This window comes from Pseudomonas sp. NCIMB 10586, from assembly GCF_023127895.1.
GTDB lineage: Bacteria > Pseudomonadota > Gammaproteobacteria > Pseudomonadales > Pseudomonadaceae > Aquipseudomonas > Aquipseudomonas synxantha_A.
Map to the genome: position 1 here is coordinate 1 of NZ_SPKQ01000051.1, position 114,821 is coordinate 114,821.

A 114,821-nucleotide genomic window follows, 5' to 3' on the forward strand; every position below is an offset into this window, starting at 1 on the left:
CTGGCTTTCAATTAGCCTTTAAATTAAAAGCCTTCAAGACAGTTGCTCCCACCTTGGAATGCATTCCCCTGTGGGAGCCGGGCTTGCCCGCGATGAGGCCCGAAAGAACAGCCCGGTTTACAACCCCATCTGCTTACTGATGATTTCATTCATCACTTCGCGCGTCCCGCCCCCGATCGACAGAATCCGGTTATCGCGATACAGCCGTTCCACCAGGCTGCCACGCATATACCCCTGCCCCCCTAGTATCTGCACCGCATCATAAGTCACTCGATCAGCGGTATCCGTGGCCAGGTTCTTGGCCATGGAAATCTCCTTGATCACGCTCTTGCCGGCGGCCATCTTCGCCGCCTGACGGTAAGTGAACTCGCGGGACACTTCCACGGCAGTGGCCATTTCCGCCAGGCGGTGCTTGAGCACCTGGAACTTGCCGATGGGTTTACCGAACGCTTCGCGCTGGGCGGCCCACTTGAGGCTTTCTTCCAGGGCCAGTTGCGCGGTCATGTTGGCCATCAGCGCCAGCGCCAGGCGCTCGCTCTGGAAGTTGCCCATGATGCAGGCAAACCCCATGTTTTCAGCGCCGATGAGGTTGCCGACGGGCACGTGGCAGTCGTCGAAAAATAACTCGGCCGTGTCCGACGCCCACCAGCCCATCTTCTTCAGCGGCTGGCCAACGGTGAAACCGGGGGTGTCTTTTTCAATCAGCAACAGGCTGATACCGCCGAAGCCCGGCCCGCCGGTGCGCACCGCCACAGTATAGAAATCCGCCCGAATGCCGCTGGTGATAAAGGTCTTGGCACCGCTCACACGGTAGTGCTCACCGTCACGCACGGCGCGGGTGTGCAGGTTGGCGACATCAGAGCCGCCACTCGGTTCGGTAACCGCCAGGGCGATGATCTTCTCGCCGGCCAGCACCAGGGGCGCTATACGCTCCCGCACTTCAGGCCGGGCCCATTTGACGATGGGCGGCAAACCGATATCCAGGGAGCCGAGCCCGGCCACCACACCACCGGAACCGCAACGCATCAGTTCTTCGCTGGCGGCGACCTTGGCGAACAGATCGCCTTCGTGGCTCCCACCCAATGCCTCGGGGTAGCCGATCCCGAGAATGCCCGCCGCTCCAGCTTTGAGGTAAAGCTCACGAGGAAAGCTCTCAGCCTCCTCCCAGTGCTCGATGCCCGGCAACATCTCGCGCTCGACAAACCGGCGCACGCTGTCGCGGACCAATTGGTGGCTGGGGTCGAAGTATTCCTGATAGGCAGACATCGGCAAGCTCCATGGCGAGATGGAACGAACTTACCAAGCGCTTGCTTGGTTTTCAAGCCATACACAGTTATCACTGACACCATAAAACTACTGTGGGAGGGGGCTTGCTCCCGATAGCGGTGGATCAGCCAATAACTCTGTCGACTGACACACAGCAATCGGGAGCAAGCCCCCTCCCACATTTGATCCTGCTGCGGATGTTAGAGCGCGATCGGTTTGCGACCGGCGAAAGAGTGCGCCAAGGTACCGCCATCCACCAACTCCAACTCGCCCCCCAACGGCACGCCATGGGCAATCCGAGAAGTGATCAAGCCCTTGTTGGTCAGCAGTTGGGCGATGTAATGCGCCGTGGCTTCACCTTCCACCGTCGGGTTGGTCGCCAGGATCACTTCGCTAAAGGTGCCCTGCTCTTCAATGCGCGCGACCAGTTGCGGGATACCGATGGCTTCCGGCCCCAAACCGTCGAGCGGCGACAGGTGGCCCTTGAGCACAAAGTAGCGGCCGCGATAGCCGGTCTGCTCCACTGCATACACATCCATCGGCCCCTCCACCACGCAGAGCAACGTGTCGTCGCGACGGGGGTCGGCGCATTGCGGGCAAAGTTCTTCTTCGGTGAGGGTGCGGCACTGACGGCAGTGGCCCACGCCTTCCATGGCCTGGCTCAGAGCCTGGGCCAGGCGGGTGCCGCCACTGCGATCACGCTCCAGCAGTTGCAGCGCCATGCGCTGGGCAGTTTTCTGGCCAACACCTGGCAAGGTGCGCAGGGCGTCGATCAGTTGGCGAATCAGGGGGCTGAAGCTCATGGGCGAAGGGTCCGACAAAACAACGAGACGCGGTTTATACCCGCGCCCCGGATTAGCGTCAAATACTCAATCTTGCGCGACGCGCACCACCAACTTGCCGAAGTTGCGTCCCTCCAGCAAGCCGATAAAGGCTTCAGGCGCTTGCTCCAGGCCATCGACCACATCCTCGCGGAACTTGATCTTGCCATCGCGCACCCACGGCGCCATGGCGCTGAGGAATTCCGGCTGGCGGTCGCCATAGTCGTCGAACACGATAAAGCCCTGGATACGCACACGCTTGGTCAGCAAGGTGCGTTGCAGTGCCGGCAGGCGATCAGGGCCGCTGGGGGTTTCATGGGCGTTATAGCCGGCGATCAACCCGCACAGCGGCACGCGCGCCTTGGCATTGAGCAGCGGCAGCACCGCATCGAAGACCTTACCGCCGACGTTTTCGAAATAAATGTCCACGCCTTTGAAACAGGCCAGGGCCAGCTCATGGGCGAATTCTGCGCTCTTGTGGTCGATACAGGCGTCAAAGCCCAACTCATCCACCACATAGCGGCACTTGTCGGCACCGCCAGCAACCCCCACCACGCGCAAGCCCTTGAGCTTGGCCACCTGCCCCACCACCGAGCCCACCGCGCCGGACGCAGCCGCCACCACCAGGGTTTCCCCGGCCTTCGGCTGGCCGATATCCATCAGGCCCATGTAAGCGGTCATGCCTGGCATACCCAACACGCCCAGAGCCATCGACGGGCTCGCAAGCCCCTTGGGCAATGGCATCAGGTTCTTGCCGTCGCAGATACTGTGGCTCTGCCAGCCGGTGGCACCGACCACCAGATCACCTACCTCGAATTTCGGGTTGCGTGATTGCTCGACACGGCTGACAGCACCGCCGGTCATCACTTCGCCGATTTCCACGGGCGCGGCGTAGGACGGCGCGTCACTCATGCGTCCACGCATGTAGGGGTCCAAAGACAGGTACAGCGTCTTGAGCAGCACCTGACCGTCTGCCAGATCCGGCAGGCTTACACGTTCCAGGCGGAAGTTTTCCGGCGTGGGTGCGCCTTGAGGGCGTGAGACCAGAACGATGCGTTGGTTGAGCGTCATTTCTTGAGGCATCAGCGGGGCTCCTTTTATCGATGAGAATTCAGCGGTATAGGGTGCAGACCATAGGCAACGGGCCGGGGTTCGATGTTTCGTGCGCGCAAAAAAAATGCCAGGCGCAATGCCCGGCATTTGAGTCTAGCCAACGTTTGTATCAGAACGGCAGTTTCATGCCCGGTGGCAGCTGCATGCCAGCCGTCACGCCGGACATTTTGTCCTGGCTATTGGCTTCGATCTTGCGCACAGCATCGTTGACGGCTGCGGCGAACAACGCTTCGAGCATTTCCAGGTCATCTTCGCCCACGCCAGGCAACACGCTAGGGTCGATGCTGACACGCTTGATGTCGTGACGACCGGTCATCACCACGCTGACCATATCGCCACCGGCTTTACCGGTGACTTCGGCGTTGGCCAGTTCTTCCTGCATCTTGGCCATTTTTTCCTGCATCTGCTGTGCCTGCTTCATCAGGCCGGCCATGCCACCTTTCATCATGGGAATCACCTCAAAAGTACGTGGATCAATAAATAGCCCGGTGTCATGACGCTTGGGGCACCGGGGCTTCGACAGGTTCAATAGTATCGTGGCGGACGACCGCACCGAACTGTTGCATCATTTGTTGGATAAGCGGATCAGCGTGGATCGAATCCTCAGCCTCGCGCTGGCGGTTCAGACGCCGACGGGTCGCGGCCTGGGCCGGGGTTTCCTGCTCGGGCTTGATCAGTTCGATGGCGATGGTCAGCGTGCGCCCATGGTATTGGTTGAGCGCATCGTTGAGCCGACGCTGCTGGGTCGCATTGAACAAGGCGCTGTGGGCCGGATCCAGGTGCAGCAGCCAATGGTCGCCCTCGATGGAGATCAGTGTGCAGTTGGCGGCGATACTCCCGGTCATGCCGGAGATCGGCAATTTCGGAAACAATTCCAGCCATTGCAGGGCCAGGCCGGTGGCCGGGGCCGCAGCCGGTTCTGCCTCGGGCTCGGGCGCTGGCTCGGCGGTGTGCTCGCTGGCCAATTCGTCCAGGTAGCTGTAGGCCGAATCCATGTCCGGCTCGATGTAGTCTTCGTCCAGCGGCGGTTCGTCGTCCAGGTCGATGCCGGGGGTCGCGGCCTCGACCTGGGCGACCGTCGGCTCGGGAACCGGCGCCGATACCCACTCAGGGGCATCCGGCACCACGCTGTCCGGGGTCGGCGCAGGCATCGGCGTCAGCTCCGGCTGCTCGCCGGCAGTTTCCAGTACGGGTTCTACGGCGGGCTGTTGCTCAGCCTCGGGCTCAGTCTCTGCTTCGACCGGATCGTTCCAGGGCAGGTCGACCACGGGGGCGGGCTCGATAACCGGCTCGGGCTCAACCACAGGTGCCACTGCAGCCGGCGCAGGTTCGGGCTCAGGTGCCGGCGCCACCGGCGCAGGCGCAGCCACTACTGGCGCGACAACGGCCGCGCCAGCCACTGGTTTGGCGGAATCAACTGTGGCCTGGCTGATCCCCACTGGCTTTAGCGGCTGTCTCGGCGCGTCTGCCGAATCCGCCGGCCGGAACGCCAGCATCCGCAGCAGCACCATTTCAAAGCCACCCCGCGGGTCCGGCGCCAGGGGCAGGTCGCGGCGGCCGATCAGGCCCATCTGGTAGTAAAACTGCACATCCTCGGCCGGTAATGCCTGGGCCAGGGCCAACACGCGGTCGCGATCGCCATGGCCGTTATCCACGCCTTCCGGCAGGGCCTGGGCGATAGCGACGCGGTGCAGCACATTGAGGATTTCCGAGAGTACGCCATTCCAGTCCGGGCCTTGCTCCGACAGGTGGCGCACGGCCTCAAGCAATGCCTTGGCGTCGCCCTCGATCAGCGCGTGCAGCACGTCGAAGACCTGGCCGTGGTCCAGGGTACCGAGCATGGCGCGCACATCGGCAGCCATCACCTTGCCTTCGCCAAAAGCGATGGCCTGGTCGGTGAGGCTCATGGCGTCGCGCATCGAACCGTCGGCAGCGCGGCCCAGCAACCACAGGGCGTCGTCTTCGAACGGTACGTTCTCGACACCCAGCACATGGGTCAAATGCTCGACCACGCGCTCGGGCGTCATGTTCTTCAGCGAGAACTGCAGGCACCGCGACAAAATGGTTGCAGGAAGTTTCTGCGGGTCGGTGGTGGCCAGGATGAACTTAACGTAGGGCGGCGGCTCTTCCAGGGTTTTCAACAGCGCATTGAAGGAGTGGCTGGACAGCATGTGCACTTCGTCGATCAGGTAGACCTTGAAGCGCCCACGGCTCGGCGCGTACTGCACGTTGTCGAGCAGCTCGCGGGTATCTTCGACCTTGGTGCGGCTTGCGGCGTCGATCTCGATCAGGTCGACGAAACGCCCTTCGTCGATCTCGCGGCAGACCGAACAGGTGCCGCAAGGCGTTGACGTGATACCGGTCTCACAGTTCAGGCACTTGGCGATGATGCGCGCAATGGTGGTCTTGCCCACCCCGCGAGTACCGGTGAACAGATAGGCGTGGTGCAGCCGCTGGCTGTCCAAGGCATTGATCAGAGCCTTGAGCACATGGGTCTGGCCGACCATTTCGCGGAACGAGCGCGGGCGCCATTTACGTGCAAGAACCTGATAACTCATCGAAAACCGTCGCAACTGGGAAGCGGAAGCCGGTAATGCTAGCGGAGCAGGGGGGAAATTGCATCCGGCACGCTCGTCTAATCTGACGAAGCTGGCTTGATTGCCCGTCCAGATGGCGTCTGCGGGTGTGCCGGCCGCACGATTGAGCGCCAGCGTCCCTCCAGGCTGATAGCCGCGACGCTGGTCAGCACGATCACCGCACCCAGCATCACCTGCAGGGTCACCTGTTCACCGAGCAGCGTGGCGGCCATCACCATGGCAACCGGCGGAATCAGGTACATCGCCACCGAAGCGCGGCTGACTTCGACGTGCTTGAGCACATAACCCCAGGCCAGATAGGCCAACGCACTGGGAAAAATACCCAACACCAGCACCGCGAGGTTCTCCCGCAACGGCGCCTGCACGATAGCGGCAGGCAGGCCCGGCAGGTTCACGCACAGCATCAAGGTGCCGGACCAGACCATGTAGCACGCCATCGTCAATGGACTGTAGCGATGGGCGAAATGCCTCTGGATGGCGAAGTACACGCTCCATGAGCAGGCCGCCAGCAGGATCAACAAGCCGCGCGGGTCGATATCGCCTACACCATGATCGCCCCAGATCACCACCAGCACGCCGGCCAACCCCAACAGTACACAGCTCCAACGCCAGATGCTGACGCGCTCCTGCAAACAGAAAAAAGCGATCAACACACTGAACAGCGGCGCCGACTGTGCCAACACACTCGACGCCGCCGCTGTCACCCATTGCTGCCCGTGATTGAGGCTGGTGTGGTGCAGGAACACCCCGAAGAAACCCAGCACCAGCAGCCACGGCAGGTCGCGCACCTGGGGCCGGCCAATGCCGACTACCCAGGCCACAGCCGCCATGAATAGCGACGCAATCAAGAAACGCAGCAACGCCAATTGGCCAGGGCTGTAGCTGTGCAGCCCCATATGCACGCCTATGGGTGAATAAGCCCAACAGAGGATGACGCTGGCAATGACTAGCGTAAGCTTGAGCGGTGACGGGGTACTCATCGATGGCATCCATAAAAGAAGGAGTGCCGTCAGTCTTGGCCCGGGCCAGGCGTAGGACAATTAAGCGTTTCTGACTTCTGAAATCACTGGAACTGAGCAATGGAACTGGCCCAACTGAAAATGGTGCGAGCCGTGGCGCAAACCGGCAGCGTGGCCCAGGCCGCCCTGCAACTGCACTGTGTGCCGTCCAACATCACCACCCGCATCAAGCAGCTGGAAAGTGAGTTGGGCACACCGTTGTTTATCCGCGCCGGCCGCGGGCTGGCGATCAGTGCTGCGGGTGAGATTTTCCTGGATTACTGCGAGCGCATCCTAGCGTTGGTGGATGAGTCCAAGCGTGCGGTGAATGCCAGCGCGATTCCCCGTGGCACCTTGCGCATCGGTGCGGTGGAATCCAGCGCCAGCGGCCGCCTGCCGCCGCTGTTGGCGGAGTATCACCGGCGTTATCCCGAGGTCAGCCTGGAGTTGGTGACCGGCGCCTGGGCGCAACTGCTGGACGACCTGCAACACCATCGTCTGGATGTGGCCCTCGTGGCCGCCAGTGGCAAACACACGAAGCTGGAGCACAGCGTGGTCTACAGCGAACGCCTGGTACTGATCGCCAGCGCGTCCAGCGCTCCCATCCACAGCCCCGAAGACCTGGCTGGCCGCACATTATTGGTGTGGCCGCCCGGCTGCCCCTACCGCGCAGCACTGGAAAACTGGCTCAAGCCCCAGGACTTCAAGCCGGCGATTGCCAGCTATACCAGTTGGGGCACGATCATCGGCTGCGTCAGCGCGGGGATTGGCGTGGCGTTGGTGCCGGAGGGTATCCTGGCGCGTTATGAGCAGGCCAATCAGCTGGCATCGTATCGGTTCGACGAACTGGCAGCGGTAGACAACTTGCTGTTCTGGCACAAAGATACCCAGCGGCATCTTGCACGGGATGCATTCTCCGGGCTACTGCGCGAAACCTTCGGCTAACACCGCCAAAATGTGGGAGGGGGCTTGCTCCCGATAGCGGTGGGTCAATCAATATAGGTGCTAGCTGACCCTTCCTCATCGGGAGCAAGCCCCCTCCCACATTTCAGAGCTTCTCAGAGCTTCGGTGCAGCCAACCGTGTGTACTGGCCCTGGCTGATCCAGCCCGTGAAGGAACGGTCGTGCGCATTGATAAACTCCACCTGCGCCCAGCCGTCCTTGAACGCCAGCACACCCACTACATCACCCTTGACGATATAGGGACGCTTGACCGCCTTTGCCCCCGGAGTTTTCAGCAGGTAAGCCTTGTCGGCAGACACCGTCACCAGCCCGATCCACTTTTTGCTGGCAGTCTGAGTCAGGTCCAGACCCGTGGCGATTTCCGGCATCAACACGTTGATGCAGCCGGGGTGTTGCCGGCCCTGCTCCACTGTCAGGACCACACCGTCGGACGCCACTGCCACACTCCCAGGGTAGGCAGCATCCAGCCAGGTGGTAAGCGTCTCTGGCTTGCCTTGCAGGTAGAAGGTGCAACGGCGGCTAACGCCCTCGCCCATCGCTTCGGAATAAAAGCCTTCAACCTGGTTACCGGGCGTCACCGCCAGCATCAACCCTTCGTACTTGCCTGAATGCAAAGCGGCCGAACCAGCAAACGCGGGGGCCACGGCGCACAACGACAGCATTCCCATCGCCAGAAAACGAATCATCTTATTTCTTCCCTTCAAAGGCTTCGTAGGCTTGTTTCATCAGCACGTCATAGTTGCCGTAGTCCTCGCCGTTATAGTTACGAGCCATGGCTGTGAAATCCTTGTTTTTCATCGCACTCATCAGCGCCGTGCTCTTGCTGCAAAAACTGAGGTAGGCCTTGAGTTGATTACCGGCGTTTACTTTTAACGCCGCTGCAAACTCGAACACCGTCTTGAACCCGCACGACGCGAAGTTGAACCCCATGACCTGAAACATCCCCCAGGACGCCGACATCAGTGCCGCTTCCTGGTCGAGAGCAAAAGCGGTGGCCATGGTTTCCCAGGCCTTGACCTGGTCCTTGTTGTTGGTCTGCCACTGCGGCCCGGCTTTTTTCTTGTAGACGTACGACAGCAGCGGGTGCGACTGGTCGTAGATATGCTTGGTGTACTTGCGAAAGTGATGACCTTCGAAGGCGATGATCGGCAGCTTGGCCGGCCCGAACCCCACCTTCCCGCCCGACTCGATGGTGGCGAACGCCTTGACCACATTCACCGAGATGCCGTTGCCCAATTGCTTGGCAGCATTCTGGAAGTCCGTATCGCTCAGCGTCGTGCCGCCGTCGCAGGTGGCCTGCAGCATTAATTGGCGGTTGCGCCGCTCGGCCTCGATCACCGCACGCACCTGGTTCAGGTAGACATTGACCGTGGCTTGCACCGCATCGACGTTGTTATTGCCCAATGCGTTGAGAAAGCTCGGAATACGCATGGTCGGGAAGGCCCGTACGGGTACTTTCACCGCTTCCTCGATCAAGCTGTTGAACGTACGCCCCGTGGGGTCGATCACCCCATCGGGATGAGCATATTTGAGATGGCGGAACTGATACTGGCTGATGCACTGCACCAACTGGCCATCGCACTTGCCGTTTTCCAGCAAGGCAAAGCCCATTTTGGGAATGATCAGGTTGAATAAATATTGGATGCACTGCACATCGGCGGGCAAGTTGCGGGCTTTGCCGGGAGCGCCGACTGAGGCACTGATAAGTCGAGGCAACCCTTGCAGGCTTTTCATGACAGACATCCTTGTAAGTTAGAGAAGCGATAGCACTTCAATATCAAGTCCATGCCCTTGTCATGCTCTGAAACAAGTGGCCGGCGCAAGCTAACAAGGCGGTGATGGGTTGTCCAGTTGCGAGCTTGAAAGTTGTGGACAGCTATCCAACTGCTGGCAGTTTCATCAGACGACCAAGGAAGGTTGCATCACAAATACTCAAGCACAGCAGTAGCTTCACCGTACTTTACTTAGCGTTTTCGCCATTTCCCTTTAGTATGCTGTACCACCCGCAATGCAATGGATTGCCCCCAATGCTTGGTCAAACAATGAAATCGGAGACACGATCGTGAGACTCGACAAACTGCGAGTGCAGAATTACCGCTGCTTTGGAGAATTCGAGATCGATTTCGACCCTCATCTGACGGTGTTGATTGCCTCCAACGGAGGTGGCAAGACCACCATTCTGGACGCTGCACGGGTTGCCTTATGGCCCTTTGTGAAAGGCTTTGATCTCGGCAGTCAGACTGGAAAATCCGCGACAATTCAAATCGACGATGTCCGCCTTGCCCACCTTACCAGTGGCAACATGGAGCCCCAAATACCCAGTGTTATCGATGCGTCCGGCTCGTGGGGGCACGGCAAACCGCAAAGCCATTGGTTGCAACAACGCACAAGCTTGAAAAAATCGACCAATACGCTCGGCGACACGGGTTCTAAAGCACTGACGGGATACAGCAAATCTCTGCAAGAAAAGGTACGCAATGATGAGTCAGTCGTATTACCGCTGATCACCTACTTGGGAACCTCTCGACTCTGGTTTGAAGGGCGTTTCACTTCGGCAGCCGCCCAAACCACGCTCGACAAATCCGAATATTCCAGAACGTCAGGCTATCTGAACTGCCTTTCCTATTCGTCGAGCTTCAAAACCTTTACGGCTTGGTATGGCTGGATCTATCGCAGCTATCGAGAGGCTCAGGTCGTTGCCTTGGAACGTAATGCTCAACTGTCTGACCTTGGTGCTCGTTTCGGGGAGATAATCAAGTCGATCAAAGAAGCGATTGATCGCTTGATCCAAGCGCCAACCGGCTGGCACGGCCTGGAATACAGCGAGAGTCATCAACAGCAACTGATCATGCATCATCCTGAACAAGGCATCTTGCCCGTAGAGATGCTTAGCGACGGCCTGCGTAACGCCATTGCAATGGTTGCGGACCTCGCCTTTCGAGCGTGCAAGTTGAATCCGCACTTAGGGGCGCAGGCACCTTTAAAAACCCACGGCATTGCGTTAATCGACGAGGTGGACATGTTTCTCCATCCGCATTGGCAACAGACAATCCTGGGATCATTGCGTGCCGCATTTCCAGCCATGCAATTCATTGTCACCACACACAGCCCTCAAGTCTTGAGCACAGTGCGGCGAGAAAACATTCGAGTGATTGGCAAGGATGTACAAGGCAACCTGGTTGCCTCACCTCCTCTGGCAATGACCTATGGTGAGCCGAGCAGCAGCGTTCTGCATGGTGTAATGCAGGTAGATCCACAGCCACCGGTCATTGAAAAGCCTGAGCTAATGCAACTTACCGAATGGGTGGACAAGGGGCGCTATGACGAAAAGCCTGCAATTGCATTGATGGAAAGGCTTACAAAAGCATTGAGTGACCAGCATCCCCAACTCCAGCGCCTACAGCGCAGCATCAGACGGCAGAGGGCACTTAAAAGATGAGGCCTGTTCGCAAACGTGGTCACGGCCCGTATCAATTGAGCCACTCACATACAAATCCGCCTATATCAGCCAAAACGGCAGACAGTCGATGGTCAGGGTTTGGATATAAGCAGCAGGTTCTTGCCTACCTGCTGGAAGAGCAATATAGCCTGTGTTGCTACAGTGAGGTTCGACCCGACCAGATCGGACTAGGCTTTCATATAGAACACATCGAAAATAAGAGTCAGAAACCCGAACGTACTTTTGATTACGACAACCTCGCCGCTTCCGCCTTGGACAGTGAAACTGATTTACATGCATTCAAAGGCCGGGCGTCAGAGGTATTCGGCGGACATGCCCTCGGAAAATCGGATTCCGTCCATATCAAGCGCTTTGTCTCCTGCCATCAACCCGATTGCAGTCGTTTTTTCGCCTACCTATCGGATGGTCGCATAGTGCCTGCAGATCGGTTATCTGCAGAAGACGAAGATCGAGCGTTGTACACCATTGGTTTGCTCAATTTGAACAGCCCCTTCCTTCAGAATCTGCGTCAGCAATGGTGGGACGAATTACAAGCGCTTTTCGATGATCACATTGATCAAGAAATGAGCCTTCATTACCTTGCAAGTATCGACCTAGTGCCGCGCGGCAAGCAGCTGAGCCCTTTCTTCAGCCTCACCCGAAATTTTTTTGGAGAAATTGCAGAAGAGGTACTGAAACATAACTTCGATGAACTGAATTAGCTGAAGCCAGTCAATAGCCGTGCAATTCCCGGGTTTTCTGATACTTGTGGTAATCAATCCACTCGACTACGTCGTAGGGCAGATACAGCTGCATCTTCGCCCGTGAAATCGCGATATATACCGCGCAGAGCCTCTGGTCGAAAGCGTAGGCGTCCTTGAACTTCGTATTGGTCAACAGCTCTGGAGTGAGCAATACCCGATCAAACTCCATGCCACCTGCGTCTTGAGCCATCATCAACATACAGTGCTGACCGGGACGACCATTCAATCGGTTCAATCGCGTAACATCGGCAGCATTGAAGCCTTTTTCCAACTCACTCTCTATCCACAGAAACGATTCATCAAACTGGCTGGCCTCACGCACCTGTTGCCAGTCATCCATGTCGTTGAAATAAGCGTGCAAACCATCACTACTATGCTCAAGGCTGTAGAAATCCGGCTTGAACAGCTTAATGACGCTGTTCATGAAGCGCTCAAGATCTAGCTGCGTTCTGCTGTCGGGAAAACCGAATGGACAGTTCGCGCGCTGTAATTGGATGGCCCATTTCATCGTATCCCAGGGGGATGCAGTCAACACCACACAACCTTCTGGAGGCACAAAACCCTGCGGGTAGTGCTCGATGCCCACGTCGGCATCCCGTGCACCCTCGAAAGGGATCTTGCTCTTCTCTGAATGCACGCTGATCAATGGGTTGACCAAACGCTCCACATTGCGTCCCGAACGCACGGAGTAGCTGATATCACTGTGCCGAACTTCACGCTTTCTTCTAACCATCGCCCCCGTGGCCAACTGATACTCGTCACCCAAGGTGATCAACACCTGACGCCCGCGCTCGATGATCTGCAATAGAGAAGCAGGAATGTCCTGACTTTCATCGATCAGTACGTGGGTATATCGGGACGGCACTAAGCAGCCGGCGAGGCTGGCGCGTTTAATCAGCAACAATGCCGGGAACCCAGTCTGAGCATCCCATTGCGTATTACGCTCAAGGTAGGCCCATAAACGGCTTGAATATTCTAATAGCACTTGGGCATCTACGCTGGACAAGGGTTGTTTGAAATGGGGTAGATGCCGGGTGGAGAGACTGTGATGAACGGATTGGCTGTAGTTTTCGAGTACCTTTAAACAGACATCTAGAGTCGCCTGGCCATCGTGACTACGCCAACCATAGATATCCAAAGTCTGCGCTACGACTTGCTTGCTGAGCAACTTGGCCGGAGGGGCCACATCGAACGAGCGGGAGCCATGCAACAGGACCTTGGCAAAGGCAGCAAAAGTCGAGCCGATCTTGCTATCCCGCACTAAGCCCATACGCTCGCGCAGTGTCGCCAGTTTTGCCCCTGTACGGGCCAAGACCAAGGTCTTTTCTGGACGCAGGCATTCCATCAAGGCGCCAAGCAGGTGGCTTTTGCCGATCCCCGCATAGCCTTGAACGTGCAAATCCTCATTCAAATTCGCGCGAAAAGTCCGTACCAGCTTGTCTTGGGCCGGACTGAGCCAGTGCTCACGGTGCTTTGGCGTAATCATTTGTTGGCTGAACGGGTCATTTCCGCGTAAATGGCGAACCTTGTAGTCAAAATCCCACTTGCCAGTGGGCAGCAGGTATTCACGAGCTGCGACTTCTTCAGCCAGAAGCAACCGTAGCTTCAAACTTTTGATGACGTTAAGACCGAAGTACAACTTACGTGGGTCAAATAGCCTTTGAGCTTCGGGTAGCAACGCCGGTGTGCTGGACGTATTAGCGTCTACCGACCAGCCGATCAATTTGGCCAGGATGCGCTCCGCGCCAGCACAGGTCAGGTCCTTTTCCGAAGCCTGCGCCAGATTCTGGATGACCAGCACTGCAGCCAGCTCCGGATCTGTCAGTCTAGTCAGGACATTGGCACTCTGAGCTCCGAGCAAGGCTGCACAAACTTCGTCCGTGACAGGCAAAAAAACGGGGCTGGATAAATCAAAATGTTCCGGTTGCATACTTCCTCGCGGCCATGTGCAGACGTATCGTGCGATCAGTCCCGCTGATTGAATACGATGTGGCGTACATCGTTGAGCCATCCTAAAGTGACCAACCTAGAATGCACTTGGTGCACCGATACACCGAGATCCGCACTCAAATCCGCCAAGATCTGATGGGCAGTGACGATGTTGTAACTTTCATGGTTGACATAAATAAAGCCGTGTCCACGCCATTTCACATCGTAATGCTCAAGAAGAGGTACCAGATGCTCCGCCAGGGTCCTAGCATCCATCCAATTCGGTACTTTTGGCACAAATGAATCAGCCATATCGATTACTCTCCTTCGATGCTTAATTCGAAGTGATAGTCGCCCAATGAACCCGACATGCTGCCGGGATGCCGCCGTTTGTCACTGCCTGCAAATGTCTTTGAGTTTTCAATCCGCTGCTGTAGCTCATATACGGCCAAGTCGAGCAGTCTGCGCAAGTCCTCAGCATTATGTGCGGACACATTCAACTCCAACTTGTAGGCAGCTTCCAAAGGAAACAGTGCATCATCGCCGGCCATTGCCAGCTTGGGTGCCACATCGACAGTCCGAACCAATTCAGACCGACTGAGAATCTCAGCGTGCTCGTCATCCATGAGGTCAAGTACCCGGGATAACTCCAAGGTCTGCTCAGGGTGCGATTGAATACGATCCTTGATTTCCAAGCGCCGCATCTGCCACTCCCGCAATTTTTCGCGAGTGAGGTCATCCACTTTATCCACGTGTGCTATCTCCAGATGCCAGGCACTAGAGTATGCCGACATGGAGTGCTCGATGGCAGACGGCTTAAGGTGTTTTTCGGATTGATAGTGATGAAGTGCAGCAGAAGGGAGCGTTATGGAGGCAACCCCACCAGCCACACCCCGGCACACAATGTTCCCGCTGTGGCTGCTGCCTTCCGGCTCTGACCAGGTTCACGGGTAATCGTTGCGGGGGGACCGATGGGGTCACCATAACGACGCAAGCCTCTCGGCAAGCCGCGCCATTGTACCGATCTGATCGGAAGTTACAACCGTAAAAAATGAGAAGCTTCAAGTACTTGCCATGGCCCTCTGCAATTACCCCTCCCACAGGGGCAATCACTGAGCCTGCAGAACCTCGTCCGCTCTGCCACCCTCTTCCTGGATGACCAGGTGGATAAAGTGCAACTTGGCTATCACCCCCGGCGGCAGCACGAAGGGGTAGAAATCCGGCTGGCCCATGGCGCGGGACAGTTCGTTGAGCATACCGGCCAGCTCGATCCAGGCATTGACGAACGAGAGGAACGCCGGGCCGCCGGGGTGTGCCGGGTCATACAGCGTTGTCAGCGGGAACGGCTGGTAGTCCAGGTCCATCTCGCGGGCGCTCATGCCAAAGCCCAACGCGGTGTCCACCGCGTCCATCATGTGCAGGTAATGGGCCCAGGTTTCAGCCCAGTCTTCCCAGGGATGCATGGTGGCATAGGCGCTGACGCAGGTTTGCTGCCAGTCCGGGCGCGGGCCGTTCTGATAGTGCTGGTCGAGCGCTTCGGCGTAACTGGCGCGCTCATCGCCGAACAAGGTGCGAAAAGCGTCAAGCCAGTGGCTGTTGGCAATCAGCCGATCCCAGTAATAGTGGCCGACTTCATGGCGAAAATGACCGAGCAAGGTGCGGTAAGGCTCACGCATCTGTACGCGGACTTTTTCGCGGTGAGCATCGTCGGCTTCCTTGATATCGAGGGTGATCAGGCCGTTGGCATGGCCAGTGGTCGGCGCATTGCCTGCCAGGTCAGTCCCGATGAAGTCGAAGGCCAGCCCGGTGTCTTCGTCAACGCTCTTGGGCACCACCTGCAGGCCCAGGCTGATCAGTTGTGCCACCAGCCGACGCTTGGCAGTTTCGACCTTGCGCCAGCGTTCGGGGTTTTCCGGGATGGATAGATCAGGAATTGTGCGATTCAGGCTACAGGCCACGCACAGCGACGCAGTGCTGTGGGCGGGGATCAGCCAGTTGCACGCGGCCGGTGAGTCGAGGTTGGCGCAGCGACGCCAGGTGCCGGCATCGGGCGCGTCATCCGCCAGCCAAGTGTCAACGACAGGGCCGGGTTGCAGGGAAGACAGACGGCTTTGCTGCGGCAGATAACCCAGCACCGCCTGGCAGGCCAGGCATTGGCTGTTGCGAAAGAATAAAGACTGGCCGCAGCGGCATTGCCACACCTTGCTGTTGCGCGAGGTTTGAGCCATGAACGGGGCGGCGATGCGCGAACTGAGTTGCTCGAAGTAACGGAACATGGCGGGCTCTCCCTGGGGTGACAGAGACTAGATCATTTCTCGCTCGAGATCGTTCCGCTTTCTTGAGGGGCTGCTGCGCAGCCCGACGGGAGCAAGCTCCCTCGCCACAGGAAGAGGTCAGACGCTGATGTTGTGGCTGGCCAGGAAGGCGACGAAGGCCTCCTCATCCAGCACTTTAAGGCCCAGCTCGCTGGCCTTGGCCAATTTGGAACCGGCTCCCGGCCCGGCGACCACGCAGTGGGTTTTCGCCGAGACGGAACCGGCCACCTTGGCGCCCAGGCTTTCGAGCTTGTCCTTGGCGACGTCGCGGCTCATCAACTCCAGGGAGCCGGTGAGTACCCAGGTGTGCCCGGCTTCGGGCAAGCCTTCAACGACCTTTTTCTCGCTCTGCCAGTGCATGCCGAAGTCCTTGAGCTGCTGCTCGATGGCCAGGGCATGATGGGCGTTGTCAGGGTTGTCGAAGAATTCGCGCACGGCCTTGGCTTGCTTCTCGGGCAGGGCCTGGCGCATATCCAGCCAATCGGCCTTGATCACGCCTTCCAGCGAACCGAACTTGTCTGCCAGTTTCTGCGCAGCTCCCGGCCCGACGGAAGGTACATGCAGCTTGTCGAGCAAGCCGCCCAAGGTGGTGCTGGCGGCGAATTCTGCGCTGAGTTCGCCTTGCTCCTGCAATTGCAGGCCGCATTCGTCCGGCGACAACAGTGCACCGATCACATCCTGGTTATGGCTGTCTTCAAAGAAGCTATGAATCTCGTGTGCCACTTCCAGGCCGACGTCGGGCAAGTAGGTCAGCACTTCAGGCAAAGCCTTCTGCACACGCTCCAGGGACGCCAGCGAGCGTGCCAGCACCTTGGCGGTCTCTTCGCCCACATCGGGAATACCCAGGGCGTAGATAAAACGCGCCAGGGTCGGGGTCTTGCTGTTTTCGATGGCGCTGATCAGCTTCTTGCTGGAGATATCGGCAAAGCCTTCCAGGTCGATGATCTGTTCGTACTTGAGCTTGTAGAGGTCTGCCGGCGAACCGATGAGTTTCTCATCCACCAATTGCTCGATGGTCTTGTCGCCCAGGCCGTCGATGTCCATGGCACGCCGCGAGACGAAATGGATGATCGCCTGCTTGAGCTGCGCGCCACAGGCCAGGCGCCCGACGCAACGGTACACCGCGCCTTCGCTGACGGTTTCCTTGCCTTTGCTGCGCTTGACCAGTTGCGTGCGCTCCACATGGGAGCCGCACACCGGGCAGTTCTCGGGGATCTGCACCGCACGGGCGTGCTCCGGGCGACGCTCGGTGACCACCGAGACCACCTGCGGAATCACATCACCAGCGCGGCGGATGATCACCGTGTCACCGATCATCAGCCCCAGGCGCGCCACTTCGTCCATGTTGTGCAGGGTCGCGTTGGACACCGTCACGCCAGCCACCTTGACCGGCTTCAAGCGCGCCACCGGGGTCACAGCACCGGTGCGGCCAACCTGGAATTCCACGTCGAGCAACTCGGTCAGCTCTTCCATCGCCGGAAATTTATGCGCAATCGCCCAACGCGGCTCGCGGGCGCGGAAGCCCAGTTCACGCTGGGACGCGATGCTGTTGACCTTGAACACCACGCCGTCGATTTCATAGCCCAGCGCATTACGGCGCTCGCCAATGTCGCGGTAGTAGTCCAGGCACTCCTGGATACCCTTGGCCAACTTCAGTTCGTGGCTGATCGGCATGCCCCACTTCTGCAACTGCTTGAGGTTGCCGATATGGGTATCGCTGATATCCGCGGTCACCTGGCCGATGCCATAGCAGCAGAATTCCAGCGGGCGGCTGGCAGTGATCTTCGAGTCCAGTTGGCGCAGGCTGCCCGCCGCGGCGTTGCGCGGGTTGGCGAAGGTCTTGCCGCCAACTTCCAGCTGCGAGGCATTCAGGCGTTCGAACCCGGCCTTGGACATGAACACTTCGCCACGGACTTCCAGAGTAGCCGGCCAGCCGCTGCCGTGCAGCTTGAGCGGAATATTGCGCACGGTGCGCACGTTGACGCTGATGTCCTCACCGGTAGTGCCGTCACCCCGGGTGGCGCCGCGTACCAGTTCGCCGTCCTGATACAGCAGGCTGACCGCCAGGCCATCGAGCTTTGGCTCGCAGCTGTACTCCACTGCCGCACCCGCGCCAAACAGATCGCCTACCGGCAGGTCGAGGCCCTCGGTCACCCGGCGATCAAACTCCAGCATGGTGGTTTCATCAAAGGCGTTGCCCAGGCTGAGCATCGGGATCTTATGCTTGACCTGGGTGAATGCCGACAGCGCCGCACTGCCGACCCGCTGTGTCGGTGAATCACGCGTCACCAGCTCCGGATGCTCGGCTTCCAGGGCCTTGAGCTCGTGGAACAAGCGATCGTACTCGGCGTCCGGAATGCTCGGCTCGTCAAGCACGTGGTAGCGATAGTTGTGCTGATCCAGTTCAGCGCGCAGTTCGAGAATGCGGGTGTGGGCGGCGGTCATGGGTGTTCTCTCATAAAGCAAAAGAGCAGCCGAAGCTGCTCAATATGTTAGTGCATGGATTCTACAGACAACGCTTATGATCGAACCTCAGCGTTTCTGTGTCAGGGCACGACGCTCGAACTCGACGATGCGCTGACGATAATGCTCGATGGTCTGGGCGGTCAGGACGCTGCGCTGGTCGTCCTTGAGCTCGCCGTTCAATTCCTGGGACAGCTTGCGAGCTGCGGCCACCATCACATCAAACGCTTGCTTGGGGTGACGCGGGCCTGGCAAGCCGAGGAAGAAACTCACCGCCGGAGTGCTGAACAGGTCGATATCGTCCAGGTCGAAAGTGCCGGGTTTGACCGCATTGGCCATGGAGAACAGCACTTCACCGTTACCGGCCATGCTCTCGTGACGGTGGAAAATATCCATCTCGCCAAAGCGCAGGCCGCTCTCAAGGATGTTCTGCAACAGCGCAGGGCCCTTGAAGCCACCGGCATCGCGGCAGATCACACTGATAACCAGGACTTCCTCGGCGGCCGGCTGATCGTTTACCGATTGGCGTGGCGCGCTTTTGGTCGGAGTTTCGTCGGGGAAGTCGTCATCACGGCTGCTGAAGCTCGGGCCGTCATCGACGTCGAGGTTCAGGTCACCTTGATGCGGCTCGGCAACCGCCGCGCCACCACGCTTGCCGCGCTTGGAGGACGGCTCGCGGGCTTCCCGCAACGGCGCGCTCATTGACGGCAAATCATGCTCGTCCAGTTGCGGCTCTTTGTGGGTATCCAGCACACGGGGCGGCCCCAGCAGCTCGGCGGCGCCGTCGTCGTCAGGCAAGTTGGACAGGTTTCGGTCCAAGCGGAACTTGAGCTTGCCCTTGCCACCGCGCATGCGGCGCCAGCCATCGAAAAGAATACCGGCAATGACAATGATGCCGATGACGATCAGCCACTCGCGCAGACCGATTTCCATGTAATCCCGTGCCTCTAATAAAAAATGCTGAAAAATAAGGGGTTTAGCACCGTGCAAACCGCTTTAAAACGTGGCGCCAACTCTATGTTCTGACTGACGTTTTGCCCACGCATACGAAAAATTGACATTAAACTAGCACGACCAAAGATAACTTTACACCGTCTGTCAAAATGCCTTGAACAAATATGTCCATTTGCCACTTTCGCCAGACCGGTAAATCGCCCTACGACGTACCGTAAATTCTCTCTCCTGGCATGGTTCAGGATTCCACCATTGCCATCGCCTCTTCCACATCCACTGCGACCAAACGCGAACAGCCCGGCTCGTGCATCGTGACCCCCATCAACTGATCCGCCATTTCCATGGCGATCTTATTGTGGGTGATGTAGATGAACTGCACAGTCTGGGACATCTCTTTGACCAACCGAGCGTAGCGTCCAACGTTAGCGTCATCCAGCGGCGCGTCAACTTCGTCGAGCATACAGAACGGCGCCGGGTTCAACTTGAAGATGGCAAATACCAGGGCCAATGCGGTCAGGGCTTTTTCGCCACCGGACAACAAATGGATGGTGCTGTTCTTCTTGCCCGGAGGCCGCGCCATGATCGTTACCCCTGTATCGAGTAGATCTTCGCCCGTCAGTTCCAAGTAGGCACTGCCGCCACCGAAAACTTTTGGGAATAACGCCTGTAAACCGCCATTAATCTGATCAAAGGTATCTTTGAAGCGGTTGCGGGTTTCCTTGTCGATCTTGCGGATCACGTTTTCCAGGGTGTCCAGGGCTTCGACCAGATCGGCATCCTGAGCATCCAGATAACGTTTGCGCTCGGACTGCTGCTGGTACTCATCGATCGCCGCAAGGTTGATGGCGCCAAGGCGTTGAATGCGCGCGGCAATCCGCTCAAGTTCTTCTTCGGCTTCCTTCTCGTTGGCCTGGGCGGTCAGGGTGTTGAGCACGCCATGCAGGTCATAACCGTCTTCGAGCAACTGGTCCTGCAAGGTCTTGCGGCGCACGGTGAGGGCTTGCCACTCCATGCGCTGTTGTTCGAGTTGGCCGCGGATCAATTGGGATTGCTGCTCGGCCATGGTACGGCGCTTTTCAGCGTCACGCAGTTCGCGGTCGGCATCTTCCAGGGCGATCTGCGCGGTCTTGAGCTCTACGTCGACGGTCATGCGCTTGTCGAGCAGTTCCTCAAGCTTGAGGCGCAGCTCTTCCAACGGCGCCTCGCCCTCCTCCAGGTTGAGGCTCAGTTGCTCACGTTTTTCGGTGAGGCGTTCGGACTGCATCTCCAGGCGCTCAAGGGCCTGGCGCGTGGAATCATGCTGGGCCCGCAGAGAGCCCAGGCGCACCGCCAACTGGTGAGCGTGATCCTTGTGCTGGCGAGCTTCCTGGCGCACGCGGTCGAGGCGTTCGCGCAGGCTGTCACGCTGGGCCAGCAGCAACTCGCGCTGCTCGGTATCCAGCGCCATGCTGTCGAGGGCTTCCTGCAATTGCAGGCGCGCTTCGCCAACCTGCTCATGTTCAAGGGCGCGCTGTTCGCCCATCTCGGCCACTTCTTCGTCAAGGCGGGTGCGGCGCAGGGTCAGTTGTTCGACCTTGGCTTTGCTCGCCGACAGTTGGGCTTTCAATTCGCCTTGCTGGCGCGCTTCGTCTTGCAACAAGCGGCGCAGGTGTTCGCGGCCGGTCTCTTGCTGGCGCTGGGTGGCGCGCAGGGTTTGCAGTTCGGTTTCCAGGCTTTCGAGGGTGGCTTCGCGCTCATCGCGTTCGGCGATCAGGTTGACGATTTCCTGGCCGCGGGCCAATACGCCACTTTCCGCTTCGCTGGCACGGCGCACGCGCAGGAAATGTCGGCCGATCCAATAACCGTCGCGACTGATCAGGCTTTCGCCGGCGCTCAGTTGACCGCGCTGGGCCAGGGCCTGTTCAAGTGACTCAACCGGCTTGACCTGGCCCAGCCATGGCGACAAATCAATTGCTGCCTCGACCTTGTCCAGCAGGCTGCCCGGTACTCGCGTGCCGTCGGCCGCGGGGCTGAGCAGACGCAAATCGCCCTGGGCGAAACCGGCCAGGTCGAAGCCGCCAAAATCATCCACCAGCACCGCTTGCAGGTCAGCACCAAGTACGGTCTCCACCGCAAGCTCCCAACCGGTTTCTACCTTCAGGCCTTCGGCCAGGCGCGGGCGCTCGGCCAGATGCTGGTCGCGCAGCCATTCGGCGGTGCCGGTGCCAGGGTCCAACGCGGCTTGCTGCAAGGCTTCAAGAGATGCCAGGCGCCCATTGAGCCTTTGCAAATCGCCCTGGGCCTGCTGCTGCGCCTGGGTTGCCGTATGCAGTTGCTGACGCAATTGCTCCAGGCGTTCCACCTGTTGTTCCTCGCTGGCTTCCAACTCTTCCAGCGTCATTTCGCTTTCGGCCAGTTGCTCGCTCAGCGCCATGATCGCCGCGTCTTCGGGGTCGGCGGCGAGCAATACACGTTCTTCCTGCAGGCGACGCTGGCGTTCGGCCAGGCGCTCCATGCTGGTTTCCAGTTGCTGAATGCGCGACTGCTGCACCTCGGCCTGGCGACGCGGCTCGGCCGATTGCAGGTTGAAGGTATCCCACTGCTCCTGCCAGGCGTGCATGGTGGTTTCGGATTCTTCCAGCGCGGCGGCGGCCTCTTCGGCGACGGCGTTGGTGATTTCCTGCTCGGGGGTGAGCATGTCCAGCTCTTCGCCGAGGGTCAGCAGCAAGGTGCGGTCATGGCCCAGGTGCGACTCGGTTTCCAGGCGGGCGCGCTCGGCCTCCTTCAAGTCATCCTGCAACTGGCGCAAACGCTGCTGGCCGTGCTGGATGCTCTGCTCGACCCGAGCGATATCGCCCCCCACCGAATAGAAACGCCCCTGCACCAGATTGAAGCGTTCGGACAATTCATGGTGCCCGTCACGCAAGCGTTCGATGCTGGCATCAGCATTGCGTTGCTCGGCCACCAGCGCCTCAAAGCTGACCTCCTGGGTGCCAATGATCGCTTCGCGCTGGCCCACTTGATCGTTCAGTGCCTGCCAACGCAGGGCCGACAGTTGCGCCTTGAGCTGGCGCTCTTCGCCCTTGTATTCCTGATACTTCTCGGCGGCCTGGGCCTGGCGGTGCAGACGCTCCAACTGGCGCTCAAGCTCTTCGCGCAGGTCGGTCAGGCGGGCGAGGTTTTCATGGGTACGGCGGATGCGGTTTTCAGTTTCGCGGCGGCGCTCCTTGTACTTGGAAATGCCGGCTGCTTCTTCGATAAAGTTACGCAGGTCTTCGGGCTTGGCTTCGATCAGCTTGGAGATCATGCCCTGTTCGATGATCGAATAGCTGCGCGGGCCCAAGCCGGTGCCAAGGAAGATATCGGTGATGTCCCGACGGCGACACTTGGTGCCGTTGAGGAAGTAACTGTTCTGGCTGTCGCGCGTGACTTTGCGGCGAATGGAGATCTCTGCGTAGGCGGCGTATTCGCCGACCAGGGTACCATCAGAGTTGTCGAACACCAGTTCGATGCTGGCCTGGCTCACCGGCTTGCGGCTGGTGGAGCCGTTGAAGATGACATCGGTCATCGACTCGCCACGCAGGTTCTTCGCCGAGCTCTCGCCCATCACCCAGCGTACGGCGTCGATGATGTTCGACTTGCCGCAGCCATTGGGTCCCACTACCGCTGCCATGTTGCTGGGGAAGTTCACGGTAGTCGGGTCGACGAAGGATTTGAACCCCGCCAACTTGATGCACTTGAGCCGCACGCTTAGGCGTCCGCCAACGCAGCGATGACCAGCGAGCTACTGCGCTGGCAGTAGGCCGACAGCACCAGGCGAATCTGCACCAGATCACGGGCGAGCACCGCGGCGAGCAATTGCTCGAACAGTGCCTGGAACTCGCTCATGGACGCCTTGCGCTGATCCAGGGCCAGGTAATAAGCGCGGTTCATCGCCGGCTGCAGGTTTTCAACGGTTTCCTGCAAATAAGGGTTGTTGGCGAAGGGATACGCGGCGCGCATCACGCTGAAGCTTTCTTCGACGAAGGCGCGGATGTCCTCGCGCTCCAAGCTCAGCTGCAGGCGTTGCTGGATCTGCAGGAACGGCGCCATATCGGCCTGGGTCTGCCAGCCTTCGGCCACTGCATTGCCGAGCAGGATGTACATCTCGCCCATCAACGTACACAGGCTCTGCACCTTGTGCGCGGTGAGCTCGGTGACGTGGGCGCCACGGCGCGGCAGGATCGCGATCAGATGGCGGCGTTCGAGGATCAGCAAGGCTTCGCGCACGGAACCGCGACTGACGTTGAGCGCCAGCGTGACCTTCTGTTCCTGGATCCGCTCCCCAGGCTTGAGTTCGCCGCGAATGATACGTTCGGCGAGGTGGTGAGCGATTTGCTCGGCGAGACTGTCCGGCGCCTTGAACGTCATGTTTTCCCTTCAAAATCTTCTATCGGTACAAGCGCGGCAGTGTAGCGCATTGGCCCGCTGATGGCGCTACGCCCACCGTGGCGAATTTGGCATGAAATAAGCAACGTTAACAGCCCACACGCCGCCAAAAACACCGGTTCCAGAAGACTGAACCATAATTGAAAGTGTTGCGATCGCATTTTCTTGACCCTTAGGTCAGAAAACCATTGACCGAAAAGTCAGACATGACTAGATTCGGCGCAAAGCGGTTAACAACAATAATGAGTCTGCGAGGCCTTCCGTGATCCAGTTTTTACTCAACCAGGAACTCCGTAGCGAGCACGCCCTGGACCCCAACCTGACCGTGCTCAACTATCTGCGTGAGCATGTGGGCAAATCCGGTACCAAGGAAGGCTGCGCCAGCGGCGACTGCGGTGCGTGCACGGTGGTGGTCGGTGAGCTGCATACCGATGGCCAAGGCACCGAGCAGATTCGTTACCGCAGCCTCAACTCCTGCCTGACTTTCGTGTCGTCGCTGCACGGCAAACAACTGATCAGCGTTGAAGATCTCAAGCACCAGGGCCAACTGCACAGCGTGCAACAGGCCATGGTCGAGTGCCATGGCTCGCAGTGCGGCTTTTGCACCCCGGGTTTCGTGATGTCGTTGTTTGCCCTGCAAAAGAACAGCGACGCCCCCGACAGCCACAGAGCCCATGAAGCCCTGGCCGGCAACCTGTGCCGCTGCACAGGTTATCGCCCGATCCTGGCCGCCGCCGAACAAGCCTGCTGCAACAAGCCTCAGGATCAGTTCGACTACCGCGAGGCCGACACCATCGCCCGCCTTAAAAGCATCGCGCCCACCCAGACCGGCGAGCTCAACAGCGGTGACAAACGCTGCCTGGTGCCCTTGACCGTCGCCGACCTGGCCGACCTCTACGACGCCTATCCGCAAGCCCGCCTGCTGGCCGGCGGCACCGACCTGGCGCTGGAAGTCACCCAGTTCCACCGCACCCTGCCGGTGATGATCTACGTCGGCAACATTGAAGACATGAAGCGCATCGAACATTTCGACGACCGCCTGGAGATCGGCGCGGCCACCGTTCTCTCCGATTGCTACACCGCGCTACACCATGAATACCCGGACTTCGGCGAACTGCTGCAGCGCTTCGCCTCCCTGCAAATCCGCAACCAGGGCACCCTGGGCGGCAATATCGGCAACGCCTCACCGATTGGGGATTCGCCGCCACTGTTGATTGCGCTCGGAGCCCAGATCGTACTATGCAAAGGCAACACCCGCCGCACGCTGGCGCTGGAAGACTATTTCATCGATTACCGTGTCACCGCCCGCCAGGACAGCGAGTTCATCGAGAAGATCATCGTGCCCAAGGGCCACGCACTGTTCCGTGCCTATAAGGTGTCCAAGCGCCTGGACGATGATATTTGCGCCGTGTGCGCGGCGTTCAACCTGAACATCGACAACGGTGTGATCAGCGCGGCGCGCGTTGCCTTCGGCGGCATGGCTGCCACACCAAAACGCGCAAAAAGTTGCGAGGCCGCGCTGGTGGGCGCCATCTGGAACTCGGCCACGGTCGAGAAAGCCTGCGCCGCCCTGGCACAGGACTTCACCCCGCTGTCGGACTTCCGCGCCAGCAAGGAATATCGCCTGCTCAGCGCGCAGAACCTGCTGCGCAAATACTTCATCGAACTGCAAACGCCGCACATCGAGACTCGGGTGACCGCTTATGTCTAACCATCACGCCGTCGTAAAGACCCAGGCCGAACTTGCCGAACTGTTTGCCCAGGATCTCACCTCCGGGGTCGGGCGCAGCGTCAAGCATGACAGCGCCGCCAAGCACGTCAGCGGCGAAGCGCAGTACATCGATGACCGCCTGGAATTTCCCAACCAGTTGCACCTGTATGCGCGCCTGTCCGACCGTGCCCACGCCCGCATCCTCAGTATCGACACTGCGCCCTGCTACGCCTTCGACGGCGTGCGCATTGCGATTACCCACGAAGATGTACCAGGCCTGAAAGACATCGGGCCGTTGATGCCCGGCGACCCATTGCTGGCCATCGACACTGTGCAGTTCGTCGGCCAGGTGGTGCTGGCCGTGGCGGCCCGTGACCTGGAGACCGCGCGCAAGGCGGCGATGGCGGCAGTGATCGAATACGAAGACCTGGAGCCAGTGCTGGATGTGGTCGAGGCCTTTCGCAACAAGCATTTCGTGCTCGACAGCCACACCCACCAACGCGGCGATTCGGCGTCTGCGCTGGCGAGTGCCAAGCACCGTATCCAGGGGACCCTGCATATCGGCGGCCAGGAACACTTCTATCTGGAAACCCAGATCTCTTCGGTAATGCCCACCGAAGACGGCGGCATGATCGTCTATTGCTCTACGCAAAACCCCACCGAAGTGCAGAAGCTGGTGGCCGAAGTGCTTGACGTGTCGATGAACAAGATTGTCGTGGACATGCGTCGCATGGGCGGCGGGTTCGGCGGCAAGGAAACCCAGGCCGCCAGCCCCGCCTGCCTGTGCGCGGTGGTAGCACGCTTGACCGGCCAGCCGACCAAGATGCGTTTGCCGCGGGTTGAAGACATGCTGATGACGGGCAAGCGTCACCCGTTCTATATCGAGTACGACGTGGGCTTCGACGACAACGGTCGCCTGCACGGGATCAACCTGGAACTGGCGGGTAACTGCGGCTGCTCGCCAGACCTGTCCAACTCGATTGTCGACCGCGCGATGTTCCACGCCGACAATTCGTATTACCTGGGCGATGCGACGGTCAACGGCCATCGCTGCAAGACCAACACGGCCTCCAACACCGCCTACCGCGGCTTCGGCGGTCCCCAAGGCATGGTCGCCATTGAGGAAGTGATGGACGCCATCGCCCGCCATTTAGGCCAAGACCCACTGGCGGTACGCAAGGCCAACTACTACGGCAAGACCGAGCGCAACGTCACCCACTACTACCAGACCGTCGAGCACAACATGCTCGAAGAGATGACCGCCGAGCTCGAAGCCAGCAGCCAATATGCCGAACGCCGCGAAGCGATCCGCCTGTATAACGCCCACAGCCCGATCCTGAAAAAGGGCCTGGCGCTGACCCCGGTGAAATTCGGCATTTCTTTCACCGCAAGCTTCCTGAATCAGGCCGGCGCGCTGATTCATATCTACACAGACGGCAGCATCCACCTGAACCACGGCGGCACCGAGATGGGCCAAGGCTTGAATACCAAGGTCGCGCAAGTGGTGGCCGAAGTGTTCCAGGTGGACATCGACCGCGTGCAGATCACCGCCACCAACACCGACAAGGTGCCCAACACCTCGCCCACTGCCGCTTCCAGCGGCGCCGACCTGAACGGCAAGGCGGCACAGAATGCCGCCGAGACCATCAAGCAGCGCCTGGTGGAGTTCGCTGCGCGCAAGTACGACGTCAGTGAAGCGGACGTAGAGTTCCGCAACGGCCATGTGCGCGTGCGCGAGCAGATCCTGACGTTCGAATCGTTGATCCAGCAGGCGTATTTCGGCCAGGTCTCGCTGTCGAGCACCGGTTTCTACAAGACCCCGAAAATCTTTTACGACCGCAGCCAGTCGCGCGGACGACCGTTCTACTACTACGCGTTCGGCGCCGCGTGTTGCGAAGTGATCGTCGACACCCTGACCGGCGAATACAAGATGCTGCGCACCGACATCCTCCACGATGTGGGCGCTTCGTTGAACCCGGCCATCGACATCGGCCAGGTCGAAGGCGGCTTTATCCAGGGCATGGGTTGGCTGACCATGGAAGAACTGGTGTGGAACAACAAGGGCAAGCTCATGACTAACGGCCCGGCCAGCTACAAGATCCCGGCCGTAGCGGACATGCCGCTGGACCTGCGGGTGAAACTGGTGGAGAACCGCAAGAACCCGGAGGACACAGTATTCCATTCCAAGGCCGTGGGTGAGCCGCCGTTCATGCTCGGGATTGCTTCGTGGTGCGCGATCAAAGATGCGGTGGCGAGTTTGGCTGACTATCGCCAGCAACCAAAGATCGATGCGCCGGCCACGCCCGAGCGGGTGTTGTGGGGGTGTGAGCAGATGCGGCAGTTGCGGGCGGCGAAGGCTGTCGAGGCTGACACTGAATTGGCTTCGCTCTAGACCCAGGCGCTGCCATCGCGGGCAAGCCCGGCTCCCACATTTTGAGGTGCTAACCCGATCAAATGTGGGAGCTGGCTTGCCTGCGATAGCGGCCGAACTAACAGCAGAAATGTTGAGGTAGACATGGACAACTGGATCAGCGCCCTCGCCACCCTGCAAAACCAGGGCGAACCCTGCGTACTGGTGACCATCATCGAAGAGCTGGGCTCCACGCCACGTAATGCCGGTTCCAAGATGGTGATCAGCGCCGCACACACCTTCGACACCATCGGCGGCGGGCACCTGGAATACAAGGCAATGCAGCTCGCTCGCGACATGCTCGTGCGCGGCCAGCAAACCACTCATCTGGAGCGCTTCAGCCTCGGCGCGAGCCTGGGCCAGTGCTGCGGTGGCGTGGCGGTATTGCTGTTCGAACCCATGGGCCAGGTGCAGGCGCAGATCGCGGTGTTTGGCGCCGGCCATGTCGGGCGTGCGCTGGTGCCGTTACTGGCAAGCTTGCCCTGCCGCGTACGCTGGATCGATTCCCGTGAGCAGGAGTTTCCGGAGCACATCCCGCAAGGCGTGCGTAAAATCGTCAGTGAAGAACCGGTCGATGAAATTGCCGACCTGCCCGCGGGCAGTTACTGCATCGTCATGACCCACAATCACGCGCTGGACCTGGAACTCACCGCCGCCCTGCTCAAGCGCAATGACTTCGCCTACTTCGGCCTGATCGGCTCGAAAACCAAACGCGTCAAATTCGAACACCGCCTGCGTGACCGCGGCTTCGACACCGCACGGTTGCAACGCATGCGCTGCCCCATGGGCCTCACCGAGGTGAAGGGCAAGTTGCCGGTAGAGATCGCCATCTCCATCGCCGGCGAAATCATCGCCACCTATAACGCCAATTTCGGCCAGCACACTGCCGGCGCCGAACCCATTGCCAAACTGCTGCCGGCTTCGCGCCGCAGCCAAGCTATCAATTGAGATAACCATGCCTTCGACTCGCAAAGCCTACCGCGCCGCCATCCTGCACAGCATCGACGACCCTGCCATCGTTGGCATCGACGCCTCCTACGAGTATTTCGAAGACGGCCTGCTGGTGATCGATAACGGCCAGATCAGTGCGCTCGGCCACGCCAGCGACCTGCTGCCGACGCTGCCCGCCGACATCGACATCACGCACTACCAGGACGCATTGATCACCCCCGGCCTGATCGACACCCATATCCATCTGCCGCAAACCGGCATGATCGGCGCCTACGGCGAGCAATTGCTGGATTGGCTCAACACCTACACTTTCCCCTGTGAAAGCCAGTTCGCCGACAAGGCCCACGCCGATAACGTCGCGGATATCTTCATCAAGGAGTTGTTGCGCAACGGCACCACCACCGCACTGGTGTTCGGCAGCGTACACCCGCAATCGGTGAACTCGTTTTTTGAAGCGGCCGAGAAACTCGACCTGCGCATGATCGCCGGCAAAGTGATGATGGACCGCAACGCGCCGGACTACCTGACCGACACACCTGAATCCGGCTATCAGGAAAGCAAGGCGTTGATCGAACGCTGGCACGGCAAAGGCCGCCTGCATTATGCCGTTACGCCACGCTTCGCCCCCACCAGCACGCCTGAGCAACTGGCGCTGGCCGGGCAATTGCTGGGCGAATACCCAGATCTGTACATGCAGACCCACATCAGTGAGAACAAGCAGGAAGTCGAGTGGGTAAACGAGCTGTTTCCCGAGCGCAACGGCTACCTGGACGTGTACGACCATTACAAACTGCTCGGCGAGCGCTCGGTGTTTGCCCACGGCGTGCACCTGTGTGACGACGAATGCGCACGGCTGGCGGAGACCGGCTCGGCGGTGGCGTTCTGCCCAACGTCGAACTTCTTCCTCGGCAGTGGGTTGTTCAACTTGCCCATGGCCGAGAAACACAAATTGAACGTAGGCCTGGGCACCGACGTGGGCGGCGGCACCAGCTTCTCGCTCCTGCAAACACTGAATGAAGCCTATAAGGTCATGCAGTTGCAGGGAGCGCGGTTGAGCCCGTTCAAGTCGCTCTATCTGGCGACCCTGGGCGGTGCGCGCGCGTTGCGCCTGGAAGACAGGATCGGCACATTGCAGCCGGGGACGGATGCGGACTTCCTGGTGCTGGACTACAACGCCACGCCACTGCTCAACTATCGCTTGAAGCAGGCCAATAACATTGCCGAGACGTTGTTTGTGCTGATGACGCTGGGGGATGATCGGGCAGTGTTGCAAACCTATGCAGCCGGCCAGTTGGTGCACCAGCGCTGATCTCAGAGACACCACAAAACCAATGTGGGAGGGGGCTTGCTCCCGATAGCGGTGTGTCAGTCAGCCTATCTGCTCCTGACACTCTGCTATCGGGAGCAAGCCCCCTCCCACATTTTTGTCCCCCAGTGAATCAGGGCGATTACAGTTTTACCGAAGAGCGCCCAGGCTTCCTGGTCTGCAACAAATGCGAAAACACCGCATGCAAATCATCCGACGCGCTCTCTTCATCGAGGTTGAGCTTGCTGTCAATATGATCCATGTGGTGCATCATCAAGTTCACCGCCAGCACCGCATCGCGGGCTTCGATCGCGTCGATCAACTGGGTGTGCTCATCGTAGGAACAGTGTGAGCGGTTGCCGCTTTCGTACTGGGCGATGATCAATGAGGTCTGGGACACCAGGCTGCGCTGGAAGCTGATCAACGGCGCGTTCTTGGCCGCTTCGGCCAGTTTCAGGTGGAACTCGCCGGAAAGACGGATACCGGCACCGCGATCACCGCGGGAGAAACTGTCGCGCTCGTCATTGACCATCTGGCGCAACTCGGCCAATTGCTCAGCGGTAGCATGCTGCACCGCCAACTCCGTGATCGCTCGCTCCACCAGACGCCGGGCCATGAACACCTGGCGCGCTTCTTCCACACTGGGGCTGGCAACCACTGCGCCGCGATTGGGCCGCAGCAGTACCACGCCTTCATGGGCCAGGCGCGACAGTGCGCGGCGAATGATGGTGCGGCTAACGCCAAAGATCTCGCCCAGTGCCTCTTCACTCAATTTAGTTCCGGGTGCCAGGCGTTGTTCGAGGATCGCCTCGAAGATATGCGCGTAGACGATATCGTCCTGGGTTCCGCTGCGACCGGTCTTGCCGGCTCGCGGTTGTTTCTTGAGAGGTTGCAACTGTTCGTTCATGGGCACTCGGGTAGGGAGAACGGCGGCGAATTAACGGTAATACGGCAAATTCAAGGTAATACGGCAACTACGGGTCGCTGGCAAGTATCACCTAAAAACAGCGCACATTGTACACAACCCAATGCGCCAACACACTGTACGGCTGTTTGCGGCCCCGGCTGTATTGCAATGACTCGTTACGTTTGAGTTTAGGCTTGAATCTGCGCCGTCACCGGCAAATCCCAGGTAAAAGGAACACCCTTCCATGACCGACGCCACCCAAGCGCCCTTGCGCCCGCTGGCCGACACCTCCCCCTCGGCCATCGTCGCCGGTTTTATCGCCATGATGACCGGCTACACCAGCTCCCTGGTGCTGATGTTCCAGGCCGGCCAGGCCGCCGGTTTGACCACCGCACAGATTTCTTCGTGGATCTGGGCGATTTCCATCGGCATGGCGGTGTGCAGCATCGGCCTGTCCCTGCGCTATCGCACACCCATCACCATCGCCTGGTCCACACCCGGCGCGGCGCTGTTGATCACCAGTTTAGGCGGCGTGAGTTATGGCGAAGCCATCGGCGCCTACATCACCTGCGCGGTGCTGGTGACCCTATGCGGGATGACCGGCAGCTTTGAAAAACTGGTCAAGCGCATCCCTGCATCGCTGGCGGCGGCGTTGCTGGCGGGGATCCTGTTCAAGATCGGCAGCGAAATCTTCGTCGCTGCGCAGCATCGCACCGGTCTGGTACTGGGGATGTTTTTCACCTACCTGATCATCAAGCGCCTGTCGCCGCGCTATGCCGTGCTTGCCGCGCTACTGATAGGCACCGCGCTGTCGGGGCTGATGGGGTTGCTGGACTTCAGCGGTTTTCATCTGGAAGTGGCGACGCCCGTATGGACCACGCCGCATTTCTCACTGGCGGCGACCATCAGCATCGGTATCCCGCTGTTTGTGGTGGCCATGACCTCGCAGAACATGCCCGGGGTCGCCGTGCTGCGGGCCGACGGCTACACCGTGCCGGCTTCGCCGCTGATCACCACCACCGGCCTGGCCTCGCTGGTGTTGGCACCTTTCGGCTCCCACGGCATCAACCTGGCGGCGATCAGCGCGGCGATCTGCACCGGGCCGCACGCCCATGAAGACCGCAACAAGCGCTACACCGCTGCGGTGTGGTGTGGGGTGTTCTATGGGATTGCCGGGGTATTCGGCGCCACGCTGGCAGCATTGTTCGCAGCCCTGCCCAAGGAACTGGTGCTTTCGATTGCAGCGCTGGCGTTGTTTGGCTCGATCATCAACGGCCTGAGCATTGCCATGAATGAGCCGAAGGAGCGGGAAGCGGCGCTGATCACCTTTATGGTCACCGCGTCAGGCTTGACGTTGTTTTCCATCGGGTCGGCGTTCTGGGGGATTGTGGCGGGGGTGTTGACGCTGTTGATTCTGAATTGGCGCAAGGCATAAAAAAACGGCGACCCTCAGGTCGCCGTTTTGTTTAGTATCACTTAGCCGCGTTGATCGGCTTTTCTGGATACCACACGTCCAGCAACGGGCTGACTTCAGCCTTGGTCAGCTCGGAACGGGTTTTCAGCCAGGCTTCGACAGCAGCGCGCTGCTCTTCGGACACCGAGCCACGCTTCTGCAGGCAAACCAGACCGTAGTCATCGCCGCCGACATAGCCCAGACCATTGGCTTCCATGGCTTCTTTGATGAATGCTTCGAGGAAAGCGTCGATAGCTTCTTCACTCAGGCCTTCGTTGAAGTCCAGGTTCAGTTCGAAACCCAGCTCTTGAAATTCATCAACGCACAGTTTTTTGCGCAGACGCTGGGAACGGTTAGTCGCCATTGGAACAATCCTCATAAGTAATAACGGGCGGCACTTTAGCAGTTTAAGGCGGCAATTGCCCGACTCTCTGGGACGGGCGGCGCATCGGCCGTTAAAAAAACCTGATTAGCGGCTATCGTTCAGCTACAAGTGAAGCCACCTTGGGGCATAATGCCGACACTTTCGTGACCATTGAGGGATTTTCTTATATACCCCTCGCCTTTTTCACCCTTCTCAGCAGTAGGGTTTTATTTCTTATGATCAAATCGTTGCGTTCTGTATTACTTGCCAGTGTCCTTTTGCCTTTGGCCCTTTCGGCCACTGCCGCCCCCATCAATACTGCCCTGCCCCCCAGCGTCGCGCAGGCCTTGCAGAAAGCCAAACTGCCCAATACCGCGTTGTCTCTGGTAATGCTGCCTCTGAACGGCCCCGGTACGCCAACCGTATTCAATGCCGACGTATCGGTGAACCCGGCCTCTACCATGAAGCTGGTGACCACTTACGCGGCCCTGGAGATGCTCGGCCCCAACCACCAGTGGAAGACCGAGTTCTACACCGACGGCACCCTCAGCGGTGGCGTGTTGCGCGGCAACCTGTACCTCAAGGGCGGCGGCGATCCCAAGCTGAACATGGAAAAGCTCTGGCTGCTGATGCGCGACCTGCGTGCCAATGGCGTGCAGCAGGTCACCGGCGACCTGGTACTGGATCGCAACTTCTTCAACCAGCCGCTGTTGCCTGATTTCAATGACGACGGCAACGACGAGAACAAGCCGTTCCTGGTCAAGCCCGATGCCTTGCTGGTCAACCTCAAGGCCCTGCGCTTCGTGACCCGTAATGATTCGGGACGCGTGATCGTGTCGGTCGAACCGCCGATTGCCAGCATTCGCATCGACAACCAGGTGAAAGTCACCAACGCCAAGCAGTGCACCGGTGACGTGCGTTACAACCCGGTGACCGCCGCCGACGGCAGTGTGACCGTGACCGTCAGCGGCCAACTGGCTGATGGCTGCAGCTCGCAGACTTACCTGTCACTGCTCGACCACGCCACCTACACCGCCGGCGCCGTGCGTGCGATCTGGAAGGAGCTGGGCGGCACCATCCAGGGCCGCGATATCCAGGCGCCAGTGCCCAAGGATGCCAAGGTGCTGGCCCGCGCATTCTCGCCGGACCTGGCGGAAATCATTCGCGACATCAACAAATACAGCAACAACACCATGGCCCAGCAACTGTTCCTGAGCCTGGGCGCGCAATTTCGCAACGATGCCGATGGCGACGATGCCAAGGCCGCGCAACGCGTCGTGCGCCAATGGCTGGCCAAAAAAGGCATCACCGCGCCGCACCTGGTAATGGAGAACGGCTCCGGCCTGTCCCGCGCCGAACGGGTCAGCGCCCGCGAGATGGCGGCCATGCTGCAAGCCGCCTGGAAAAGCCCCTACGCAGCGGAGTACATCAGCTCGATGCCAATCGCCGGCACTGACGGCACCATGCGTAAACGCCTGAAGACCACGGCGATGCGCGGCGAAGCTCATGTGAAGACCGGTACCCTGAACACCGTGCGCGCCATCGCCGGGTTCAGCCGTGACAACAATGGCAACACTTGGGCGGTGGTGGCGATTCTCAACGACTCCAAGCCTTGGGGCGCGTCATCGGTGTTGGACCAGGTGCTCCTGGACCTGTATCGCCAGCCGAAGGCCGTTGCAGCCGCGCCGGTTCTGTAAAGCATCACACTACCCTGCAGGAGCGAGCTTGCTCGCGAAAAACGTCAACGATCACGCGTGTTTCCTGAGTACACGCGGCGTCTATGGTTTTTTCGCGAGCAAGCTCGCTCCTACAGTCAGTAGGGCTTGCTCGCTCCCACACGCCTCGACCCGGTCCCTGCCCGCCTGCTTGGCCACATACACTGCCGAATCAGCGCGCAGCAGCAACCCATCGATATCTTCATCGGTCCGCCAACTGGCTACGCCAAAGCTGGCAGTGACGATGCCCACCGGTTCCATCGGCGTATCGCGCAACGACTGCCACAACTGAGTTGCCAGGCTATAGGCCTGGGCACCATTGGTACTTGGGCACAGCACCACGAATTCTTCCCCACCCAGGCGGCAAAACACGTCGGTACGGCGCAAGCGCTGGCCTATGCGCTTGCACAACTCCTGCAACACCCCGTCGCCCACGGCGTGACCATGCTGGTCGTTGATGCGCTTGAAGTGATCGATATCGAGCATGATCAACGACAGTGCACCCGAGGTGCGGTTGATCCGCAGCATCTCGCCCTTGAGCCGATCCTGAAAATAACGCCGGTTATAGATGCCCGTCAGAGAGTCAGTGATGGAAAGCGCGCGCAGTTCTTCCTCGACCCGTTTGAGATCGGAAATATCCGACACATAACCGTGCCAAAGCGTACCGCCTCCAGGTAACTCTTCAGGTGTCGCTTCGCCGCGAATCCAGCGCAAGCCTCGCTGAGGCAACTGCACGCGATATTCTTCGCGCCAATGGCTCAGTTGCAACGCCGACAAACGTATCGAGGCACGCACTCGCTCAATGTCCAAGGGGTGAATGCGTTCCAGCACCTTGCCTGCATCCTGCTGTAATGCGCCAAGTTCGATTTCATAGATATCGCGCATACCTTCGCTGGCGTAAATGAAACGCCCATTGCCCTGCAGGTCCTGGGTGAACTGGAAAATCCCGCCAGGCACATGAGCACTGAGTTTTTTCAGCAGACGGTCCCGGGCGGCCAGGGCTTCATAGGCGCGCTTTTGCTCGGTGATATCCAGGTAAATTGCCAAGTGCCCGACCCACAGGCCAAAGTCGTCCAGGAGCACGGTGGCCAGCATGTTGACCGTCAGTTGGGTACCGTCCTTGCGCACCAGCGTCCACTCGCGAGCTTCATGCAGGCTGTCAGGGCTCTCCACCAGCATTGCCTGGCTCGGCGCAATACGCTTGCCTAGCGCCAGGCTCAACGGCGCAGCCCGCGCTTCGAGTTCCACGGCCAGGTGCAGGCTTTCCAGGGTCAGGCGACCCAGCACCTCTTCGGCCTTGAAACCCAACATCTGTTCGGCGCCGGCATTGAAGGTGTTGATCACACCGCGCAAATCGGTGGCGATGATCGCGACCTGAGTCGCCGCATTCAGCACACTGCGTAATTGCCCGTGAGCCCCACGCAACTCTTGCTCACGCAAGCGCAACTGCACGGTGCGCTGTTCCACCAGTTTCAGCGCACGCTGGCGCTGGCTGACCAGCACGTAGAGCAAGGCACTGAGCAAGGCGCTGAGCAGCACACCCATGCCCAGAATGGTGTTCATCGAGGAATGATTGGCCTTGTCGAACACCTCGCTGGCACGCAGGCTCAGGGCATAGACGTGATCTCCAAGGGTGAGGCGGCGTGTCGCCGTCAGGTCGCTGTTGCCCACCGTATTGCTGGATGCATACAACACCCGTTGCTGCGTATCGGAAGTGTCAACGATCTGCATGACCAGATTGTCGCGATTCGGTTTGGGCAACCCATCGGCCACCAGTTGGCGCATGCTGAGCACCGCCATGACAAAGCCGTAGGGCTCGCTGCCAACGGCTTTGCTCACTGGCGCCACCAGCAGCACGCCGGCCGCGTAGGCAGGCTCCACGCCCACCAATTGCATGGGCTGTGACACTGCCGGCCTGGCGTTTTTTTGCGCACGCTCCAGGGCTGAACGGCGCAAGGGCTGGGCCAGCAGGTCAAAACCCAAGGGCGAACCCAACAAGCTCTGCGTCTGGCTGTACAACACCGGTACGTATTCATCGCGCTCGGGCGCGGGCGCCAACTCACCCAAGCCATTGAGTTCACGGATGCTGAAAGGGATGCCACGCTGACGGGAAATCTCTTGCTCGAACGCGCTGCGCTGCTCACGAAATATGCGCGGTGCCCAGGCGTAGGCACGCGCATTGAGCAACAGTGGCTGGGCGAAGCCGTCGAACTCGGCACGGGAGACATCGCCAGAGTTGATGAAGAAACGCTGCAGGCTACCCAGGCGCAACTCCTGATCCTCAAAACGCTCCTGGATGCGGGTGTAGCGCTCATTGACCAGCAACTGGAAACGCTGGCGCACCTGTTGCTGATACAGGTCGGCAGTCGCCCACGCGACAACCATCGTCAACGCGCTGCCAGCCAACAACACCACCAATGCCACCAGCCAAGCCGACGCCTGTTCACTGATAAAACCAAGGATTTTCGGGCGGACAGCTTGCATCGGCATAGGCAACACTCACAACGCCAGTGTGCGGGGGTGTCACGTTGGCTGGGGTTTAAGTTATAGCCATTGGTCGGGTGTTTGACCAGCCTAAAAACTGCAGGGGCTTAATGTGGGAGGGGGCTTGCTCCCGATAGCGGTGGATCAGCCAATACATGGGTGACTGATACTCTGCTATCGGGAGCAAGCCCCCTCCCACACTGGATACTCGGCGCATTCAGAACTGCTGATATTAATCAGCGGGCAGTGATTTTCCAGGCCCGGTGGATCTTCGCATTGCGCGCAAAATCCGGGTCGATGGTCTTGTCGCTGATCTCTTCGACCGCATAGCGTTCGCTGAGGTTGTCTTCCAACTGGAACTTGCGGAAGTTGTTGGAGAAGTACAGCACGCCACCCGGCGCCAGGCGTGCCATGGCCAGGTCGAGCAACTGCACGTGGTCACGCTGCACGTCGAAGATACCTTCCATGCGCTTGGAGTTGGAGAAGGTCGGCGGGTCGATGAAAATCATATCGAACTCATCGCGACTGGCCTCCAGCCACGCCATGACATCACCCTGCTCCAGGCGGTTCTTGTCGGAGAAACCATTGAGGGAGAAGTTGCGACGCGCCCAGTCCAGATAGGTTTTGGACAGGTCGACGCTGGTGGTGCTGCGCGCTCCACCCTTGGCAGCATGGACGCTGGCGGTGGCGGTGTAGCAATACAGGTTGAGGAAGCGCTTGCCGGCCGCTTCTTTCTGGATGCGCATACGCATCGGGCGGTGGTCGAGGAACAGGCCGGTATCCAGGTAGTCGGTGAGGTTGACCAGCAGCTTCACGCCACCTTCGCTGACCTCGGTGAACTTGCCCTGGGCGCTCTGGCGTTCGTATTGCTTGGTGCCGCTCTGACGCTCGCGACGCTTGACCACCACGCGGCTCTTGTCGACGTTCAGGGCCTGGGGAATCGCTGCCAGGGCATCGAACATGCGCGCCGAGGCTTTTTCCGGGTCGATGGATTTTGGCGCCGCGTATTCCTGCACGTGCACCCAATCGTGGTACAGGTCGATCGCCATGGAGTACTCAGGCATGTCGGCGTCATACACACGATAGCAATTCACCCCTTCGCGCTTGGCCCATTTGCCCAGCAGCTTGAGGTTCTTTTGCAGGCGGTTGGCAAACATCTGCCCGCCTTCGCTCAAGCGCGCCTGTTCGACCACCGGGGCCGGGGCTGGCTTGATCGGGTTGCCGTTCTTGTTGTACTGGCGCTCAACGGGCTCGGTCGGCGCCTGGTCGTAAGCCGCTTGCTCACGCTCAGCCTGGCGCTGCTCCGGAGTGCGACGTTCGCCGGTGACGAACTGATCCGGGTTGACCTTGATCAGCAGCAATTTGCACGGCAGCGCGCCGTTCCAGAACGAATACTGTTTGTGGCTGCGGATGCCCATGCGCTTGCCCAGGTCCGGCGCGCCGGTGAACACCGCAGCTTCCCAGCCCATGCAGGCCTGGCGCAGGCGCTCGCCGAGGTTCTGGTAGAGGTACAACAGGCTGGCTTCGTCACCCAGGCGCTCACCGTAGGGTGGGTTGCAGATCACCAGGCCTTTCTGGTTCTGGTCCGGGCGCGGCTCGAACGTGCCCACTTCGCCCTGGTACACCTTGATCCAGTGGCTCAGGCCGGCGCGTTCGATGTTATTGCGGGCGGGTTGAATCAGGCGCGGGTCGGCTTCGTAACCGCGGACCCACAACGGTGGCTTGTTCATACCAATGGCCGCACGCTCGCTGGCCTCGGTGTGCAGCTTTTTCCACAGCGCCGGGACGTGGCCCAGCCACGTGGTGAAACCCCACAGCTCGCGGTTGAGGTTGGGGGCCATGTCGGCGGCGATCATCGCGCCTTCAACCAGGAAGGTGCCGACGCCGCACATCGGGTCGGTCAGCGCGCCGCCTTCGGCTGCAATGCGTGGCCAGCCGGCGCGAATCAGGATCGCCGCTGCCAGGTTTTCCTTCAGCGGTGCCGCGCCCTGCTGCAGGCGGTAGCCACGCTGGTGCAGGCTGTGGCCGGAAAGGTCCAGGGACAGGATCGCTTCGCCACGGTCCAGGCGCAGGTGAATGCGCAGGTCCGGGTTGATCTTGTCGATGGATGGACGCTCGCCGGTTGGGGTGCGCAGCTTGTCGACGATCGCATCCTTGACCTTCAGCGCGCCGAAGTGAGTGTTGTCGATGCCCGAGCCGTGACCGCTGAACTCGACCGCCAGGGTACCGTCGGGAACCATGTGGTCGGCCCATTCGATATCCAGCACGCCGTGGTAGAGGTCTTCGGCGTCCTTCATCGGGAAGCGCTTGAGTACCAGCAGCACACGGTTGGCCAAGCGTGACCACAGGCACAGGCGGTAGGCGGTTTCCATGTCGGCCATGCCGCGAACGGCCGAGGTGTGCTCGCGGGCGTCCTCAAGGCCAAGCCCGACGGCTTCCTCGATCAGCAGGCCTTCGAGGCCCTTGGGGCAAGTGAGGAAGAGTTCAAAACGGTCCGACATGGGGCATTCCAGGCTTTTCAGCAATAAATGAACGGGCGACGCATCGCCGGCTCGGTTTTCAATCAAGCACTTTTCTTGAAGAGTGCTCGCGTGGCACGAATGTGCCGTCCCACCCCGCTTTCCGGGCCGTTGAGCCTTGTTTGACGGGGCAGAGAAACAATGTGAAGCAACAAAAGGAAATATTCAGACCCTTCGTCGAATAATAACCGACTGCAACAGGCGGGCATTCTCACTAAAGGATTAACCCGCTTCGCTGTGCAGGGCACATCATAGCTGGCTTTGCTGCATAAAAGGGGCGAAAAACCATCCCAGCTTATGGCTATAGCATCGTTATCGTTACGTGCTTATGACAAAACGATCATTGAATACATGTGACCTATTGGTTAGAACTCAACACAGGTTGGCGCCGTAACGACGCCGACACATCGGCTCGCCACGCCGGCAGCGAGCCCACCAACGGCAGAAAAACTCTGCCCGGCCTTGGACAAGGCCGAAGGATATCTAGACAGTCAACAAGTGAGGGAAACACCCTATGAGAAGACTTAAGCGTGATCCGTTGGAAAGAGCATTTTTACGCGGATATCAATATGGCGTTCATGGAAAATCCCGTGAGCTTTGCCCATTTACTCTACCGTCGGTACGCCAAGCCTGGATCAACGGCTGGCGAGAAGGACGCGGCGACAATTGGGACGGTATGACTGGCACTGCGGGCATCCACAGACTCAACGAACTTCACGCCGTCGGCTAATCAGGGGCATTTTATTCCGACACACATCTTTGAATGAGTAACGACTTAACCACGCGCGCCCCATCCGGGCGGCGGGCTTCGGCCCAGGGGCTCCTTTATGGAGCCCTTTTTATTGCCTGGCAGATTGTCAACGCAGGGCAGCGATGGCATCCACCGACTCGCGAATCAACGCCGGCCCCTTATAGATAAAGCCGGAGTACAACTGCACCAGGCTGGCGCCAGCCGCGATCTTCTCGGCCGCGTGCTTGCCTTCGGTAATACCGCCCACCGCGATGATCGGCAAACGCCCGGCCAACTCGGCCGCCAGCACCTTGACGATATGGGTGCTCTTGTCCCGTACCGGCGCGCCGGACAGGCCGCCCGCCTCGTCGCCATGGGCCAGCCCCTCGACGCCCACGCGGCTGAGGGTGGTGTTGGTCGCAATCACTGCGTCCATGCCCGCATCCACCAGGGCCTGGGCCACCAGTACGGTTTCTTCATCGCTCATGTCCGGGGCGATCTTGATTGCCAGGGGTACGCGCTTGCCATGACGCACGGCCAAGTCTTCCTGACGCTGGCGCAAGGCTTCGAGCAGTTGTTTGAGGGAGTCACCGAATTGCAGGCTACGCAGGCCCGGGGTATTGGGCGAGCTGACGTTGACGGTGACGTAGCTGGCGTGGGCGTAAACCTTGTCCAGGCAGATCAGGTAATCGTCCACTGCACGCTCCACCGGCGTGTCAAAGTTCTTGCCGATATTGATCCCGAGGATGCCTGTGTATTTTGCCGCTTGAACCCGCGATAACAGGTGATCGACGCCGAGGTTGTTGAAACCCATGCGATTGATGATCGCCTCTGCCTCCGGCAGGCGGAAAATGCGCGGTTTGGGATTGCCCGGCTGTGGCCGTGGCGTCACGGTGCCGATTTCAACGAAGCCGAACCCCAACTGTGCAAACCCGTCGATGGCCGCGCCGTTTTTGTCCAGGCCGGCTGCCAGGCCGACCGGATTGGGAAAATCCAGGCCCATCACCGACACCGGCACTTTCGCCGCAGCCTTGCATACCAGGCCATTGAGCCCCAGGCGGCCACCGGCACCGATCAAGTCCAGGGACAGATCGTGGGAGGTTTCCGGGGAGAGTTTGAACAACAGCTGGCGGGCCAAGGTATACATGGGCGGGCTAGACTCGGATGGCGGCAAAAGGTGACGCGATTATAGCCGGGGTGGCGGGCCTCATGCGAGGCGTGCTGCGCTCATCGGCGCTGAGCAATCAACGCCTGATAACGCACCCAGATCCTTTCGGCGTAGCGCTGGCGCAACGCCTCACGCTGCGAGCCAGGGCCCGGTCCAACATTGTAGGAACCCACCGCCATCCAGTTGTAGCCGAAACGCTGATTAAACTCGGCCAGAATCGAGGCACCGACTTGCACCGACAAACAAGGTTCGCTCAACAACCGCTCCTCGGTAATGCCCTGTTTGAGCAAACGCGGCAGGTGGATGCTGTTGATCTGCATCAAGCCGATATCACGCGTGCCATTGCGGTTGGCGTAGTTGATCGCCTGCGCACGCGAACCCGATTCGACATCAGCGATAGCCTGCAACAGTTCCGGTTCGAGATCGTACCGGCTGGCCGCCTCGTCCCAGCAATAGGCCATTACCTGGTGACTGCCCATCAGCCCACTGAGCAGCAGTACCACGCTCCAAACCTTAAGCATTGCTGGCCTGGCCACACACAGAGCACACATGCACGACACCCCGTGGTGGTTCCCCCACCCGCACCGGGCACGTAAAGCGATACCCCTTGCCATAAATCGTCTTGATAAACCCTTTGTCGGCCCTCAAATGTTTGCGCAGGGAATAGATACAGCGCGTCAGTGACTCATCGGCCACCTCTCCCCGGGGCCAGGCCAGCTCCAGCAGGCGATCCTTGGTCATCAGCGTGCCACCGGAGGCCAGCAACAATCGCAGCACATGCCACTCCTTGGGCGGCAACTGAATATCCGCATCGCCGCCCGTCAACCGGCCATCGCCATGCAAGGTCCAGCGAGCGAAGACCAGGGAGGTCGTCGATTCATCAATCACGACGGCCATACGCACCTCTGCTTTTTACTACTGACATTCACATCCTTAGTTTCCGTACCGGCTCACCTGCCAATGTCACGACTATAAAAAACCGGCCTACGGCTCGCGCTAGGACAAAGCCCATTCGGGCGCCCTTTTTTGGAAACTTTCGGTCAGACAATTCTCCTGACGCACTTATTGGGGTAGCCATTCCTGATACGTCTCCTGCAACTCAACCCCCAGCCGATCCTCCAGTTGCACCAGCTCACCCAACGCCATCAGTTGCCCATTGACCCGTACCTCCACACATCGAGTCGCCCCTGGATCCAGAGGCAGCACCTTCCCCGGTGCGAACGCAGCCAAACGCTTGCGGCTGATCAATTGCTCCTGCAGCAGTATTTCCAGGTGCATGGACAAACGCCTTTTTCATGGGGAAAACTCACGATCGGTGCGCAGGAACGCACGCTGCACACGCTCATGTTGTGCTGTGCTCAATTGCGCAGGCGCGGGAGGTGGCGGTAATGGGTCAGGGCCTGACGAAACGTCATCCTGGACCGTGGCGCTATCCAGCTCCGCCACCAGTTTTTCGATAAGACTCACCTGGGCAGGCTGGCCCTTGATCAACAAACTGTTGGTATCCGAATAGGCCACCAACACCAGGCTACCGTCTGCCAATTGACCTTTCTGCTCAGGGGACAGCCGGGCTTCGATCATGGCAGCCATACCCGGTACGCGGACCTTATTGGCACCCTCTCCTTGCTGGCGGTCCTGAACAGCTGCATTGATCACCTGGACAACGCCGAATGCCGTTGCGCCTTCGGGCTGCTTGCGGCGTGGCTGGTCCATCAGGCTGGCCAGCCGCAAGACATGATCGACATAGCTCGGTGGCCCGTAAACGTAGAACGTACGTGCCCCGCTCTCACGCAATGGGTAGCGCGGCTCATCCAGCCCCGCACGCCGCATGATGCCGCGCAGCCGATTGACTGAGATATGCCGCAGCACGACCGCAGAACTACGCACCTCATCGGCGGTGTAGAGATGCACCACTTGCCCGCTGCGGTGCCAGATCAGGTCTTGCTGCTCAGCGAGGGTTTCCAGGACCCGTTGCGGCGCTGCAAAGTCGAAGGTTCCGCTGATGCGCCTGCGCGCCACCGCACGGCTGGTGACCACAGGCAGGCCCAATGGCCCCGACAGCGCGGTAAAGAAAGTATGCAAACTTTCATCCTGTGCCTGGTACGCCTGGCCCCAGGCTGCGCGGCTACCCAGCAACAGGGCGGCACACAGTAACCCGCAGTGCAGCCAGCGGCAGTTCATGGGGTTCGGGGAATCAGTGTGCACCGTGGGTATTCCTGGGCGATCTGGCCTGAAGAAGCGGCCATACTGCGAGGCGCAAGAGGTTCAATCATGATGGAAAGTTGACGGCAGACTGCACCACGCCCCCGTGGCATGTGCCTTGCTTCGCACTTTGTATCAGGCCCGCACCAAAGGCGGCGCGGGCCTACGGACAAAGGCGTCGTTACCCGGCAATGGCCTGTCACGCCAAGCCGGGAAACGACGCTTTTTTTTCAGAAAAGGCAGGTATTGATGAACGATCCGCTGGCTTGGGTAAACGGCAGCGATGCCCCGGAAAAGAGCAGCCTTGACCTGGGGTTCATGGCCCTGACCGATTGCGCGTCGCTGGTGGTCGCTGCCACCCAGGGCTTCGCCCAGCCCTACGGCCTCACACTGAACCTCAAGCGCCAATCATCCTGGGCCAACCTGCGGGACAAGCTGGTCAGTGGCGAGCTGGACGCCGCCCACGGTCTGTACGGGCTGATCTATGCCGTGCATCTGGGCATCGGCGGCGTTGCGCCTACCGACATGGCCGTACTGATGGGCCTCAACCAGAACGGTCAGAGCATCAACCTGTCCCACGGCCTGCAACACCAGGGAGTGGTCACTCCTGAAGCGCTGGAACGCCACGTGCACCAAAGCCGGACAAAACTGACCTTCGCCCAGACATTTCCCACGGGCACCCACGCCATGTGGTTGTATTACTGGCTGGCGAGCCAAGGCATTCATCCATTGCAGGATGTGAACAGCGTGGTGGTACCGCCGCCGCAAATGGTGGCGCACCTGCAGGCCGGACGCATCGACGGTTTTTGTGTCGGCGAGCCCTGGAGTGCCAGTGCGGTGCAACACCATCAAGGCTTTACCCTGGCGACCACCCAGGCGATCTGGCCCGATCATCCGGAAAAGGTCCTGGGCTGCACCCAGGCGTTCGTCGACGCATACCCCAATACCGCCCGTATACTGGTCATGGCGATCCTCGAAGCCAGCCGATTTATCGAACAGAGCACTGAAAACCGCCGTTCCACCGCGCAGTTGCTCAGCGCTCGCGACTACCTCGACGCCCCGTTGGACTGCATCGAGCCGCGTCTGCTGGGTCATTACGAGGACGGCTTGGGTAACCAGTGGCAGGATCCCCATGCTTTGCGCTTTTTCGCCGGTGGCGAGGTGAATTTGCCCTACCTCAGCGACGGCATGTGGTTCATGACCCAGTTCCGGCGTTGGGGCTTGTTGCGTGAAGACCCTGACTACCTCGGCGTCGCCTGCCAGGTCCAGCAATTGGCGCTGTATCGCCAGGCCGCCGATGCGCTGGGCCTCAGCGTTGGCGACGCGCCGATGCGCAGCAGTCAATTGATCGACGGCAAAATCTGGGACGGCTCCGACCCCGCCGGTTACGCCCGCAGCTTCCGCCTCAATGCCCTGGGCGATGACAACCACCGTCAAGCGCTGCGCTGACAGGAGCTCAATGATGCTACGAATCCTGTTGATCAATGACACCCCGCGCAAGGTCGGGCGCCTCAAGGCCGCCCTGACCGAAGCCGGCTTCGAGGTGATCGATGAATCCGGCCTGACCATCGACCTGCCCGCACGCGTCGAAACAGTGCGCCCGGACGTGATCCTGATCGATACCGAGTCACCCGGCCGCGATGTGATGGAGCAAGTGGTGTTGGTCAGCCGCGACCAGCCCCGGCCTATCGTGATGTTTACCGATGAGCATGACCCGAATGTGATGCGCCAGGCAATCAAGTCCGGCGTCAGTGCCTATATCGTCGAAGGCATTCAGGCCCAACGCCTGCAACCGATCCTTGATGTGGCCATGGCCCGCTTCGAGAGTGACCAGGCCCTGCGCGCGCAGTTGCAGGCCCGCGACCTGCAATTGGCCGAACGTAAACGCATCGAGTTGGCCAAGGGCCTGCTGATGAAAATGAAGAGCTGTAATGAAGAAGAGGCGTACACCCTGATGCGCCGTCAGGCCATGAGTCGCCAGCAGAAACTGATCCAGGTGGCAGAGCAGATTATTGCCATGAGCGAGTTGCTCGGCTGATCTGGCTCAGCTCTTGCTAAAGAATCCTCACAGGTAACCAACGGCGGTTGCCCCTCCACGACAAAGACGTCGCCCACCCGGTTTGCCCTCGCGAACCCGGTGGCGGCGTTTTTTCGTTTCAGACCCCCAACCGTTGAGGTGCGTGATGAAATCAAGCTTCTGGAAATCCGGGCATACCCCGACCCTGTTTGCCGCGTTCCTGTATTTCGACCTGAGTTTCATGGTCTGGTACCTGTTGGGCCCGCTGGCGGTGCAAATTGCCGCCGACCTGCACCTGACCACCCAGCAGCGCGGCCTGGTGGTGGCCACGCCGATCCTGGCGGGCGCGGTCCTGCGTTTTCTGATGGGCATGTTGGCCGACAAGCTGTCACCCAAGACCGCTGGGCTGATAGGCCAAGTGATTGTGATCGTGGCGCTGTTCTGCGCCTGGAAGCTGGGGATCCACAGTTACGAGCAAGCCTTGCTGCTGGGCGTGTTTCTGGGCATGGCCGGTGCCTCCTTTGCCGTGGCTCTGCCCCTGGCATCGCAGTGGTATCCCGCAGAGCACCAGGGCAAGGCCATGGGCATCGCCGGTGCCGGTAATTCCGGCACCGTATTTGCCGCCTTGCTGGCACCGGTGCTGGCGGCTGCGTTCGGCTGGAGCAATGTGTTCGGCTTTGCGCTGATTCCGCTGGTCCTTACCCTGATCGTATTCGCCTGGCTCGCACGCAACGCGCCACAACGTCCGAAAGCCAAGTCCATGGCCGACTACTTCAAGGCCCTGGGCGACCGCGACAGCTGGTGGTTCATGTTCTTCTACAGCGTGACCTTTGGTGGCTTCATCGGCCTGGCCAGCGCCCTGCCCGGCTACTTCAACGACCAATACGGCCTGAGCCCGGTGACCGCCGGTTACTACACCGCGGCCTGCGTGTTCGGTGGCAGCCTGATGCGCCCGCTGGGCGGCGCCCTGGCCGACCGTTTTGGCGGGATCAAGACCCTGCTCGGCATGTACAGCGTGGCGGTGATCTGTATTGCCGCAGTGGGTTTCAACCTGCCCAGCTCCTACGCGGCGCTGGCGCTTTTCGTCTGCACCATGCTCGGCCTGGGTGCCGGAAATGGCGCGGTATTCCAATTGGTGCCGCAGCGTTTTCGCACTGAGATCGGCGTAATGACCGGCTTGATCGGCATGGCCGGTGGCATCGGCGGCTTCGCCCTCGCCGCCGGCATGGGCGCGATCAAACAGAGCACCGGCAGTTACCAGTTGGCGCTGTGGTTGTTCGCCAGCCTCGGAGTGCTGGCCTGGTTTGGCCTGCATGGCGTCAAGCGCCGCTGGAGAACCACCTGGGGCTCGGCTGCGGTCACCGCTGCCCGCGTCTGATGAGCCTTCGACTGAGCGTCGCCCAGGCCAGCGCCATTGGCCCACGCAGTGAAAACCAGGATGCGCTGCGGGTGGTCACACCGATGGCGGAACTGGCGGCGAGCAAAGGCTACCTGTGCGCATTGGCCGATGGCGTCAGCCAATGCGCCGACGGTGGCCTGGCCGCGCGCTCGACCTTGCAGGCGCTGGCGCTGGACTACTACGCCACGCCGCAGACCTGGGGGGTGGCCCAGGCGCTCGAACGTCTGTTGGTCGCGCAAAATCGCTGGCTGCAAGCCAACGGTGGTGGGCAACCGTTGCTCACCACCCTCAGCGCCCTGGTGTTTCGCGGCCAACGCTTCACGCTGGCCCATGTCGGTGATTGCCGTGCATATCGCTGGTTCGACGGCGAGTTGCAACGCCTCAGCGAAGACCATGTGTGGGAACAGCCGGGTATGCAGCACGTACTCAAACGCGCCCTTGGCCTGGATCAACACCTGGTGCTGGACTTCCTCGACGGCCAATTGCGCGAGGGCGAATGTTTCCTCTTGCTCAGCGACGGGGTGTGGGCGACGTTGGGCGATCACAGCATTGGCGCGATTCTGCGTGAGCAAGACGACCTCGACCTGGCCGTCAGCACCCTGGTCAGCGCCGCCCACCTGGCCGGCAGCCAAGACAACGCCAGCGCCTTGCTGGTGCGCATCGACCAACTCGGCGCCGCCACCCTCGGCGACGCCTTGGTGCAGTTGCAGCAATGGCCAACGCCGCCGCCGCTGAAGGTTGGGCAGATCTTTGAAGGCTGGGAGGTGCAAAGCGTGCTCGCGCAGAGTCGGCAATCGTTGCTGTACCGCGTGCACGATGCGCAGCGGCAACCCTGGCTGCTCAAGACCTTGCCCTTGCGCCACGATGACACCGACGCCGCCCAAGCCTTGTTATCGGAGGAATGGTTTCTGCGCCGCGTCGCTGGCCGTGCCTTTCCGCAGGTGCATGCCGCCAGTGGTCGTCAGCATTTGTACTACGTGATGCGCGAATACCCCGGGCAGACCCTCGCCCAGCTGTTTCAACAACAAGGCCCGCTGCCGCTGGCGCAATGGCAGTCAATCGCCGAACGCTTGCTGCGAGCCGTGGGCCTGCTGCATCGCCGACAGATTCTGCACCGCGACATCAAGCCGGAAAACCTGCTGCTGGGCGATGACGGGGAACTGCGGGTGCTGGACTTTGGCCTGGCCTACTGCCCTGGCCTTTCTGAAGACCGTGCCCACTTACTGCCCGGCACCCCGAGTTTTATCGCGCCCGAAGCTTTCGCAGGCGAGCATCCTACTGCGCAACAGGATTTGTATAGTGTCGGTGTGACCTTGTATTACCTGCTGACTGGGCATTACCCCTACGGCGAAATCGAAGCCTTCCAACGCCCGCGTTTCAACCAGCCTGTCAGCGCCAGCCGCTATCGCCCCGACCTGCCGGATTGGTTGCCCCACAGCCTGGAGCGCGCCGTGGCCGCCCTGCCCGCACAGCGCTATGAAACTGCCGAAGAATGGCTGCTGGTACTGGAACAGGCTGACCGCCGCGAACTGAGCGTGCGGCCACGGCCGCTGCTGGAGCGCGAGCCGCTGAAGGTCTGGCAAACCCTGGCAGTGGCCTCACTGTTGATCAATCTGGTGCTGCTGTACTGGCTGCTGCACCACTAACGAGCAAAATCCACCGCCCTCCTGTTTAAACGCCCAATAAAACTGGGGGTATGCAACTTGGCACAGCTGCTGCATTAGGTCTTCCAACAACCCACATATAGCCGCCCCTTCAACGTCGAAGGGTCGAGCTTCCCGAGAGAACGGGACCAGGACAAAGGCGTCCTCGCTAGCTGACTAGCGGGGACGCCTTTTTTTGTTTGCGCATGATTTGTCGAGCCATTGCGGAGAACGACATGAAAAAACTCAAACTGGTGATGATCGGCAACGGCATGGCCGGAGTTCGCACCCTTGAAGAATTGCTCAAGCTGAGCAGCGAGCTGTACGACATCACCGTATTCGGCGCCGAGCCCCACACCAACTACAACCGCATCCTGCTGTCGCCGGTGCTGGCCGGTGAGCAAACCTTCGAAGAGATCGTGCTCAACGACCTCGACTGGTACCTGGATAACAACGTCAAGCTACTGCTCAACCGCAAGGTGGTGCAGATCGACCGGGTCAAGCGCAAAGTCATCGCCGAAGACGGCACCGAGGCCGAGTACGATCGCCTGCTGATCGCCACCGGTTCTACGCCGTTTATCCTGCCGATTCCCGGCAACACCTTGCAGGGCGTGATTGGCTACCGCGACATTGCCGATACCCAGGCGATGATCGACACCGCCAAGACCCACAAGCACGCGGTGGTGATCGGTGGTGGCCTGCTCGGCCTGGAAGCGGCCAACGGCCTGATGCTGCGCGGTATGCACGTGACGGTGGTGCATCTCGGTGAATGGCTGCTGGAACGCCAACTGGACAAGACCAGCGGCCAGTTGCTGCAAACCGAACTGGAAAGCCGTGGCCTGGTGTTTCGCCTGTGCGAGCAAACCCAGGCCTTGCATGATGCCGGTAATGGTCGCGTCGGCTCGGTGCAATTCAAAAATGGCGACATCATCCCCGCCGACCTGGTGGTGATGGCCGCCGGTATCCGCCCCAACACCGAACTGGCGGAGAAGTCCGGCATCCCCTGCAACCGTGGGATCCTGGTCAACGACACGATGCAAACCTACGACCCGCGCATCTACGCGATCGGCGAATGCGCCAGCCATCGCGGGATCGCCTATGGCCTGGTGGCGCCGCTGTTCGAACAAGCCAAGGTCTGCGCCAACCACTTGGCCCAACTGGGCTTTGCCACTTACAAAGGCTCGGTGACCTCGACCAAGCTGAAGGTGACCGGCATCGACCTCTTTTCTGCCGGCGACTTCATGGGCGGTGAAGGCACCGAGACCATCACCCTCTCCGACCCGATCGGCGGCGTATACAAGAAGCTGGTAATCAAGGACGACATCCTGGTCGGTGCGTGCCTGTACGGCGATACCGCGGATGGTGGTTGGTACTTCCGCCAGATCCGTGAGAACCATGCAATTGGCGAGATCCGCGATCACCTGATGTTCGGTGAGAACGCCTTGGGCGATGTGGGCCATCAAGGCCAGGACAAAGCCATGAGCATGGCCGACAGCGCCGAGGTCTGCGGCTGCAACGGCGTGTGCAAAGGCACCATCGTCAAGGCAATCCAGGAACAAGGGCTGTTCAGCGTCGATGAGGTGAAAAAACACACCAAGGCCGCCAGCTCCTGCGGTTCCTGTGCCGGGCTGGTTGAGCAGATCCTGATCAACACCGTGGGCGGCGCGGCTGACGTCAAACCCAAAAGCGAAAAGGCCATCTGTGGGTGCAGCGACCTTAATCACGGGCAGATCCGTCAGGCTATCCGCGAGCAGCACTTGCTGACTATCGACAGCACCATGCGCTACCTGAACTGGCGTACCCCCAATGGCTGCGCCACCTGCCGCCCCGCTCTCAACTACTACCTGATTTCAACCTGGCCGGGCGAGGCCAAGGACGACCCGCAATCACGACTGATCAACGAACGGGCCCACGCCAATATTCAGAAAGACGGCACCTACTCTGTAGTCCCACGGATGTGGGGCGGCGTGACCAATCCTTCGGAGCTGCGCCGCATCGCCGATGTGGCCGACAAGTACAACGTGCCGATGGTGAAAGTCACCGGCGGCCAGCGCATCGACTTGCTCGGCATCAAGAAGCAGGACTTGCCAGGGGTGTGGAAGGACCTGGACATGCCGTCCGGCCATGCCTACGGCAAATCCATCCGCACCGTGAAAACCTGCGTGGGCAGCGAGTTCTGCCGTTTCGGCACGCAGAATTCCACCCAACTGGGCATCGAACTGGAGCATGACCTGTTCAATATGTGGTCACCGCACAAGGTCAAGCTGGCGGTGTCCGGTTGCCCACGCAACTGTTCGGAAGCGGGCATCAAGGACGTGGGAATTATCGGTGTCGACTCCGGTTGGGAGATGTATATCGGTGGCAACGGCGGCATCAAGACCGAAGTCGCGGAGTTTTTCGTCAAGCTCAAGACCGCCGATGAAGTGCGCGAATACAACGGCGCATTTCTGCAGCTGTACCGCGAAGAAGCGTTCTACCTGGAACGCACGGTGCACTACCTGCAACGGGTGGGCATGGAGCACATCAAGAAGGCCGTTCTGGAAGACCCGGCCCGCCGCCAGGCGCTCAATGAGCGTTTGCAGTTCTCGCTGTCATTCGAACAGGACCCGTGGAAGGAACGCCTGGAACAGCCGCTGCTGAAAAAGGAGTTCGACGTTATCCCGGTCAAACAACTGGAGGTGTCGCTATGAACTGGCTGGATATCTGCGCCCTTGATGAAATCAATACCCTGGGCTCGCGCATCATCAGTGGGCCCAAAGGCGACATCGCGATTTTTCGTACCAGTGACGACGAAGTCTTCGCCCTTGACGACCGTTGCCCGCACAAGGGCGGCCCGCTCTCCCAAGGCTTAATCTATGGCAAGCGCGTCGCCTGCCCGCTGCACAACTGGCAGATTGACCTGGCGTCCGGCGAAGCCCAGGCGCCGGATATCGGCTGCGCCCACCATCATCAGGCCCGGGTAGAAAACGGCCGGGTGATGCTGGCCCTGCGGGACGCGGGTTGATGAACCGCCAGACCACCGCGTCCACCTGCTGTTATTGCGGCGTGGGCTGCGGCGTGCTGATCGAGCATGACGGCGAGCAGATCCTGGGGGTACAAGGCGATCCGAGCCATCCGGCCAACTTCGGCAAATTGTGCAGCAAAGGCGCCAGCCTGCACCTGACCGGCGACGTGAGCGCACGCGCCCTGTATCCGGAGTTGCGCCTGGGCAAAGGTTTGGCCCGTACCCGTACCGACTGGGACACCGCCCTGGATCACGCTGCCAACGTGTTCGCCGAGACCATCGCCGAGCACGGCCCGGACAGCGTGGCGTTCTATATCTCGGGGCAACTATTGACCGAGGATTACTACAGCTTCAACAAGCTGGCCCGGGCGTTGGTAGGCACCAACAATATCGACAGCAATTCTCGGCTGTGCATGTCATCGGCGGTGGTCGGCTACAAACGCAGCCTGGGCGCCGATGCGCCGCCATGCAGTTATGAAGACCTGGAAAACAGCGACTGCGTGATGATCGTCGGCAGCAATATGGCCTACGCCCACCCGGTATTGTTCCGACGCCTGGAGCAGGCCAAGGCGCAGCGCCCGCAGATGAAAGTGCTGGTGATTGATCCTCGGCGTACAGACACCTGCGATTTGGCTGACCTGCACCTGGCAATCTTGCCGGGGACGGACGTGGCGTTGTTTCACGGGATTTTGCATTTGCTGCTGTGGGAAGACTGGATTGATCGTGCGTTCATCCAGGCCCACACCGATGGCCTGGCCGAGCTCAAACGCCTGGTGCATGACTACACGCCGCAGATGGTCACGCAGTTGTGCGGGATCAGCGTCGAACAACTGCGCCTATGTGCGCAGTGGGTCGGCACATCCAGCAGCTTTTTGTCGCTATGGTGCATGGGCCTCAACCAATCCACTGCCGGCAGCGCAAAAAACAGCGCGTTGATCAACCTGCACCTGGCCACGGGCACCATTGGCAGGCCGGGGTGCGGGCCGTTTTCCCTGACCGGTCAACCGAATGCCATGGGCGGTCGCGAAACCGGCAGCCTGTCCAACCTGCTGCCGGGCCACCGCGAGGCGTCCAACCCGGCACATCGCGCTGAAGTGGCCACCTATTGGGGTGTGGAGCAACTGCCTGCACCCGCTGGCCTTACCGCGATCGAACTGTTTGAACAGATGCAGGCAGGCAAGATCAAGGCCCTGTGGATCGCCTGCACCAACCCTGCACAATCCTTGCCCGACCAGAACGCCGTGCGTGCGGCCTTGGCGGCGTGCCCGTTCGTGGTGTTGCAGGAGGCTTTTCGCACCACCGAAACCGCCACTTATGCCGACCTGCTGTTGCCTGCCGCCAGTTGGGGCGAAAAAGACGGCACGGTCACCAACTCCGAGCGGCGTATTTCCCACGTACGCCGCGCCATCAGCCCACCGGGAGAGGCGCGGGCGGACTGGGCAATTACCGTAGATTTCGCACAGCGCCTGGAGCGTCGCCTACGGCCAGGGTTGCCCAGCCTGTTCGCCTTTGCACAGCCGGCGCAGCTGTTTGACGAGTTCAAGGGGCTCACTCAAGGGCGTGACCTCGACTTGTCCGGTATCAGCCATGGCCTGCTCGACCAACTCGGCCCGCAGCAATGGCCGTTTCCCACAGGCGCACAGACAGGCACAGCGCGCCTGTATAGCGATGGCATCTTCCCCACCGACAATGGCCGGGCGCGGTTTGTGGCCGACCCTTACCGCGCGGCCAAGGAACAACGGGACGCGCGCTTCCCCCTGACCTTGATCACCGGCCGTCTGCGTGACCAGTGGCACGGTATGAGCCGCACCGGCACGGCCGCACAGTTGTTCGGGCATGTCAGTGAAGCGCTGTTGAGCCTGCACCCGGACGAGCTTCGCCGCCACCGCCTCCAGGAAGGTGACCTGGTCAGCCTGAAAAGCCGTCGCGGCAGCGTGATCGTCGCTGTCAGCAGCGATGACAGCGTACGGCCCGGCCAGGCATTTCTGCCGATGCATTGGGGCGACCGCTTTCTCAAGGGCGGCGTCAATGTGATCACCCAACCGGCGTTTGACCCACTGTCCAAACAGCCTGAACTCAAGCACAGCGGGGTGCGTCTGGAAGCCGTGCAACTGCCGTGGCAGCTGTTCGCGTTGATCGAAGGCAATGTGCAGCAGCATTTCGAAGCGCTGCGCCCGCTGTGTGAGGAATTTGCCTACGTCAGCCTGAGCCTGGCCGGCCGTGAACGCCCTGCGTTGCTGGTACGGGCAGCCCATACCGAGGCGCCGGACCTGCATTTGTTGACTCGGATTGACCACTTGCTGGGCCTGAACGACGGTCCGGTCATGGCCTACGACGACCCGCGCCGCTCGATCGGCAAGCGCGTGAAAATCGAAAAAAGACGTATCACCGCCCTGCGCCTGGCCGGCGAAACCCTGGCCCGCCACTGGTTGCAAAGCCTGTGGCTGGAAGGCCGCGCCGACGAGCAACTGCGACGCTGGCTGTTGGCACCTTTAAGCGCGCCACCCGGTGCCGCAACGGCCAGCAACAAGATTGTGTGCAACTGCAAGAACGTCAGCGAAAACGCCGTGTGTGCGGGCGTTGGACGTGGCCTGGACCTGGATGGACTTAAACGGGAACTGGGTTGCGGCACCCAATGCGGCTCCTGCGTGCCGGAAATCAAACGTCTTTTGGCCAGCAAACCGCAGCCAATCGCCATCAGTGTGTAAGGGGAACAACATGAGCGCAAAAGTGTGGCTGGTAGGCGCTGGGCCCGGTGATCCGGAGTTGCTGACCCTCAAGGCAGTCAGAGCCCTGCATGAAGCGGACGTGGTGCTGATTGATGACCTGGTCAACCCGGCCGTGCTCGAACACTGCGGCGATGCACGCGTGATTACCGTCGGTAAACGCGGTGGCTGCCGCTCCACGCCCCAGGATTTTATCCATCGCCTGATGCTGCGTTATGCCCGCCAGGGCAAATGCGTGGTGCGGCTCAAGGGCGGCGACCCGTGCATTTTTGGTCGCGGTGGCGAAGAGGCGCTGTGGCTGCGCGAACGTGGCATTGAGGTGGAGTTGGTCAACGGCATCACGTCGGGGTTAGCCGGGGCGACGAGCTGCGATATTCCCCTGACGTTACGCGGTGTGAGCCGTGGGGTGACGCTGGTCACTGCTCATACTCAGGACGACAGCGCGTTGAACTGGCGCGCACTGGCGGAAAGTGGAACCACACTGGTGGTGTACATGGGCGTGGCGAAGCTGGAGGAGATTCGTCAGCAGTTGCTCGAAGGCGGCATGGCCCCGGACATGCCCGTGGCGATGATCGAAAATGCTTCGCTGCCCCAGCAGCGCGAATGCCGCAGTGATCTGGCGCGGATGCATGAGGATGCGCAAGCGTTCGCCCTGAAAAGCCCGGCTATCCTGGTGATTGGTAGCGTTGCTGGTGCTGCGCAGGCGGCTTGCCTGGCGACGGCGGCCAGTGCCTGAGGCAAATTCCAGGCGAAAAAAACCCGGCCTAAGCCGGGTTTTTTTGTAAAGCCAGGCTAATTACTTAGCGGTGGCTTCAACAGCTGCTTCTACGCGACGGTTAACAGCGCGGCCAGCTTCAGTTGCGTTGTCAGCAACTGGGCGGGACTCACCGTAACCAACGGAAGTGATGCGGCTAGGAGCTACGCCATCTTTAACCAGGACTTGCTTAACAGCGTCAGCACGACGCTGGGACAGCTTCTGGTTGTAAGCGTCTGGACCGACGGAGTCAGTGTGACCAGCAACTTCTACGTTGGTGTCTGGGTACTGAGCCATGAAGTCGGCCAGGTTTTTCACGTCGCCGTAGCTGTTAGGCTTAACAACCGACTTGTCGAAGTCGAACTTAACGTCCAGCTCAACACGAACAACCTGAGCAACCGGAGCTTCTGGCTCTGGAACTGGCTCTGGAGCTGGTGCTGGGGTAGGAGCTGGAGCAGCTGCGCCAGCGTTACCGCCGAAGTTCACGCCCAGGCCAACCAGTGCGGAGTAGTCCCACTTGCCGTTGTCCAGACCGTAGTCAGCTTCAACACCAGCACGAGCGTACAGGTTGTTGGTGAAGTAGTACTTCACGCCAGTACCGATGGTGGCGAAAGTGGTCTGGTCGCGACCGCTGTGGCCGTCAGCCTTGACGTTGGTACGGCTCTGGTGGCCGAAACCGCCTTCAACGTATGGACGCAGGCTATCAACGCCAGCCTGACCGAAGTGGTACTGAGCAACGAGGCTGCCAGTGTCACCTTTGATCTTCTGGTTGCCAGTGCCGTCGTTCGAACGGGTGTGGTTGGTCTTGTCGTACGACAGATTCAACGACAGATCGTCGGTCAGGAAGTAACCAATGCGAGCGCCTGGGTTGAAGCCGTCTTCGATGTGCTTAACGCTATCGTTGTACTGCTTCTTGTAGAACAGCTCGCCTTCAACTGCGCCTTGGCCTTGTGCCAGAACGCCGAAAGAAGTAGCGGCAATAAGAGAACCAATGGCCAAGCCCAAGGTGTTTTTCAGTTTCATCCGTTAAATCCCCATCTGGTGATTGTAAAGCAGTCCCACAAACCGGGGGACAACTCGGCGACAAGTCTAACAGAACTTGCCTACACGTAAGAGATATTTGCTACGCACTAAGTTTCAGTCTCGCCCGCAAATTTCTCACGTAATTTATCAAGAGCACGTTTGTACCGCATTTTTGTAGCACTCAAGCCCATATGCATGATGTCAGCGATTTCCTGGAATTCCAGCTCTGCGACAAAGCGAAGCACCAGAATTTCCCGGTCAATCGGGTTCACATGCACCAACCAGCGATCAAGTCCGCCCTTCTCCTCGGGTGCCGGCGCCTTTTCTTCAGACGCCTCCTCAAGGGGGTCCAGACTCAAAGCGTCCATCAAGCGACGCTTTCGCCGTTCCTTCCGATACTGCGTGATGCACTCGTTGTACGTGATGCTGTACAGCCAGGTCTTGAACTTCGATTTGCCCTCGAAGTTCTTCAGGCCATATAGCACCTTGAGCATCACTTCCTGACAGACATCGTCCGCGTCTCTATCGTTCCCCAAATACCTTGAACAAACGTTGAACAGAGTGCGTTGATACCTGCGCATCAATTCTTCGTACGCGCGTGTTACGTGAAACAGCTCCGTGTGCGAGCGCGCGACCAACTCCTCATCAGAGAGCTCACGGGGGTCATAGCGCGTGGACAGCGTTTGGGCTTTATTCAAAACAAGTCGTGCCGGCAGTCAGGTCAATGTCCGTTGCAACCCGGTCACCCGGGTTTGCGGCGGCGTACATTAGCAGGGTTTGCCGGATTAGCGGCTACTGACCTGCTGCTCCAGGAGAATCCGGTTGGACAGCGAAACCAGTTCTCCGTCATCGGTCAGCACTGTCGTCTTGACCGTGCCGATCTCCTCGATCTGCCCTTCAACCTCGCCCACACGCACTTGTTGCCCAACCTGATATAGCTCACGCACATAGATTCCCGCAAGAATCTGACCGGCAATTTCCCGGCTTCCCAAACCCATGGCTAGTGCAACGGCCAGACCAACGGTAATCAAAACAATCACAATAACGTGGTTCAGCAGGTCAGTCTTGACTTCCAACTGGCTGATCGCGACGGAAATACTGATGATGATCACCAGCCCCTGTGCGATTCGCCCCAAGCCTGCCGCGTAGTCCAACCCCACGCCTTCAGCGGCCCCGCGCACCAGCCCATTGGCCAATTGCGCGAGTAAAACACCTACCAGCAACACCAGCGCGCCGCCGAAAACTTTCGGCAAATACAGTGCCAGCATGTCGAGCGTAGCTGAAACTCGCTCAAGTCCAAGGGATTGCGCTGCAGAAACCAGAAAAATAAGTAGAACAAACCAGTAGACGATCTTGCCGATCAAGGTAGAAATCGGCACCTGCAGCCCGGCGCGACCCAGCAATTTGGTCAAACCGGTGCCGGCCATCAGGCGATCCAGCCCGAGTTTGGCGAGCAGCTTGGACAACAGGGTGTCGAGCAACTTGGCCACGACAAAGCCCAGCAACACCAGGACCAGGGCACCAAACAGGTTGGGAATGAAATTCGCAACCTTGGTCCACAATGCGGTCATCGCGGTGACCAGGCTCTGGGTCCAGAGATCAAGTTCCATATTCAATCAGCCTTATCAGCAGTGCGAGCAAGAGGTTTACGGCGGGAAACCGGTGACACATGGGCCGAACCGTTGTTCAGGGCCATCATCAATGCCGGCAACCAACGCCCGAGCAGCCCGAACAGATCACCCGCACCGACCTGACGGTTGGCGGTTTTCAATACGCGACCCAGGCAAGCATCGTCATCACGGTTGGATGGCGAAGCATTGAGCATGTCACGCAAAGACTGTTCGAACGGATCGTGCATAGAGACCTCTCGCAAGTGAATTAAAAGACGAGGGTAAAATTCATCGGGTCACATCGACCCTTTCCTACGTTCAGGTCATATTCAGCTCAAACCCATCGTAATCGTCGAAATAGCCACCATTGTCCCAGGGCCACCGAGACCATCAACAGGCACGCAATCATGAATCCGTAGGGGCTCTCGGAGAACGGAATGCCACCCACATTTATACCGAGCAAACCGGTGAGAAAACTCATCGGCAAGAAGATCCCGGTGATGATCCCGAAGCGATACATGGTGCGGTTCATGCGCAGGCTCAAGCGCCGGTCTTCGGCCTCAAGCACAAGCCCCACGCGCTCTCTGGCCAGTTCCAGCTCTTCCAGGTAACGGGTCAGACTGTTGTGCAACTCGTTCCAATAGTCAGCATCGTCATCGCAAAACCATGCCAATTTTATTCGCGTCAGCTGGGCAAAAATATCCCGCTGTGGTGCCAAAAACCGCTTGAGCCCGGCCGCGCGCCGACGGATCTGCAAAACGCTGCCGTGCTCTGGGGTATACCGTTCGTCGGCATCGAGTTTTTCTTCCTCGGAATCGACGATTTCAGACAACCCTGTAACCAGATCCTGCACTTTGTTGGTCAGGTACTGAGCCATATAAAGGATGAGTTCAGACGCCGTTTTTGGGCCTTTGCCGTCCGCCAGTTGCACCAATAGCTCATCGGTGGCGCGCAACGGGCGCAAACGCAGGGAGATCACACGATTGGCGGCGGCGAAGATACGCACCGAAACCATGTCCTCCGGCTCTGCCCCGGGGTTGAGATTGATCCCGCGCAGAAACAACAGCAATTCGGCGTCGGGCAACGGCAACAACCGTGGGCGGGTGTTCTCCTCCAGCAGCAGGTCGCAGGCAAATTCGCTCAGGCCGCTGGATTTGCGCAGCCAGGTCTGGGTCTGGGGATGGCTGCGATCCCAATGCAGCCACAGGCTTTCCTGGGGTTGCAACTGCAGATCGTCGAGCTCAGTCCGGGCAATCGAACGCGCACCGCCTTTACCATCCAGCACCAGGGCATGTACCAGCCCCCATTGCGCGTTCTCTTCCTCGAACATCCAGACTCCTTGGGTTTATTCAGGCATTTTCAGCGGGCTGGGCGACACGATCACGCCGTTATTGTCGGCGTAGATGTACTCACCCGGACGGAACGTCACACCCGCGAACGTCACAACGACGTTCAGGTCACCGAGGCCACGCTTGTCGGTTTTCATCGGGTGGGAGGCCAGTGCCTGCACACCCAAGTCGGTCTGGGCGAGAACATCCACATCCCGGACGCAACCATAGATCACCAGCCCTTCCCAGCCATTTTTCGCAGCTTTATCGGCAATCAGATCGCCCAGCAACGCGCGGCGCAGTGAGCCTCCGCCGTCAACGACCATCACTTTGCCAGCGCCCGGCTGGTCAGCCTGTTCCTTTACCAGGGAATTATCTTCGAAGCATTTGATGGTGACGATCTCACCCCCAAAAGAATCTCGGCCACCGAAGTTGCTGAACATCGGCTCCACTACCTGCACCAGTTCCGGGTAGGCGTCACACAGGTCGGGGGTCACGTAATGGTTCATCGAGAAGCTCCTGTCGTCAAAGAAGAGATCGAACATCCACGGTGTACATCAGAAAAACGCGCCGCGACAGGCATTCTTTAAGTGCCTGCCAGTGGTGAGCCGCCATGATCGGACCCGCATCAGCGCAACGCAATACACGTTGCGCGACTGAATATGACCAGAAGCGCCCAGCGCGTCATATCTTAGCCGCAACCACTCAAGAGTGAAACGCCCTTGGTAGAGCGTTTGCTCAAACTGCTGCGGCCACTTGGGGTCGAGTCCCGAATAATGGTGTCAGGGGGTCGTTCAACCACCGTTCCACCAATGGCCATACTTCGGCCTGCGCGGCTTTGCTGACCAGCATCTGCACATGCCCGAAGTCCTCGCTGAAACCCTGCTCGCGCCCCAGGCACAGATACTGGCGATGCTCGCTGCCGACCTGCTCGAAGAGCTTGCGACACGCCCAGTCCGGGTCTTGCCGATCGCCCGCCGCGCTGACCGCGAGCAACGGCACATCGATCTGCGCCAAGCCCTTCCACCAGTCACATTCGGCATCGCCGAAGCGGCCGAACAGGCCATTCCAGCGCATCGCTTCGATCATCACTCCCGCCGGCTCATCCTCGGGGCCGCGCTTGAAGCGTGGGCCAGACACATGGGCAAGGCGCTTGAGGATCAACCGAGTACCCCACTCCACGGGTGGAATTTTCAACGGCCAATGGGTGCGGCTGACCTGGCAGCCGAACAATGCCACCGAAGCCACCTCAGGCGCCCCCAAATGTTGCCCGCCCAGGGCCGCAGCCAAGGTCGTGGCACCGAGGGAATGCCCGATCCAGTGCGGGACCTGCCCGCTTTGCTCACGCACAAAGGCCCCCATGGCCGGCAAATCGTAGCGGGCGTAATCGGCGACGCGGTTTCTGGCGTACTCATGGTTGCGCTTGGACAGCCCATGGCCGCGCATTTCCGGGATCCACACATCAAAACCCCGGCGCGCCAGGTACGCGCCCAGGCCGATCCCCTTGGGCGAGTACCAGAAGCGCCGATTGGAAAAGCTGCCATGCAATAAAATAATCGGCGTGCCCCGGTTTTCCGGGACATCGGCCAGGCCCAAACGGGTAACCGCCAGCTCGACGGTGCCATCAGGGCTATTGCCGGGCTTGAGCCGGTAGACGTCTTCACTCAGGTCGCCACGACGTTCAGCGCTGATCAAGGCGACGGGAAACAGGTTGCTGCTGCTTTGCATAATGCTCTTGCACAAAAAAGGGCGGCGTCCGCAAGGAGTTCCCGCCCAGTACAGATAAGAATGCCGGTCACCCTCACGAGTGACCGGCACTTTTGACGTTGTGACGTTAAGCGGACGCTTGGCCTTCCGCCAGGAAGAACCAGGTTTCCAGCACAGAGTCCGGGTTCAGCGAGACGCTTTCGATGCCCTGCTCCATCAGCCATTTGGCCAGGTCAGGGTGGTCGGAAGGGCCTTGGCCACAGATACCAATGTACTTGCCGGCCTTGTTACACGCCTGGATGGCATTGGCCAGCAGCTTTTTGACCGCTGGGTTACGCTCGTCGAACAGGTGAGCGATGATCCCGGAGTCGCGGTCCAGGCCCAGGGTCAGCTGGGTCAGGTCGTTGGAGCCGATGGAGAAACCGTCGAAGAACTCCAGGAACTCTTCGGCGAGGATGGCGTTGGACGGCAATTCGCACATCATGATCACGCGCAGGCCGTTCTCGCCACGAGTCAGGCCGTTTTCGGCGAGCAGGTCGACCACCTGGCTCGCTTCGCCCAGGGTGCGCACAAATGGCACCATGATCTCGACGTTGGTCAGGCCCATCTCGTTGCGCACGCGCTTGAGTGCACGGCACTCGAGCTCGAAGCAGTCACGGAAGGCTTCGCTGATGTAACGCGAGGCGCCACGGAAGCCCAGCATCGGGTTTTCTTCTTCCGGCTCGTAGAGTTTGCCGCCGATCAGGTTGGCATATTCGTTGGACTTGAAGTCCGACAGGCGCACGATGACCTTTTTCGGGTAGAACGCCGCTGCCAGCGTACTGATGCCTTCCACCAGCTTCTCGACATAGAAGCCTACCGGGTCGTTGTAGCCGGCGATGCGCTTGTCGACGCTTTCCTTGATGTCCAGCGGCAGGCCGTCATAGTTCAACAAGGCCTTGGGGTGCACGCCGATCATGCGATTGATGATGAACTCCAGGCGGGCCAGGCCCACCCCGGCGTTCGGCAACTGCGCGAAATCGAAGGCGCGGTCCGGGTTGCCGACGTTCATCATGATCTTGAACGGCAGGTCGGGCATGGCGTCGATGGAATTTTGCTTGATATCGAAGCCCAGCTCACCTTCGAAGATGAAACCGGTATCGCCTTCGGCGCAAGACACGGTGACACCCTGGCCCTCCTTGAGCAGTTGGGTGGCGTTGCCGCAACCGACTACCGCCGGGATCCCCAGTTCACGGGCGATGATCGCCGCGTGGCAAGTACGCCCGCCTCGGTTGGTGACGATGGCGCTGGCGCGCTTCATCACCGGCTCCCAGTCCGGGTCGGTCATGTCGGAAACCAGCACGTCGCCGGGCTGGACCTTGTCCATTTCCGACACGTCCTTGATGATCCGCACCTTGCCAGCACCGATGCGCTGGCCAATGGCACGGCCTTCCACCAGTACGGTGCCGGTTTCCTTGAGCAGGTAACGCTCCATGACATTGGCCGAAGTGCGGCTCTTCACGGTTTCCGGACGCGCTTGCACGATATATAGCTTGCCGTCGTCACCGTCCTTGGCCCACTCGATGTCCATCGGGCACTTGTAGTGCTTCTCGATGATCATCGCCTGTTTGGCCAGTTCGCTGACTTCAGCATCGGTCAGGCAGAAACGCGCGCGCTCGGCCTTGTCGACGTCAACGGTTTTCACCGAGCGACCGGCCTTGGCTTCGTCGCCGTAGATCATCTTGATCGCCTTGCTGCCCAGGTTGCGGCGCAGGATGGCCGGGCGTCCGGCCTCAAGGGTGTGCTTGTGCACGTAGAATTCGTCAGGGTTGACCGCGCCTTGTACGACGGTTTCGCCCAGGCCGTAGGCACCGGTAATGAATACCACATCACGGAAGCCCGACTCAGTGTCCAGGGTGAACATCACGCCAGCAGTGCCGGTTTCCGAACGCACCATGCGCTGCACACCAGCAGACAAGGCCACCAGCTTGTGGTCGAAACCCTGGTGTACACGGTAGGAAATAGCGCGGTCGTTGAACAGCGAGGCGAATACTTCCTTGGCCGCGCGAATGACGTTTTCCACGCCACGGATATTCAGGAAGGTTTCCTGCTGGCCGGCAAAGGAAGCGTCCGGCAAGTCTTCGGCGGTGGCCGAGGAGCGTACGGCGACAGCCATGTCCGGGTTGCCGGCGGACAGGGTGGCGAAGGCGGTGCGAATTTCTTCGTTGAGCTTCTCGGGGAACTCGGCTTCCATGATCCACTGACGGATCTGGGCGCCGGTCTTGGCCAGGGCGTTGACGTCGTCGACGTCCAAGGCATCCAGCGCGGCGTGGATCTGGGCGTTGAGGCCGCTCAGTTCGAGGAAGTCGCGGTAAGCCTGGGCCGTGGTGGCGAAACCACCGGGCACCGAGACACCAGCGCCTGCAAGATTACTGATCATCTCGCCGAGGGATGCGTTCTTGCCCCCCACATGCTCTACATCATGGACGCCGAGCTTATCGAGGGAAACTACGTACTCTACCAAGGTGATCTCTCCACTTTCTGTGTTGGAAAAGCTCAGGACGCGGGTTGCTCAGTAGGAGCTAACGCCAGCGCTTGTGGCCTGGACCTGGAAAATAAGTGAGAATGCGGCCCACTGCGGGACGGCAAAATCGCGCCTATCATATCCAAGATTCGCCATCAGCTTAAGGCCCAGGGCTCAAATGAAACGATCTGCTTTCTTTATTTCCGACGGCACCGGCATCACAGCCGAAACACTGGGCCAGAGCCTGCTTGCGCAGTTCGAAAACATTACCTTCGCCAAATTCACCCGGCCTTATATAGACAGCGTGGATAAAGCGCGGGCCATGGTACAACAAATCAATCTGGCGGCTGAAAAAGACGGTTTTCGCCCGATCATTTTCGACACCATCGTCAATCAAGACATTCGTGAGATTCTCGCAACGTCGAATGGTTTCATGATCGACATTTTCTCGACCTTCCTGGCGCCATTGGAACAGGAGTTGAGTGAGCATTCTTCATACTCTGTCGGAAAGTCCCATTCCATCGGGCATAACTCCAACTATATGGAACGCATCGAGGCGGTGAACTTTGCCCTCGACAACGATGATGGCGCCCGCACCCACTACTATGACAAGGCCGACCTGATCCTGGTGGGCGTGTCGCGTTGCGGCAAGACCCCGACCTGTCTGTACATGGCCATGCAATTCGGTATCCGTGCGGCCAACTACCCGCTGACCGAAGACGATATGGAGCACCTGACGCTGCCCGCCGCCCTGCGCGCCCACTCGCACAAACTGTTCGGCCTGACCATCGACCCGGACCGCCTGACCGCCATCCGTAACGAACGCAAGCCCAACAGCCGCTACTCCAGCTATGCGCAGTGCGAATTCGAAGTGCGTGAAGTGGAAAATCTGTTCCGTCGCGAGAATATTGCACACATCAATTCCACGCATTTTTCGGTGGAAGAGATTTCGGCAAAGATTTTGGTTGAGAAGGGTGTGGAGCGGCGCTTCAAGTGATCTCTGGCGCCTGATCTGACGCTATCGCAGGCAAGCCAGCTCCCACAGTTGGAATGCGTTCCCCTGTGGGAGCTGGCTTGCCTGCGATGAACGGTAACGCGGATTTACAGATGAAACCGCCCCCCCCCCTGCCCCAACGCCGTCGCCAGCGCATCAAACCCCTCGCGCAGTAACTGATCATCGCCAGACGTATTGCAGATACTCGCCCGAATAAACTGCGGCACCGCCGTCTGCCCCACGGCAAACGCCTCGGCGGTGGCGATCAGGTAATTGTTCTGCCTGAGCTCTGCCTCGATTTCCGACGCACGCCATGGCTCCGGCACTTCGATCCAGAAATGCGGGCTGTTGAGGTGGGTGCGATACGCCAGCCCGGTCAATAAATCCTCGACCAAGGTCTTGCGGCGGCTGATTTCGTTGATTTGTTGGCGCAACAGATATTCCGCCGTGCCGTTTTCGATCCACTGGGTGGCCAGTTCCAGGGTCACAGGCGTCGCCATCCAGCAGGTCGAGCGCAGTGCCGCCGAGATGCGGCTGACCAGTGCCGGTGGCGCGTGCACGTAGCCTACCCGCAACCCTGCCGACACCGCTTTGCTCAGACTGCTGATCAAAATCGTACGCTCAGGCGCGAAATAGCTGAGGGGCGGCGGGCGATCCTCAACCAGCACGCCGTGGGCTTCGTCCTCGAGAATCAGCAGGTTGTGCTCACGACACACCTTGGCCAAGGCTTCGCGACGCGCCACCGACAACACCGCCGTCGTGGGATTCTGAATAGTCGGCGTGCAGTACAACGCCGAAATGCGGTGATTACGACAGACCTCATCCAGCGCCGTGGGCAACACGCCTTCTTCATCCATTTCCAGGCCAATCAGGCGCACGCCCAACATGCGCGCAGCCGTAATCAGCCCAGGATAAGTCAGTTGCTCGGTGACTACCGTATCGCCAGCACGCAGCAGCGCCATCATCGCGCACAGCAAACCGTGCTGGCCGCCGTTGACGCAGATGACCTGCTCTGGAATCGGATGAAAATCGCGCTGCACCAGCCATTGCGCCCCGGCTTCACGGTAACGCGGCAAGCCGGCGTCGGGGGTATAGGCGCTGATGTCCTGCAGGAACTTGGCGTTGGTCGACAGCGTTTGGAAGCTCTGGGCAAGAAACACCGTTTCCTGCCCCGGAATGTGCATGTTGCGACTCATGTCGAAGTACTGGCGCGGCTCCTCGCTGAAATTGCGAAAGCCTTCATCACGCTGACGCTCCATCCCACGCTTGCGCACGAAGGTTCCGTCACCGACCCGTGCAACCACCAAGCCCAGGCGCTCCAGCTCACCGTAGGCCCGGCTGATGGTGCCAATGGTCACCCCCAGGTTGTCGGACAGCACCCGATGGGGCGGCAGTTTTCGTCCCGGTTCAATCAAGCCTTCGAGGATGCCCCGCTCCATCACATCAGACAGGCGCTTGTACTTCACGCCCTGCCCGTTGGACAGGCCCTCACGCATAATTGACACCATGTCAATATTTGTTTTGACAGCCATCTTTCGCCCTAATAGTGTGCTTTTACGGGTTCAATCGCCGATAAACATAACTCATTACAAGTTCAATATAGAGTTCAATTCCGGCTCAGGGAAGCAATAAAAGATGCCAATGTCCGCCGTTCTCGAAAACACTGCAAAAACAAAAACTCAAAAACAGTGGCTCGCCGGGCTGGTGACCAGCTTGATGTTTCTGATCGTGTGCCTGAGTTGGGGCACTACATGGCTGGGCATCAAGATCGCCGTAGAGAGCGTGCCGCCGCTGACATCCGCCGGGCTGCGCTTTCTGATCGCGTTTCCGCTGTTCCTGTGTTTTGCCATGGTGCGCCGCGAGCCGATCCTGTTCCCACGGGAAAGCCGCTGGTTCTTTGTGTTTGTGACCCTGTCGTACTTCAGCGTTCCCTATTACCTGCTCAACTATGGCGAGATGCACGTGTCATCCGGCCTGACGGCCCTGCTGTTCAGCTGCATGCCGGTATTCATCCTGATCTTTTCGGCGCTGTTCCTGCGTGAGCGCATCTACTTCTCCCAGGTCGTTGGCATCGGTATCGGGTTTGGCAGCCTCTACATGATCATCAAGAGCCAGGGCCTGCACCTGGACCACGCCGAGTTCTTCGGGGTGTTGGCGATACTGAGCGCCGCGATCATGCACGCGTTGTGCTACGTGATTACCAAGCAGAAAGGCAGTGCCATCAGCGTGATTACCTACAACACCCTGCCCATCGGCATCGCCGGGCTGATGTTGTTCGTCGCCGGCCTGTGGTTTGAAACGCCAGCCTTCAATGACATCACCCTGCGCTCCTGGACTGCACTGTTCTACCTCGGGCTGGTGGCCTCGGTAGGCGGGTTTATTGTGTATTTCATGCTGCTCAAGCGCCTGAGCCCGATCATCCTGTCGTTCGTCTTCATCATCTTCCCGGTGTTCGCGGTGATCATCGGTGCCTGGTACGAAGGCGTGGAAATTTCCCGCGACCTTATGCTGTATTCGGCGATTCTGCTGGCCGGCTTTGCGATCACCAAACTGCCGGTTGAAAAACTCCTGGCCAAGAAAAAATGACCCTCAACCAACGCGAGAGAAACATGGAAGTCCTCCGCCCCACCGCCCTGGAACAGATCTACGCCCACGCCAGCCGCAGCTACCCAGAAGAGTGCTGCGGCTTCGTCTTCGCCGACGGCAGTGTGTACCTGGGCAGCAATATCCAGAACGAGCTGCACCACAAGAACTCCCAGATGTACCCCCGCAGCGCGGCCAACGGCTACACCTTCTCGGTGGCCGATACCCTGCTGCTGAACAAGGCGTTTCGCAGCGACAATCCGGTGGTGGTGATCTATCACTGCCACCCGGATGTCGGCGCCTATTTCAGTGATGAAGACCAGGACAAGGCGCTGTTCATGGGGGAGCCGATCTACCCCGTCAGCTATCTGGTGGTGGATGTTCGCCAGAGCCAGGTCCTGGGCTCAAAACTGTTTGCCTGGGATGGCAAGCATTTCGCACCTCAACCCTTCAACGACCTGCACACGGAGTTGTCCATGAACGCTGTCTCTTTCCCCGACATTCTGGTTCGCGTGGCCAAGCTGCCGGAATCGACCCTTGAGGGCGCCGGATCGACATTGCGCGAAGTCATTGAAAATCTCTGCACCAATCACCCCCAATTGCGTCAGTACCTGTTCCATGAAAAGAACAACCAGCTCAAGGAACACTTCCTGTTTACCGCCGAGGAGGCGCTGATCGAAGCCGATGAAGTCCTGCCGCCAAAATCCCGGATCGAAGTGTTGCTCGCCACCTCAGGCGGCATGGACATCGACACCCTGAGCAACGAAGAAGTGCAGCGCTACGTGCGCCACATCACCCTGCCGGGCGTCGGCCGCGAAGGCCAATTGAACCTGAAGAAAGCCAAAGTTCTGGTCATCGGCACCGGGGGCCTGGGCTCGCCCATCAGCCTGTACCTGGCAGCGGCAGGCATCGGCACCCTGGGGCTGGTGGATTTTGACGTGGTGGAAAGCAGCAACCTGCAGCGCCAGATTGTCCATGGCAACAGCACACTGGGAATGCCCAAGGTCGAGTCCGCCAAGCAACGCCTGCTGGACCTCAACCCTCATATCCGGATCAATGCGCACAACACCGCGCTTGACACCGACAACGCTCTGGAACTGGTGGGCGCCTATGACCTGGTGATCGACGGTACCGATAATTTCGATACCCGCTACCTGGTCAACGATGCTTGCGTACAGTTGGGCAAACCTTTGGTCTATGGCGCCATCTACCGTTTCGACGGGCAGATCAGCGTGCTCAACTACAAAGGCGGGCCGTGCTATCGCTGCCTGTTTCCCAAGGCCCCGCCCGCAGAACTGGCGCCCAATTGCAGCGCCGGCGGCGTGATCGGCGTGCTGCCGGGTGTGGTAGGAATGATCCAGGCCACCGAGGCGATCAAATTGCTGATCGGCATTGGCGAACCTTTATCCGGCCGCTTGATGCGCTTTGACGCGCTGGCGATGAAGTTCAGCGAGATCCGCTTCAAGCGCCGCCTCGACTGCCCCTGCTGCTCGGAGCTGCGCAGCAGCGAAAGCGCCGCCCCCACGGCATGTGCCGATGCCGTACCGAGCCAACCGTCGCTGGCGGCAGAACGCTACATCAAGCCTCAGAACCTCAAGCAGGTGCTTGAGCACCCCAACAGCGCCGATGTATTGCTGGACGTGCGCGACGCCAGCGAATTGGAAGTGTGCAAGCTGCCAGGCGTGTTGCACATTCCCCTGGCCGAACTGGATGGGCAACTCGACAACCTCAGCCGCGACAACACCCATTACCTGATCTGCTACGCGGGCACCCGAGCCGAACAAGCCGCCAGCACCCTGCTGGCAGCCGGGTTCGCGAACACCAAAGTCCTGCAGGGCGGCATGAAGCACTGGGTTCGCGACGTCGAACCCGACATGCCTCTGTACTGATCGTGGAGACTTGCTGATGCTGCATAACTCCATTCTCGACGTCATCGGCCAAACGCCTATCGTGCGCCTGGCCCAGTTTTCCGAAGACCTCGGCATCGAAGTCTACGCCAAGCTGGAATCCCTCAACCCCGGTGGCAGCCACAAGGCGCGCATCGCCTTGGGCATGATCCTCGATGCCGAGCGCCGTGGCGTACTGATCCGTGACTCCGGGCAAACCATCATCGAACCCAGCGGCGGCAACACCGGCATTGGCCTGGTGATGGCCGGCAATGTCCTGGGCTATAAAGTGGTGCTGGTGATCCCTGACAACTACAGCCCCGAAAAGCAGAAATTGCTACGCCTGTATGGTGCCAAAGTGGTGCTGTCAGACAGCCGCCTGGGCAACAACTCCCATGGCGAAAAGTGCATGGAACTGCAGTTGGAAAACCCCAACTTCGTGATGCTCAACCAGCAGCGCAACGGCGCCAACCCGCAGACCCACCGCGACACCACCGCGCCGGAGATCATCCGCGCCTTCGGTGATCAGCGCGTGGACTACTTCGTCAGCGGCATCGGCACAGGTGGCCATATCACCGGCATTGGCGAAACCCTCAAGGCCACCTGGCCAGCGATCCGCGTGATGGGCGTGGAGCCGCAGGAATGCGACCTGCTCAAAGACCAGCACGCTGCGCACGCAATCCAGGGCCTGTCGATTGGCCTGATCCCGAGCATCCTCAACCTGGACGTGATCGACGGCATGCTCAAGGTGTCGCACTCGGCGTGCCTGGACATGATCAAACGCATCATGCGCACCGACGCCATCAGCCTGGGGCTGTCCTCCGCCGCCAACATGGTTGCCATCGCCCAACTCGCCCCCGAACTGCCGCCTGAAACGGTGGTGCTGACCATGGTCTACGACAATGCCGACAGCTACCTGCCCAGTTTCGAGTAACGGGTTTTTCAATCATCCAGAATGCGGGGGTGCCTCCATGGGGGGCTTTATCGACATGCAACTGCTGCACGATGAGTTGCTTACCCATCTCATCACGACCCTGACGCCCGGGCAGATGAAGCAGTTGGAACCACACCTGGCGCCACTGATCCAGAACGCCGCCCAAGCAGTGGCCGAGGACCTGATCGCCTACGCCTATCGCGACCCGGCATCGCGTGGGCGCGGTGAGTTGATCCTGGAATCCTATGCCTCGTTCAAGGCAGTGCTGTTCTATCGTCTTGCGCACCAGGTGTGGAATTTCCCCGACCCGGGCCATGGGATGTTTTCGCGCATGGCACTCAAGCTCAGCAACCAGGGCAAGATTCTCTCCGGTGCCGAGATTCATCCGGCGGCGCGTATCGGCCGGCGCTTTGTACTGGACCATGGCTATGGCACCGTCATCGGCGAAACCTGCGTGATCGGCAACGACTGCTACATCCTGTGCGGCGTGACCCTGGGAGCCCGCGGCATCGCCAACAATCCGGACGGCAAGCGCCACCCGCGCCTGGGCAACAACGTCGAGGTGGGCGCCGGTGCCCGGGTGCTGGGCTACGTGTCGATCGGCGACAACGTATTTATCAGCCCCTCCTGCGTGATCACCCAGGACGTACCGGCAGGCACCAAGGTCAAGGTAGTCAACCAGATCCAGTTGCAAAAAAACGACGAATCGGACCGCAGCAATTACCTAGGCGCCTTTGCCCTGGATGAGCGCTTGCACGTCGTCGGTGAGGTGAGTGCCGGTCATAAGGTCACGGTGCTGGATGCCGACTTTCATCCGCTGCAAGGGTTAATGCTCGAACCCACGGTGAAAGAGCGCCACCACCTGCAATTTCGTCTGCACCGTGTCGATACCGGCGAACAACTGCCGCGCTTGCCGCTGAACCTGAAAGTCTGCGGGCCGGAATTTGAAATCACCCTGCTCTCTCCCCCTGGCTTGAGCGCGATGGTGCGCCATCTCTTGCAAGCCAGCCCACTGATCGTTGGAGGTTGAACATGTCCGTGCATACCATGGAAACCCTGGCGCTGTTCGACAGCGCGCCCTATCAGAACGCGTTCAGCGCCCGGGTTATTGCGGTCAGTGAACACGGCATCGCCCTGGAGCACACACTGTTCTACCCCACCGGCGGCGGGCAACCGGGCGATACCGGCCATTTCACCCTGCCCGATGGCACGCGGGTCGAGGTGACAGGTACCGTGCGCGATCCGGTGTTGCGCTCGATCATCTGGCATCAGGTTGACCATTGCCCCGAGCAGTTGACGGCGGGCATCCAGGTAGACGCCGGCCTGGATTGGGAGCGGCGCTACCAGCACATGAAAATGCACACCTGCCTGCATTTGTTGTGCTCGCTCATTGACGCGCCCGTGACCGGTTGCAGCATCAGTGCGGATAAAGGCCGACTGGATTTCGACCTGCCGGAAATGACCCTGGACAAAGACGGTCTAACCCGTGACCTCAACGCCCTGATCGAGCAGGCCCACGCGGTGAAGACCCTGTCGATGCCCGCCACCGAATACGCGACCTTGCTACAGATCACCCGCACCCAGGCGGTTGCGCCACCGGTGGTGTCGGGCTCGGTACGGGTGATTGAGATCCCCGGCATCGATATCCAGCCATGCGGCGGCACCCATGTGCTCAACACCGAGGAAATCGGCCGGGTGTTCTGCGAGAAAATCGAAAAGAAGAGCAAGCACAACCGCAGGGTGATACTGCGGTTTGAACAAGCTTGCACCTGACCCGATAGTTGCCCCAATGGAGGACAAATGTGGGAGGGGGCTTGCTCCCGATAGGGGTGGACCAGTCAATGAATCTGTTGACTGACACCCAGCTATCGGGAGCAACCCCCCTCCCACATTGGCCGCGTTGTTTTTTAGATCACCAACAGATCCATGAAACGGTTCACAGCCGTCGCCTCAAGCCGTGCCTGATCCTTGCACAACGCAACAATCTCGGCGCTGCGCTGCGCAGTGAACCGCGTCGCCAGGTTGGCTTTGAACTTGTCTTCCAGCAATGGGATACCGTCCACCCGACGGCGGCGATGGCCAATCGGGTATTCCACCGCTACCTGCTCAGTGCAGGTGCCATCCATAAAGAACACCTGCACCGCATTGGCAATGGAACGCTTGTCCGCCTCCAGGTATTCGCGGCTATAGCGTGGGTCTTCAACGATGACCATCTTGTCGCGCAGCTCGTCGATGATCGGGTGGGCCGCGTGGAAATCATCTTCGTAGTGCTCGGCCACCAGATTGCCGAACACCAAGGGCACGGCCGTCATGTATTGCAGGCAGTGGTCGCGATCGGCAGCGTTGGCCAATTGGCCAACCTTGGAAATAATCCGAATCGCCGACTCATGGGTGGTGATCACGATACGTTCGATTTCATGCAGACGATGCTTGACCTGCGGGTGCAAGGTCACCGCCGCCTCGCAGGCGGTTTGCGCGTGGAACTCCGCCGGGAAACTGATCTTGAACAGCACGTTTTCCATCACGTAGGTGCCGTAGGCCTGAGGCAGGCTGAAGGCGCGCTTGTCTGTGGGCTTGAGCGCCAGGTCCTTGTTGGTGTGGCTGAACAACACGTCGTAGAACCCCCACTGCGGCGCACTCAACACACCGGGGATGCCCATTTCGCCACGCAGGGCGATATCCGCCAGGCGCACACCACGGCTCGATGCATCGCCTGCGGCCCAGGATTTGCGCGAGCCGGCATTCGGTGCATGGCGATAGGTGCGCAACGCCTGCCCATCAACGAAAGCGTGAGACAAGGCCGACAGCAGTTGTTCACGATTGGCGCCCATCAGCTTGGCGGTGACCGCGGTGGAGGCGACTTTGACCAGCAGCACATGGTCAAGGCCGACGCGGTTGAAAGAGTTTTCCAGGGCGATCACCCCCTGGATTTCGTGGGCCATGATCATCGCTTCCAGCACCGCACGTACGGTGAGCGGCGCCTCGCCATTGGCCACGCGTTTTTGCGAAAGGTGATCGGCCACGGCGAGAATGCCCCCGAGGTTGTCCGAAGGGTGGCCCCATTCAGCGGCGAGCCAGGTGTCGTTGTAGTCGAGCCAACGCACGATGCAGCCAATGTCCCAGGCGGCCTTGACCGGGTCGAGGCGAAACGAAGTGCCCGGCACGCGCGCGCCGAACGGCACCACGGTGCCCTCCACTATCGGCCCCAGGTGCTTGGTGCACTCGGGGAACCGCAGGGCCAGCAGGCCACAGCCAAGGGTGTCCATCAGGCAATTGCGGGCGGTGTCCAGTGCATCCCGGGATTCGATGCGGTAGTTGAGGACATAGTCGGCGATGTCCTGCAAAAACTGGTCGTAGTCGGGGCGGTTGTTCTGGTCGACGTTGGCGCTCATGGCAGTTCTCCTAAAAGTTGGGTTGTTCCATCCTCAGGGTCAGGGTTAATCGTTGCGCAGGTCTGATTGCCTGCTTGTATCCCTGTGGGAGGGGGCTTGCTCCCGATGACGGTGGGTCAGTTAATGAATGGGGCGACTGACACCCTGCTATCGGGAGCAAGCCCCCTCCCACATAAAGCTAAAAAGCGTCACCGGGGACGCGCACGAAACCTTCCATCAACACCCGCGCACTGCGGCTCATGATGGCTTTCTTCACCACCCATTCGCTGTTCACCTGGGTGGCTTCGGCACCGACGCGCAAGGTGCCGGACGGATGCCCGAAGCGCACGGCATTGCGCTCCACGCCGCCCGCCGCCAGGTTGACCAGGGTGCCGGAGATCGCCGCCGCCGTGCCGATCGCTACCGCCGCCGTACCCATCATGGCGTGGTGCAGTTTGCCCATGGACAAAGCACGCACCAACAGATCCACATCGCCGGCCTTGATTACCTTGCCGCTTGAGGCCACGTAGTCCGCAGGCCTGGCCACGAACGCAACCTTGGGTGTGTGCTGGCGCTGAGCGGCCTCGTCCAGGTGCTTGATCAGGCCCATGCGCAACGCGCCATAAGCCCGTACCGTCTCGAACATGGCCAGGGCCTTGGGGTCGCTGTTGATCGCGCCCTGCAGTTCGGTACCGGTGTAGCCGAGGTCTTGAGCGTTAATGAAAATGGTCGGAATACCGGCGTTGATCAACGTGGCCTTGAAGGTGCCCACGCCCGGTACTTCCAGGTCGTCGATGAGGTTGCCGGTGGGGAACATCGAACCACCGCCGCCCTCTTCTTCCGCCGCCGGGTCGATGAATTCCAGCTGGACTTCGGCGGCCGGGAAGGTCACACCGTCCAGTTCGAAGTCGCCGGTTTCCTGCACCGCGCCGTTGGTGATCGGCACATGGGCGATGATGCTCTTGCCAATATTGGCCTGCCATATCCGCACCACCGCCACCCCGTTCTCGGGCACGCGGGCCGGGTCAACCAGGCCCGCGCTGATGGCGAACGAGCCCACTGCGGCCGACAGGTTGCCGCAGTTGCCACTCCAATCGACAAACGGCTTGTCGATGGAGACCTGGCCGAACAGATAGTCCACGTCGTGATCGGCGCGGGTGCTTTTGGCCAGGATCACGGTTTTGCTCGTACTTGAAGTGGCACCGCCCATGCCGTCGATCTGCTTGTCGTAAGGGTCGGGGCTGCCGATGACCCGCAGCAACAAGGCATCGCGGGCCGCCCCCGGCACCTGCGCGACTTCGGGCAGGTCCTTGAGGCTGAAGAACACGCCCTTGCTGGTGCCGCCACGCATGTAGGTGGCGGGGATCTTGATTTGCGCTACGTGTGCCATGGTAGTCCTCTTCAGGCGGTGGCCGCCGATTCCAGGAAATCCTGGGCAAAACGTTGCAACACGCCGCCCGCCTCGTAGATCGACACTTCTTCGGCGGTATCCAGGCGGCAAGTCACCGGCACCTCGACACGTTCACCATTCCTGCGGTTGATCACCAGGGTCAGTTGCGCGCGCGGGGTGCGCTCGCCGATCACGTCATAGGTTTCACTGCCGTCGATCTTGAGGGTGTGGCGGTCGGTGCCCGGCAGGAATTCCAGCGGCAACACGCCCATGCCCACCAGGTTGGTGCGGTGAATGCGCTCGAAGCCTTCGGCGGCAATCGCTTCCACACCGGCCAGGCGCACGCCCTTGGCGGCCCAGTCGCGGGACGAGCCCTGGCCGTAGTCGGCACCGGCGATGATGATCAGCGGTTGCTTGCGCTCCATGTAGGTTTCAATCGCTTCCCACATCCGCGTGACCTTGCCTTCCGGCTCGATTCGCGCCAGCGAGCCCTGCTTGACCTTGCCGTTTTCCTGCACCATTTCGTTGAACAGTTTCGGGTTGGCGAAGGTGGCGCGCTGCGCCGTCAGATGGTCACCGCGATGGGTCGCGTAGGAGTTGAAGTCGACTTCCGGCAAGCCCATCTTCGCCAGGTATTCCCCGGCGGCACTGCCCGGCATGATCGCGTTGGACGGCGACAGGTGGTCGGTGGTGATGTTGTCCGGCAGCACCGCCAGCGGGCGCATACCCTTGAGCGGCCGCGCGCCGGCCAGCGCGCCTTCCCAGTACGGCGGGCGACGGATGTAGGTGCTCTGCGGGCGCCAGTCATACAGCGGGGTGACTTTGGGGCCGGTGTCTTCGTGAATCGCGAACATGGGGATGTACACCGCACGGAACTGCTCGGGCTTGACCGATGCTTTGACCACCGCGTCGATCTCTTCGTCGCTCGGCCAGATATCCTGCAGGCGAATTTCCTTGCCGTCGGCATCCAGGCCGAGCACGTCCTTCTCGATATCGAAACGGATGGTGCCGGCAATCGCATAGGCCACCACCAGCGGCGGCGAAGCCAGGAAGGCTTGCTTGGCGTAAGGGTGAATGCGCCCGTCGAAGTTGCGGTTGCCCGACAACACGGCGGTGGCGTACAGGTCGCGGTCGATGATTTCCTGCTGGATCACCGGGTCGAGCGCGCCGGACATACCGTTGCAGGTGGTGCAAGCAAAGGCCACCACGCCGAAACCGAGCTTTTCCAGCTCATGGCCCAGGCCGGCCTCTTCCAGGTACATGGCCACGGTTTTCGAGCCCGGCGCCAGCGACGACTTGACCCACGGCTTGCGGGCCAAGCCGAGCTTGTTGGCGTTACGTGCCAGAAGCCCCGCCGCGATGACGTTGCGCGGGTTACTGGTGTTGGTGCAACTGGTGATGGCCGCAATGATCACCGCCCCGTCGGGCATTTGCCCTGGCACTTCGTCCCATTGGCCGCTGATGCCTTTGGACGCCAGGTCGCGGGTGGCAACACGGGCGTGTGGGTTGCTGGGCCCGGCCATGTTGCGCACGACGCTGGACAGGTCGAAGGTCAGGCCACGCTCGTACTGAGCCCCCTTGAGGTCGTCGGCCCACAGACCGGTGTGGCGCGCGTACTGTTCGACCAGGGCGACTTGTTCGTCTTCTCGGCCAGTGAGTTTGAGGTAGGCGATGGTCTGCTGATCGATATAGAACATCGCTGCGGTGGCGCCGTATTCAGGAGCCATGTTGGAGATGGTCGCACGGTCACCCAGGGTCAGTGCACTAGCCCCTTCGCCGAAGAACTCCAGCCAGGCGCCGACCACTTTCTGCTGGCGCAGGAACTCGGTGAGTGCCAGCACCATATCGGTGGCGGTGATGCCCGGTTGCAGCTTGCCGGTCAGTTCCACGCCGACGCTTTCCGGCAGGCGCATCCACGACGCACGGCCGAGCATCACGCTCTCGGCCTCCAGGCCGCCGACGCCAATGGCGATCACGCCCAGGGCATCGACGTGGGGAGTATGACTGTCAGTACCGACGCAGGTATCCGGGAAGGCTACGCCGTCACGGACCTGAATCACCGGCGACATTTTCTCCAGGTTGATCTGGTGCATGATGCCGTTGCCCGGCGGGATGACATCGACGTTCTTGAAGGCTTTTTTGGTCCACTCGATAAAGTGGAAGCGGTCTTCATTGCGACGGTCTTCAATGGCGCGGTTTTTCTCGAACGCCTGTGGGTCAAAACCGCCAGCCTCGACAGCCAGGGAGTGGTCGACGATCAGTTGGGTCGGCACCACCGGGTTGACCTGCGCCGGGTCGCCGCCTTGCAGGGCGATGGCATCGCGCAGGCCGGCGAGGTCCACCAGCGCAGTCTGGCCGAGGATGTCATGGCATACCACGCGGGCCGGGAACCACGGGAAGTCGAGATCGCGCTTGCGGTCGATCAACTGACCCAGAGACGCATTGAGGGTGGCCGGGTCGCAACGGCGTACCAGGTTTTCGGCAAGCACGCGCGAGGTGTAAGGCAAGGTGGCGTAGGCGCCGGGGGTGATTGCTTCGACAGCCGCACGGGCGTCGAAGAAATCCAGGCGGCTGCCGGGGAGCGGTTTGCGAAATTCAGTGTTCATCGTCAGGACTCGGTCACGGTAAGTTCGAAAGGTGAACTGTCGACACTGGCTTTGTTTCCTGTGGGAGCTGGCTTGCCTGCGATGGCATCACCTTGGTGTACCTGTCACACCGCAGTGATGCAATCGCAGGCAAGCCAGCTCCCACAAAAAAGCACATTAGCCAGCGAACACAGCCCATCCCATTCAGCGACGTTCGATTGGCACGAACTTGCGCTGCTCAACGCCGATGTACTCGGCGCTTGGACGGATGATGCGGTTGTTGGCGCGCTGTTCGAACACGTGCGCGGCCCAGCCAGTCAGGCGCGAGCACACGAAGATCGGTGTGAACAGCTTGGTCGGGATGCCCATGAAGTGGTAAGCCGAGGCATGGTAGAAGTCGGCGTTGGGGAACAACTTCTTCTGTTCCCACATGGTCTTGTCGATGGCTTCAGACACCGGGAACAACACCGTGTCGCCCACTTCATCAGCGAGTTTTTTCGACCAGCCCTTGATCACTTCATTACGCGGGTCGCTGTCTTTATAGATCGCGTGGCCGAAGCCCATGATCTTGTCCTTGCGCGCCAACATGCCAAGCGTGCCTTCGACCGCTTCTTCGGCCGAGGAAAAGCGCTCGATCATTTCCATCGCCGCTTCGTTGGCCCCGCCGTGCAGCGGGCCGCGCAGGGAACCGATGGCGGCAGTGACGCAGGAATACAGGTCAGACAGGGTCGAGGCGCACACCCGGGCAGTGAAGGTCGAGGCGTTGAATTCGTGCTCGGCGTAGAGAATCAGCGACACATTCATGACTTTGACGTGCAGCTCGCTGGGTTTCTTGCCGTGCAGCAGGTGCAGGAAGTGGCCGCCGATACTCGGCTCGTCGGTCACGCAGTCGATGCGCTTGCCGTCGTGGCTGAAGCGGTACCAGTAGCACATGATCGCCGGGAATGCGGCAAGCAGGCGGTCAGTGACATCGCGCTGTACGCTGAAATCTTTTTCCGGCTCGATATTGCCCAAAAACGAGCAACCGGTGCGCATCACGTCCATCGGGTGGGCGTCGGCGGGGATGCGTTCGAGCACTTCTTTCAATGCCTGGGGCAAGTCACGCAGTTTGCTCAGCTTGGCGCTGTAGGCGGCCAGTTCGGTCTTGGTCGGCAACTCGCCGTACAGCAACAGGTAGGCGACTTCTTCAAACTGCGCATCGGCGGCCAGTTCACGCACATCGTAGCCACGATAGGTCAAGCCAGCCCCGGCCTGGCCCACGGTCGACAGTGCGGTCTGCCCGGCAACCTGGCCACGCAGGCCGGCGCCACTCAATACTTTTGCTTCAGCCATGTTCGTTCTCCAATCTTGAATTTATTAGGGAGGCGCACCGCATTATTTTTTCGCGGCAAACAGCGCGTCGAGCTTCTGCTCGAAGGTGTGGTAGTCGATGCGATCGTAGAGCTCCATGCGCGTTTGCATGGTGTCGATCACGTTCTGTTGGGTGCCGTCGCGACGGATCGCGGTGTAGACGTTCTCGGCGGCCTTGTTCATGGCACGGAAGGCCGAGAGCGGGTACAGCACAATGGAAACATCCGCAGATTTCAACTGTTCGGTGGTGTACAGCGGCGTCGCGCCGAACTCGGTAATGTTAGCCAGGATCGGCGCCTTTACGCGGGAAGCGAACAGCTTGTACATCTCGAGCTCGGTGATGGCTTCCGGGAAGACCATGTCGGCACCGGCTTCGATACACGCGGCGGCACGTTCAAGGGCAGACTCCAGGCCCTCGACCGCCAGGGCGTCGGTGCGCGCCATGATCACGAAGCTGTCATCGGTACGCGCATCCACGGCAGCCTTGATGCGGTCGACCATTTCCTGCTGCGACACGATCTCTTTATTGGGGCGATGCCCGCAGCGCTTGGCGCCGACCTGGTCTTCGATATGGATGGCGGCGGCGCCGAACTTGATCATCGACTTGACGGTGCGCGCCACATTGAACGCCGAGGAGCCAAAACCGGTGTCCACGTCCACCAGCAGCGGCAGGTCGCAGACGTCGGTAATGCGGCGCACGTCGGTGAGTACATCATCCAACCCGGTAATACCCAGGTCCGGCACGCCGAGCGAGCCGGCGGCGACACCGCCACCCGACAGGTAAATAGCCTTGAAGCCGGCGCGCTTGGCCAGCAACGCGTGGTTGGCATTGATTGCACCAACAACTTGCAAAGGCTGTTCGCTGGCGACTGCGTCACGGAAACGCTGGCCGGGAGTGCTGTTGTTATGGGAACTCATGACTCACCTCGTGATGAAGGAGCACCGTCCGGGAAGTGACGGGCGATGTTGCGTTTAGAGGCGCCGATATGCCGGCGCATCAACAGTTCGGCCAATTCACCATCGCGATCGGCAATCGCGTCGAGAATGCGGTGGTGTTCGGCAAAGGCCTGGCGTGGACGATTGGGAGTGGCGGAAAACTGGATGCGGTACATGCGCACCAGTTGGTACAGCTCGCCGCAGAGCATTTGGGTCAGGGTGCGGTTACCGGCGCCCTGGATGATCCGGTAATGAAAGTCGAAGTCGCCTTCCTGCTGGTAGTAGCCAACACCGGCCTGGAACGCGGCATCGCGCTCATGGGTGTGCAATACCTGGCGCAGCTCTTCGATTTCTGCGTCGGTCATGCGCTCGGCAGCGAGGCGGCAGGCCATGCCTTCCAGGGACTCGCGGATCTCATAGAGTTCGATCAGCTCGGCGTGGCTCAAGGACACAACCCGTGCGCCGACGTGGGGCACGCGCACCAGCAGGCGCTGGCCTTCCAGGCGGTGGATCGCCTCGCGCAGCGGGCCGCGGCTGATGCCGTAGGTACGCGCCAGTTCCGGCTCGGAAATCTTGCTGCCGGGGGCGATTTCACCTTTGACGATGGCGGCCTGGATACGCCGAAAAACGTTCTCGGACATGGTTTGGGAATCGTCTGACGCCGCTATCGGAATTTCCGCCTGACCCAGCATATTGTCGACACCTTCAAAAGCAATGCCGCAAAAACTAGCCAATTACCCCTTAACAGTCAAAGAATAAATACACATTGTCGACAATCGTCTAATACGCCTGATTAACCAATCCAAGGCATGGCCGCCTGCCAGCGCTGGCGCCAAAAAAGCATCATGTTAGAATGCCCGGCGTATTTGCCTGACATCCCTGGATGAAACGGCGCACGAGGGAGTTTGCGCAGCAATGCCAGTCGCCTTGAATTAAACATCGCACGGCACCGCCTCAGGATTTATGAGACTCAAGCCCTTCCCCCTGTTTGTTTGCCTACTGTTGCTACCCAGCCTTGGCTTCACCGCCGAGAAAACGGTGTATGGCCTCAATGAATACGCCAAGCTGGACGGTATCGACCTGGAAGTCGCGGCCAAGCTCGACACCGGCGCCAAGACCGCCTCGTTGAGCGCCCGCGATATCAAGCGCTTCAAGCGCAACGGCGAAACCTGGGTACGCTTCTACCTGGCCATCGACACCGCCCACTCCCACCCCATCGAACTGCCCCTGGCCCGCGTCAGCAAGATCAAGCGCCGCGCCGGCGACTACGACCCCGATGAGGACAAGAACTACACCGCCCGTCCGGTGGTTGCCCTGGATATCTGCATGGGCACTGCTTTACGCAGCATCGAAGTGAACTTGACTGACCGCAGCAGTTTCCAATACCCGCTGCTGATCGGCTCCGAAGCGCTGAAACGCTTTGATGCGCTGGTCGACCCCAGTCTTAAATATGCAGCAGGCAAACCCGCCTGCGTCGCCGACGCTCATACCGCCGAGTAAACCGAATGCGCTCTCTGACCCTGCACCTGAAAATCCTGATCACCTTGCTGGTGGTGCTCGGCATTTCGGTCACCGCCTATCAGATTTTCGTGCTGGGGATCCCCGTGACCGAGGATGCCACCGACGACTTGTGGAACATCGACGCCAAGGTCGAGTTCGTCGCCAACCCCAAGGACCCGGTCAAGATCCAGATGTTCGTGCCGCCACTGAGCCGCGACTTCGTCAGCCTTAATGAAAGCTTTATCTCCAACAACTACGGAGTCAGCGTCAACCGCATCGACGGCAACCGCAAGGTCACCTGGTCAGCGCGCCGGGCCAAGGGCAACCAGACCCTGTATTACCGCCTGGTGCTGACCAAGCGTTACAGCGGCGAAAAGGTCAAGATCAAAGGCCCGACCTTCCGCGACAGCATCGCTGTGGAAGGCCCGGAAAAAATCGCCGCCGAAGCCTTGCTGGCGCCGATCCGCCAGCACTCGGCCGACGTCGAGACCTTTATCAGCGAAGCCATCAAGCGCACCAACAACCTCAACGACGACAATGTGAAGCTGCTGCTGGCCGGCGACCCGTCGACGCCGCACAAGGCCAGGATCGTCGAGCTGCTGCTGTCCATTGCCCATGTGCCGGTGGAGAAAGTCCACACCATCCGCCTGGTGGCCGACCAGCCGCAAACCCCGGAACTGTGGCTGCGCAGCTTCAACGGCAACGACTGGCTGTACTTCAACCCGGAGACCGGTGAACAGGGCCTGCCCGCCGACCGCCTGCTGTGGTGGACCGGCGATGAAAACCTGATCACGGTCGATGGCGGCAAGAAGGCCATGGTGACCTTCAGCCTCAACAACAGCGAAATGAACGCGATTCGCCTGGCCAAGCTGACCGACGAAAACACCGACGCCAACTTCCTCGAATACTCGCTGTACGGCCTGCCGCTGCAAACCCAGCAGACCTTCATGATCATGGTGATGATCCCGATTGGCGTGCTGGTGATTCTGATCCTGCGCAACCTGATCGGCCTGCAGACCCTGGGCACCTTCACGCCGGTGCTGATCGCCCTGGCGTTCCGCGAGACGCAACTGGGCTTCGGCATTGTGCTGTTCACGATCATCACGGCACTGGGGCTGTCACTCAGGTCGTATCTGGAACATTTGAAACTGCAGATGCTGCCGAGGCTGTCGGTGGTGCTGACCTTCGTGGTGGTGCTGATCGCCGCCATCAGCCTGTTCAGCCATAAGCTGGGGCTGGAGCGTGGCTTGTCGGTGGCGCTGTTCCCGATGGTGATCCTGACGATGACCATCGAGCGACTGTCGATTACCTGGGAAGAACGCGGCGCCAACCATGCACTGAAAGTGGCGATTGGCACCCTGTTCGCCGCCTCGTTGGCCCACCTCATCATGAGCGTGCCGGAGTTGGTTTACTTCGTGTTCACCTTCCCGGCGATCCTGCTGATTCTGGTGGGCTTCATGCTGGCCATGGGTCGTTATCGCGGCTATCGCCTCACCGAGCTGGTGCGTTTCAAGGCATTCCTGAAGGCTGACTCCTGATGTTTGGCTTCTGGAAAACCTGGAAGGCCCTGGAAGCGCGCGGGATCATGGGCATCAATCGGCGTAACGCCGACTACGTGCTCAAGTACAACAAGCGCAGCCTGTACCCGATTGTGGATGACAAGATCATCACCAAGGAGCGGGCGCTGGCGGCCGGCATTCATGTGCCGGAAATGTACGGGGTGATCTCCACCGAGAAGGAAATCGACAAGCTCGACGAGATCATCGGTGGGCGCAGCGACTTCGTGATCAAGCCGGCCCAGGGTGCGGGCGGTGATGGCATCCTGGTAGTGGCCGACCGGTTTGAAGGACGCTATCGCACGGTGTCCGGCAAGATCATCAGCCATGAAGAGATCGAGCACCAGATTTCCAGCATCCTCACTGGCCTGTACTCACTGGGTGGCCACCGCGACCGGGCGCTGATCGAGTACCGCGTGGTGCCCGATCAGATCTTCAAGAGCATCAGCTACGAAGGCGTGCCGGATATTCGCATCATCGTGCTGATGGGCTACCCGGTGATGGCCATGCTGCGCTTGCCGACCCGCCAGTCCGGCGGCAAGGCCAACCTGCACCAGGGCGCGATTGGCGTGGGCGTCGACCTTGCCACCGGCCTGACCCTGCGCGGTACCTGGCTGAACAACATCATCACCAAGCACCCTGACACCACCAATGCGGTCGATGGTGTGCAACTGCCCAACTGGGACGGTTTCATGCAGCTTGCGGCTGGCTGCTATGAGCTGTGCGGACTGGGCTATATCGGCGTGGACATGGTACTGGACCAGGAAAAAGGCCCGCTGATCCTTGAATTGAATGCACGGCCGGGGCTGAATATCCAGATCGCCAATGACTGCGGGCTGACCTTGCGCACCCATGCGGTGGAGGCGCGACTGGAGGAACTCAAAGCTGCCGGCGTGACGGAAACCCCGCAAGAGCGGGTGAAGTTCGTGCAGGAGATGTTTGGGCATATACCGCCCGTGGAAGGCTGATCCGGTCTTCAAACTGTCTATCCCCGACATCCCCTCTAGGAGCAAATCCTACAGGGGACTACAATCCCCCTCCCCCGCGCCATTGGCTGATCCAACCCCGCATGTTGACCTGCTCCGTACACCCATTGCCCTACCGGGCCAACCCCGCCGAGTATTTTGCGGCGATTCGCCATGCTCCAGGCGCGGTACTGCTCGACAGCGGCCGGCCGACGGCTGAGCGCGGCCGGTATGACCTGCTCAGTGCCTGGCCCGAAGCGACATTGACGGTAGGGCCGGACGAAAGCGGCAGTGATTTCCTGCAACGCTTACGGGAAAACCTCACGCGATTGGGTGAAGCCGCAATCCCCGCGGATTTACAGTTGCCGTTCGCCGGAGGCTTGATAGGCTACCTGAGCTACGACTTCGGCCGGCACCTTGAGGCCATGCCGCACCTGGCGTTGGATGACCTGCACCTGCCGGACGCGCGCTTCGGGCTGTACGCCTGGGCGCTGATCAGCGACCACCAGGCCCGGAGCAGCCAACTGGTGTTTCATCCCACGCTGGCCGATAGCGAACGACAACGGTTGATCGCGCTGTTCAGCCACGGGACTGTCGACACCTCTGCGACGTTCAAACTCCAGGGCCCGATGGCACCAGACCTCACCGCAGAGGCCTACCGCCAAGCCATCGCGCGTATCCAGGATTACATCCAGGCCGGCGACTGCTATCAGGTCAACTTTGCCCAGCGCTTTCGCGCACCCTGCATGGGGGATCCCTGGGCAGCCTATTGCGCCCTGCGCGAAGCCTGCCCCACGCCGTTTTCCGGGTTCCAGAGCTTGCCCGATGACGGTGCGGTACTGAGCCTGTCACCGGAACGCTTTGTGCGCATCAGCGAACGCCAGGTCGAGACCCGCCCGATCAAGGGCACCCGCCCTCGCGGCGTAACACCTGCAGAAGATGCCGCCAACGCCGCCGAGTTGCTCGCCAGCCCCAAGGACCGCGCAGAAAACCTGATGATCGTCGACCTGCTGCGCAACGATCTCGGTCGCAATTGCCGCATCGGCTCAGTGAAAGTGCCAGAGCTGTTCAGCCTGGAAAGCTACCCCAACGTGCACCACCTGGTGAGCAGTGTCACCGGTGTACTGGCCGACGACAAAGACGCCCTCGACCTGATCGCCGGCAGCTTCCCCGGCGGCTCCATCACCGGCGCGCCGAAGATACGCGCGATGCAGATCATCGACGAACTTGAGCCAACCCGCCGCGGGCTTTACTGCGGCTCGCTGGTCTACCTGGACGTGCGCGGCGAGATGGACAGCTCCATTGCCATCCGCAGTTTGCTGGTCAAGGACGGGCAGGTGTGTTGCTGGGGTGGCGGTGGGATTGTGGCGGATTCGCAGTGGCAGGCTGAGTATCAGGAGTCGCTGACGAAGGTGCTGGTGTTGTTACAGACTTTGGAAAGTTTGTAGGGCCTGTACCGGCCCTATCGGGGGCAAGCCCCCTCCCACCTTCGACCGCGCCGCGATCAAAGGTGGGAGCTGGCTTGCCTGCGATGGGGCAATCAGTCGCGTCGCATAACTTACAGGCTCAACTGCCGATTCGACGCCTTGATAAACTCTTTCTTCAAGTCTTCAAACGTATGCACCGCCGGGAACTGCGGGAATTCGCGAATCACATTCTCCGGCGCATGGAACAGAATCCCACGGTCCGCTTCCCCCAGCATGGTGGTGTCGTTGTACGAATCACCGGCAGCGATCACGCGGTAGTAGAGGCTTTTGAACGCCAATACCGACTGGCGCTTGGGGTCTTTCTGGCGCAACTGGTAGCTTACCACCCGATCATTTTCATCAGTGATCAAGCGGTGGCACAGCAAGGTCGGGAAACCCAGCTGGCGCATCAGCGGTTGGGAGAATTCGTAGAAGGTGTCGGACAGGATCACCACCTGGAAGCGTTCGCGCAGCCAGTTGACGAACTCGACGGCCCCGTCCAACGGTTTGAGCGTAGCAATCACCGCCTGGATATCGGCCAGTTTGAGCCCGTGCTCGTCGAGGATGCGCAGGCGCTGCTGCATCAGCACGTCATAGTCGGGAATGTCGCGTGTGGTGGCGCGCAGGGATTCAATACCGGTTTTTTCGGCGAAGGCGATCCAGATTTCCGGAACCAGCACCCCTTCCAGGTCAAGACAGGCAATTTCCACAAGACACTCCATTGGATTTATTAGTTGAGCGGGCAAAAGGACTGCCGAACTCTAGCGACTCAAGCACGCCGCCGCAACGCACGGCAGATTTTGATACCATCGCCGCCTATAGAGCGCTCAGCGCCACTGACCTGTAGGAACCGTCCTGATGAACCAAGCCTTCGACGTCGCTGAACTCGCCGCGACTTATGCCAACAAGTCTGCACAGGATATTCTCAAGCTGGCGTTCAGCCAGTTCGGCGATGACCTGTGGATTTCCTTCAGCGGTGCCGAGGATGTGGTGCTGGTGGACATGGCCTGGAAGCTGAACAAGAACGTCAAGGTATTCAGCCTCGACACTGGCCGTCTGCACCCGGAAACCTACCGGTTTATCGAGCAGGTGCGCGAGTTCTACAAGATCGACATCGAACTGATCTCGCCGGACCAGAGCAAGCTGGAACCCTTCGTCAAGGAAAAGGGCCTGTTCAGCTTCTATAAGGACGGCCATGGCGAATGCTGCGGCATCCGCAAGATCGAACCGCTGCGCCGCAAGCTCGCAAGTGTAAGTGCCTGGGCCACCGGCCAGCGCCGCGACCAGAGCCCCGGCACCCGCAGCCAGGTGGCTGCGCTGGAAATCGACACGGCTTTCTCCACCCCCGAACGTACCCTGTACAAGTTCAACCCGCTGGCGCAGATGACCAGCGAAGAGGTGTGGGGTTACATCCGCATGTTGGAGTTGCCTTACAACAGCCTGCATGAGCGCGGCTTTATCAGCATCGGCTGCGAGCCCTGCACCCGCCCGGTATTGCCGAACCAGCATGAGCGCGAAGGTCGCTGGTGGTGGGAAGAAGCCACGCAGAAGGAATGCGGGCTGCATGCGGGGAATATCATCAGCAAGGCCTGAGGCCTGGCAAACTGGTGAGGTAAAAATGTGGGAGGGGGCTTGCTCCCGGTAGCGGTGGGTCAGTTGCAGATTTTCTGACTGATATACCGCTATCGGGAGCAAGCCTTCTCCCACATTTTTTTTGTGCGCAGCATAAAATGTACACAACCTTGTAACCATCGGTGCCATTTTTGTGTGCAACTCATATTCGAGCGCACCAAAACGTAACATTCATCTCTGCTAGTCCCCACACCCCCGAATCACGCTACTCCCAATCAAAAATAAATACCTGTTCAAACGGTCAATTTATATTGCTTTCAATTCAGTAGTTTATTTAAAAATACTATAAAAAAGAAATTATCCCCGTTTTTCATATAACGAAAACTGGCACGCATGTGGCTTAGTGAAAAGTACGCTTTGTATACAATCAATACAAAACCTACATACACTTTGCCATCCGCCGCTTTGCTGCCGATGCGCTGGAGCCTGCCGGAATGCGTACAAGTCTTTCGAGCAATATCGCGCTGGATCTGCCCTCCTCCACCCTCCACCCCGAGGCTGCAAGCCCCGGCCCCCTGGTCCTCAGCCCGCGCCTGCACAACAAGGACCTGGCCCCCACCAAAATCGAGGGCCGACGCTGGGGGCGCTATAGCATCTTTGCGCTGTGGACCAATGACGTGCACAACATCGCCAACTATTCGTTTGCCATCGGCTTATATGCATTGGGCTTGGGCGGCTGGCAAATATTGCTGTCCCTGGGGATCGGCGCGGCGCTGGTGTACTTCTTCATGAACTTGTCGGGGTACATGGGACAGAAGACCGGTGTGCCGTTTCCCGTGATCAGCCGCATCAGTTTCGGTATCCACGGGGCGCAGATTCCAGCATTGATCCGGGCGGTGATTGCGATTGCCTGGTTTGGTATCCAGACGTACCTGGCGTCGGTGGTTTTCCGTGTATTGCTGACGGCGATTCATCCGGGCTTTGCCGACTATGACCACAACTCGATCCTGGGCCTGTCGAGCCTGGGCTGGGCGTGTTTTGTCGCGATCTGGCTGGTGCAGTTGGTGATCCTCGCCTATGGCATGGAAATGGTACGCCGCTATGAAGGCTTCGCCGGGCCGGTGATTTTGCTTACGGTGGCTGCGTTGGCCGGCTGGATGTACTTCCAGGCGGGCGGGCATATCGCCTGGTCGATCCGTGAACCGCTGAGCGGCGGCGAGATGTGGCGCAATATCTTTGCCGGTGGCGCGCTGTGGCTGGCGATCTACGGCACCTTGATCCTCAACTTTTGCGACTTCGCCCGCTCTTCGCCCTGCCGCAAGACCATCCAGGTCGGCAATTTCTGGGGCCTGCCGGTGAATATCCTGGTGTTCGCCGCCATTACCGTGCTGCTGTGCGGCGGCCAGTTCCAGCTCAATGGCCGGGTGATCGAGAGCCCGACCGAAATCATCGCGGCAATCCCCAATACCTTCTTCCTGGTGCTCGGTTGCCTGGCCTTTCTGATCGTCACCGTGGCGGTGAACATCATGGCCAACTTCGTCGCCCCGGCCTTTGTGCTGAGCAACCTGGCGCCCAAGTACCTGAACTTTCGCCGCGCCGGGTTGATCAGCGCCTTCGTGGCGGTACTGATACTGCCGTGGAATCTCTACAACAGCCCGCTGGTGATTGTGTACTTCCTTTCTGGCCTGGGCGCGCTGCTGGGGCCGTTGTACGGGGTGATCATGGTCGATTACTGGCTGATCCGTAAAAGCCGGGTGGACGTGCCGCAGCTGTATAGCGAAGACCCCAATGGCGTTTATTACTACAGCCGGGGGGTGAATATGCGCGCCGTGGCGGCGTTTATTCCTGCGGCGGTGATCGCCATCCTGCTGGCGCTGTTGCCGGGGTTTGCCAGCGTTTCACCGTTTTCCTGGCTGTTCGGCGCCGGCATCGCAGGGTTGCTGTACCTGCTGATCGCCAAGCGTCAGCCGCACTACGCCGATGTCAGCGGCGAAAGCATTGCCGTCGATAACGTCAGTCATTAAACAAGGACTCTCCATGCGTATCCTCGTGGTCAACGTCAACACCACCGAATCCATCACCGACACCATTGCCCAGCAAGCACGGGCCGTGGCTTCACCGGGCACCGAGATTGTCGGGCTCACCCCGTACTTCGGCGCAGAATCGGTGGAAGGCAATTTTGAAAGCTATCTGGCAGCCATCGCCGTGATGGATCGGGTAATGGCCTACGACCAGCCCTTTGATGCGGTGATCCAGGCCGGCTATGGCGAACATGGCCGTGAAGGCCTGCAGGAGCTGCTCAATGTGCCGGTGGTGGATATCACCGAGGCGGCGGCCAGCACCGCGATGTTCCTGGGGCACGCCTACTCGGTGGTGACGACCCTGGACCGCACTGTGCCGCTGATTGAAGACCGGCTGAAACTCGCCGGCCTCTACCAGCGTTGCGCTTCGGTGCGCGCCAGCGGCATGGCAGTGCTGGAGCTGGAAGCAGACCCGCTGACCGCTATGGAGGCCATTGTGCGCCAAGCGGAACTGGCGATTCGTGACGACAAGGCCGAGGTGATTTGCCTGGGCTGCGGCGGCATGGCCGGGTTAGATGAGCAGATTCGACAGCGCACCGGGGTGCCGGTGGTAGACGGGGTGACAGCGGCGGTGATGATTGCCGAATCGTTGGTACGGTTGGGGTTGTCGACATCCAAAATCAGAACGTATGCGGCGCCAAGACCCAAAAAAGTCATTGGTTGGCCCGGCAAGTTCGGCCACTGAGATCAAATGTGGGAGGGGGCTTGCTCCCGATAGCGGTGTATCAGCCAGCTTATCTATAGCTGACCCACCACAATCGGGAGCAAGCCCCCTCCCACATTTTGATCACTACAAGGTGTTAGATGGCACTGAATCTTTGGCCTAACTGCTGCTCGGCAAACTGCTCGATGATGAAATCCACAAACGCCCGAGTCTTGCCTGGCAGCAGTTTATGTTCGGCGTAGTAGATGCAAATATTGCCGTCGTTCACATACCAGTCCGGCAATACCCGCAGCAACTTGCCGCTCGCCAGCCAGGGTACGGCAAACGGCATGCTCACCAGCGCAACGCCCAAGCCCTGTTCGGCGCAGATGCAGGCGGCCTGCGAGTCGCTCATGGTCATGCGCGGTTTGAGACTCAGCGGGCCGTGCTCGCCATTGCGATGAGTCAGTTGCCAGGAGCGCACTCGCCCGGTTTGCGGTGAGCGAATCAGGATGCCGTCGCAGTGCTCCAGGTCTTCTGGCTGCAACACCGCTGGGCGTGCCGCCAAATAGTCAGGCGATGCCACCAGCACGCGGTGAGCGGGCGTCAGCTTGCGTGCCACGACGCCTTGGGGCAACTCAAAGCCGCCGCCAAGGGCCGCGTCAAAGCCCTGACCAATCAGATCGACCTGGCGATTGTCGAAATGCCAATCCGGGCTGATATCGGGGTAGCGTTTCAGAAACTCCCCCAGCAGCGGCACGATATACAAACAGCCGACCAGCGTGCCCATGCTGACCTTGAGCGTGCCCACCGGTCGCCCTTCGGCGCTGGCCAGGTTGGCCACGGCATTCTGGACAGTGGTGAGGCTGGCGCTGACCTCTTCCAGAAATAACTTGCCGGCTTCAGTCAACGTAAGCCGCCGAGTGCTGCGCTGAAACAGCCGCACACCCAGGCGCGCTTCCAGTTTGGCGACACTTTTGCCCACGGCTGCGGGCGTCAGGCTCAGGTGCCGGGCCGCCTCGGCAAAGCTGCCACCCTCGGCGCTGCGCACAAAGCATTCGATACTGCCAAAGCTCTCCATATCGGCCACTCTAAACTTTTGGTTTACACAGACTATAGCAATCACGGTCTACCGGCGTGCCGGAGGCAGGTCGATACTCAGCCCATCAACTACTTGGAGATCGACATGACCACACAAAACCTCACCGGCAAAGTCGCCCTGATTCAAGGCGGTTCCCGCGGCATCGGCGCCGCCATCGTCAAGCGCCTCGCCGCGCAGGGTGCTGCTGTCGCCTTTACCTACGTCAGTTCGGCCGCCAAGGCCCAGGCGTTGCAGCACGACGTGATCAGCGAAGGCGGCAAAGCCCTGGCGATTCAAGCCGACAGCGCCGATGCCACGGCAATTCGCAATGCCGTCAACGCCACGGTCGATGCGTTTGGGCGCCTGGATATCCTGGTGAACAACGCAGGCGTGCTGGCCATCGCGCCGCTGGAAGACTTCAAGCTGGAGGACTTCGACCAGACCCTGGCAATCAACGTGCGCAGCGTATTTATCGCCACCCAGGAAGCCGCCAGGCACATGGGCGAAGGTGGCCGCGTGATCAATATCGGCAGCACCAACGCCGAGCGTATGCCATTTGGCGGTGGCGGGCCTTATGCCATGAGCAAGGCTGCGCTGGTAGGGTTGACCAAGGGTTTGGCGCGGGATCTGGGGCCACGGGGTATCACCATCAACAACGTGCAGCCCGGGCCGGTGGATACCGATATGAACCCGACGAACAGTGAGTTTGCCGAAAGCTTGATCGGGTTGATGGCGGTGGGCAGGTATGGGCACGTGGAGGAGATTGCCAGCTTTGTGGCGTATCTGGCCGGGCCGGAAGCCGGGTATATCACGGGCGCCAGCCTGACCATCGATGGTGGTTTCAGCGCCTGATTTTGCAAAACCGCAAACCAAATGTGGGAGCGGGCTTGCCCGCGAAGGCGGTGTGTCAGTGCCACATCTGTCACTGCACTACCGCTTTCGCAGGCAAGCCAGCTCCCACATTTTTGACCGCGCGGGGTCAGGCCATGGGGGGCAAGCCGTAGGCGGCCAAATCAAAGTCGGCGAGCTTGCGAATAATCTGGTCAGCATGCTGGTACTTGCTGTCAGCCATGGCCTCATCGGGCACCGCAATAGCGGTCATGTGCGCAGCCTTCGCGGCCGTCACGCCGAACGGCGAATCTTCGAACACCAGGCAATCCTCAGGCGCCACACCCAGACGGCGCGCAGCCGTGAGGAAGATATCCGGCGCCGGCTTGGCCGCACCGACTTCCGGGTCGTCGGCAGTGACGATGGTGTCGAACAGGCCAAACCATTCGCGGTGCAAGGTGGTCTTGTGGCCAAACGAGTTACGCGATGAACTGGTGCCCACCGCAATCGGGATATTGTGCGCCTTCAGATGCCGCACCAACGCTTCGGCGCCCGGCATACCCAGGGCCTTGGGAAACCGCTCGCTCATCAGCGGTTCGCGAATTTCCAGAAACTCGGCGGGCGTGATCGGCAAATCCAGCGCCTTGACCACGTAATCGGCCAGATCCTGAGCGCCTCGCCCGATGATGTGCTGCTTGATACCCCAGTCATAGGTACGGCCATAGCGCTCGGCGATGATCTGCGTGACTTCGGTGTAGATGCCTTCGGTATCCAGCAACAACCCGTCCATATCGAAAATCACGGCCTTGATTGGGACAGCGGTACGCGGTGCACTCATCACGACACAACCTTGGGGCAAGGACTAAAAGGATTCAGCACAATAACGGCCCTCGTTGCCTGCAAGCAACTGTCGTGCCCCCCAATCAGCAATTCATACCACGCAACAGTTTTGCCTGCCGACGCCCACAGCAGCAGTCTAGGGTTTATCAAGGCAAAGCGATCTACGGTTGACTCGCAAAGAAAAATACCCCTTGCAAACCTTATAAAAGACTTATTAACCTCCAATGAATTCAATCCACTGGACGCGAAAATCCGTCAAACAATTGCTTCGGTTACATTCGTACCATCAACAACAGGTCCGCGATGCCGTGTCCGCTCTTGAGCGAATGCCCGATGCGATCAACGTCAAGGTGCTGGTTAACCATCCTCACAGCTATCGGTTGCGGGTAGGTAATTACCGGGTACTTTTCGACTGGGACGGCGGCATCGAAGTGGTCAGCATCCAAGAGGTTAAAAAACGTGACGAGCGAACCTACTGCCGTACAGATCATCCACAATACGGAGGGCAAGCCAGCCTTCGTGGTAATTCCTTATGAACACTATGTAGCTCAGCAAAACGATCCAAACCTGATCCCCCACGCGGTAGTCAGCCGCCTGGTAGATGGCGCGACACCTATCCGGGCCTGGCGCGAACATCTGAACCTGACCCAGGAAGAAGTCGCCAAGCGCCTGGGTATTTCACAGCCTGCCTTCGCCCAGCAAGAAGCGGTCAATAAACCTCGACGGGCCACGCGGGAAAAGATTGCCAAGGCGTTTGGTATCAATGCCAATCAACTGGAGCTATAACGTCACCGCGTAAAATTTGCGCCCTCCGTCACCTCAAATTGAGCTCAAGCATGCTTTATCGTTTAGCCGCCGACGGCCTCGTGCTGTTTCACCTGACCTTTATCCTGTTCGTGCTGTTCGGCGGCCTGCTCACCCTGAAGTGGCCACGGGTGATGTGGCTGCACTTGCCCGCCGTTGCCTGGGGAATCGCGGTGGAGGTGCTCCACCTGCCCTGCCCGCTCACCCGCTGGGAAAACCTGTTTCGCCACCTGGCCGGGCAGGACGGTTATGGGGCCGGGTTTATCGAGCACTACATCCTGACGCTGATCTACCCCGCCGGGTTGACCCCAAATATTCAACTGGTGCTGGGCGCGGTGGTGGTGGCGATCAACGTCACGGTGTATGGGCTGGTTATCCGGCGCCTTCTACGTAGACCTACTAGCCTGAACCTTTAAGGATCCGCCATGGAACACTCCACCGAATTTCCCGTACTGCTGTTTTCCTACGGCACCCTGCAAGACAAAGCCGTACAACTGGCCAACTTCGGTCGCGAACTCGTCGGGCAGCACGACGCCATGCTGGGCTACTCCCAAAGCTGGGTAGAGATCACCGACCCCGCCGTATTGGCCACCAGCGGCAAGACCCACCACCCCATCGTCGCGCCCACCACGGAAAAGGGCTGCAGCGTTGAAGGCATGGTCTTTCAGATAACCGAACAGGAACTCGCGGCAGCCGATGCCTATGAAGTGTCGGACTACAAGCGCGTTTTGGTGGCATTGGCGTCGGGCCTGACAGCCTGGGTGTACGTGCAAGCCTGAACATGAAACCCTGGCCGATTGATTTCAATCTGTCAGCTGAGCGCTTAGAGTATCGCCCCCCGAGAATTGAATCTCGAGATCTAGTCCATGGAGTTACACGTGAAATACGTCAGTAAAGTAGTTGCAGCAGCCGTTCTTGGTTTCACCCTGGCAGGTTGCACCGGCACCGCCATAAAAACCCAGCAATACGACGCCAGCCAATACACCGTCCTCGGCCACAGCGAAGCCAGCGCCACCGGCATCATGCTGTTGGGCGTCATCCCAATCGGCCAGAACAACCGCTTCGTACGCGCTCAGGATGCAGCCATCAAAGCCAAAGGCGGCGACGCGCTGATCAACACCCAAGTGCAAGAAAAGTGGTTCTGGGCCTGGGTATTGAACGGCTACACCACCAAGATTTCCGGTGATGTGATCAAGCTGAAAACCGCGCAATAAAGTATGAAACTGCCAGGGCGCTGACCCCGGCAAGCGACGTATCATGGGCCTGACCTTCGAGGATGGCCCATGAACCTCAGCATCATTTACGCCCTCGTGGCCGCCGCCCTGTTCGGCGCCAGCACTCCGCTCGCCAAAAGCCTTGGCCTGGGCCTCTCACCTATATTGCTGGCCGGCCTGCTTTACCTGGGCAGCGGCATTGGCCTTGCCGGCGTACGCCTGATCCGTGATCGCGGCTGGAAACCCACCGGGTTGACCCCATCGCAATGGCCCTGGCTGCTCGGCGCCATCGCCTTCGGCGGCATCCTAGGCCCCGTCGCCCTCATGTTCGGCCTGATTCGCACCGCCGGCGCCACCGCCTCCTTGATGCTCAACCTCGAATCAGTGCTCACCGCCGTGATCGCCTGGGTCGTATTCAGAGAAAACGCAGATCGGCGCATCGTGCTCGGCATGGTCGCCATTGTGCTGGGCGGCGTGGTGTTGTCATGGACAGGCGCCGGCGGCGGCAGCCAGGACTGGACCGGGCCGCTCGCCATTGCGCTGGCGTGTTTGTGCTGGGGGATAGATAACAACCTGACGCGCAAGGTGTCGGCGTCTGACGCGCTCTTTATCGCCGGTGCCAAAGGTTTGATTGCGGGGCTGGTGAATTGCAGTTTGGCGCTTTACCTCGGGGCGCAGATTCCGGGGGTGGCGCAATTGGCGCCGATCCTGGTGGTGGGGTTCCTCGGCTATGGCATCAGCCTGGTGATGTTCGTGCTGGCGCTACGCGGGCTGGGCAGTGCGCGCACCGGGGCTTATTTCTCCACGGCACCCTTCCTCGGTGCCGCAGTGGCGCTGCTGGTATTTGGCGAGTCGGTGACCGTGGCGTTCTGGATTGCTTCGGCGCTGATGGCCGCGGGCGTGTGGCTTCACCTGACGGAGCGCCATGCCCATGAGCATGTGCATGAGGCAACGGAACATGGGCATTGGCATGTGCATGATGAGCATCATCAGCATGAGCATGGGTTTGAGTGGGATCCGGCGCAGCCTCATAGCCATGCGCATGTGCATGCGGTGATGAAGCACAGCCATGCGCATTTTCCGGATGTGCATCATCGGCATAGGCATTGAGCGCGGTGCGGATGTATCAGGGCGGCTCTATTGGCCGCCCTGATGGAGAACAGGCCCGTTTAAGCGTGGTGGCCCGTGTAACCTTTATGCTCATACTCCCACCCCCTACATGCCAACCCGACATGCTTGGGAATAAGCGCAGCACCACTGCTGTACGCGGTGATAGTCCTACGAGAAAAGCCCAGTTCAACAGCAGCTGCGGAAAGGGATAAATTGTTACTGAGCATCCACTTTCTGAAATCCTGGGTCAGCATGACCTCACCAGATTGCTCCAACGCCAGACGGTGCAACGTGACAGCGGACAGTTCTAGGTTATTACCCCATGTCACATCAAAGCCCCACTCACCAACTTCCACTTGGCTGAATAGCGCCAAATCCAAGAGTGGTGTGAGGACAGGAAAAGTATTTATATGATCGGTGAGGTCAACAGTGTGTCGCTTACCGTTGCTCCATTCGATCTCTAAGGCATGCTTGCCGGCAACTGGTTGCACAGCAGAAATACGAAGCTTGCTGGTTATATGTCAGTCCCTCCGGTTTTGTTCATCCCATACCCGCTTAAGATCAGCGATATGAGCTTTTGCCCAAAGCAGGGCAGCTTTCAAGGCTTTCTTCTCGGCGCCTGTGCCGAGCACAACAAGCCCTTCTAGCAGAAATGTGGGGCTCCCGTTTCAAAATCGCAATGTCTATAGTCACCCGGTCGACCATACGGCGGCCGGGTTTGGCGACTCGAAAACAAGACGGAACGTAGACGACGTTATTTTCATGCGGCTGCCATTTTTGGCGGTTTAGCGTGAAAAGAGCTCATTGTTTTTATATTTGTCTTGTGGAGTTACACATGAACCAATACATAGCCCTCACCAGCAACGACAGCGCCACACCTGCCCTTTTTGTCGATACCACCGTGCCATTGGAAATACTCCTCGACGCTGCGACCTATCGAGTTCGTGCCGTTACACAAGTCCTTGAGAACCTCGCACTACGCGGTGAGATCAGTAGTGATGCGGTTGTACTCAGTGATTTTGCGTTGCTTTGTTCCATCTCTTTGCGCGACGGCTGCGATTTGCTGGACGTCATAGGAAGGCGAATGGATATGCCAAGCGCGTGATCTGATAAAGCTGGACTTTTCAAACCCTAGAAACCACAAAACCCCTGGTTTCTCTCGAAACCAGGGGTTTTGTTTACATCGAATTTGGCGGTGAAGGAGAGATTCGAACTCTCGATACAATTTCTTGTATACACACTTTCCAGGCGTGCTCCTTAAGCCACTCGGACACTTCACCGTATCTCGGCAAACCAGTTCAGTCTGTCGAGGCGCGCTAATGTAGTCGAAAGCCTTTCTGATGGCAAAGGTTTTTTTCAGAATTTTCATGCGGTTAGACGGTTATGCCATTCCCCGCCCGGCAAGGGGTGATGATTGTGCCATTCTCGGGCACCGGCGGCAGGCGTCTGGGACGGTTGCTGCGCCCTGCTGCGGGCCGTCTACCCTTGGGGATGCAGGAAAAGCCTGACTGGGTAGTCAGTCACGGCGCTTTACCAGCGCGGGCGTGGTGAGTAACGTCTGCGCATCTACCTCTATAACAAACCCTACAAGGAACCGCGTCATGAGTGAGTTGATTGCCTACCACTTCGAAGACGGTATCGCGACCCTGACCCTGAGCAACGGCAAGGTGAATGCCATTTCTCCGGCGGTGGTCAGTGAATTCAATGCTGCGCTGGATAAGGCCGTGACGGATCGGGCGGTGGTGATCATCACGGGCACGCCGGGGATTTTGTCGGGTGGTTATGATTTGAAGGTGATGACCGCCGGCCCCAAGGAGGCGATCAGCCTGGTGACGTCGGGCTCGACCCTGGCGCGGCGCTTGTTGGCGCACCCGTTCCCGGTGATTGTGGCTTGCCCGGGCCATGCGGTAGCCAAGGGCGCGTTCCTGTTGTTGTCGGCCGATTACCGTATCGGCGTCGAAGGCCCGTTCAGCATTGGTTTGAATGAGGTCGCGATTGGCATGACCATGCACCACGCCGGTATCGAGTTGGCGCGGGATCGTCTGCGCAAGTCGGCGTTCCATCGGTCGGTGATCAATGCCGAGATGTTTGACCCGCAAGGCGCCTTGCAAGCGGGCTTCCTCGATAAGGTGGTGGCACCGGAGGAATTGCACGCAGCCGCCCTGGAAGCGGCACGTCAGTTGAAGAAGATCAATATGAATGCCCACAAGCACACCAAGTTGAAAGTGCGCCGCGCACTGCTGGAAGCCCTGGATGATGCGATCATCCAGGATCAGGGCCACAATCTGAGTTAACACCTATATCCGTCTTACCCGAGCCCGACCTAGTGTCGGGCTTTTTCTTACAAATGAATCCGACATATCCGTAGCCGCTCTAGTCGGCCTTTGTGGGCATATGTGGAAACATGCGCTTAAACATCGCCTATCTCCCACCTCTGTAGGGGCAATTGCCGAATACAGTGCACATCCGTACACTGCGCCACCTTTTGTCCCAATGGGCCGCTTCGATGCTTTTTCTGTTACGTATGTTGTTGATGGGCCTGCACTTTATGATCGCAGGGGTATTGGGCGTACTTTTAGGGGTATGCCGGCCATTCAATCCGGACAACAGCCGCCTCTGCGCCCGCCTTTACGCATTGCCAGCCATGTGGATCTTGCGCCTGAAGGTGAAGACGGATGTCGACTCGCTGCGCAACAAGCCCGGCACCTGTGTGGTGATCGCCAACCACCAGTCCAACTACGACCTGTTCGTACTTGGCAATGTAGTGCCGCACCGCACCGTATGTATCGCCAAGAAAAGTCTGAAATGGGTGCCGCTGTTCGGCCAGTTGTTCTGGCTGGCGGGCAATGTGCTGATCGACCGCGGTAATGCGCACAAGGCCCGACGCGCCATGCTCACCACCACCCAGACCTTGCAACACAAGGACACGTCGATCTGGGTGTTCCCGGAGGGTACGCGCAACCTGGGTAAAGGGCTGTTGCCGTTCAAGAAAGGTGCGTTTCATATGGCGATTGCGGCCGGCGTGCCTATCGTGCAGGTGTGTGTCAGCAATTATGTAACGCAGATGCAGCTCAACCGCTGGAACAGCGGGGAAGTGCTGATACGGTCGTTGCCGCCGATTCCTACAACTGGCATGACGGTGGATGACATCCCTCAATTGATGCTGGACTGTCATGCGCAAATGACCGCATGCATTGAAACAATGGACCGTGAACTTGCAGGAGCGAGCTTGCTCGCGAAAACCGTGTAAGCGACGCGGGTCATCTGATAGCGCTGCGTCATCGTTGATGATCTTCGCGAGCAAGCTCGCTCCACAAGGGAATGGGCAATATCAGTCAGCAACAACGGAACGCCATTCAGGCTAAGCTGCCCAATATCTGTCCTCTTAATAAGAAGTGATCAGCACCATGGGTAGAGTTGTTGCGGCCGCCGTCTACAGCGCCGGAAAAAAAGTCTCGGATATCACCCTCGATGAAGGCGCGGCCTGGGCCGCCAAACCCGGACACTTTGTGTGGATCGGCCTGGAAGAGCCCAGCGCCCAGGAGTTGAACAACCTGCAACGCCAGTTCAACCTGCATGAACTGGCCATCGAAGACGCCATGGAAAAGCACAGCCGCCCGAAGCTGGAAACCTTCGGTGACGCGCTGTTTATCGTCACCTACTCACCGGTGCGCGAGAACGGCAAGCTGGAGTTTATCGAAACCCATATCTTTGCCGGCAACGGCTACATCATCACTGCACGCAACGGTCACTCGGCGTCCTACGGTTTTGTGCGCCAACGCTGTGAGGCGCGGCCGCTGTTGCTGGAGCATGGGGAAGACTTCGTACTCTATGCGCTGCTGGATTTCGTCACCGAGAACTACCAGCCGGTCAGCGAGGCGATTCACGCCGAAATCGATGAGCTGGAGCGCAATGTGCTGTGCAGTTCACTCAATGAGCGAGATATCCAGCACCTCCACGGCCTGCGTCGTGATGTGCTGCGGCTCAAGCGTCATGTGGCGCCGATGGTGGAAATCAGCCAAGAGTTGCAGAAGCTGAGCTTTCCGTTTATCGACAAAAACATGCGCCCGTATTTCCGCGACGTGCAGATCCACGTCACCCGGCAGATGGAAGACCTCACCACCTTGCGCGACATTGCCAGCCAGACCATCGAGATCGGTGTGTTGCTGGAGGCGTCGCGCCAGAGCGTGGTGCAGCGCAAGTTCGCCGCGTGGGCGGCGATCCTGGCGTTCCCCACGGCGGTGGCGGGGATCTACGGGATGAACTTTCAGAACATGCCCGAGCTGCAATGGCATTACGGCTATTTTGCGGTGCTCGGGTTTATCGCTGTGGGCTGTGGCGGTTTGTGGGCCAGCTTCAAGCGTTCAGGCTGGCTTTAGGCCGCGGTATCCGGCTTGTGCGCGACAAAGCGCATCATCCACTCCGCCACGGTTACGCCGTGGTGGTCGCGATCCAGGCTGGCCACGCCGTTGGTGTAGACCTTCTCACCCAGGGTTGTCTGAAGAATCTCCAGCAACTCGCGGGAATAATCATGGATAAATTCCGGATGACCCTGGAAGCACAGCACCTGATCGCCGATGTGGTAAGCAGCGAACGGGCAGAACTCGCTGGATGCGATGACCGTGGCATTGTCCGGCAACGTGGTGACTTGATCCTGGTGGCTGATCAATAGCGTCAGCTCCGGCACCTCGGGGCTCATCCATGGCGTCTTGGCATCCAGCTTGTAGGCGTGGGTGCCCATGCCCCAACCCTGGCTGGCACGCTCGGCCTTGCCGCCCAGTAGCAGGGCGAGCAACTGATGGCCAAAGCACACACCCAGCAACTTGTCGCCACGCTCGTACCGTGTGAGCAAATAAGCCTTGAGGGTCTGGATCCAGGGGTCAGTGCCGAACGAGTCGGCCTTGCTGCCGGTGATCAGGTACGCGTCAAACACCTCGTCATCCGGCGGGTATTCGCCCTGCACCACGTTGTAGACGACAAATTCGGCGGCAATCGGTTGCTTGGCGAACAGGCGCTTGAACATCTGCCCGTAACCTTGGTACTGATCGATCAAGCCTGGACGCAGGATATCGGTTTCCAGGATGCAGACGCGTAGCGACATAAAAAATACCTGACACGGCGATGGGAATATTGCACACCCCAGAGCCTGCCTTGAAATACACCCTCAAGGCAAGCTCCCCTCCCACATTTTGCTCAGCCGAACACTTCGCCCTGTGCCGCTTTCTCCAGCAACAACGTCGGTGGTGAGAAGCGCTCCCCATACTCTTCGGCCAAATAACGAGCGCGGGCGACAAAATCGTTCAGCCCGTATTGGTTGATAAACTGCAGCGCGCCGCCACTCCACGCGGCGAAGCCGATGCCGAAGATCGAACCGACGTTGGCGTCAGCCGTGGACATCAACACGCCCTCCTCCACGCAGCGCACGGTTTCGATGGCCTGGATAAACAGCAAGCGGTCGCGCACGTCCTGGGGTGAAATTCGATTGCCGGGCCGTTCGAACCGGGCTTTCAACTCTGGCCACAGGTGCTTCTGACCACCGGCGGGGTAATCGTAAAAACCGCCGCCCGCCGCCTTGCCGGTGCGCTTGTATTCATTCACCAGCAAATCAATCACCGCTGTCGCCGGATGATTCGGCAGTGCCTTGCCTTCGGCCTGCAGATCCTTGGCGGTTTGCTGTCGGATATGGCTCATCAGGCTGAGGGACACTTCATCGGACACCGCCAGCGGCCCCACCGGCATCCCGGCCTTGCGCGCTTCGGTCTCGATCATCGGCGCGGCCACGCCTTCGCCGAGCATGGCAATGCCTTCGTTGGTGAAGGTGCCAAAGACCCGCGAGGTGAAGAAGCCACGGCTGTCGTTGACCACAATCGGGGTTTTCTTGATTTGCAGGACGAAATCGAAACCGCGGGCCAGGGTCTCATCGCTGGTGTGGGTGCCTTTGATGATTTCCACCAGGGGCATCTTGTCCACGGGGCTGAAGAAGTGCAGGCCGATAAACCTGGATGGGTCCGGCACCGCCGTGGCCAGGCCGCTGATGGGCAAAGTGGAAGTGTTGGAGGCGATCACCGCATCGGCACCGACCACGCTTTGTGCGGCGGCCGAGACCCTGGCCTTGAGTTCGCGGTCTTCGAACACCGCCTCGATGATCAGGTCACAGCCGGCCAGGTCAGCATCATCCTGCGTAGGGTGAATGCGCGCCAAGGTGGCTTCGCGCTGTTCGGCGGTCAATTGCCCACGGCTGACTTTCTTGTCCAGCAAGGCAGCGCTATGGGCTTTGCCTTTTTCGGCGGCGGCGAGATTGATGTCTTTGAGCACCACCTCGACCCCCGCACAGGCACTGACATAGGCGATGCCCGCACCCATCATCCCGGCGCCGAGCACACCGACCTTACGGGTGACGTGAGGGGCAAAACCCTGTGGGCGTGAGCTGCCGGCATTGATTTCATTAAGCTGAAACCAGAAGGTGCCGATCATGTTTTTCGCCACCTGCCCGGTCACCAGTTCGGTGAAGTAGCGGGTTTCGATCAGGTGTGCGGTGTCGAAATCCACTTGGGCACCTTCAACGGCGGCGCAGAGGATTTTCTCCGGTGCCGGGAAACAGCCATTGGTTTTGCTGCGCAACATCGACGGGGCAATGGCGAGCATCTGCGCGACTTTGGGGTTGGACGGCGTGCCGCCAGGGATCTGATACCCCTTGTTGTCCCAGGGTTGCCTGGCCTCGGGATTGGCGAGAATCCAGGCGCGGGACTTGGCCAGCAGCTCATCGCGATCAGCCGCCAATTGATCAATCAAGCCTGCTTGCAGTGCCTGGGCGGGCCGGACTTTTTTGCCTTCGAGCAAATACGGCAGGGCTTTTTCCAGACCCAGCATCCGCACCATGCGCACCACCCCGCCGCCGCCCGGCAACAGGCCAAGGGTGACTTCGGGCAGGCCCAACTGCACGGACTTGTCGTCCAGAGCGACCCGATGATGGCAGGCCAGGCAAATTTCCCAGCCACCGCCCAAGGCCGCGCCATTGATCGCGGCCACCACCGGCTTGCCGAGGGTTTCCAGGCGGCGTAACTGCGCTTTCAGCACCCGTACGCTGTCATGGAAATCCTTGGCTTGGGCCTTGTCGACCTTGATCAGTTCATTGAGGTCGCCACCGGCAAAAAAGGTCTTCTTGGCCGAGGTGATCACCACCCCGGCAATCTGGTCCTTTTCTGCTTCCAGGCGCGTGACGGTGGCCTCCATTGCTTCGCGGTAGACGGCGTTCATGGTGTTGGCGCTCTGGCCGGGCATGTCCAGGGTCAGTACCACGATCTGGTCCTGGCCTTTTTCGTAACGAATGGCATCGGTCATGACAAATTCCTTGAGCTCAGAGGCGCTCGATGATGGTGGCGATTCCCATGCCACCGCCGACACACAGGGTGGCCAGGCCGTAGCGTTGCTGGCGCACCTCCAGCTCGTCGAGCAGGGTGCCGAGGATGGCGCAACCGGTGGCGCCCAATGGGTGACCCATGGCGATGGAACCGCCGTTGACGTTGACCCGTGCGGCGTCGATGCCCATGTCTTTGATGAACTTGAGCACCACCGAGGCAAACGCTTCGTTGACTTCGAACAGGTCGATGTCTTCTACCCGCAGGCCAGCCTTGGCCAGCGCCTTGCGGGTGGCCGGTGCGGGGCCGGTGAGCATGATGGTCGGGTCGGTGCTGGTGACTGCCGTGGCGACAATGCGCGCCCGCGGTTGCAGGCCCAACTCGCGCCCCTTGGCCTCGGAGCCGATCAACATCAATGCCGCGCCATCAACGATGCCGGAGCTGTTGCCCGGTGTGTGCACATGGTCAATGCGTTCCACATGGCTGTAGACCCGCAGCGCGGTGGCGTCAAAGCCCATCTGGCCCATCATTTCGAAGCTGGGCTTGAGCTTGCCCAAGCCTTCGAGGGTGGAGTCGCCGCGGATAAATTCGTCATGATCCAGCAGCACGATGCCGTTCTGATCCTGCACCGCGATCAACGACTTGTTGAAGGAACCGTCCGCCCGCGCCCTGGCGGCCTTCTGTTGTGACTGCAGGGCAAAGCTGTCCACATCCTGGCGAGTGAACCCTTCCAGCGTGGCAATCAGGTCAGCGCCAATACCTTGAGGGGTGAAGTGGCTGTGCATATTGGTTTGCGGGTCGAGCACCCAGGCGCCGCCATCGCTGCCCATGGGCACGCGGGACATGGATTCGACGCCACCCACCACGACCAGATCTTCGAAGCCGGAACGCACTTTCATTGCCCCCAGGTTGACTGCTTCCAGCCCCGAGGCGCAGAAGCGATTGACCTGGACGCCGGCGACGCTGATGTCCCAGTCCGCCACCAGGGCGGCGGTCTTGGCGATATCGGCGCCCTGGTCGCCCACCGGCGTGACGCAGCCCAGGACGATGTCATCCACTTGGCGGGTGTCGAGGTCGCTGCGTTGTGCCAGCGCCGTGAGCAAGCCGGCCACCAGGTTTACCGGTTTGACGCTGTGCAAGGCACCATCGGCCTTGCCTTTGCCCCGGGGCGTGCGTATCGCATCAAAGATCAAAGCTTGGGTCATGACATCCTCGAACCGCTGTGGGTGTATGCCCCCTACCTTAGGCCCGATTGACACGGTTTCAATGACGGATGCGCTCATTGCTTTTGACCCCCTCGCTCGGACGAACGGTAGGTAGCTACGGGAATTACCTGATTAATCGTTTTAGCTGTCTAGCCCTAGGGCTCGCGCCAAGATGGCAATAAGCCTCATGCCGTTTTTAGCGCAAATGCTGATTAGCTGATATGAAATGGATCTAAGCGAAGAAGATCGGGCGCTCTAAGGTTGAACCTGTAGGACACTGCTGCCGGGTTTTGCTGGAGCAGTTGTAAGAAAAGTGCAATGTCATCTCGCGATACTGAAATAAACCGGCACGCATTTGACGCTCAGGAATAACAACAAATAGGCAGTCAGCCATGTTCAAACATTCGAAAGTACGTCAGGCGGGACTTATTCTGTTCGCCACCACACTGATTCTGATCTTGCCCAATTTAACCAAGGTTATCGGGTGACGACCCAGCACCCGGTCTTCGTGCTCACACAGCACCGGACCAGCAGCGTTTGGCAGCACCTGCCGGGATACTGCGCTTAGCGCTACCGTTGCGGGCGCTGTCTTTTTACCTGTGCGTTTCGGGTATCTTGTGCGCTATCGCCATTTATCGTCGGGCCTGTGCCTTGAAACTGATCCTCGCTTTTTTTACTGCTTTGCTGAGCCTACCCGCTGCGGCTGCGCAATTGACCATTGAGCTGGACCACGCCAGCAAGACCTGGCAGACCGCGCAGTTGCTCAAGCACCCCGAGGCGCAGGACGTACAAATCGTCGACGACGTGTCTTACAAGCGCGACATGACCTATCGCGCGGTGCCCCTGGCGGTACTCCTGCCGGGCCTGAAGCCTGCGAACCACCTGCAAGCCGTTGCCCTTGATGGCTTTGCCGCCGAACTCACCGCCGCGCCCTTGTTAGAAAAAACCAGTGCACGCGCCTGGCTGGCCGTGGAAGACCCGGCCCATCCGTGGCCGGCGCTGGCGCAAGGAAAACCCAGCGCCGGGCCGTTCTACCTGGTGTGGACCAACCCCCAAGCCGGGCATATCAGCCCGGAACAATGGCCCTTCCAGATTTCCACGATCAAGCAATTGCAGACGGTCGCCGAGCGCTTTCCAGCGTTGCTGCCCGACCCGAAGCTGGCGGCGGATGACCCGGTGAACCAAGGCTTTGCGTTATTCCAGAAGAACTGCCTGGCTTGCCATCGCCTCAATGGTGCCGGCGATGCGCAAATGGGGCCGGACCTGAATATTCCCTATAACCCGACCGAGTATTTCGGTGGCGATTTCCTCAAGCGCTACATCCGCGACCCACAAAGCCTGAGGCACTGGCCACAGGCCAAGATGCCGGCGTTTGCCGCCAGCGTGTTGCCAGACCACGAGCTGGATTTGCTGGTGGGGTATTTGCAGCATATGGCGGGGCGTAAACAGCAACCTTAAGCCTCCCACATCTGGCCTGCTGTGCTCAGGAAGTTTATTGCTGCTGCACGGAAACCAAGGTCGGGGCTACAAATACCTTGGCATGCATCTGCTCATGCCCGCCGCCACGGCGCATACCGCGTACCGGGCAGGCGTCGAGGTAGTCCAGGCCCACGGCGAGCTTCAAATGCCGCTCCGGACGGGCCAGTTGGTTGGTCACGTCAAAGCTGTACCAGGCGCCATCCAGCCAGGCTTCGGCCCAGGCATGGCTGGCCAGGTGCGCGCTGTCTTCGGTGTACAAATACCCCGACACATACCGCGCAGCAATCCCCAGGCTGCGCGCGCAGGCCAGGAACGCATGGGTGTGGTCCTGGCACACGCCCGCCGCGCCCGCGAAGGCTTGGGCGGCGCAGGTATCGACGGCAGTCGCACCTGGCGTGTAGATCATCGCTTGGTTGAGGGCCTGCATCAGGTCGATCAACGCGGTGCGGTCGCGACGCTGATGGCAGTGTTGTTCGGCAAACCGGCGCAAGGCTTCGTCGGGCTCGGTGAGGCGCGTGCTGCGCAGGAACGGAAAGGGCGACTGGCTTTCGTGCTCGGCCTCGCGCAACTCATCAATTTCTACCTGGCCGCGGGCTCCGATGATGATGGCGTCGTGGGGTTCATCCAGGGTCAGCACATGCAGGATGTTGCCGAAGGGGTCTACTTGGGCGCGCACCGGGCGCGGCAGGTCGAGTTGCCAGCTGAGCACGTGCTGGCGCTCACTGTCGTGGGGTGTAAGGCGCAGGTATTGAATGCTGGCACGTACCTGGTCTTCGTAGTGGTAGGTGGTTTCGTGGCTGATGGAGAGTCTCATGCCGCCTCCAGGTAGGAACTGTAGATGGCGTCGCCCAACTGGCGGACCAAGGGGATAAAGTCGGTCAGCCAGGCGTGCAGGCCTTCCTCAAGGATTTCGTCGATGGCGGTGAAGCGCAGGCGCGCATCCATCTCGGCGGCCAGGCGCTGGGCCGGGCGGCCGTTGAGACCGGGCAGGCTGGCGAGGATCTGGTCGATCTCTTCACTGCACGCCCGCAGTGAACGCGGGACATCAGCACGTAACAGCAGCAGCTCGGCAACCTGCCGGGCACCTGGGGCATCACGATAAATTTCGGTGTACGCCTCGAATGACGACAGCGCACGCAGCAATGCGCTCCACTGGTAATACGCGTGAGCGGTGCCATCGCTGACCGCCGCCTGGTCGCCGGCCATTTCATAGCGGGCATCCAGCAGGCGCAGGGTGTTATCGGCGCGCTCGATAAAGGTACCCAGGCGGATAAAGCGGAAAGCATCGTTACGCATGATGGTACCGTAGGTGGCGCCGCGGAACAGGTGGGAACGCTCCTTGACCCACTCACAAAACCGGCTCATACCGTAGTGGCTCAGCCCTTGCTGGGCGATGTCACGAATGTCCAGCCAGGTGGCGTTGATGTTTTCCCACATGTCGGCGGTAATACGCCCACGCACCGCATGGGCGCTGGCCCGCGCGGCGCCAAGGCAGCTGTAGATGCTGGCCGGGTTGGCCGCATCCAGCGCGAAAAAATGCAGCAGCCGTTCGGCATGAAGTTCGCCATGACGCTCGTGATAATCCTCCAGCGTGCCAGTGATCAACAACGGCATGGCCAGTTCGTGCAGGCCATCGCCGCGCCCATCCTGGGGCATCAGCGACAGCGAATAGCTGACATCCAGCATACGCGCGAGGTTTTCTGCGCGTTCCAGATAGCGAGACATCCAGTACAAATCCGAGGCAGTTCTACTCAGCATGGCATCAGTCCTCGACCACCCAGGTATCTTTGGTGCCGCCGCCCTGGGACGAGTTGACCACCAGCGAACCTTCGCGCAGCGCCACGCGGGTCAGGCCGCCAGGCACCACCCGGGTTTCCTTGCCGGACAACACGAACGGGCGCAGGTCGATATGCCGGGGCGCGATACCGTTTTCGACGAAGGTCGGGCAGGTGGATAAGCACAGGGTCGGCTGTGCGATATAGGCGTGGGGCTTGGCCTTGATACGCGCACGGAACGCTTCGATTTCGGCCGTCGTGGACGCCGGGCCAACCAACATGCCGTAGCCACCGGAGCCCTGGGTTTCCTTGACCACCAGGTCGGGCAGATTAGCCAGTACGTGGGACAGTTCGTCAGGCTTGCGGCATTGAAAAGTCGGAACGTTCTGCAGGATCGGTTCTTCATCCAGATAGAAACGGATCATTTCTGTCACGAACGGATACACCGATTTATCGTCCGCGACCCCGGTGCCGATGGCATTGGCCAGCACCACATTGCCACAGCGATAGGCCGCAAGCAGGCCAGGGACACCGAGCATCGAGTCGGGGTTGAATGCCAAGGGGTCGAGGAAAGCATCGTCGAGGCGGCGGTAGATCACATCGACAGCCTTGGGGCCGTCGGTGGTGCGCATGAACACGCGATCATCACGCACAAACAAATCCGCGCCCTCCACCAGTTCCACACCCATTTCCCGGGCCAGGAAGGCATGCTCAAAGAACGCACTGTTGAAGCGCCCCGGGGTCAGCACCACCACGCTGGGGTTATCCAGAGGGCTGGCGCTTTTGAGGGTATCGAGCAGCAGGTTGGGGTAATGGTCGATGGGCGCGATGCGCTGGGCGGCGAACAACTCGGGGAACAGACGCATCATCATCTTGCGGTCTTCAAGCATGTAGCTGACACCGCTGGGCGTGCGCAGGTTGTCTTCCAGCACGTAGTAGGTGCCATCGCCATCACGTACGAGATCTACCCCAGAAATGTGGGAATACAGATCACGGTGCAGATCCAACCCCTGCATCGCCAACTGGTATTGCTCGTTGGCCAGCACCTGTTCGGCGGGCACGATACCGGCCTTGATGATGCGCTGTTCGTGATACAGGTCGGCGAGGAACATGTTCAACGCCTTGACCCGCTGGATACATCCACGTTCGACGATCCGCCATTCACTGGCGGGAATACTGCGCGGGATGGTGTCGAAGGGGATCAGGCGCTCGGTGCCCTGCTCGTCTCCGTAGAGGGTGAAGGTGATGCCGGCGCGGTGGAACAGCAAATCGGCTTCGCGCCGACGCTGGGCCAGCAGTTCGGCAGGGGTATCGGCCAGCCAGCGGGCGAACTCGCGGTAATGGGCGCGCACCTGCCCTGCCCCATCGTACATTTCATCGTAATAAGTGCGGATCATGCCGTACTCCTTGTCACTGGGACGCAAGAACCTTCGCAAGGCCCGTGCCATCGACATAAACACTTGGTTATCAATGAGTTGAATAAACCAAGCGGCTTCGCCGCACCGTCCTGGTGCGCAGAACGCCCGCTGTGATGTGGGGTGCTTCATTGCAACGCGCGCTTTGACTATCAACAGCATAGTCAGAGTTGATTTCACGGCTCGGCGGACACCGCACATAATCGCTTCCATCAGCTGATCAGGAGATGTCCTACAGCCAACGCTTTTGCGCAATCGGTAATGTGTTACCTGTTGTACTGATTTACTCCTCAAGGTTCCCTTTCCGCCACCCTATCCGGGTGGTTTTTTTTGCGCGCAAGACTGCGATGTGCAGCCCTGCAAACAAAAACGGCCGACCCAAAGGTCAGCCGATACGCTGCGCTGCTCATAACACTTGCTACATGGGTAACCCACGCACCTCCTGCTTGACGCCCCATCCTTCGATGATGCCGCCGAGCGGTTCGACCACCGCTTCAAAGTCTTGCTCAAAGTCTCCTATACCGTCGTAGGTGGCGAACATGACCTTGCTCAGCTCCAGGTACCAGGCGCCGTCATCGCGCGCACTGACCTGGGCATTCAGGGACTCTCCACGAAATCGACCCGCAGCCCTGCGCGCCCGTTCCTCATCCGGGAAAATGGCGTAGAACTCGATGGGGTGAAAACGCGAAAAATCAAAACCGCCTTCTTTCATGCGGCGCAGAACGTTGGTGCTGATGTCTTCTTGATAGGCTGTGCTCATGAAAAGTGCTCCTCAAATGATGGATAGACTTTCCGTGCTTCCCGAAGCTCGCGCCCTGCTGGCGCGAGTACTACGGCAGGAACAACACCGCTGGAAAACAAGCATGTAGCTGACAAGACCAGACCTTAGCGATTCATTCGCTGATCTCGATTGCAGAGTAGCGCGAAGCTATCACCTCCACCAGAGGTGCTTGGATGGGTCTAACGGAAATATTCAGGCCGCGGGTTCGACCTTGAGGTTTTTGATACCGTTTTGATCATGCAGGCTCTTGACCGTGGGATCGGGAACACGATCGGCAAGATCGTTAAGGTCCAGCTTTTCCAACACCGGCGACACACGCACGCGCACCATCTGTGCGGCTTCTTCCAGCGTCGGCTCATGCTCGCACTCGAATTGCTCGACTACCGGCTCGCCGCGGTCATTGATGAAAGAAACATTCCACTTCGGCATCGGTGCCTCCTCGATAAAACCCATTGGTGGGCTTACATTTATCTGGACCTTGAGGGCTCGCCAAACGTTCCACTCAAGCCCGGAGGCACCTGATCAACAGCGCTTATTTTTCAGCGTGTTCCTTCAAGGCTTTCAAGGTGTTGAACGGCGCGTCCACCACGAACTTGTTGGCCAACCACGACGGCACGCTGCCGCCTGGTTCGGTGTGTACCTGGTAGGTCACTTCGGTTTCGTTGGCACCTTTGGGCACCAGTTTCCAGAAGCCATCAACCTGGGCCACTCGCACGTAGCCTTTTTCTTCAGGCTTGTAAGTCGGCACGCCTACCAGCTTGCGCGTAACGCTGCCGTCAGCGGCTTTGGTGGTGGTGACGTGGATATACGAATCACGATCCGTCACAGGGAACGGCGCCTTGAACTGGGTGTAGGTCCATGCCTCGTCGCCTTTCTTGTCGACGAGTTTCTGGGATTTGCATTCATGGATCCACACGCAGGCCCCCGCGACGTCTTCCTGCAAAGCCTGGATTTTGGCGACGGGGGCCTTGATTACCGTCACACCGCGATAGGCTTTGTACTTGGAGCCGGCCATTTCGCTCAGCGAAATCTTGATGCCGTCTTCGTCCTTGGCAACTTGCCAATCCTCAGCCTGGGCAGTGGCCGCGAACATCATCGTAAAACCGCACACCACAGCCATTCGTTTCAGCGAACCCATCGTTGTATTCCTTGTTGTTGAAGTTCCGATAGTAAAGCCCATCAAGCCGCCGTCATTTGCTCCCACCAGCCGATCAAGCGAATCGCATCGGCCTGGTCGTTACCGCAGACCTCGATATCCGCCTTGAAATCACTGCACACCGCCGGACGTTCCGGTTGACCGAACAGCTGGCACAGTTGTTCCACCGACAGGTGCAGGCAACGCACGCCTGCAGGTTTGCCCTGGGGCATTCCCGGCAGCGGTGAACTGATGGAGGGGGCGATGCAGCATGCGCCACAGCCTTCACGGCATTTCATGACCAGCAGGTCCTCGACGACTCAATAGGATGGCCGGGCTAGAGTACGCCCTTAAACAGCCGTTTTAAAATGGTCCAACAGGGGTTTTTCGCACAAAACAAAGATGACCGACCAGTCTACGACAGATGGTCGGCAACCCGGGTCACCTGTGACTGAACAGTTTATTGCTTGAATTCGAAATCCAGCGCGGCGCCTTCTACATCGCGACGCTCATCGTTACGCAGTTGCAGCTTCATCTCATTGCTGAGCAAGCGGCCGTTGATCTGGAACGCGCTGTTATCGGTGGGCTTTTCGCCGAACATCGGCGGCAGCAAGGGCACGCTCTTGGGTTTGGGCATGGTACCGATCGGCTGCAAGTGCCTGACCATGTCCGAAGGCAGGGACAGGTCCAACTGTGCCGGTGGCAGTTTGGTCTGGGCCACTTCATGGGCCGACTTGGACTTGCTCGCCACAGGTGCGCGCTTTTTGGTCTTCACCGCTTTTTTCACGGTGGCTGGGGCTTTTTTTGCGGGCGTTGGCTGCTTGACCGACGTTTTTTGCTCGGCACTCGCGGCGGGTTTAACGTCAGCCACCGGCGTTGCAGCCAGCACAGTGCAGACGTTGCACAGGCTTAACAGGCCAATCACCAAAGTTACGCGGAAAATAGACGTCATATCGCCAACAGCATTAACGGCAGAAGGCCATATGCTCGCTTGTTGTGCGTGGCATGACAAGGGCGCAGATCAATGTTGTCCCCTCTGCCCCCCTCAAAAGCCTGCTGCAGTTTCCTGGCACAGCTGGCTGGCAAGCATGCCCAGGGTCATCAATGCACGCTCTGCCTCGCGGTTCCACGGGGTGCCACAATTGAGACGGATACAGTGGTTGAACTGTTCGGTATTACTGAAGATCAGCCCTGGTGCAATGCTGATGCCCTGTTGCAGGGCACGCACGTGCAGCTCCTGGGTATTGACCCGCCCCGGCAAACTGACCCACAGGATAAAGCCGCCGGTCGGACGGGTCATCTGGGTGCCTTCGGGGAAATATTGCTGTACCGCCAGCTGGAAGGCGCTGAGGTTCTTGCGGTATTCCTGGCGAATGTAACGCAGGTGACGGTCGTAGCCGCCGTTTTCCAGGTACGCCGCCACGCCCATCTGCGTGACGCTGCAGGCGGAGTGAGTGCTGAACATTTGCAGGCGCTGAATCTCCTGCTGGTACTTGCCGGCGATCATCCAGCCGATGCGCACGCCCGGGGACAAGGTCTTGGAAAAACTCGAACAATAGATGACCCGGTCAAGACGGTCATAGGCTTTCAGGGCCTTGGTGCGGCCCAGTTCGAACATCAGCTCGCCATAGATATCGTCCTCGACGATCTGGATATCGAAATCCGACGCCAGGCGCAGCAATTGCTTCTGCCGCTCCTCCGGCATGGTGCCGCCCAAGGGGTTGCTCAGGCGCGTGGTCAGCACCAACGCTTTGATCGACCATTGGTTGGCCGCCAATTGCAGGGCTTCCAGGCTCATGCCTGTGGCCGGGTCGCTGGGGATCTCGATGACTTTGAGGCCGAGCAAATCGGCCAGTTGCAGCAAGCCGTAGTAAGTCGGTGATTCGGCGGCGATCAAGTCGCCGGGCCGGGTCAGCACGCGCAAGGACATCTGCAACGCATCGACGCAGCCGTGGGTGATCACCACTTCGGACGGATCCACGACTACGCCGGCATCGCGCATTCGGATCGCCACCTGGCGACGCAACGGTTCGAAGCCGGGGCTGAACATGTAGCTGAAGGCCCGTGGGCTCTGGAACCGCGTGACCTTGGCCAACTGCTGGTGCAGCGCCCGTACCGGCAGGTAGTCCACACTCGGCACCGCAGCGCCCAGGGGGAATACGCCTTCACGGCGTGACTCGACCAACACCTGCTGGATGATGCTGCTGCGGGTGACCAGCCCCGGGCGCTCGACCCGGGCGATGTCTGGCGTCGGCGCCGTGAGTGCCGGGGTCTGGTGCACGTAATAACCCGATTGCGGCCGCGCCCGAATCAACCCCTGGTCTTCCAGGTTGGCGTAGGCCTGCAACACCGTGGCATGGCTCACATTGAGCTGGGAGCTCATCTTGCGCACAGAGGGCACGCGCTCTCCCGGTTGGTAGACACCGCGCCGGATATCCTCAGCCAGTTGCTGGGCAATACGTTGGTAAAGCAACAGATTGGTCATGACGCAGCACTCGATTTCACGGCTATTTTATTTTTGTGTGAAACATACCAGCACAGTTTAGAAGTGTACGGGGACAGTTAACACAATAATCGAGCGCGAACCGTAGTGACAGCAAAAACTGTGAGGGAGTACGCGTGACAAATGTGGGAGGGGGCTTGCTCCCGATGACGGTGTATCAGTCGAAGATGTTGCAACTGAACTACCACTATCGGGAGCAAGCCCCCTCCCACATGCAATTGCGTCAGACTTTAGCGAGCGGCACCCAGTTGGCCCTTCTCGTCAGAGAACACGATTTCCACCCGGCGGTTCTGCGCGCGGCCACGCTCGGAGGCATTGGCTTCCACCGGGTATTGATCACCGTAACCCTGGACTTCGATACGCTTGTCGTCGACACCCAGGTCCATCAACAGGTCTGCCACCGATTGGGCGCGGTCACGAGACAGTTTGTGGTTCTCCTGCTCGCCCCCGGTGTTGTCGGTATAGCCCTCGATACGCACCCGACGCTTGGGGTTCAGTTGCAGAAACTGCACGATCTTGAGCACGGTGCGGCTGGCCGAGTTTTGCAGTTCGGCTTCGCCGGTATCGAACAACACATCCCCCAGGGTCATCACCAGGCCTCGGTCGGTCTGGGTGGTGAGGCTGGCGATCTGCGCTTCAACCCACTTGCCCTGCTGCTGCACACTGGCCAGCTTGTTTTCGCGCAGGGCCAGTTGCAGGCGCTGACGCTCCAACTCGAGCTGGGTGCCGCGCTCGGCATTGAGGCCCTGCTCGGTGTGTTCGCGGGCGATGGCACTGTAGCGCTGGCTCAGGTAGGCGTAATGCACCACGTCGGAGCCGCTCCCCCAGTAGCTGGACAGGCGATCGGCACGGGCCAGGGACTCGCCGGCGCGGATCACATCCTTGGGCGCAAAGCGCAGCACATTGGAGTCTTCCTTGACCTTCTGGAAGTCATCGCTCGCCTGCTGCAATGCCTGCTCGCTGCTGGGCTGGCTGGCGCATCCGCCCAGTGCCGCACTGCCCAAGAGCAACGCACAGCTCAAACCACGGATCATCGGGCTCATTGCGCGTCTCCCAATTGCAGTTGCTTGCGCAGGCGAGTGATACGGGTATTAAGCACGTTCAATTGTTCCTGGCTCTTGGCGGTCAGCACTTTTGCCTCGGCCAGGCGCGCATCCAGCTCGGCCTGCTCGGCCCGCATACGCGCGCGCTTGTAGGATTGGTCGGCCATGTTGGACTTGGCCCTGGCGAATTTTTCTTCGGCCAGTTTCAGTTCGGGCGATTCATCGGCGTTGACCCCGACCGCGTTGGCTTGCTCCAGGGCTTGCTGGGTCAGGCGCATTTGTTCATTCGGCGCAGGATCGGTTGCACATCCCGCCAGAGCGACAACGGCGAGGGCCGCGAAAAGAGGTCGAAAAATCACTGTAAATCCCTACTTTGTTGGGGTGCCGACGGGTTGTTGCAATTGCGCTTTCCAGCGCTCCAGATTGCGCTGCAGCGCGGCTTGCGCGACACCGGACGCGGGCAATTCTGTCATCTTTTTGGTCAGCTGTCCGCGCAGCCAAGGATCATTGCACGCCGAGTTATGGGAAATCGCCAGGTACAACCCGGGCTGATCGACAGGCACCTCATGGGCAACCAAGTCGTTACTCATGCCCAAGGTCTGGGCCATGGCCATGCCGGAATAGCGTCCCGCCAGCACGTAGTCCACCTCCCCCAGTAACAGTTTCTGGAACGCCGGCGTGAGATTCGGCAGGCGTTGCAGGCTGAGCTGTTGGCCGGCGAAGGTTTCGAATTCAGCGCTCAAACGGGCGCGCTCCGATACCGCACCCTTGTGGC

100 protein-coding genes, 1 tRNA gene, 1 other RNA gene and 2 pseudogenes (1 of these 104 running past the window's edge) are annotated in these 114,821 nt (G+C 59.7%); 43 read left to right on the plus strand and 61 right to left on the minus strand.

Going from position 1 to position 114,821, the window contains the following annotated elements:
• Positions 1-117: 117 nt before the first annotated feature.
• The 6 genes from E4P01_RS26300 to E4P01_RS26325 all read right to left on the minus strand — a co-directional run bounded on the left by E4P01_RS26300 (position 118) and on the right by E4P01_RS26325 (position 6,777).
• The gene (locus E4P01_RS26300; protein ID WP_078822038.1) at positions 118-1,266 is read right to left on the minus strand and encodes an acyl-CoA dehydrogenase family protein; all 1,149 of its coding nucleotides are present in this window, start codon (positions 1,264-1,266) and stop codon (positions 118-120) included.
• A 200-nt stretch (positions 1,267-1,466) separates the two neighbouring features.
• Positions 1,467-2,069 (minus strand): recombination mediator RecR, encoded by a 603-nt coding sequence (gene recR / locus E4P01_RS26305; protein ID WP_005790294.1) that lies wholly within the window; start codon positions 2,067-2,069, stop codon positions 1,467-1,469.
• Positions 2,070-2,135: 66 nt separating this feature from the next.
• On the minus strand, positions 2,136-3,170 hold the full coding sequence (locus E4P01_RS26310) for an NADP-dependent oxidoreductase (protein WP_216091941.1): 1,035 nt from the start codon (positions 3,168-3,170) through the stop codon (positions 2,136-2,138).
• Between the two features lie 139 nt (positions 3,171-3,309).
• Positions 3,310-3,648 (minus strand): YbaB/EbfC family nucleoid-associated protein, encoded by a 339-nt coding sequence (locus E4P01_RS26315; protein WP_003193199.1) that lies wholly within the window; start codon positions 3,646-3,648, stop codon positions 3,310-3,312.
• Between the two features lie 43 nt (positions 3,649-3,691).
• Positions 3,692-5,758: a DNA polymerase III subunit gamma/tau gene (dnaX, locus tag E4P01_RS26320; RefSeq protein ID WP_032879951.1), complete on the minus strand. Its 2,067-nt coding sequence runs from the start codon at positions 5,756-5,758 to the stop codon at positions 3,692-3,694.
• Positions 5,759-5,835: 77 nt separating this feature from the next.
• Positions 5,836-6,777: a DMT family transporter gene (locus E4P01_RS26325; RefSeq protein WP_148852774.1), complete on the minus strand. Its 942-nt coding sequence runs from the start codon at positions 6,775-6,777 to the stop codon at positions 5,836-5,838.
• Positions 6,778-6,876: 99 nt separating this feature from the next.
• Between E4P01_RS26325 and E4P01_RS26330 the strand changes: the two genes are divergently transcribed.
• A complete protein-coding gene (locus E4P01_RS26330; protein ID WP_216091942.1) occupies positions 6,877-7,740 on the plus strand; it encodes a LysR substrate-binding domain-containing protein in 864 nt (287 codons plus the stop codon).
• 113 nt (positions 7,741-7,853) lie between these two features.
• Here the strand turns inward: E4P01_RS26330 and E4P01_RS26335 are convergent, their stop codons facing one another.
• The gene (locus tag E4P01_RS26335; RefSeq protein ID WP_078822042.1) at positions 7,854-8,444 is read right to left on the minus strand and encodes a hypothetical protein; all 591 of its coding nucleotides are present in this window, start codon (positions 8,442-8,444) and stop codon (positions 7,854-7,856) included.
• A gap of 1 nt (position 8,445) precedes the next feature.
• Positions 8,446-9,492 carry an N-acetylmuramidase family protein gene (locus tag E4P01_RS26340; RefSeq protein WP_032879947.1) on the minus strand — a complete coding sequence of 349 codons (1,047 nt, stop codon included), beginning with the start codon at positions 9,490-9,492 and terminating at the stop codon, positions 8,446-8,448.
• A 328-nt stretch (positions 9,493-9,820) separates the two neighbouring features.
• Between E4P01_RS26340 and E4P01_RS26345 the strand changes: the two genes are divergently transcribed.
• Complete coding sequence (locus E4P01_RS26345; RefSeq protein ID WP_290443097.1) at positions 9,821-11,197, plus strand: AAA family ATPase; 1,377 nt, start codon at positions 9,821-9,823, stop codon at positions 11,195-11,197.
• Positions 11,194-11,919 carry a retron system putative HNH endonuclease gene (locus tag E4P01_RS26350; RefSeq protein ID WP_216091943.1) on the plus strand — a complete coding sequence of 242 codons (726 nt, stop codon included), beginning with the start codon at positions 11,194-11,196 and terminating at the stop codon, positions 11,917-11,919. The genes E4P01_RS26345 and E4P01_RS26350 overlap by 4 nt, the downstream gene beginning before the upstream one ends.
• Positions 11,920-11,929: 10 nt before the next feature.
• On the opposite strand, the gene E4P01_RS26355 is transcribed toward E4P01_RS26350, so the two are convergent.
• The 9 genes from E4P01_RS26355 to E4P01_RS26395 form a co-directional block, all read right to left on the minus strand.
• Positions 11,930-13,891, minus strand: coding sequence for a hypothetical protein (locus tag E4P01_RS26355; RefSeq protein WP_216091944.1), 1,962 nt, complete (start codon positions 13,889-13,891; stop codon positions 11,930-11,932).
• A gap of 35 nt (positions 13,892-13,926) precedes the next feature.
• Positions 13,927-14,202: a hypothetical protein gene (locus E4P01_RS26360; protein WP_122732186.1), complete on the minus strand. Its 276-nt coding sequence runs from the start codon at positions 14,200-14,202 to the stop codon at positions 13,927-13,929.
• A 5-nt stretch (positions 14,203-14,207) separates the two neighbouring features.
• Positions 14,208-14,642, minus strand: coding sequence for a hypothetical protein (locus tag E4P01_RS26365; RefSeq protein WP_216091945.1), 435 nt, complete (start codon positions 14,640-14,642; stop codon positions 14,208-14,210).
• Between the two features lie 125 nt (positions 14,643-14,767).
• An RNA gene (gene ffs, locus E4P01_RS26370) (signal recognition particle sRNA small type) lies at positions 14,768-14,864 on the minus strand.
• A gap of 135 nt (positions 14,865-14,999) precedes the next feature.
• The gene (locus E4P01_RS26375; RefSeq protein ID WP_216091946.1) at positions 15,000-16,166 is read right to left on the minus strand and encodes a putative zinc-binding metallopeptidase; all 1,167 of its coding nucleotides are present in this window, start codon (positions 16,164-16,166) and stop codon (positions 15,000-15,002) included.
• A 117-nt stretch (positions 16,167-16,283) separates the two neighbouring features.
• Positions 16,284-18,650, minus strand: coding sequence for an NAD-dependent DNA ligase LigA (ligA, locus tag E4P01_RS26380; protein ID WP_216091947.1), 2,367 nt, complete (start codon positions 18,648-18,650; stop codon positions 16,284-16,286).
• An 87-nt stretch (positions 18,651-18,737) separates the two neighbouring features.
• Positions 18,738-19,601, minus strand: coding sequence for a cell division protein ZipA (gene zipA, locus E4P01_RS26385; protein WP_005790323.1), 864 nt, complete (start codon positions 19,599-19,601; stop codon positions 18,738-18,740).
• Positions 19,602-19,860: 259 nt separating this feature from the next.
• Positions 19,861-23,349 carry a chromosome segregation protein SMC gene (smc, locus tag E4P01_RS26390; RefSeq protein ID WP_216091948.1) on the minus strand — a complete coding sequence of 1,163 codons (3,489 nt, stop codon included), beginning with the start codon at positions 23,347-23,349 and terminating at the stop codon, positions 19,861-19,863.
• Positions 23,350-23,351: 2 nt separating this feature from the next.
• Entirely contained in the window at positions 23,352-24,011 is a 660-nt protein-coding gene (locus E4P01_RS26395) for a GntR family transcriptional regulator (protein WP_005790326.1), read from the minus strand.
• 280 nt (positions 24,012-24,291) lie between these two features.
• Here E4P01_RS26395 and xdhA point away from each other — a divergent pair, with 280 nt between their 5' ends.
• From xdhA to guaD, 4 genes are all read left to right on the plus strand, one after another.
• Entirely contained in the window at positions 24,292-25,740 is a 1,449-nt protein-coding gene (gene xdhA, locus E4P01_RS26400; RefSeq protein ID WP_216091949.1) for a xanthine dehydrogenase small subunit, read from the plus strand.
• A complete protein-coding gene (gene xdhB / locus E4P01_RS26405; protein WP_216091950.1) occupies positions 25,733-28,132 on the plus strand; it encodes a xanthine dehydrogenase molybdopterin binding subunit in 2,400 nt (799 codons plus the stop codon). Before xdhA ends, xdhB begins: the two co-directional genes overlap by 8 nt.
• 123 nt (positions 28,133-28,255) lie before the next feature.
• Entirely contained in the window at positions 28,256-29,098 is an 843-nt protein-coding gene (gene xdhC / locus E4P01_RS26410; protein ID WP_216091951.1) for a xanthine dehydrogenase accessory protein XdhC, read from the plus strand.
• A 7-nt stretch (positions 29,099-29,105) separates the two neighbouring features.
• Positions 29,106-30,410 (plus strand): guanine deaminase, encoded by a 1,305-nt coding sequence (gene guaD / locus E4P01_RS26415; protein WP_216091952.1) that lies wholly within the window; start codon positions 29,106-29,108, stop codon positions 30,408-30,410.
• 139 nt (positions 30,411-30,549) lie between these two features.
• On the opposite strand, the gene E4P01_RS26420 is transcribed toward guaD, so the two are convergent.
• Entirely contained in the window at positions 30,550-31,314 is a 765-nt protein-coding gene (locus tag E4P01_RS26420; RefSeq protein WP_056845646.1) for a GntR family transcriptional regulator, read from the minus strand.
• 244 nt (positions 31,315-31,558) lie between these two features.
• On the opposite strand from E4P01_RS26420, the gene E4P01_RS26425 reads away from it, so the two are divergent.
• Positions 31,559-32,749 (plus strand): benzoate/H(+) symporter BenE family transporter, encoded by a 1,191-nt coding sequence (locus E4P01_RS26425; RefSeq protein WP_032879937.1) that lies wholly within the window; start codon positions 31,559-31,561, stop codon positions 32,747-32,749.
• Between the two features lie 37 nt (positions 32,750-32,786).
• Here E4P01_RS26425 and E4P01_RS26430 read toward each other — a convergent pair whose 3' ends face one another.
• Positions 32,787-33,131: a YggL family protein gene (locus E4P01_RS26430; protein WP_003193255.1), complete on the minus strand. Its 345-nt coding sequence runs from the start codon at positions 33,129-33,131 to the stop codon at positions 32,787-32,789.
• 236 nt (positions 33,132-33,367) lie between these two features.
• Here E4P01_RS26430 and dacB point away from each other — a divergent pair, with 236 nt between their 5' ends.
• Positions 33,368-34,828, plus strand: a complete 1,461-nt coding sequence (gene dacB, locus E4P01_RS26435; RefSeq protein WP_005790339.1) for a D-alanyl-D-alanine carboxypeptidase/D-alanyl-D-alanine-endopeptidase — start codon at positions 33,368-33,370, stop codon at positions 34,826-34,828.
• A gap of 81 nt (positions 34,829-34,909) precedes the next feature.
• Here dacB and E4P01_RS26440 read toward each other — a convergent pair whose 3' ends face one another.
• On the minus strand, positions 34,910-37,336 hold the full coding sequence (locus tag E4P01_RS26440; protein ID WP_216091953.1) for a diguanylate cyclase: 2,427 nt from the start codon (positions 37,334-37,336) through the stop codon (positions 34,910-34,912).
• 230 nt (positions 37,337-37,566) lie between these two features.
• On the minus strand, positions 37,567-39,831 hold the full coding sequence (gene rlmKL / locus E4P01_RS26445) for a bifunctional 23S rRNA (guanine(2069)-N(7))-methyltransferase RlmK/23S rRNA (guanine(2445)-N(2))-methyltransferase RlmL (RefSeq protein WP_216091954.1): 2,265 nt from the start codon (positions 39,829-39,831) through the stop codon (positions 37,567-37,569).
• A 532-nt stretch (positions 39,832-40,363) separates the two neighbouring features.
• On the opposite strand from rlmKL, the gene E4P01_RS26450 reads away from it, so the two are divergent.
• Positions 40,364-40,579, plus strand: a complete 216-nt coding sequence (locus tag E4P01_RS26450) for a ribosome modulation factor (protein WP_002553055.1) — start codon at positions 40,364-40,366, stop codon at positions 40,577-40,579.
• A gap of 127 nt (positions 40,580-40,706) precedes the next feature.
• Here E4P01_RS26450 and E4P01_RS26455 read toward each other — a convergent pair whose 3' ends face one another.
• The 5 genes and pseudogenes from E4P01_RS26455 to E4P01_RS26475 form a co-directional block, all read right to left on the minus strand.
• Positions 40,707-41,726 (minus strand): quinone-dependent dihydroorotate dehydrogenase, encoded by a 1,020-nt coding sequence (locus E4P01_RS26455; protein ID WP_216091955.1) that lies wholly within the window; start codon positions 41,724-41,726, stop codon positions 40,707-40,709.
• Positions 41,727-41,806: 80 nt separating this feature from the next.
• The gene (locus tag E4P01_RS26460; protein ID WP_282443059.1) at positions 41,807-42,268 is read right to left on the minus strand and encodes a transglycosylase SLT domain-containing protein; all 462 of its coding nucleotides are present in this window, start codon (positions 42,266-42,268) and stop codon (positions 41,807-41,809) included.
• The gene (locus tag E4P01_RS26465; protein WP_032879928.1) at positions 42,261-42,644 is read right to left on the minus strand and encodes a winged helix-turn-helix domain-containing protein; all 384 of its coding nucleotides are present in this window, start codon (positions 42,642-42,644) and stop codon (positions 42,261-42,263) included. Before E4P01_RS26465 ends, E4P01_RS26460 begins: the two co-directional genes overlap by 8 nt.
• 165 nt (positions 42,645-42,809) lie before the next feature.
• Positions 42,810-43,025 carry a FliM/FliN family flagellar motor switch protein gene (locus E4P01_RS26470; protein ID WP_005790352.1) on the minus strand — a complete coding sequence of 72 codons (216 nt, stop codon included), beginning with the start codon at positions 43,023-43,025 and terminating at the stop codon, positions 42,810-42,812.
• 153 nt (positions 43,026-43,178) lie between these two features.
• Positions 43,179-43,928: pseudogene (locus E4P01_RS26475) on the minus strand (secretin N-terminal domain-containing protein); the annotation flags it as partial.
• Positions 43,929-44,198: 270 nt separating this feature from the next.
• Here E4P01_RS26475 and E4P01_RS26480 point away from each other — a divergent pair.
• From E4P01_RS26480 to cobA, 8 genes are all read left to right on the plus strand, one after another.
• Positions 44,199-45,398, plus strand: coding sequence for a CmpA/NrtA family ABC transporter substrate-binding protein (locus E4P01_RS26480; protein WP_216091956.1), 1,200 nt, complete (start codon positions 44,199-44,201; stop codon positions 45,396-45,398).
• A 13-nt stretch (positions 45,399-45,411) separates the two neighbouring features.
• On the plus strand, positions 45,412-45,987 hold the full coding sequence (locus E4P01_RS26485; protein ID WP_005790358.1) for an ANTAR domain-containing protein: 576 nt from the start codon (positions 45,412-45,414) through the stop codon (positions 45,985-45,987).
• 145 nt (positions 45,988-46,132) lie between these two features.
• Positions 46,133-47,344, plus strand: a complete 1,212-nt coding sequence (locus tag E4P01_RS26490; protein ID WP_032879925.1) for a nitrate/nitrite transporter — start codon at positions 46,133-46,135, stop codon at positions 47,342-47,344.
• Positions 47,344-49,011, plus strand: coding sequence for a bifunctional protein-serine/threonine kinase/phosphatase (locus tag E4P01_RS26495; protein WP_216091957.1), 1,668 nt, complete (start codon positions 47,344-47,346; stop codon positions 49,009-49,011). Before E4P01_RS26490 ends, E4P01_RS26495 begins: the two co-directional genes overlap by 1 nt.
• 233 nt (positions 49,012-49,244) lie before the next feature.
• Complete coding sequence (gene nirB / locus E4P01_RS26500) at positions 49,245-51,698, plus strand: nitrite reductase large subunit NirB (RefSeq protein WP_032879922.1); 2,454 nt, start codon at positions 49,245-49,247, stop codon at positions 51,696-51,698.
• The gene (gene nirD / locus E4P01_RS26505) at positions 51,695-52,012 is read left to right on the plus strand and encodes a nitrite reductase small subunit NirD (RefSeq protein WP_005790365.1); all 318 of its coding nucleotides are present in this window, start codon (positions 51,695-51,697) and stop codon (positions 52,010-52,012) included. Before nirB ends, nirD begins: the two co-directional genes overlap by 4 nt.
• Entirely contained in the window at positions 52,012-54,720 is a 2,709-nt protein-coding gene (locus E4P01_RS26510; RefSeq protein ID WP_216091958.1) for a nitrate reductase, read from the plus strand. The genes nirD and E4P01_RS26510 overlap by 1 nt, the downstream gene beginning before the upstream one ends.
• Positions 54,721-54,730: 10 nt before the next feature.
• A complete protein-coding gene (gene cobA, locus E4P01_RS26515) occupies positions 54,731-55,474 on the plus strand; it encodes a uroporphyrinogen-III C-methyltransferase (protein ID WP_032879920.1) in 744 nt (247 codons plus the stop codon).
• Between the two features lie 60 nt (positions 55,475-55,534).
• Here the strand turns inward: cobA and E4P01_RS26520 are convergent, their stop codons facing one another.
• The 8 genes from E4P01_RS26520 to ppsA all read right to left on the minus strand — a co-directional run bounded on the left by E4P01_RS26520 (position 55,535) and on the right by ppsA (position 63,663).
• Positions 55,535-56,515: an OmpA family protein gene (locus E4P01_RS26520; protein ID WP_005790371.1), complete on the minus strand. Its 981-nt coding sequence runs from the start codon at positions 56,513-56,515 to the stop codon at positions 55,535-55,537.
• Between the two features lie 107 nt (positions 56,516-56,622).
• On the minus strand, positions 56,623-57,213 hold the full coding sequence (gene sigX / locus E4P01_RS26525) for an RNA polymerase sigma factor SigX (RefSeq protein WP_003193286.1): 591 nt from the start codon (positions 57,211-57,213) through the stop codon (positions 56,623-56,625).
• Positions 57,214-57,300: 87 nt separating this feature from the next.
• On the minus strand, positions 57,301-58,125 hold the full coding sequence (locus E4P01_RS26530) for a mechanosensitive ion channel domain-containing protein (RefSeq protein ID WP_003193288.1): 825 nt from the start codon (positions 58,123-58,125) through the stop codon (positions 57,301-57,303).
• 2 nt (positions 58,126-58,127) lie between these two features.
• Positions 58,128-58,373 (minus strand): hypothetical protein, encoded by a 246-nt coding sequence (locus E4P01_RS26535; RefSeq protein ID WP_005790375.1) that lies wholly within the window; start codon positions 58,371-58,373, stop codon positions 58,128-58,130.
• 86 nt (positions 58,374-58,459) lie between these two features.
• Complete coding sequence (locus E4P01_RS26540) at positions 58,460-59,455, minus strand: zinc transporter ZntB (RefSeq protein WP_005790378.1); 996 nt, start codon at positions 59,453-59,455, stop codon at positions 58,460-58,462.
• A gap of 15 nt (positions 59,456-59,470) precedes the next feature.
• Complete coding sequence (rraA, locus tag E4P01_RS26545; protein ID WP_005790380.1) at positions 59,471-59,962, minus strand: ribonuclease E activity regulator RraA; 492 nt, start codon at positions 59,960-59,962, stop codon at positions 59,471-59,473.
• A 229-nt stretch (positions 59,963-60,191) separates the two neighbouring features.
• Positions 60,192-61,181, minus strand: a complete 990-nt coding sequence (locus tag E4P01_RS26550) for an alpha/beta fold hydrolase (protein WP_032879918.1) — start codon at positions 61,179-61,181, stop codon at positions 60,192-60,194.
• Positions 61,182-61,287: 106 nt separating this feature from the next.
• Complete coding sequence (gene ppsA, locus E4P01_RS26555) at positions 61,288-63,663, minus strand: phosphoenolpyruvate synthase (protein WP_005790384.1); 2,376 nt, start codon at positions 63,661-63,663, stop codon at positions 61,288-61,290.
• Positions 63,664-63,841: 178 nt separating this feature from the next.
• Between ppsA and E4P01_RS26560 the strand changes: the two genes are divergently transcribed.
• Complete coding sequence (locus tag E4P01_RS26560; protein ID WP_003193298.1) at positions 63,842-64,660, plus strand: pyruvate, water dikinase regulatory protein; 819 nt, start codon at positions 63,842-63,844, stop codon at positions 64,658-64,660.
• A gap of 104 nt (positions 64,661-64,764) precedes the next feature.
• On the opposite strand, the gene E4P01_RS26565 is transcribed toward E4P01_RS26560, so the two are convergent.
• Positions 64,765-66,189: a PLP-dependent aminotransferase family protein gene (locus E4P01_RS26565; protein WP_005790387.1), complete on the minus strand. Its 1,425-nt coding sequence runs from the start codon at positions 66,187-66,189 to the stop codon at positions 64,765-64,767.
• 109 nt (positions 66,190-66,298) lie between these two features.
• On the opposite strand from E4P01_RS26565, the gene E4P01_RS26570 reads away from it, so the two are divergent.
• Genes E4P01_RS26570 through E4P01_RS26590 form a run of 5 tightly spaced genes read left to right on the plus strand, consistent with a single transcriptional unit; the run spans position 66,299 to position 71,833 of the window.
• Positions 66,299-67,243, plus strand: coding sequence for an EamA family transporter (locus E4P01_RS26570; protein ID WP_032879916.1), 945 nt, complete (start codon positions 66,299-66,301; stop codon positions 67,241-67,243).
• A 23-nt stretch (positions 67,244-67,266) separates the two neighbouring features.
• Positions 67,267-69,129, plus strand: a complete 1,863-nt coding sequence (gene moeB, locus E4P01_RS26575; RefSeq protein ID WP_248130173.1) for a molybdopterin-synthase adenylyltransferase MoeB — start codon at positions 67,267-67,269, stop codon at positions 69,127-69,129.
• A gap of 16 nt (positions 69,130-69,145) precedes the next feature.
• Positions 69,146-70,060, plus strand: a complete 915-nt coding sequence (locus E4P01_RS26580; RefSeq protein WP_148852811.1) for a cysteine synthase family protein — start codon at positions 69,146-69,148, stop codon at positions 70,058-70,060.
• A 37-nt stretch (positions 70,061-70,097) separates the two neighbouring features.
• The gene (locus E4P01_RS26585) at positions 70,098-71,090 is read left to right on the plus strand and encodes a serine O-acetyltransferase (RefSeq protein WP_005790394.1); all 993 of its coding nucleotides are present in this window, start codon (positions 70,098-70,100) and stop codon (positions 71,088-71,090) included.
• A gap of 2 nt (positions 71,091-71,092) precedes the next feature.
• On the plus strand, positions 71,093-71,833 hold the full coding sequence (locus E4P01_RS26590) for an alanyl-tRNA editing protein (RefSeq protein WP_216091959.1): 741 nt from the start codon (positions 71,093-71,095) through the stop codon (positions 71,831-71,833).
• A gap of 134 nt (positions 71,834-71,967) precedes the next feature.
• Here E4P01_RS26590 and prpD read toward each other — a convergent pair whose 3' ends face one another.
• The 6 genes from prpD to E4P01_RS26620 all read right to left on the minus strand — a co-directional run bounded on the left by prpD (position 71,968) and on the right by E4P01_RS26620 (position 80,384).
• Positions 71,968-73,452, minus strand: coding sequence for a 2-methylcitrate dehydratase (gene prpD / locus E4P01_RS26595; protein ID WP_216091960.1), 1,485 nt, complete (start codon positions 73,450-73,452; stop codon positions 71,968-71,970).
• Positions 73,453-73,630: 178 nt separating this feature from the next.
• A complete protein-coding gene (gene prpF / locus E4P01_RS26600; RefSeq protein WP_216091961.1) occupies positions 73,631-74,821 on the minus strand; it encodes a 2-methylaconitate cis-trans isomerase PrpF in 1,191 nt (396 codons plus the stop codon).
• Positions 74,822-74,832: 11 nt separating this feature from the next.
• Entirely contained in the window at positions 74,833-77,427 is a 2,595-nt protein-coding gene (gene acnD / locus E4P01_RS26605) for a Fe/S-dependent 2-methylisocitrate dehydratase AcnD (protein ID WP_216091962.1), read from the minus strand.
• A gap of 183 nt (positions 77,428-77,610) precedes the next feature.
• Positions 77,611-78,738: a 2-methylcitrate synthase gene (prpC, locus tag E4P01_RS26610; RefSeq protein ID WP_005790404.1), complete on the minus strand. Its 1,128-nt coding sequence runs from the start codon at positions 78,736-78,738 to the stop codon at positions 77,611-77,613.
• Between the two features lie 42 nt (positions 78,739-78,780).
• Complete coding sequence (gene prpB, locus E4P01_RS26615; RefSeq protein ID WP_032879910.1) at positions 78,781-79,674, minus strand: methylisocitrate lyase; 894 nt, start codon at positions 79,672-79,674, stop codon at positions 78,781-78,783.
• The gene (locus E4P01_RS26620; RefSeq protein ID WP_032879909.1) at positions 79,671-80,384 is read right to left on the minus strand and encodes a GntR family transcriptional regulator; all 714 of its coding nucleotides are present in this window, start codon (positions 80,382-80,384) and stop codon (positions 79,671-79,673) included. Before E4P01_RS26620 ends, prpB begins: the two co-directional genes overlap by 4 nt.
• 271 nt (positions 80,385-80,655) lie before the next feature.
• Between E4P01_RS26620 and E4P01_RS26625 the strand changes: the two genes are divergently transcribed.
• From E4P01_RS26625 to pabB, 4 genes are all read left to right on the plus strand, one after another.
• Complete coding sequence (locus E4P01_RS26625) at positions 80,656-81,192, plus strand: ATP-dependent zinc protease (RefSeq protein WP_032879908.1); 537 nt, start codon at positions 80,656-80,658, stop codon at positions 81,190-81,192.
• 5 nt (positions 81,193-81,197) lie between these two features.
• Positions 81,198-82,730, plus strand: a complete 1,533-nt coding sequence (locus tag E4P01_RS26630) for an inactive transglutaminase family protein (protein ID WP_216091963.1) — start codon at positions 81,198-81,200, stop codon at positions 82,728-82,730.
• Positions 82,730-83,716: an alpha-L-glutamate ligase-like protein gene (locus E4P01_RS26635; RefSeq protein ID WP_005790412.1), complete on the plus strand. Its 987-nt coding sequence runs from the start codon at positions 82,730-82,732 to the stop codon at positions 83,714-83,716. Before E4P01_RS26630 ends, E4P01_RS26635 begins: the two co-directional genes overlap by 1 nt.
• 101 nt (positions 83,717-83,817) lie before the next feature.
• Positions 83,818-85,161, plus strand: coding sequence for an aminodeoxychorismate synthase component I (pabB, locus tag E4P01_RS26640; RefSeq protein WP_216091964.1), 1,344 nt, complete (start codon positions 83,818-83,820; stop codon positions 85,159-85,161).
• 110 nt (positions 85,162-85,271) lie between these two features.
• Here pabB and thrH read toward each other — a convergent pair whose 3' ends face one another.
• Positions 85,272-85,889, minus strand: a complete 618-nt coding sequence (gene thrH / locus E4P01_RS26645; protein WP_005790415.1) for a bifunctional phosphoserine phosphatase/homoserine phosphotransferase ThrH — start codon at positions 85,887-85,889, stop codon at positions 85,272-85,274.
• 148 nt (positions 85,890-86,037) lie between these two features.
• Between thrH and E4P01_RS26650 the strand changes: the two genes are divergently transcribed.
• From E4P01_RS26650 to E4P01_RS26660, 3 genes are all read left to right on the plus strand, one after another.
• Entirely contained in the window at positions 86,038-86,772 is a 735-nt protein-coding gene (locus E4P01_RS26650; RefSeq protein WP_032879905.1) for a phosphoadenylyl-sulfate reductase, read from the plus strand.
• A gap of 473 nt (positions 86,773-87,245) precedes the next feature.
• On the plus strand, positions 87,246-88,775 hold the full coding sequence (locus tag E4P01_RS26655) for an NCS1 family nucleobase:cation symporter-1 (protein WP_216091965.1): 1,530 nt from the start codon (positions 87,246-87,248) through the stop codon (positions 88,773-88,775).
• Positions 88,776-88,788: 13 nt separating this feature from the next.
• A complete protein-coding gene (locus E4P01_RS26660; RefSeq protein ID WP_216091966.1) occupies positions 88,789-89,517 on the plus strand; it encodes an aspartate/glutamate racemase family protein in 729 nt (242 codons plus the stop codon).
• Between the two features lie 115 nt (positions 89,518-89,632).
• Here the strand turns inward: E4P01_RS26660 and E4P01_RS26665 are convergent, their stop codons facing one another.
• Positions 89,633-90,556 carry a LysR family transcriptional regulator gene (locus E4P01_RS26665; protein WP_216092189.1) on the minus strand — a complete coding sequence of 308 codons (924 nt, stop codon included), beginning with the start codon at positions 90,554-90,556 and terminating at the stop codon, positions 89,633-89,635.
• A gap of 105 nt (positions 90,557-90,661) precedes the next feature.
• On the opposite strand from E4P01_RS26665, the gene E4P01_RS26670 reads away from it, so the two are divergent.
• Positions 90,662-91,408, plus strand: a complete 747-nt coding sequence (locus tag E4P01_RS26670; RefSeq protein WP_216091967.1) for a 3-oxoacyl-ACP reductase family protein — start codon at positions 90,662-90,664, stop codon at positions 91,406-91,408.
• Positions 91,409-91,535: 127 nt separating this feature from the next.
• Here the strand turns inward: E4P01_RS26670 and E4P01_RS26675 are convergent, their stop codons facing one another.
• Complete coding sequence (locus tag E4P01_RS26675) at positions 91,536-92,222, minus strand: HAD-IA family hydrolase (protein ID WP_057014750.1); 687 nt, start codon at positions 92,220-92,222, stop codon at positions 91,536-91,538.
• 226 nt (positions 92,223-92,448) lie between these two features.
• Here E4P01_RS26675 and E4P01_RS26680 point away from each other — a divergent pair.
• From E4P01_RS26680 to E4P01_RS26705, 6 genes and pseudogenes are all read left to right on the plus strand, one after another.
• Positions 92,449-92,700, plus strand: a pseudogene (locus E4P01_RS26680) (type II toxin-antitoxin system RelE/ParE family toxin); the annotation flags it as partial.
• Positions 92,684-93,010, plus strand: coding sequence for a helix-turn-helix transcriptional regulator (locus E4P01_RS26685; protein WP_078822070.1), 327 nt, complete (start codon positions 92,684-92,686; stop codon positions 93,008-93,010). The pseudogene E4P01_RS26680 and the gene E4P01_RS26685, both read left to right, overlap by 17 nt.
• Before the next feature lie 50 nt (positions 93,011-93,060).
• On the plus strand, positions 93,061-93,444 hold the full coding sequence (locus E4P01_RS26690) for a DUF2784 domain-containing protein (protein WP_078822071.1): 384 nt from the start codon (positions 93,061-93,063) through the stop codon (positions 93,442-93,444).
• A gap of 9 nt (positions 93,445-93,453) precedes the next feature.
• On the plus strand, positions 93,454-93,807 hold the full coding sequence (locus E4P01_RS26695; RefSeq protein ID WP_078822072.1) for a gamma-glutamylcyclotransferase family protein: 354 nt from the start codon (positions 93,454-93,456) through the stop codon (positions 93,805-93,807).
• A 99-nt stretch (positions 93,808-93,906) separates the two neighbouring features.
• On the plus strand, positions 93,907-94,242 hold the full coding sequence (locus E4P01_RS26700; RefSeq protein WP_248130174.1) for a hypothetical protein: 336 nt from the start codon (positions 93,907-93,909) through the stop codon (positions 94,240-94,242).
• Positions 94,243-94,311: 69 nt separating this feature from the next.
• Positions 94,312-95,352, plus strand: a complete 1,041-nt coding sequence (locus tag E4P01_RS26705) for a DMT family transporter (protein WP_216091968.1) — start codon at positions 94,312-94,314, stop codon at positions 95,350-95,352.
• 59 nt (positions 95,353-95,411) lie between these two features.
• Here the strand turns inward: E4P01_RS26705 and E4P01_RS26710 are convergent, their stop codons facing one another.
• Positions 95,412-95,843, minus strand: a complete 432-nt coding sequence (locus E4P01_RS26710) for a DUF2442 domain-containing protein (protein WP_216091969.1) — start codon at positions 95,841-95,843, stop codon at positions 95,412-95,414.
• Between the two features lie 344 nt (positions 95,844-96,187).
• Between E4P01_RS26710 and E4P01_RS26715 the strand changes: the two genes are divergently transcribed.
• Positions 96,188-96,457: a short-chain dehydrogenase gene (locus E4P01_RS26715; protein ID WP_216091970.1), complete on the plus strand. Its 270-nt coding sequence runs from the start codon at positions 96,188-96,190 to the stop codon at positions 96,455-96,457.
• An 85-nt stretch (positions 96,458-96,542) separates the two neighbouring features.
• Here E4P01_RS26715 and E4P01_RS26720 read toward each other — a convergent pair.
• A tRNA-Ser gene (locus tag E4P01_RS26720) sits at positions 96,543-96,632 on the minus strand.
• Between the two features lie 321 nt (positions 96,633-96,953).
• Here E4P01_RS26720 and E4P01_RS26725 point away from each other — a divergent pair.
• From E4P01_RS26725 to E4P01_RS26735, 3 genes are all read left to right on the plus strand, one after another.
• A complete protein-coding gene (locus tag E4P01_RS26725) occupies positions 96,954-97,646 on the plus strand; it encodes a crotonase/enoyl-CoA hydratase family protein (protein WP_078822076.1) in 693 nt (230 codons plus the stop codon).
• A gap of 212 nt (positions 97,647-97,858) precedes the next feature.
• Positions 97,859-98,602, plus strand: coding sequence for a 1-acylglycerol-3-phosphate O-acyltransferase (locus E4P01_RS26730; RefSeq protein WP_103733607.1), 744 nt, complete (start codon positions 97,859-97,861; stop codon positions 98,600-98,602).
• A 157-nt stretch (positions 98,603-98,759) separates the two neighbouring features.
• Positions 98,760-99,731 (plus strand): magnesium and cobalt transport protein CorA, encoded by a 972-nt coding sequence (locus E4P01_RS26735; RefSeq protein WP_032879893.1) that lies wholly within the window; start codon positions 98,760-98,762, stop codon positions 99,729-99,731.
• Here E4P01_RS26735 and E4P01_RS26740 read toward each other — a convergent pair.
• From E4P01_RS26740 to E4P01_RS26750, 3 genes are all read right to left on the minus strand, one after another.
• A complete protein-coding gene (locus E4P01_RS26740; protein ID WP_032879891.1) occupies positions 99,728-100,453 on the minus strand; it encodes an amidotransferase in 726 nt (241 codons plus the stop codon). The two genes, E4P01_RS26735 and E4P01_RS26740, sit on opposite strands and share 4 nt — an antisense overlap.
• Positions 100,454-100,545: 92 nt before the next feature.
• Complete coding sequence (locus E4P01_RS26745; protein ID WP_216091971.1) at positions 100,546-102,693, minus strand: 3-hydroxyacyl-CoA dehydrogenase NAD-binding domain-containing protein; 2,148 nt, start codon at positions 102,691-102,693, stop codon at positions 100,546-100,548.
• Between the two features lie 16 nt (positions 102,694-102,709).
• Positions 102,710-103,915 carry an acetyl-CoA C-acetyltransferase gene (locus tag E4P01_RS26750; protein WP_032879889.1) on the minus strand — a complete coding sequence of 402 codons (1,206 nt, stop codon included), beginning with the start codon at positions 103,913-103,915 and terminating at the stop codon, positions 102,710-102,712.
• A gap of 651 nt (positions 103,916-104,566) precedes the next feature.
• Here E4P01_RS26750 and E4P01_RS26755 point away from each other — a divergent pair.
• Positions 104,567-105,373: a cytochrome c gene (locus E4P01_RS26755; RefSeq protein WP_216091972.1), complete on the plus strand. Its 807-nt coding sequence runs from the start codon at positions 104,567-104,569 to the stop codon at positions 105,371-105,373.
• A 34-nt stretch (positions 105,374-105,407) separates the two neighbouring features.
• On the opposite strand, the gene E4P01_RS26760 is transcribed toward E4P01_RS26755, so the two are convergent.
• The 12 genes from E4P01_RS26760 to E4P01_RS26815 all read right to left on the minus strand — a co-directional run.
• Positions 105,408-106,208 carry a transglutaminase family protein gene (locus E4P01_RS26760; RefSeq protein ID WP_005790450.1) on the minus strand — a complete coding sequence of 267 codons (801 nt, stop codon included), beginning with the start codon at positions 106,206-106,208 and terminating at the stop codon, positions 105,408-105,410.
• Entirely contained in the window at positions 106,205-107,152 is a 948-nt protein-coding gene (locus E4P01_RS26765) for an alpha-E domain-containing protein (protein WP_005790452.1), read from the minus strand. The genes E4P01_RS26760 and E4P01_RS26765 overlap by 4 nt, the downstream gene beginning before the upstream one ends.
• Before the next feature lie 4 nt (positions 107,153-107,156).
• Positions 107,157-108,566, minus strand: coding sequence for a circularly permuted type 2 ATP-grasp protein (locus tag E4P01_RS26770; RefSeq protein WP_005790454.1), 1,410 nt, complete (start codon positions 108,564-108,566; stop codon positions 107,157-107,159).
• Positions 108,567-109,002: 436 nt separating this feature from the next.
• Positions 109,003-109,344 (minus strand): ribonuclease E inhibitor RraB, encoded by a 342-nt coding sequence (locus E4P01_RS26775; RefSeq protein ID WP_005790456.1) that lies wholly within the window; start codon positions 109,342-109,344, stop codon positions 109,003-109,005.
• 213 nt (positions 109,345-109,557) lie between these two features.
• Entirely contained in the window at positions 109,558-109,818 is a 261-nt protein-coding gene (locus tag E4P01_RS26780) for a hypothetical protein (RefSeq protein ID WP_005790458.1), read from the minus strand.
• A gap of 79 nt (positions 109,819-109,897) precedes the next feature.
• A complete protein-coding gene (locus tag E4P01_RS26785; protein ID WP_103733605.1) occupies positions 109,898-110,503 on the minus strand; it encodes an START domain-containing protein in 606 nt (201 codons plus the stop codon).
• 41 nt (positions 110,504-110,544) lie between these two features.
• Positions 110,545-110,799, minus strand: coding sequence for a YkgJ family cysteine cluster protein (locus E4P01_RS26790; RefSeq protein WP_005790462.1), 255 nt, complete (start codon positions 110,797-110,799; stop codon positions 110,545-110,547).
• A gap of 161 nt (positions 110,800-110,960) precedes the next feature.
• Positions 110,961-111,452 (minus strand): translation initiation factor 2, encoded by a 492-nt coding sequence (locus E4P01_RS26795; protein WP_216091973.1) that lies wholly within the window; start codon positions 111,450-111,452, stop codon positions 110,961-110,963.
• 93 nt (positions 111,453-111,545) lie between these two features.
• Positions 111,546-112,985: a PLP-dependent aminotransferase family protein gene (locus E4P01_RS26800; RefSeq protein WP_005790467.1), complete on the minus strand. Its 1,440-nt coding sequence runs from the start codon at positions 112,983-112,985 to the stop codon at positions 111,546-111,548.
• A gap of 248 nt (positions 112,986-113,233) precedes the next feature.
• The gene (locus E4P01_RS26805) at positions 113,234-114,046 is read right to left on the minus strand and encodes an OmpA family protein (protein ID WP_078822082.1); all 813 of its coding nucleotides are present in this window, start codon (positions 114,044-114,046) and stop codon (positions 113,234-113,236) included.
• Positions 114,043-114,405, minus strand: a complete 363-nt coding sequence (locus E4P01_RS26810) for a DUF4398 domain-containing protein (protein WP_005790472.1) — start codon at positions 114,403-114,405, stop codon at positions 114,043-114,045. The genes E4P01_RS26805 and E4P01_RS26810 overlap by 4 nt, the downstream gene beginning before the upstream one ends.
• A 9-nt stretch (positions 114,406-114,414) precedes the next feature.
• Positions 114,415-114,821 carry the 3' portion of a transporter substrate-binding domain-containing protein gene (locus E4P01_RS26815; protein WP_078822107.1) on the minus strand. Its footprint extends 409 nt past the window's final position, so 407 of the gene's 816 nt are visible here — the last part of the coding sequence; the start codon falls outside the window, past its right edge — the gene reads right to left on this strand; the stop codon is at positions 114,415-114,417.

What these genes read in the sequence shown, in the direction of transcription:
- guaD (WP_216091952.1), top strand. Translation starts at nt 29,106, where the DNA reads ATGCCTTCGACTCGCAAAGCCTACCGCGCCGCCATCCTGCACAGCATC.
- dnaX (WP_032879951.1), bottom strand. Translation starts at nt 5,758, where the DNA reads ATGAGTTATCAGGTTCTTGCACGTAAATGGCGCCCGCGCTCGTTCCGC.
- E4P01_RS26425 (WP_032879937.1), top strand. Translation starts at nt 31,559, where the DNA reads ATGACCGACGCCACCCAAGCGCCCTTGCGCCCGCTGGCCGACACCTCC.
- pabB (WP_216091964.1), top strand. Translation starts at nt 83,818, where the DNA reads ATGTTGACCTGCTCCGTACACCCATTGCCCTACCGGGCCAACCCCGCC.
- E4P01_RS26590 (WP_216091959.1), top strand. Translation starts at nt 71,093, where the DNA reads ATGTCCGTGCATACCATGGAAACCCTGGCGCTGTTCGACAGCGCGCCC.
- nirD (WP_005790365.1), top strand. Translation starts at nt 51,695, where the DNA reads ATGAACTGGCTGGATATCTGCGCCCTTGATGAAATCAATACCCTGGGC.
- E4P01_RS26315 (WP_003193199.1), bottom strand. Translation starts at nt 3,648, where the DNA reads ATGATGAAAGGTGGCATGGCCGGCCTGATGAAGCAGGCACAGCAGATG.
- E4P01_RS26330 (WP_216091942.1), top strand. Translation starts at nt 6,877, where the DNA reads ATGGAACTGGCCCAACTGAAAATGGTGCGAGCCGTGGCGCAAACCGGC.
- E4P01_RS26455 (WP_216091955.1), bottom strand. Translation starts at nt 41,726, where the DNA reads ATGTATACCTTGGCCCGCCAGCTGTTGTTCAAACTCTCCCCGGAAACC.
- acnD (WP_216091962.1), bottom strand. Translation starts at nt 77,427, where the DNA reads ATGAACACTGAATTTCGCAAACCGCTCCCCGGCAGCCGCCTGGATTTC.
- cobA (WP_032879920.1), top strand. Translation starts at nt 54,731, where the DNA reads ATGAGCGCAAAAGTGTGGCTGGTAGGCGCTGGGCCCGGTGATCCGGAG.
- E4P01_RS26510 (WP_216091958.1), top strand. Translation starts at nt 52,012, where the DNA reads ATGAACCGCCAGACCACCGCGTCCACCTGCTGTTATTGCGGCGTGGGC.
- E4P01_RS26335 (WP_078822042.1), bottom strand. Translation starts at nt 8,444, where the DNA reads ATGATTCGTTTTCTGGCGATGGGAATGCTGTCGTTGTGCGCCGTGGCC.
- E4P01_RS26690 (WP_078822071.1), top strand. Translation starts at nt 93,061, where the DNA reads ATGCTTTATCGTTTAGCCGCCGACGGCCTCGTGCTGTTTCACCTGACC.
- nirB (WP_032879922.1), top strand. Translation starts at nt 49,245, where the DNA reads ATGAAAAAACTCAAACTGGTGATGATCGGCAACGGCATGGCCGGAGTT.
- E4P01_RS26340 (WP_032879947.1), bottom strand. Translation starts at nt 9,492, where the DNA reads ATGAAAAGCCTGCAAGGGTTGCCTCGACTTATCAGTGCCTCAGTCGGC.
- E4P01_RS26735 (WP_032879893.1), top strand. Translation starts at nt 98,760, where the DNA reads ATGGGTAGAGTTGTTGCGGCCGCCGTCTACAGCGCCGGAAAAAAAGTC.
- E4P01_RS26550 (WP_032879918.1), bottom strand. Translation starts at nt 61,181, where the DNA reads ATGCAAAGCAGCAGCAACCTGTTTCCCGTCGCCTTGATCAGCGCTGAA.
- xdhB (WP_216091950.1), top strand. Translation starts at nt 25,733, where the DNA reads ATGTCTAACCATCACGCCGTCGTAAAGACCCAGGCCGAACTTGCCGAA.
- E4P01_RS26620 (WP_032879909.1), bottom strand. Translation starts at nt 80,384, where the DNA reads ATGCTGGGTCAGGCGGAAATTCCGATAGCGGCGTCAGACGATTCCCAA.
- E4P01_RS26450 (WP_002553055.1), top strand. Translation starts at nt 40,364, where the DNA reads ATGAGAAGACTTAAGCGTGATCCGTTGGAAAGAGCATTTTTACGCGGA.
- E4P01_RS26535 (WP_005790375.1), bottom strand. Translation starts at nt 58,373, where the DNA reads ATGCACGATCCGTTCGAACAGTCTTTGCGTGACATGCTCAATGCTTCG.
- E4P01_RS26520 (WP_005790371.1), bottom strand. Translation starts at nt 56,515, where the DNA reads ATGAAACTGAAAAACACCTTGGGCTTGGCCATTGGTTCTCTTATTGCC.
- E4P01_RS26485 (WP_005790358.1), top strand. Translation starts at nt 45,412, where the DNA reads ATGCTACGAATCCTGTTGATCAATGACACCCCGCGCAAGGTCGGGCGC.
- E4P01_RS26300 (WP_078822038.1), bottom strand. Translation starts at nt 1,266, where the DNA reads ATGTCTGCCTATCAGGAATACTTCGACCCCAGCCACCAATTGGTCCGC.
- E4P01_RS26785 (WP_103733605.1), bottom strand. Translation starts at nt 110,503, where the DNA reads ATGGGTTCGCTGAAACGAATGGCTGTGGTGTGCGGTTTTACGATGATG.
- prpF (WP_216091961.1), bottom strand. Translation starts at nt 74,821, where the DNA reads ATGGCACACGTAGCGCAAATCAAGATCCCCGCCACCTACATGCGTGGC.
- E4P01_RS26325 (WP_148852774.1), bottom strand. Translation starts at nt 6,777, where the DNA reads ATGAGTACCCCGTCACCGCTCAAGCTTACGCTAGTCATTGCCAGCGTC.
- dacB (WP_005790339.1), top strand. Translation starts at nt 33,368, where the DNA reads ATGATCAAATCGTTGCGTTCTGTATTACTTGCCAGTGTCCTTTTGCCT.
- E4P01_RS26585 (WP_005790394.1), top strand. Translation starts at nt 70,098, where the DNA reads ATGGGGGGCTTTATCGACATGCAACTGCTGCACGATGAGTTGCTTACC.
- E4P01_RS26800 (WP_005790467.1), bottom strand. Translation starts at nt 112,985, where the DNA reads ATGACCAATCTGTTGCTTTACCAACGTATTGCCCAGCAACTGGCTGAG.
- E4P01_RS26650 (WP_032879905.1), top strand. Translation starts at nt 86,038, where the DNA reads ATGAACCAAGCCTTCGACGTCGCTGAACTCGCCGCGACTTATGCCAAC.
- E4P01_RS26375 (WP_216091946.1), bottom strand. Translation starts at nt 16,166, where the DNA reads ATGTTCCGTTACTTCGAGCAACTCAGTTCGCGCATCGCCGCCCCGTTC.
- prpC (WP_005790404.1), bottom strand. Translation starts at nt 78,738, where the DNA reads ATGGCTGAAGCAAAAGTATTGAGTGGCGCCGGCCTGCGTGGCCAGGTT.
- E4P01_RS26490 (WP_032879925.1), top strand. Translation starts at nt 46,133, where the DNA reads ATGAAATCAAGCTTCTGGAAATCCGGGCATACCCCGACCCTGTTTGCC.
- recR (WP_005790294.1), bottom strand. Translation starts at nt 2,069, where the DNA reads ATGAGCTTCAGCCCCCTGATTCGCCAACTGATCGACGCCCTGCGCACC.
- E4P01_RS26560 (WP_003193298.1), top strand. Translation starts at nt 63,842, where the DNA reads ATGAAACGATCTGCTTTCTTTATTTCCGACGGCACCGGCATCACAGCC.
- E4P01_RS26630 (WP_216091963.1), top strand. Translation starts at nt 81,198, where the DNA reads ATGCGCTCTCTGACCCTGCACCTGAAAATCCTGATCACCTTGCTGGTG.
- E4P01_RS26355 (WP_216091944.1), bottom strand. Translation starts at nt 13,891, where the DNA reads ATGCAACCGGAACATTTTGATTTATCCAGCCCCGTTTTTTTGCCTGTC.
- E4P01_RS26460 (WP_282443059.1), bottom strand. Translation starts at nt 42,268, where the DNA reads ATGCTTAAGGTTTGGAGCGTGGTACTGCTGCTCAGTGGGCTGATGGGC.
- prpB (WP_032879910.1), bottom strand. Translation starts at nt 79,674, where the DNA reads ATGAGTTCCCATAACAACAGCACTCCCGGCCAGCGTTTCCGTGACGCA.
- E4P01_RS26665 (WP_216092189.1), bottom strand. Translation starts at nt 90,556, where the DNA reads ATGGAGAGCTTTGGCAGTATCGAATGCTTTGTGCGCAGCGCCGAGGGT.
- ligA (WP_216091947.1), bottom strand. Translation starts at nt 18,650, where the DNA reads ATGACCGCCGCCCACACCCGCATTCTCGAACTGCGCGCTGAACTGGAT.
- E4P01_RS26440 (WP_216091953.1), bottom strand. Translation starts at nt 37,336, where the DNA reads ATGCCGATGCAAGCTGTCCGCCCGAAAATCCTTGGTTTTATCAGTGAA.
- E4P01_RS26765 (WP_005790452.1), bottom strand. Translation starts at nt 107,152, where the DNA reads ATGCTGAGTAGAACTGCCTCGGATTTGTACTGGATGTCTCGCTATCTG.
- E4P01_RS26495 (WP_216091957.1), top strand. Translation starts at nt 47,344, where the DNA reads ATGAGCCTTCGACTGAGCGTCGCCCAGGCCAGCGCCATTGGCCCACGC.
- prpD (WP_216091960.1), bottom strand. Translation starts at nt 73,452, where the DNA reads ATGAGCGCCAACGTCGACCAGAACAACCGCCCCGACTACGACCAGTTT.
- E4P01_RS26655 (WP_216091965.1), top strand. Translation starts at nt 87,246, where the DNA reads ATGCGTACAAGTCTTTCGAGCAATATCGCGCTGGATCTGCCCTCCTCC.
- rraA (WP_005790380.1), bottom strand. Translation starts at nt 59,962, where the DNA reads ATGAACCATTACGTGACCCCCGACCTGTGTGACGCCTACCCGGAACTG.
- E4P01_RS26465 (WP_032879928.1), bottom strand. Translation starts at nt 42,644, where the DNA reads ATGGCCGTCGTGATTGATGAATCGACGACCTCCCTGGTCTTCGCTCGC.
- E4P01_RS26675 (WP_057014750.1), bottom strand. Translation starts at nt 92,222, where the DNA reads ATGAGTGCACCGCGTACCGCTGTCCCAATCAAGGCCGTGATTTTCGAT.
- xdhC (WP_216091951.1), top strand. Translation starts at nt 28,256, where the DNA reads ATGGACAACTGGATCAGCGCCCTCGCCACCCTGCAAAACCAGGGCGAA.
- E4P01_RS26775 (WP_005790456.1), bottom strand. Translation starts at nt 109,344, where the DNA reads ATGAGCACAGCCTATCAAGAAGACATCAGCACCAACGTTCTGCGCCGC.
- E4P01_RS26805 (WP_078822082.1), bottom strand. Translation starts at nt 114,046, where the DNA reads ATGAGCCCGATGATCCGTGGTTTGAGCTGTGCGTTGCTCTTGGGCAGT.
- E4P01_RS26310 (WP_216091941.1), bottom strand. Translation starts at nt 3,170, where the DNA reads ATGCCTCAAGAAATGACGCTCAACCAACGCATCGTTCTGGTCTCACGC.
- E4P01_RS26625 (WP_032879908.1), top strand. Translation starts at nt 80,656, where the DNA reads ATGAGACTCAAGCCCTTCCCCCTGTTTGTTTGCCTACTGTTGCTACCC.
- E4P01_RS26420 (WP_056845646.1), bottom strand. Translation starts at nt 31,314, where the DNA reads ATGAACGAACAGTTGCAACCTCTCAAGAAACAACCGCGAGCCGGCAAG.
- E4P01_RS26705 (WP_216091968.1), top strand. Translation starts at nt 94,312, where the DNA reads ATGAACCTCAGCATCATTTACGCCCTCGTGGCCGCCGCCCTGTTCGGC.
- E4P01_RS26725 (WP_078822076.1), top strand. Translation starts at nt 96,954, where the DNA reads ATGAGTGAGTTGATTGCCTACCACTTCGAAGACGGTATCGCGACCCTG.
- E4P01_RS26635 (WP_005790412.1), top strand. Translation starts at nt 82,730, where the DNA reads ATGTTTGGCTTCTGGAAAACCTGGAAGGCCCTGGAAGCGCGCGGGATC.
- E4P01_RS26540 (WP_005790378.1), bottom strand. Translation starts at nt 59,455, where the DNA reads ATGTTCGAGGAAGAGAACGCGCAATGGGGGCTGGTACATGCCCTGGTG.
- E4P01_RS26790 (WP_005790462.1), bottom strand. Translation starts at nt 110,799, where the DNA reads ATGAAATGCCGTGAAGGCTGTGGCGCATGCTGCATCGCCCCCTCCATC.
- E4P01_RS26395 (WP_005790326.1), bottom strand. Translation starts at nt 24,011, where the DNA reads ATGACGTTCAAGGCGCCGGACAGTCTCGCCGAGCAAATCGCTCACCAC.
- moeB (WP_248130173.1), top strand. Translation starts at nt 67,267, where the DNA reads ATGGAAGTCCTCCGCCCCACCGCCCTGGAACAGATCTACGCCCACGCC.
- E4P01_RS26670 (WP_216091967.1), top strand. Translation starts at nt 90,662, where the DNA reads ATGACCACACAAAACCTCACCGGCAAAGTCGCCCTGATTCAAGGCGGT.
- E4P01_RS26760 (WP_005790450.1), bottom strand. Translation starts at nt 106,208, where the DNA reads ATGAGACTCTCCATCAGCCACGAAACCACCTACCACTACGAAGACCAG.
- E4P01_RS26480 (WP_216091956.1), top strand. Translation starts at nt 44,199, where the DNA reads ATGAACGATCCGCTGGCTTGGGTAAACGGCAGCGATGCCCCGGAAAAG.
- E4P01_RS26570 (WP_032879916.1), top strand. Translation starts at nt 66,299, where the DNA reads ATGTCCGCCGTTCTCGAAAACACTGCAAAAACAAAAACTCAAAAACAG.
- E4P01_RS26730 (WP_103733607.1), top strand. Translation starts at nt 97,859, where the DNA reads ATGCTTTTTCTGTTACGTATGTTGTTGATGGGCCTGCACTTTATGATC.
- E4P01_RS26695 (WP_078822072.1), top strand. Translation starts at nt 93,454, where the DNA reads ATGGAACACTCCACCGAATTTCCCGTACTGCTGTTTTCCTACGGCACC.
- E4P01_RS26580 (WP_148852811.1), top strand. Translation starts at nt 69,146, where the DNA reads ATGCTGCATAACTCCATTCTCGACGTCATCGGCCAAACGCCTATCGTG.
- E4P01_RS26795 (WP_216091973.1), bottom strand. Translation starts at nt 111,452, where the DNA reads ATGACGTCTATTTTCCGCGTAACTTTGGTGATTGGCCTGTTAAGCCTG.
- E4P01_RS26430 (WP_003193255.1), bottom strand. Translation starts at nt 33,131, where the DNA reads ATGGCGACTAACCGTTCCCAGCGTCTGCGCAAAAAACTGTGCGTTGAT.
- E4P01_RS26565 (WP_005790387.1), bottom strand. Translation starts at nt 66,189, where the DNA reads ATGGCTGTCAAAACAAATATTGACATGGTGTCAATTATGCGTGAGGGC.
- zipA (WP_005790323.1), bottom strand. Translation starts at nt 19,601, where the DNA reads ATGGAAATCGGTCTGCGCGAGTGGCTGATCGTCATCGGCATCATTGTC.
- E4P01_RS26715 (WP_216091970.1), top strand. Translation starts at nt 96,188, where the DNA reads ATGAACCAATACATAGCCCTCACCAGCAACGACAGCGCCACACCTGCC.
- E4P01_RS26745 (WP_216091971.1), bottom strand. Translation starts at nt 102,693, where the DNA reads ATGACCGATGCCATTCGTTACGAAAAAGGCCAGGACCAGATCGTGGTA.
- E4P01_RS26360 (WP_122732186.1), bottom strand. Translation starts at nt 14,202, where the DNA reads ATGGCTGATTCATTTGTGCCAAAAGTACCGAATTGGATGGATGCTAGG.
- rlmKL (WP_216091954.1), bottom strand. Translation starts at nt 39,831, where the DNA reads ATGTCGGACCGTTTTGAACTCTTCCTCACTTGCCCCAAGGGCCTCGAA.
- E4P01_RS26660 (WP_216091966.1), top strand. Translation starts at nt 88,789, where the DNA reads ATGCGTATCCTCGTGGTCAACGTCAACACCACCGAATCCATCACCGAC.
- E4P01_RS26530 (WP_003193288.1), bottom strand. Translation starts at nt 58,125, where the DNA reads ATGGAACTTGATCTCTGGACCCAGAGCCTGGTCACCGCGATGACCGCA.
- E4P01_RS26740 (WP_032879891.1), bottom strand. Translation starts at nt 100,453, where the DNA reads ATGTCGCTACGCGTCTGCATCCTGGAAACCGATATCCTGCGTCCAGGC.
- E4P01_RS26750 (WP_032879889.1), bottom strand. Translation starts at nt 103,915, where the DNA reads ATGACCCAAGCTTTGATCTTTGATGCGATACGCACGCCCCGGGGCAAA.
- E4P01_RS26470 (WP_005790352.1), bottom strand. Translation starts at nt 43,025, where the DNA reads ATGCACCTGGAAATACTGCTGCAGGAGCAATTGATCAGCCGCAAGCGT.
- E4P01_RS26350 (WP_216091943.1), top strand. Translation starts at nt 11,194, where the DNA reads ATGAGGCCTGTTCGCAAACGTGGTCACGGCCCGTATCAATTGAGCCAC.
- E4P01_RS26770 (WP_005790454.1), bottom strand. Translation starts at nt 108,566, where the DNA reads ATGATCCGCACTTATTACGATGAAATGTACGATGGGGCAGGGCAGGTG.
- E4P01_RS26780 (WP_005790458.1), bottom strand. Translation starts at nt 109,818, where the DNA reads ATGGGTTTTATCGAGGAGGCACCGATGCCGAAGTGGAATGTTTCTTTC.